The sequence below is a fragment of the Streptomyces sp. NPDC033177 genome, assembly GCF_055577715.1.
The window spans coordinates 287651-399127 of record NZ_JBVIPS010000008.1 but is presented as its reverse complement, the minus strand read 5'-3'; the positions used below and the strand labels follow the sequence as shown (position 1 = coordinate 399127).

105 protein-coding genes and 1 pseudogene (2 of these 106 only partly in view) are annotated in these 111477 nt (G+C 70.3%); 44 read left to right on the top strand and 62 right to left on the bottom strand.

Translation table 11 applies throughout. From position 1 onward, the window contains the following. Together ACZ5U5_RS28150 and cobC are read left to right on the top strand one after the other, a co-directional pair. Positions 1-703, top strand: the 3' portion of a protein-coding gene (locus tag ACZ5U5_RS28150) for a sirohydrochlorin chelatase (protein WP_469026867.1). The gene continues 242 nt to the left of window position 1, outside the view; the window shows 703 of its 945 coding nt (coding positions 243-945); the start codon falls outside the window, past its left edge; its stop codon occupies positions 701-703. Beyond that, a complete protein-coding gene (gene cobC, locus ACZ5U5_RS28145) occupies positions 687-1757 on the top strand; it encodes an Rv2231c family pyridoxal phosphate-dependent protein CobC (RefSeq protein ID WP_469026864.1) in 1071 nt (356 codons plus the stop codon). The genes ACZ5U5_RS28150 and cobC overlap by 17 nt, the downstream gene beginning before the upstream one ends. A 244-nt stretch (positions 1758-2001) precedes the next feature. Here the strand turns inward: cobC and ACZ5U5_RS28140 are convergent, their stop codons facing one another. Further along, on the bottom strand, positions 2002-2940 hold the full coding sequence (locus ACZ5U5_RS28140) for an SCO1860 family LAETG-anchored protein (protein WP_469026862.1): 939 nt from the start codon (positions 2938-2940) through the stop codon (positions 2002-2004). A 319-nt stretch (positions 2941-3259) separates the two neighbouring features. Between ACZ5U5_RS28140 and ACZ5U5_RS28135 the strand changes: the two genes are divergently transcribed. Continuing rightward, positions 3260-4096, top strand: coding sequence for a 2-phosphosulfolactate phosphatase (locus ACZ5U5_RS28135; protein WP_469026860.1), 837 nt, complete (start codon positions 3260-3262; stop codon positions 4094-4096). Positions 4097-4115: 19 nt separating this feature from the next. Here ACZ5U5_RS28135 and ACZ5U5_RS28130 read toward each other — a convergent pair whose 3' ends face one another. Next, positions 4116-5207: an amidohydrolase family protein gene (locus tag ACZ5U5_RS28130; protein WP_469026857.1), complete on the bottom strand. Its 1092-nt coding sequence runs from the start codon at positions 5205-5207 to the stop codon at positions 4116-4118. A gap of 76 nt (positions 5208-5283) precedes the next feature. On the opposite strand from ACZ5U5_RS28130, the gene ACZ5U5_RS28125 reads away from it, so the two are divergent. The 5 genes from ACZ5U5_RS28125 to thpD all read left to right on the top strand — a co-directional run bounded on the left by ACZ5U5_RS28125 (position 5284) and on the right by thpD (position 10256). Next, positions 5284-6411 (top strand): pyridoxal-phosphate-dependent aminotransferase family protein, encoded by a 1128-nt coding sequence (locus ACZ5U5_RS28125; RefSeq protein ID WP_469026855.1) that lies wholly within the window; start codon positions 5284-5286, stop codon positions 6409-6411. A 446-nt stretch (positions 6412-6857) separates the two neighbouring features. Continuing rightward, a complete protein-coding gene (gene ectA / locus ACZ5U5_RS28120) occupies positions 6858-7451 on the top strand; it encodes a diaminobutyrate acetyltransferase (RefSeq protein WP_363207981.1) in 594 nt (197 codons plus the stop codon). Positions 7452-7526: 75 nt separating this feature from the next. Beyond that, positions 7527-8798: a diaminobutyrate--2-oxoglutarate transaminase gene (gene ectB / locus ACZ5U5_RS28115; RefSeq protein WP_367040581.1), complete on the top strand. Its 1272-nt coding sequence runs from the start codon at positions 7527-7529 to the stop codon at positions 8796-8798. A gap of 53 nt (positions 8799-8851) precedes the next feature. Next, complete coding sequence (locus ACZ5U5_RS28110) at positions 8852-9256, top strand: ectoine synthase (protein WP_361826232.1); 405 nt, start codon at positions 8852-8854, stop codon at positions 9254-9256. A gap of 100 nt (positions 9257-9356) precedes the next feature. Further along, on the top strand, positions 9357-10256 hold the full coding sequence (gene thpD, locus ACZ5U5_RS28105) for an ectoine hydroxylase (protein WP_363207983.1): 900 nt from the start codon (positions 9357-9359) through the stop codon (positions 10254-10256). 90 nt (positions 10257-10346) lie between these two features. Here thpD and ACZ5U5_RS28100 read toward each other — a convergent pair whose 3' ends face one another. After that, on the bottom strand, positions 10347-11414 hold the full coding sequence (locus ACZ5U5_RS28100) for an alkene reductase (protein WP_469026851.1): 1068 nt from the start codon (positions 11412-11414) through the stop codon (positions 10347-10349). A gap of 135 nt (positions 11415-11549) precedes the next feature. Between ACZ5U5_RS28100 and ACZ5U5_RS28095 the strand changes: the two genes are divergently transcribed. After that, positions 11550-12068, top strand: coding sequence for a MarR family winged helix-turn-helix transcriptional regulator (locus ACZ5U5_RS28095; protein WP_469026849.1), 519 nt, complete (start codon positions 11550-11552; stop codon positions 12066-12068). Positions 12069-12213: 145 nt separating this feature from the next. On the opposite strand, the gene ACZ5U5_RS28090 is transcribed toward ACZ5U5_RS28095, so the two are convergent. From ACZ5U5_RS28090 to ACZ5U5_RS28070, 5 genes are all read right to left on the bottom strand, one after another. Further along, positions 12214-13260: an aminotransferase class V-fold PLP-dependent enzyme gene (locus ACZ5U5_RS28090; protein ID WP_469026846.1), complete on the bottom strand. Its 1047-nt coding sequence runs from the start codon at positions 13258-13260 to the stop codon at positions 12214-12216. 48 nt (positions 13261-13308) lie between these two features. Beyond that, a complete protein-coding gene (locus tag ACZ5U5_RS28085) occupies positions 13309-14016 on the bottom strand; it encodes a DsbA family oxidoreductase (RefSeq protein WP_469026844.1) in 708 nt (235 codons plus the stop codon). Between the two features lie 75 nt (positions 14017-14091). Then, positions 14092-14580 (bottom strand): GNAT family N-acetyltransferase, encoded by a 489-nt coding sequence (locus ACZ5U5_RS28080; protein ID WP_469026842.1) that lies wholly within the window; start codon positions 14578-14580, stop codon positions 14092-14094. A 122-nt stretch (positions 14581-14702) separates the two neighbouring features. After that, the gene (locus ACZ5U5_RS28075) at positions 14703-15311 is read right to left on the bottom strand and encodes a DUF1349 domain-containing protein (protein WP_469026839.1); all 609 of its coding nucleotides are present in this window, start codon (positions 15309-15311) and stop codon (positions 14703-14705) included. Positions 15312-15316: 5 nt separating this feature from the next. After that, positions 15317-16846: an aldehyde dehydrogenase (NADP(+)) gene (locus ACZ5U5_RS28070; RefSeq protein ID WP_469026837.1), complete on the bottom strand. Its 1530-nt coding sequence runs from the start codon at positions 16844-16846 to the stop codon at positions 15317-15319. Between the two features lie 134 nt (positions 16847-16980). On the opposite strand from ACZ5U5_RS28070, the gene ACZ5U5_RS28065 reads away from it, so the two are divergent. From ACZ5U5_RS28065 to ACZ5U5_RS28040, 6 genes are all read left to right on the top strand, one after another. Further along, positions 16981-17751: an IclR family transcriptional regulator gene (locus ACZ5U5_RS28065; RefSeq protein WP_469026834.1), complete on the top strand. Its 771-nt coding sequence runs from the start codon at positions 16981-16983 to the stop codon at positions 17749-17751. A 32-nt stretch (positions 17752-17783) separates the two neighbouring features. Then, on the top strand, positions 17784-18254 hold the full coding sequence (locus ACZ5U5_RS28060; RefSeq protein WP_469026831.1) for a GNAT family N-acetyltransferase: 471 nt from the start codon (positions 17784-17786) through the stop codon (positions 18252-18254). Positions 18255-18403: 149 nt separating this feature from the next. Then, positions 18404-19378, top strand: coding sequence for a hypothetical protein (locus tag ACZ5U5_RS28055; RefSeq protein WP_469026829.1), 975 nt, complete (start codon positions 18404-18406; stop codon positions 19376-19378). Next, positions 19375-20655, top strand: a complete 1281-nt coding sequence (locus ACZ5U5_RS28050) for a sensor histidine kinase (protein ID WP_469026826.1) — start codon at positions 19375-19377, stop codon at positions 20653-20655. The genes ACZ5U5_RS28055 and ACZ5U5_RS28050 overlap by 4 nt, the downstream gene beginning before the upstream one ends. Beyond that, complete coding sequence (locus ACZ5U5_RS28045; RefSeq protein ID WP_469026824.1) at positions 20652-21320, top strand: response regulator transcription factor; 669 nt, start codon at positions 20652-20654, stop codon at positions 21318-21320. Before ACZ5U5_RS28050 ends, ACZ5U5_RS28045 begins: the two co-directional genes overlap by 4 nt. A gap of 93 nt (positions 21321-21413) precedes the next feature. Next, on the top strand, positions 21414-22862 hold the full coding sequence (locus ACZ5U5_RS28040; protein WP_469026821.1) for a peptidoglycan D,D-transpeptidase FtsI family protein: 1449 nt from the start codon (positions 21414-21416) through the stop codon (positions 22860-22862). 49 nt (positions 22863-22911) lie between these two features. On the opposite strand, the gene ACZ5U5_RS28035 is transcribed toward ACZ5U5_RS28040, so the two are convergent. The 5 genes from ACZ5U5_RS28035 to ACZ5U5_RS28015 form a co-directional block, all read right to left on the bottom strand. After that, complete coding sequence (locus tag ACZ5U5_RS28035) at positions 22912-23646, bottom strand: hypothetical protein (protein WP_469026819.1); 735 nt, start codon at positions 23644-23646, stop codon at positions 22912-22914. Next, on the bottom strand, positions 23643-24005 hold the full coding sequence (locus ACZ5U5_RS28030; protein WP_363208000.1) for a PadR family transcriptional regulator: 363 nt from the start codon (positions 24003-24005) through the stop codon (positions 23643-23645). Before ACZ5U5_RS28030 ends, ACZ5U5_RS28035 begins: the two co-directional genes overlap by 4 nt. Before the next feature lie 2 nt (positions 24006-24007). Beyond that, a complete protein-coding gene (locus ACZ5U5_RS28025) occupies positions 24008-24766 on the bottom strand; it encodes a CPBP family intramembrane glutamic endopeptidase (RefSeq protein ID WP_469026816.1) in 759 nt (252 codons plus the stop codon). Positions 24767-24918: 152 nt separating this feature from the next. Beyond that, a complete protein-coding gene (locus tag ACZ5U5_RS28020) occupies positions 24919-25725 on the bottom strand; it encodes an HAD family acid phosphatase (RefSeq protein ID WP_469026814.1) in 807 nt (268 codons plus the stop codon). A 145-nt stretch (positions 25726-25870) separates the two neighbouring features. Then, the gene (locus ACZ5U5_RS28015) at positions 25871-26458 is read right to left on the bottom strand and encodes a TIGR03086 family metal-binding protein (RefSeq protein ID WP_469026813.1); all 588 of its coding nucleotides are present in this window, start codon (positions 26456-26458) and stop codon (positions 25871-25873) included. A gap of 199 nt (positions 26459-26657) precedes the next feature. Between ACZ5U5_RS28015 and ACZ5U5_RS28010 the strand changes: the two genes are divergently transcribed. After that, positions 26658-27866, top strand: a complete 1209-nt coding sequence (locus ACZ5U5_RS28010; RefSeq protein WP_469026811.1) for an MFS transporter — start codon at positions 26658-26660, stop codon at positions 27864-27866. Here the strand turns inward: ACZ5U5_RS28010 and ACZ5U5_RS28005 are convergent. The 3 genes from ACZ5U5_RS28005 to ACZ5U5_RS27995 all read right to left on the bottom strand — a co-directional run bounded on the left by ACZ5U5_RS28005 (position 27841) and on the right by ACZ5U5_RS27995 (position 31419). Further along, positions 27841-29190, bottom strand: a complete 1350-nt coding sequence (locus ACZ5U5_RS28005) for a S28 family serine protease (RefSeq protein WP_469026809.1) — start codon at positions 29188-29190, stop codon at positions 27841-27843. The two genes, ACZ5U5_RS28010 and ACZ5U5_RS28005, sit on opposite strands and share 26 nt — an antisense overlap. A 70-nt stretch (positions 29191-29260) precedes the next feature. Then, positions 29261-30427: a hypothetical protein gene (locus ACZ5U5_RS28000; protein ID WP_469026807.1), complete on the bottom strand. Its 1167-nt coding sequence runs from the start codon at positions 30425-30427 to the stop codon at positions 29261-29263. A 38-nt stretch (positions 30428-30465) separates the two neighbouring features. Next, on the bottom strand, positions 30466-31419 hold the full coding sequence (locus ACZ5U5_RS27995) for a 5-dehydro-4-deoxyglucarate dehydratase (protein ID WP_469026805.1): 954 nt from the start codon (positions 31417-31419) through the stop codon (positions 30466-30468). A gap of 253 nt (positions 31420-31672) precedes the next feature. Between ACZ5U5_RS27995 and ACZ5U5_RS27990 the strand changes: the two genes are divergently transcribed. The 7 genes from ACZ5U5_RS27990 (at position 31673) to ACZ5U5_RS27960 (ending at position 39431) form a co-directional block, all read left to right on the top strand. Beyond that, the gene (locus ACZ5U5_RS27990) at positions 31673-32482 is read left to right on the top strand and encodes an NAD-dependent epimerase/dehydratase family protein (protein WP_469026802.1); all 810 of its coding nucleotides are present in this window, start codon (positions 31673-31675) and stop codon (positions 32480-32482) included. Positions 32483-32876: 394 nt separating this feature from the next. After that, the gene (locus ACZ5U5_RS27985) at positions 32877-33647 is read left to right on the top strand and encodes a DeoR/GlpR family DNA-binding transcription regulator (RefSeq protein WP_469026800.1); all 771 of its coding nucleotides are present in this window, start codon (positions 32877-32879) and stop codon (positions 33645-33647) included. 103 nt (positions 33648-33750) lie between these two features. Then, positions 33751-35118, top strand: a complete 1368-nt coding sequence (locus ACZ5U5_RS27980; protein WP_469026797.1) for an ABC transporter substrate-binding protein — start codon at positions 33751-33753, stop codon at positions 35116-35118. Next, the gene (locus ACZ5U5_RS27975; protein ID WP_469026793.1) at positions 35115-36071 is read left to right on the top strand and encodes a carbohydrate ABC transporter permease; all 957 of its coding nucleotides are present in this window, start codon (positions 35115-35117) and stop codon (positions 36069-36071) included. Before ACZ5U5_RS27980 ends, ACZ5U5_RS27975 begins: the two co-directional genes overlap by 4 nt. Continuing rightward, positions 36068-36955, top strand: coding sequence for a carbohydrate ABC transporter permease (locus tag ACZ5U5_RS27970; RefSeq protein ID WP_469026791.1), 888 nt, complete (start codon positions 36068-36070; stop codon positions 36953-36955). Before ACZ5U5_RS27975 ends, ACZ5U5_RS27970 begins: the two co-directional genes overlap by 4 nt. Beyond that, the gene (locus ACZ5U5_RS27965; RefSeq protein WP_469026788.1) at positions 36952-37941 is read left to right on the top strand and encodes a zinc-dependent alcohol dehydrogenase family protein; all 990 of its coding nucleotides are present in this window, start codon (positions 36952-36954) and stop codon (positions 37939-37941) included. The genes ACZ5U5_RS27970 and ACZ5U5_RS27965 overlap by 4 nt, the downstream gene beginning before the upstream one ends. 251 nt (positions 37942-38192) lie before the next feature. Further along, the gene (locus tag ACZ5U5_RS27960) at positions 38193-39431 is read left to right on the top strand and encodes a TerD family protein (protein WP_469027119.1); all 1239 of its coding nucleotides are present in this window, start codon (positions 38193-38195) and stop codon (positions 39429-39431) included. Positions 39432-39584: 153 nt separating this feature from the next. Here the strand turns inward: ACZ5U5_RS27960 and ACZ5U5_RS27955 are convergent, their stop codons facing one another. The 4 genes and pseudogenes from ACZ5U5_RS27955 to ACZ5U5_RS27940 all read right to left on the bottom strand — a co-directional run bounded on the left by ACZ5U5_RS27955 (position 39585) and on the right by ACZ5U5_RS27940 (position 43095). Then, positions 39585-39812: a CarD family transcriptional regulator gene (locus ACZ5U5_RS27955; RefSeq protein WP_135329399.1), complete on the bottom strand. Its 228-nt coding sequence runs from the start codon at positions 39810-39812 to the stop codon at positions 39585-39587. Between the two features lie 156 nt (positions 39813-39968). Next, entirely contained in the window at positions 39969-40991 is a 1023-nt protein-coding gene (locus ACZ5U5_RS27950) for a 1-aminocyclopropane-1-carboxylate deaminase (RefSeq protein ID WP_469026784.1), read from the bottom strand. 29 nt (positions 40992-41020) lie between these two features. Continuing rightward, a pseudogene (locus ACZ5U5_RS27945) lies at positions 41021-41505 on the bottom strand (FCD domain-containing protein); the annotation flags it as partial. Positions 41506-41655: 150 nt separating this feature from the next. Beyond that, positions 41656-43095, bottom strand: a complete 1440-nt coding sequence (locus ACZ5U5_RS27940) for an alkaline phosphatase PhoX (RefSeq protein WP_469026782.1) — start codon at positions 43093-43095, stop codon at positions 41656-41658. 104 nt (positions 43096-43199) lie between these two features. Here ACZ5U5_RS27940 and ACZ5U5_RS27935 point away from each other — a divergent pair, with 104 nt between their 5' ends. Continuing rightward, on the top strand, positions 43200-43979 hold the full coding sequence (locus ACZ5U5_RS27935) for an SDR family NAD(P)-dependent oxidoreductase (protein WP_469026779.1): 780 nt from the start codon (positions 43200-43202) through the stop codon (positions 43977-43979). A gap of 223 nt (positions 43980-44202) precedes the next feature. On the opposite strand, the gene ACZ5U5_RS27930 is transcribed toward ACZ5U5_RS27935, so the two are convergent. Further along, complete coding sequence (locus ACZ5U5_RS27930) at positions 44203-45663, bottom strand: hypothetical protein (RefSeq protein WP_469026777.1); 1461 nt, start codon at positions 45661-45663, stop codon at positions 44203-44205. 276 nt (positions 45664-45939) lie between these two features. Between ACZ5U5_RS27930 and ACZ5U5_RS27925 the strand changes: the two genes are divergently transcribed. Next, positions 45940-47793 (top strand): endonuclease/exonuclease/phosphatase family protein, encoded by a 1854-nt coding sequence (locus tag ACZ5U5_RS27925; RefSeq protein ID WP_469026775.1) that lies wholly within the window; start codon positions 45940-45942, stop codon positions 47791-47793. A 6-nt stretch (positions 47794-47799) separates the two neighbouring features. Here ACZ5U5_RS27925 and ACZ5U5_RS27920 read toward each other — a convergent pair whose 3' ends face one another. From ACZ5U5_RS27920 to ACZ5U5_RS27910, 3 genes are all read right to left on the bottom strand, one after another. Then, positions 47800-48540: an SRPBCC family protein gene (locus ACZ5U5_RS27920; RefSeq protein WP_469026772.1), complete on the bottom strand. Its 741-nt coding sequence runs from the start codon at positions 48538-48540 to the stop codon at positions 47800-47802. A gap of 156 nt (positions 48541-48696) precedes the next feature. Continuing rightward, the gene (locus tag ACZ5U5_RS27915) at positions 48697-49257 is read right to left on the bottom strand and encodes an antibiotic biosynthesis monooxygenase (protein ID WP_469026770.1); all 561 of its coding nucleotides are present in this window, start codon (positions 49255-49257) and stop codon (positions 48697-48699) included. A 76-nt stretch (positions 49258-49333) separates the two neighbouring features. Further along, positions 49334-50122, bottom strand: a complete 789-nt coding sequence (locus tag ACZ5U5_RS27910; protein WP_469026767.1) for an SGNH/GDSL hydrolase family protein — start codon at positions 50120-50122, stop codon at positions 49334-49336. 272 nt (positions 50123-50394) lie between these two features. Here ACZ5U5_RS27910 and dapA point away from each other — a divergent pair, with 272 nt between their 5' ends. Further along, positions 50395-51306, top strand: a complete 912-nt coding sequence (dapA, locus tag ACZ5U5_RS27905) for a 4-hydroxy-tetrahydrodipicolinate synthase (protein ID WP_469026765.1) — start codon at positions 50395-50397, stop codon at positions 51304-51306. Between the two features lie 19 nt (positions 51307-51325). On the opposite strand, the gene ACZ5U5_RS27900 is transcribed toward dapA, so the two are convergent. From ACZ5U5_RS27900 to ACZ5U5_RS27885, 4 genes are all read right to left on the bottom strand, one after another. Continuing rightward, positions 51326-51937, bottom strand: a complete 612-nt coding sequence (locus ACZ5U5_RS27900; RefSeq protein ID WP_469026763.1) for a hypothetical protein — start codon at positions 51935-51937, stop codon at positions 51326-51328. Positions 51938-52001: 64 nt separating this feature from the next. Further along, on the bottom strand, positions 52002-52991 hold the full coding sequence (gene dapD / locus ACZ5U5_RS27895; protein ID WP_469026760.1) for a 2,3,4,5-tetrahydropyridine-2,6-dicarboxylate N-succinyltransferase: 990 nt from the start codon (positions 52989-52991) through the stop codon (positions 52002-52004). Between the two features lie 82 nt (positions 52992-53073). Next, the gene (locus ACZ5U5_RS27890; protein WP_469026757.1) at positions 53074-53610 is read right to left on the bottom strand and encodes a TetR/AcrR family transcriptional regulator; all 537 of its coding nucleotides are present in this window, start codon (positions 53608-53610) and stop codon (positions 53074-53076) included. Then, complete coding sequence (locus ACZ5U5_RS27885) at positions 53610-53930, bottom strand: DMT family transporter (RefSeq protein ID WP_365827236.1); 321 nt, start codon at positions 53928-53930, stop codon at positions 53610-53612. The genes ACZ5U5_RS27890 and ACZ5U5_RS27885 overlap by 1 nt, the downstream gene beginning before the upstream one ends. A gap of 137 nt (positions 53931-54067) precedes the next feature. Here ACZ5U5_RS27885 and ACZ5U5_RS27880 point away from each other — a divergent pair, with 137 nt between their 5' ends. Further along, positions 54068-55168 (top strand): DUF7847 domain-containing protein, encoded by a 1101-nt coding sequence (locus ACZ5U5_RS27880; protein WP_469026754.1) that lies wholly within the window; start codon positions 54068-54070, stop codon positions 55166-55168. 63 nt (positions 55169-55231) lie between these two features. Here ACZ5U5_RS27880 and ACZ5U5_RS27875 read toward each other — a convergent pair whose 3' ends face one another. From ACZ5U5_RS27875 to ACZ5U5_RS27840, 8 genes are all read right to left on the bottom strand, one after another. Further along, the gene (locus ACZ5U5_RS27875; protein WP_160504340.1) at positions 55232-55567 is read right to left on the bottom strand and encodes a metal-sulfur cluster assembly factor; all 336 of its coding nucleotides are present in this window, start codon (positions 55565-55567) and stop codon (positions 55232-55234) included. After that, positions 55564-56034, bottom strand: coding sequence for a Fe-S cluster assembly sulfur transfer protein SufU (gene sufU, locus ACZ5U5_RS27870; RefSeq protein WP_367040649.1), 471 nt, complete (start codon positions 56032-56034; stop codon positions 55564-55566). The genes ACZ5U5_RS27875 and sufU overlap by 4 nt, the downstream gene beginning before the upstream one ends. 16 nt (positions 56035-56050) lie before the next feature. After that, a complete protein-coding gene (locus ACZ5U5_RS27865) occupies positions 56051-57319 on the bottom strand; it encodes a cysteine desulfurase (RefSeq protein WP_469026750.1) in 1269 nt (422 codons plus the stop codon). Then, positions 57316-58080, bottom strand: a complete 765-nt coding sequence (gene sufC, locus ACZ5U5_RS27860) for a Fe-S cluster assembly ATPase SufC (protein WP_160504343.1) — start codon at positions 58078-58080, stop codon at positions 57316-57318. The genes ACZ5U5_RS27865 and sufC overlap by 4 nt, the downstream gene beginning before the upstream one ends. A gap of 5 nt (positions 58081-58085) precedes the next feature. After that, positions 58086-58403 (bottom strand): bifunctional 3-phenylpropionate/cinnamic acid dioxygenase ferredoxin subunit, encoded by a 318-nt coding sequence (locus ACZ5U5_RS27855; protein ID WP_344527083.1) that lies wholly within the window; start codon positions 58401-58403, stop codon positions 58086-58088. Continuing rightward, a complete protein-coding gene (gene sufD, locus ACZ5U5_RS27850; RefSeq protein WP_469026746.1) occupies positions 58400-59581 on the bottom strand; it encodes a Fe-S cluster assembly protein SufD in 1182 nt (393 codons plus the stop codon). Before sufD ends, ACZ5U5_RS27855 begins: the two co-directional genes overlap by 4 nt. 63 nt (positions 59582-59644) lie before the next feature. Continuing rightward, the gene (sufB, locus tag ACZ5U5_RS27845; protein WP_399385939.1) at positions 59645-61066 is read right to left on the bottom strand and encodes a Fe-S cluster assembly protein SufB; all 1422 of its coding nucleotides are present in this window, start codon (positions 61064-61066) and stop codon (positions 59645-59647) included. Beyond that, the gene (locus ACZ5U5_RS27840) at positions 61063-61803 is read right to left on the bottom strand and encodes a helix-turn-helix transcriptional regulator (RefSeq protein WP_469026743.1); all 741 of its coding nucleotides are present in this window, start codon (positions 61801-61803) and stop codon (positions 61063-61065) included. The genes sufB and ACZ5U5_RS27840 overlap by 4 nt, the downstream gene beginning before the upstream one ends. 161 nt (positions 61804-61964) lie before the next feature. Here ACZ5U5_RS27840 and ACZ5U5_RS27835 point away from each other — a divergent pair, with 161 nt between their 5' ends. The 4 genes from ACZ5U5_RS27835 to ACZ5U5_RS27820 all read left to right on the top strand — a co-directional run bounded on the left by ACZ5U5_RS27835 (position 61965) and on the right by ACZ5U5_RS27820 (position 65610). Continuing rightward, positions 61965-62777, top strand: a complete 813-nt coding sequence (locus ACZ5U5_RS27835) for an AAC(3) family N-acetyltransferase (protein WP_469026740.1) — start codon at positions 61965-61967, stop codon at positions 62775-62777. 46 nt (positions 62778-62823) lie between these two features. Then, positions 62824-63750, top strand: coding sequence for an ABC transporter ATP-binding protein (locus ACZ5U5_RS27830; RefSeq protein WP_469026737.1), 927 nt, complete (start codon positions 62824-62826; stop codon positions 63748-63750). Then, positions 63747-64517, top strand: coding sequence for an ABC transporter permease (locus ACZ5U5_RS27825; protein ID WP_469026735.1), 771 nt, complete (start codon positions 63747-63749; stop codon positions 64515-64517). Before ACZ5U5_RS27830 ends, ACZ5U5_RS27825 begins: the two co-directional genes overlap by 4 nt. Before the next feature lie 85 nt (positions 64518-64602). Next, positions 64603-65610 carry a COX15/CtaA family protein gene (locus ACZ5U5_RS27820; protein WP_469026732.1) on the top strand — a complete coding sequence of 336 codons (1008 nt, stop codon included), beginning with the start codon at positions 64603-64605 and terminating at the stop codon, positions 65608-65610. 2 nt (positions 65611-65612) lie between these two features. Here ACZ5U5_RS27820 and ACZ5U5_RS27815 read toward each other — a convergent pair whose 3' ends face one another. The 3 genes from ACZ5U5_RS27815 to ACZ5U5_RS27805 form a co-directional block, all read right to left on the bottom strand. After that, positions 65613-66701, bottom strand: coding sequence for an amidohydrolase family protein (locus ACZ5U5_RS27815; RefSeq protein WP_469026730.1), 1089 nt, complete (start codon positions 66699-66701; stop codon positions 65613-65615). A 100-nt stretch (positions 66702-66801) separates the two neighbouring features. Next, positions 66802-67149: a hypothetical protein gene (locus ACZ5U5_RS27810; RefSeq protein WP_469026727.1), complete on the bottom strand. Its 348-nt coding sequence runs from the start codon at positions 67147-67149 to the stop codon at positions 66802-66804. A 94-nt stretch (positions 67150-67243) separates the two neighbouring features. Then, positions 67244-68197: a heme o synthase gene (locus ACZ5U5_RS27805; protein ID WP_363208664.1), complete on the bottom strand. Its 954-nt coding sequence runs from the start codon at positions 68195-68197 to the stop codon at positions 67244-67246. 388 nt (positions 68198-68585) lie between these two features. On the opposite strand from ACZ5U5_RS27805, the gene tkt reads away from it, so the two are divergent. From tkt to pgl, 5 genes are read left to right on the top strand one after another with little or no spacing between them, the layout of a single operon-like run. Continuing rightward, positions 68586-70679 (top strand): transketolase, encoded by a 2094-nt coding sequence (tkt, locus tag ACZ5U5_RS27800; protein WP_469026725.1) that lies wholly within the window; start codon positions 68586-68588, stop codon positions 70677-70679. A 35-nt stretch (positions 70680-70714) separates the two neighbouring features. After that, a complete protein-coding gene (tal, locus tag ACZ5U5_RS27795) occupies positions 70715-71833 on the top strand; it encodes a transaldolase (protein WP_469026723.1) in 1119 nt (372 codons plus the stop codon). A gap of 5 nt (positions 71834-71838) precedes the next feature. Further along, positions 71839-73362, top strand: coding sequence for a glucose-6-phosphate dehydrogenase (gene zwf, locus ACZ5U5_RS27790; protein WP_469026720.1), 1524 nt, complete (start codon positions 71839-71841; stop codon positions 73360-73362). Next, complete coding sequence (opcA, locus tag ACZ5U5_RS27785; protein ID WP_469026718.1) at positions 73359-74384, top strand: glucose-6-phosphate dehydrogenase assembly protein OpcA; 1026 nt, start codon at positions 73359-73361, stop codon at positions 74382-74384. Before zwf ends, opcA begins: the two co-directional genes overlap by 4 nt. Next, on the top strand, positions 74381-75160 hold the full coding sequence (pgl, locus tag ACZ5U5_RS27780; RefSeq protein WP_469026716.1) for a 6-phosphogluconolactonase: 780 nt from the start codon (positions 74381-74383) through the stop codon (positions 75158-75160). Before opcA ends, pgl begins: the two co-directional genes overlap by 4 nt. Before the next feature lie 83 nt (positions 75161-75243). Here the strand turns inward: pgl and ACZ5U5_RS27775 are convergent, their stop codons facing one another. The 5 genes from ACZ5U5_RS27775 to ACZ5U5_RS27755 form a co-directional block, all read right to left on the bottom strand. Continuing rightward, the gene (locus ACZ5U5_RS27775) at positions 75244-76164 is read right to left on the bottom strand and encodes a carbohydrate ABC transporter permease (protein ID WP_469026714.1); all 921 of its coding nucleotides are present in this window, start codon (positions 76162-76164) and stop codon (positions 75244-75246) included. Further along, positions 76161-77510: an ABC transporter permease gene (locus tag ACZ5U5_RS27770; protein WP_469026712.1), complete on the bottom strand. Its 1350-nt coding sequence runs from the start codon at positions 77508-77510 to the stop codon at positions 76161-76163. The genes ACZ5U5_RS27775 and ACZ5U5_RS27770 overlap by 4 nt, the downstream gene beginning before the upstream one ends. Before the next feature lie 5 nt (positions 77511-77515). Beyond that, positions 77516-78838 (bottom strand): ABC transporter substrate-binding protein, encoded by a 1323-nt coding sequence (locus ACZ5U5_RS27765; protein ID WP_469026710.1) that lies wholly within the window; start codon positions 78836-78838, stop codon positions 77516-77518. Positions 78839-78873: 35 nt separating this feature from the next. Beyond that, on the bottom strand, positions 78874-80541 hold the full coding sequence (locus tag ACZ5U5_RS27760; RefSeq protein ID WP_469026708.1) for a glycoside hydrolase family 13 protein: 1668 nt from the start codon (positions 80539-80541) through the stop codon (positions 78874-78876). Between the two features lie 246 nt (positions 80542-80787). After that, positions 80788-82053 (bottom strand): ABC transporter substrate-binding protein, encoded by a 1266-nt coding sequence (locus tag ACZ5U5_RS27755; RefSeq protein WP_469026706.1) that lies wholly within the window; start codon positions 82051-82053, stop codon positions 80788-80790. A gap of 124 nt (positions 82054-82177) precedes the next feature. Here ACZ5U5_RS27755 and ACZ5U5_RS27750 point away from each other — a divergent pair, with 124 nt between their 5' ends. The 3 genes from ACZ5U5_RS27750 to ACZ5U5_RS27740 all read left to right on the top strand — a co-directional run bounded on the left by ACZ5U5_RS27750 (position 82178) and on the right by ACZ5U5_RS27740 (position 85825). Next, positions 82178-82690 (top strand): PadR family transcriptional regulator, encoded by a 513-nt coding sequence (locus tag ACZ5U5_RS27750; protein WP_365827279.1) that lies wholly within the window; start codon positions 82178-82180, stop codon positions 82688-82690. Then, the gene (locus ACZ5U5_RS27745; protein WP_469026704.1) at positions 82663-83457 is read left to right on the top strand and encodes an ABC transporter ATP-binding protein; all 795 of its coding nucleotides are present in this window, start codon (positions 82663-82665) and stop codon (positions 83455-83457) included. Before ACZ5U5_RS27750 ends, ACZ5U5_RS27745 begins: the two co-directional genes overlap by 28 nt. Positions 83458-83530: 73 nt before the next feature. After that, positions 83531-85825, top strand: coding sequence for an ABC transporter permease (locus ACZ5U5_RS27740; RefSeq protein ID WP_469026702.1), 2295 nt, complete (start codon positions 83531-83533; stop codon positions 85823-85825). A gap of 55 nt (positions 85826-85880) precedes the next feature. Here the strand turns inward: ACZ5U5_RS27740 and pgi are convergent, their stop codons facing one another. From pgi to ACZ5U5_RS27675, 13 genes are all read right to left on the bottom strand, one after another. Further along, positions 85881-87533, bottom strand: a complete 1653-nt coding sequence (gene pgi, locus ACZ5U5_RS27735; RefSeq protein WP_469026700.1) for a glucose-6-phosphate isomerase — start codon at positions 87531-87533, stop codon at positions 85881-85883. Positions 87534-87712: 179 nt separating this feature from the next. Continuing rightward, positions 87713-88048 (bottom strand): RNA polymerase-binding protein RbpA, encoded by a 336-nt coding sequence (locus tag ACZ5U5_RS27730; RefSeq protein ID WP_363208051.1) that lies wholly within the window; start codon positions 88046-88048, stop codon positions 87713-87715. A 192-nt stretch (positions 88049-88240) separates the two neighbouring features. Next, entirely contained in the window at positions 88241-88471 is a 231-nt protein-coding gene (gene secG, locus ACZ5U5_RS27725; protein WP_067430519.1) for a preprotein translocase subunit SecG, read from the bottom strand. A gap of 113 nt (positions 88472-88584) precedes the next feature. Next, positions 88585-89361: a triose-phosphate isomerase gene (gene tpiA / locus ACZ5U5_RS27720; RefSeq protein WP_469026698.1), complete on the bottom strand. Its 777-nt coding sequence runs from the start codon at positions 89359-89361 to the stop codon at positions 88585-88587. Positions 89362-89367: 6 nt separating this feature from the next. After that, positions 89368-90579 carry a phosphoglycerate kinase gene (locus ACZ5U5_RS27715; protein ID WP_469026696.1) on the bottom strand — a complete coding sequence of 404 codons (1212 nt, stop codon included), beginning with the start codon at positions 90577-90579 and terminating at the stop codon, positions 89368-89370. 113 nt (positions 90580-90692) lie between these two features. After that, positions 90693-91703 carry a type I glyceraldehyde-3-phosphate dehydrogenase gene (gene gap / locus ACZ5U5_RS27710; RefSeq protein WP_469026693.1) on the bottom strand — a complete coding sequence of 337 codons (1011 nt, stop codon included), beginning with the start codon at positions 91701-91703 and terminating at the stop codon, positions 90693-90695. A 189-nt stretch (positions 91704-91892) separates the two neighbouring features. Next, positions 91893-94874: a M14 family metallopeptidase gene (locus ACZ5U5_RS27705; RefSeq protein WP_469026691.1), complete on the bottom strand. Its 2982-nt coding sequence runs from the start codon at positions 94872-94874 to the stop codon at positions 91893-91895. Positions 94875-95033: 159 nt separating this feature from the next. Continuing rightward, on the bottom strand, positions 95034-96023 hold the full coding sequence (gene whiA / locus ACZ5U5_RS27700; RefSeq protein WP_363208056.1) for a DNA-binding protein WhiA: 990 nt from the start codon (positions 96021-96023) through the stop codon (positions 95034-95036). Next, complete coding sequence (locus ACZ5U5_RS27695; RefSeq protein WP_469026689.1) at positions 96014-97021, bottom strand: gluconeogenesis factor YvcK family protein; 1008 nt, start codon at positions 97019-97021, stop codon at positions 96014-96016. Before ACZ5U5_RS27695 ends, whiA begins: the two co-directional genes overlap by 10 nt. Then, a complete protein-coding gene (gene rapZ, locus ACZ5U5_RS27690) occupies positions 97018-97950 on the bottom strand; it encodes an RNase adapter RapZ (RefSeq protein ID WP_363208058.1) in 933 nt (310 codons plus the stop codon). The genes ACZ5U5_RS27695 and rapZ overlap by 4 nt, the downstream gene beginning before the upstream one ends. Further along, positions 97947-100037 (bottom strand): excinuclease ABC subunit UvrC, encoded by a 2091-nt coding sequence (gene uvrC, locus ACZ5U5_RS27685; RefSeq protein WP_469026687.1) that lies wholly within the window; start codon positions 100035-100037, stop codon positions 97947-97949. Before uvrC ends, rapZ begins: the two co-directional genes overlap by 4 nt. A gap of 82 nt (positions 100038-100119) precedes the next feature. After that, positions 100120-100938, bottom strand: a complete 819-nt coding sequence (locus ACZ5U5_RS27680; RefSeq protein ID WP_469027116.1) for a hypothetical protein — start codon at positions 100936-100938, stop codon at positions 100120-100122. Between the two features lie 5 nt (positions 100939-100943). Next, positions 100944-101549, bottom strand: a complete 606-nt coding sequence (locus ACZ5U5_RS27675) for a papain-like cysteine protease family protein (RefSeq protein ID WP_469026685.1) — start codon at positions 101547-101549, stop codon at positions 100944-100946. Between the two features lie 243 nt (positions 101550-101792). Between ACZ5U5_RS27675 and ACZ5U5_RS27670 the strand changes: the two genes are divergently transcribed. Further along, complete coding sequence (locus ACZ5U5_RS27670; RefSeq protein ID WP_469027114.1) at positions 101793-102740, top strand: hypothetical protein; 948 nt, start codon at positions 101793-101795, stop codon at positions 102738-102740. 35 nt (positions 102741-102775) lie between these two features. Here the strand turns inward: ACZ5U5_RS27670 and ACZ5U5_RS27665 are convergent, their stop codons facing one another. Next, positions 102776-103201 carry a Rieske (2Fe-2S) protein gene (locus ACZ5U5_RS27665; protein ID WP_469026682.1) on the bottom strand — a complete coding sequence of 142 codons (426 nt, stop codon included), beginning with the start codon at positions 103199-103201 and terminating at the stop codon, positions 102776-102778. 209 nt (positions 103202-103410) lie between these two features. On the opposite strand from ACZ5U5_RS27665, the gene ACZ5U5_RS27660 reads away from it, so the two are divergent. Next, entirely contained in the window at positions 103411-104322 is a 912-nt protein-coding gene (locus tag ACZ5U5_RS27660; protein ID WP_469026680.1) for a carbohydrate kinase family protein, read from the top strand. Positions 104323-104350: 28 nt separating this feature from the next. On the opposite strand, the gene ACZ5U5_RS27655 is transcribed toward ACZ5U5_RS27660, so the two are convergent. Beyond that, the gene (locus tag ACZ5U5_RS27655; RefSeq protein ID WP_469026677.1) at positions 104351-105205 is read right to left on the bottom strand and encodes a helix-turn-helix domain-containing protein; all 855 of its coding nucleotides are present in this window, start codon (positions 105203-105205) and stop codon (positions 104351-104353) included. Between the two features lie 102 nt (positions 105206-105307). Here ACZ5U5_RS27655 and ACZ5U5_RS27650 point away from each other — a divergent pair, with 102 nt between their 5' ends. Then, complete coding sequence (locus tag ACZ5U5_RS27650) at positions 105308-105886, top strand: YceI family protein (protein ID WP_469026675.1); 579 nt, start codon at positions 105308-105310, stop codon at positions 105884-105886. 9 nt (positions 105887-105895) lie between these two features. On the opposite strand, the gene ACZ5U5_RS27645 is transcribed toward ACZ5U5_RS27650, so the two are convergent. Together ACZ5U5_RS27645 and uvrA are read right to left on the bottom strand one after the other, a co-directional pair. Next, the gene (locus tag ACZ5U5_RS27645) at positions 105896-106660 is read right to left on the bottom strand and encodes a crotonase/enoyl-CoA hydratase family protein (RefSeq protein ID WP_469026673.1); all 765 of its coding nucleotides are present in this window, start codon (positions 106658-106660) and stop codon (positions 105896-105898) included. Between the two features lie 131 nt (positions 106661-106791). Further along, complete coding sequence (uvrA, locus tag ACZ5U5_RS27640; protein WP_469026670.1) at positions 106792-109830, bottom strand: excinuclease ABC subunit UvrA; 3039 nt, start codon at positions 109828-109830, stop codon at positions 106792-106794. A gap of 223 nt (positions 109831-110053) precedes the next feature. On the opposite strand from uvrA, the gene ACZ5U5_RS27635 reads away from it, so the two are divergent. Both ACZ5U5_RS27635 and ACZ5U5_RS27630 read left to right on the top strand, forming a co-directional pair. After that, positions 110054-110737 (top strand): maleylpyruvate isomerase family mycothiol-dependent enzyme, encoded by a 684-nt coding sequence (locus tag ACZ5U5_RS27635; protein ID WP_469026668.1) that lies wholly within the window; start codon positions 110054-110056, stop codon positions 110735-110737. Between the two features lie 10 nt (positions 110738-110747). Continuing rightward, positions 110748-111404, top strand: a complete 657-nt coding sequence (locus tag ACZ5U5_RS27630) for an MBL fold metallo-hydrolase (protein WP_469026666.1) — start codon at positions 110748-110750, stop codon at positions 111402-111404. Positions 111405-111446: 42 nt separating this feature from the next. Here ACZ5U5_RS27630 and aroQ read toward each other — a convergent pair whose 3' ends face one another. Then, positions 111447-111477, bottom strand: the 3' portion of a protein-coding gene (aroQ, locus tag ACZ5U5_RS27625) for a type II 3-dehydroquinate dehydratase (RefSeq protein WP_469026663.1). The gene runs 431 nt beyond the window's last position; 31 of the gene's 462 nt are visible here — the last part of the coding sequence; its start codon lies beyond the right edge, outside the window; it ends in the stop codon at positions 111447-111449.

Here is a 111477-nt window from a genome sequence, read left to right as displayed (position 1 = left end):
TGACATCCCCGCGGCGCTCACCCGCGAGAAGGAACGCCACCCCGGCATCTCGTACACCTACGGCCGCCCGCTCGGCCCGCACCCCTCGCTCCTCAAGGTCCTCGACCGCCGCCTGGACGAGGCGCTCGGCGGCTCGGCCCGCACGCCCGAGGACCGCGCGGACGTCACGGTGCTGCTCGTGGGCCGCGGTTCGACCGATCCGGACGCCAACGCGGAGGTGCACAAGGCGGCGCGGCTGCTGTGGGAGGGGCGCGGTTACGCGGGCGTGGAGACGGCGTTCGTGTCGCTCGCGGCGCCGGACGTGCCCTCCGGCCTCGACCGCTGCGTACGCCTGGGCGCCAAGCGGATCGTGGTCCTGCCCTACTTCCTGTTCACCGGCATCCTGCCGGACCGGGTCCGCCAGCAGACGGACGGCTGGGCGGCGGCGCACCCCGACACCGAGGTCCTCTCGGCGAACGTGATCGGCCCCGAGGAGGAGCTGCTCGACCTCGTCATGGAGCGCTACCGGGAGGCCGTCAAGGGCGACCTGCGGATGAACTGCGACTCCTGCGTCTACCGCATCGCGCTGCCCGGCTTCGAGGACAAGGTGGGGGCCCCGCAGCAGCCGCACTTCCACCCGGACGACGACGGGGACCACGCACACGGGCACGGCCACGGCCACGGGCACGGCCACCACCACGGTTCGCATGCGCACTCCCACTGAGGGCACGTACGAGGGCGGGCCGGACCTGCGGCATCACGGGGATGCCGAGGTCAGGGGCACCGCCGGCCTCACCGACCTCGCGGTGAACGTCCGCGCGGACACGCCTCCCGCGTGGCTGAAGCGGCACATCGCCGCCTCGCTGGACGGCCTCGCCGCCTATCCTGACGGCCGGGCGGCGCGGGAGGCAGTGGCCGAGCGGCACGGGATGACGCCGGACCGGGTGCTGCTCACGTCGGGCGCGGCGGAGGCGTTCGTGCTTCTCGCACGGGCCTTGAGGGTACGTCAGCCGGTCGTGGTGCACCCGCAGTTCACCGAACCGGAGGCCGCGCTGCGGGATGCGGGGCATGAGGTGGAGCGGGTGCTGCTGAGGGAGGAGGACGGCTTCCGCCTGGCGGGGGCGAAGATTCCCGAGGATGCCGACCTGGTGGTCATCGGCAACCCGACGAACCCGACGTCGGTCCTCCACCCTGCTTCTTCGATTGCTGAACTCGCCCGTCCCGGGCGGGTTTTGGTGGTGGACGAGGCGTTCATGGACGCGGTGCCGGGGGAACGGGAGGCGCTGGCCGGCCGTACGGATGTACCGGGCCTCGTCGTCCTGCGAAGCCTCACCAAGACGTGGGGGCTTGCGGGGCTGCGGATCGGTTACGTCCTCGCCGATCCGGAGACGATCGCCGCGTTGTCGCGGGCGCAGCCTCTGTGGCCGGTGTCTTCGCCTGCCCTCGCGGCGGCGGAGGCGTGTGTGGCTCCTGCGGCGCTTGCCGAGGCGTCGGCGGCGGCGGTGCGGGTGGCCGATGACCGGGCCCATCTCCTGGGCGGCCTGCGGGAGTTCGCCCCCCTCGGGGTGCGGGCCGTCGAGCCTGCGGAGGGGCCCTTCGTTCTGCTGCGGGCCCCTGATGCCGCGGCTCTCCGCGAGCGGTTGCGGGAGCGGGGGTTCGCCTTGCGGCGGGGGGATACGTTTCCCGGGCTGGGAGCTGAGTGGCTTCGGGTTGCGGTGCGGGATGGGGGGACGTCGGATCGGTTGCTGGGGGCGATGCGGGGGTTGTTGCGGGGTTGATTTTCCCCAACCCCACCCCTTCCCGAGAACTCGCTCGGCGCGAGGGCCTTGGCCTTGCGTGCCGTCATCACCGGCTTCGCCGAGTTCGTCCTCAAACGCCGGACGGGCTGGAAGTATCCGGCCGGGCTGGATAGTTCCAGCCCGGTCGGCGTTTGAGGCCATCTTTTCGGGGGTCCAGGGGGCGGAGCCCCTTGGATTCGGGAAGGGGTGGGATTGGGGAAGGCCCCGCAGGGACCGCCCTACCTCAGCTCTTCCGCCCCCGGCGAGTCACCGCCACCGCCCCGCCCCCCGCGGCGAGAAGCAAGGCCCCGCCCGCCACCAGGTACGGGGTCGATGAGTTCCCCCCGGTCTCCGCGAGGTTCGCCTCGGCCGGCTTCGCGGGCTTCTCCGCGACCGGCTTCTCCTCCGCACCCCCCTGCGGCTTCACGGGAGCCGAAGGCTCAGGCTTGGCGGCGGCAGCCCGCGGCGCCTCGCAGGACGCCCCCGCCAACGTCACCGTCCCCTCCACCTCGGCGACATTCAGCTTCAGCGGGTTCACGGACACCGTCAGCTCCAGCGCGGACGCCGCAGCCGTACGCGACGTCGTATGCGTCTTCGACAGGTCGAGCCGCACCTCCCCGACCCCCGGCACCTTCACCTGGGTCGTTCCCCCCGCCGACAGCGTGACCTTCTTGCCGAGCACCGTCACGCCGCCCAGCACATTCGACTCGGCGACCGGCCGCTTGCCCGCCGCGCAGACCGCCTTGGACGTCACCTGCTCGACCTCGATCAGGGAAAGGAGCCGCAGGCCGGGCACATGCACCTTCGCCCGCGCGATGTTGCTGTACCCCTCCGACTTGCCCTTCTCCGCGGTCGCCTTCGCGGTGGCCACGTCGGCACGCAGCACGCTGAACGGCTGCCCGCCGTTGACCCCGTCCAGCGTGGCGGTGAGCGCGGTCTTCTCGGCGTTGGCCGGCGCCTGGACTTCATTGAGCGAGACCTTGAGCGGGACGTTCAGGGTCTTGTTGAGCAGAGACACGTCGAGCCCGGTGCGCAGCACGACGGCGTTCGCGCGGCCCTTGTCGCCGCCCGTCGCCGCGGCGGGTCCCGCGGTGGCGAGCGCCGCGGGACCCGCGACGAGCACCGTGGCGGTGGCGATCACGCCGAGGCGACGTGCGGGCAGGCGGAAGGCGTTGCTGTTCAAGGTGGTGGAACCCCCACAAGAGTTACGGAGTCGCCGGCGGCCTCGCGCTTCGCTGGATGGGGACATCGCATGAGCACGACACCGGCAACATCGACAGGGGGAATCTTTACGCACTGAGAGTGAATAGCCAGCGACGAAGCGTGAGTTCACTCCAAAGGGAGGTTTCCGCCCCTGCTTTCGAATCTTGCGGCACGGGCGTCCCCCCGAGCCACCCGGGCAACTCCCTGGCTCGAACACGTCGGTTGACGCCGACGCCATGGCCGAATGAGGTCCAACGACCCGAGGCCCTTGTGCGTAACGCTCCGTCAATATGAGTCCCATGGGACGGACGAGGCACGAGCATGGCGATCAGTGGTCCGCGCAGGGCGAGTACGCGGTGCGGTTCGAGTGGGGACCGGAGGGGGCTCGGCGCCTCATGGCGGGCGGGGATGTGGACTGCCTGGTCGTGGTCGACGTGCTGTCGTTCACGACGGCGGTGTCGGTCGCCGTGGACGCGGGGACGAAGGTGTTCCCGTACGCGTGGCGGGACGAGAGTGCCGTCGCCTTCGCGCGCGAGCGGGACGCGGCCCTGGCGGTCGGCCGACGCGGGGTGACCGAAGGGTCCCCGTGGTCCCTCTCCCCCGCCGCCCTGCGCCGTGCCCCCTTCACGCCCCGCCTCGTGCTGCCCTCGCCCAACGGTTCGGCGATCGCCGCGGCGGCGGGTACCTCCGGTCTTGTGGTCGCGGGGTGCCTCAGGAACGCGGCGGCCGTGGGGAGTTGGCTGGCCGGGCAGGGGTACGGGCGGCCCGACCGGCCGGTCGCCGTCGTCGCCGCCGGTGAGCGGTGGGGCGACGGGAGTCTGCGCCCCGCGCTGGAGGACCAGCTGGGGGCGGGGGCGATCGTCTCCGCGATCCAGGGGGCGGAGCTCTCACCGGAGGCCTCGGTGACGGCCGCCGCCTACACGTCGTGCGGCGACGTCGCTTCGGCCGTCGCCGACTGCGCGTCGGGGCGGGAGCTGCGGGCTTACGGCTTCGCGGCGGATGTGGCGGTGGCGGTGGAACTGGGGGGTTCGGAGGGGGTGCCGGTGCTGGTGGACGGGGCCTTCTTCTCCCCCACCCCGCCCCTTCCCGAGGCTGGGGCTCCGCCCCACACCCCGGCCCTCTGGGAGCGGGGATGAGGCAAGAGGAGCGAGCGCCCTACCCCACCACCCTCCCGTTCAGCACCACCCTCCGCGGCGCGGCCAGTACCCCGACGTCCTCCCGCGGGTCGGCGCCGTACACCACCAGGTCCGCCGGGGCTCCCTCCACCAGACCGGGGCGTCCCAGCCAGGACCTCGCTCCCCAGGTCGTCGCCGACAGGGCGTCCACCGCCGGGATTCCGGCGAGCCGCAGCTCGGCCACCTCGCCGGCGACCAGGCCGTGCGCCAGCGAACCGCCCGCGTCGGTGCCCGCGTACACCGGCACGCCCGCGTCGTAGGCGGCCCGCACGGTGTCGTAGCGGCGCTCGTACAGCCGCCGCATGTGCCGCGACCACTTGGGGAACTTCGACTCGCCGCCATCGGCGAGCTGCGGGAACGTCGCGATGTTCACCAGGGTCGGGACGATCGCGACGCCCCGCTCGGCGAAGAGCGGAATGGTCTCCTCGGTCAGGCCGGTGGCGTGCTCGATGCAGTCGATGCCCGCCTCCACCAGGTCCCGCAGGGAGTCCTCGGCGAAACAGTGCGCCGTCACCCGTGCGCCCAGGCGGTGCGCCTCGGCGATCGCCGCCTCCACCTCGGGCCGGGGCCAGCACGCCGTCAGGTCTCCGGCGTCGCGGTCGATCCAGTCGCCGACCAGCTTGACCCAGCCGTCACCGCGCCGGGCCTCCTGGGCGACGTACGCGACGAGGTCGGCGGGCTCGATCTCGTGGGCGTAGTTGCGGATGTAGCGGCGCGTACGCGCGATGTGGCGGCCCGCCCGGATGATTCGGGGCAGGTCGTCGCGGTCGTCGATCCAGCGGGTGTCGGACGGTGAACCCGCGTCACGGATGAGGAGGGTGCCGATCTCGCGGTCGGTCAGCGCCTGCTTCTCGGCCACCTCCGGCTCCACCGGGCCGTGCGCGTCCAGGCCCACGTGGCAGTGCGCGTCGACCAGGCCGGGAAGCGTCCAGCCCTCGATCGTCGTGATATCCGCCGCCCGCGACGGGCGGTCGTACGTCACCCGGCCCCCGACCACCCACAATTCGTCCCGGACCTCCTCAGGGCCGACGAGCACCCGCCCCTTCACGTGCAGCACCGTGTGATCGCTCATGTACAGCAGCTTAGGAGCCTGTCGGTACGCTCGGTCCGGCAGCCCGAACGAACTCGTGAGCGAAGTGAGCAGCGAAGTGAACAGCACCGTGACGACACATGTGACGACGCATCCATTCCTTGACCTGGCCCCCTTGAGTGCCCGGCACTTCGCCTCCATCGAGGAGCGCGTCGCCGGGCTGCTCTCCACCGAGCAGGACGTCGTGATCATGCAGGGCGAGGCGCTGCTGCCCCTGGAGGGCTGTATCCGGGGTGCGGCCCAGCCGGGCACGACCGCGCTGAACGTCATCACCGGCCCTTACGGGCAGACCTTCGGGAACTGGCTGCGGGACTGCGGCGCGACCGTCGTCGATCTCGCCGTGCCCTTCCACACGGCCGTCACCGCCGAGCAGGTGCGCGAGGCCCTCACCGCGCACCCCGAGATCGACTTCGTCTCGCTCGTGCACGCCGAGGCCGCGACCGGCAACACCAACCCCGTCGCCGAGATCGGTGAGGTCGTGCGCGAGCACGGCGCCCTCTTCATGCTCGACGCCGTCGCCTCGGTGGCCGCCGAGCCGCTGCTTCCGGACGCGTGGGGCGTGGACCTGTGCGTGATCGGCGCGCAGAAGGCGATGGGTGGCCCTGCGGGTGTCTCGGCCGTCTCCGTGAGCGAGCGGGCCTGGACGCGCCTGGCCGCCAATCCGCGGGCGCCGCGCCGCTCGTACCTCTCCCTCCTGGACTGGAAGGAGCGCTGGATCGACGGTGGCCGCAAGGCGCTGCTGCACGCCCCGGCCCAGTTGGAGATGCTCGCCCTCGAGGCGTGTGTGGAGCGCATCGAGGCGGAGGGTCTTGACGCGCTGACGGCACGGCACGCGACCGCCGCCGCGGCGACGCGCGCGGGCGCGCTTGCCCTGGGCGGCGGCCTGACCCCGTACGTCCATGAGGCGAAGGACGCGGCTCCGGTCGCCACGACCCTGCGGGCCCCGGAGGGCGTCGACGCCTCGCTGCTCGTCACCAAGGCACTCGCCGCGGACCCGGTGCTTCCGCTGGTCGCCGGTGGTGGCGCCCTCGCCGCGGAGATGATCCGGGTGAACCACTACGGTCCCGACGCGACCCGTGGCGTCGTGCACGCCTCGCTGGCCGCACTGGGCGCCGCGATGGGCGAGGCCGGGCTCACGGTCGACCTCGAAGCGGCCCGGCGCGCGGTGACGGCCGCCTGGCGGTAGGCGGCAGGTGGCCGACGGGGAGCTTCACCCTGGGCCTGAGGCGCATGTGCGAGCAGGAAGTGGTCGTAACGGGGCCGTAAATACTCTACGTAAATTCACGGACGAATTCTCACCGCTTCTTTATCCACTTCTGGGCACAGCCCACTTATGAGCACAGCCCTCTTTATCAGCACAGCTTCCCGTATTCTTCTGCCCGCTTTCCGGAGACCTAAACACTAAGGTTTCAACAACACCAAGTCTCACAATCCGGACATGCTTCGAGGGAGTTACGGTTCTGTGACGTACTCCACATCGTGCCCGCTTTGTTCCGTATGACCCCATCAAATCAGGCCAAACTGCCGAGGTTTCCTGCGGGCGCGCACCCCCGCGTGATAACACATCGAACGCTCTTACGTAACCCCTCCCGCCGATGCAATTCGAGAAATTGCTCGGTAAATTCAATCCGCATGACCGCTGCACAAGCCGATCTACCGACCGACCTGCTAGCGAATTCCCTGGAAATGCCCGAGGGGTTGCGCCTCGACACCCCCGACGTCGCCGACGGTGCCGCCATCTGGCGCATCGCCCGCGACTCGAAGGTGTTGGACCTCAACTCCTCGTACAGCTACCTGCTGTGGTGCCGTGACTTCGCGGCGACCTCCGTGGTGGCCAGGGACGCGAACGGTGAGCCCGCCGGGTTCATCACCGGCTACATCCGGCCCGAGCGGCCGCGCACCCTGGTGGTCTGGCAGGTGGCCGTCGACCAGGCGCACCGCGGCCGCGGCCTTGCCGGTGCACTGCTCGACGGCCTTACCGCCAAGGTCGCCGCCGACCGGGAGCTGGTCTCGGTCGAAACGACCATCACGCCGGACAACGCACCGTCCCAGCGGCTTTTCACCTCGTACGCACAGCGCCACGGAGCGTCCGTCGAGCGCACGGTGCTCTTCGACGCCGGGCTCTTCCCCGACGAGGGGCACGAGCCCGAGGTCCTGTTCCTCATCGAGCCGATAGCCCAGACCGGGAAAGTCGCGCAGATCGAACCGGTCGAGCCGGTCGGCTGAGTTCCGCCGATCCCCCCACGCACCACCAGTCATCCCCCCACCTCCCACGTCTTTCCATCTCCCAGGAGATCTGCTGTGACCATCACCCAGCCCGACCTGAGCGTCTTCGAGACCCTGGAGTCGGAGGTGCGCAGCTACTGCCGCGGTTGGCCCACTGTCTTCGACCGTGCGCAGGGCAGCCGCATGTTCGACGAGGACGGCCACTCGTACCTCGACTTCTTCGCCGGGGCCGGCTCGCTCAACTACGGCCACAACAACCCGGTCCTCAAACGCGCCCTGATCGACTACCTGGAGCGCGACAGCGTCGTCCATGGCCTCGACATGTCGACGACCGCCAAGCGCGCGTTCCTGGAGTCGTTCCAGAACATCATCCTGCGCCCCCGTGACCTGCCGTACAAGGTCATGTTCCCGGGCCCGACGGGCACCAACGCCGTCGAGTCCGCGCTGAAGCTGGCCCGCAAGGTCAAGGGCCGCGAGTCGATCGTGTCGTTCACGAACGCGTTCCACGGCATGTCGCTCGGCTCGCTCGCCGTGACCGGCAACGCCTTCAAGCGCGCCGGCGCCGGCATCCCGCTGGTGCACGGCACGCCGATGCCCTTCGACCGCTACCTCGAGGGCACGACCCCCGACTTCGTCTGGTTCGAGCGTCTGCTCGAGGACCAGGGTTCCGGCCTCAACCAGCCCGCCGCCGTGATCGTCGAGACGGTGCAGGGCGAGGGCGGCATCAACGTCGCCCGCGCCGAGTGGCTCCGCAAGCTCGCCGACGTGTGCGAGCGCTGGGACATGCTGCTCATCGTCGACGACATCCAGATGGGCTGCGGCCGTACCGGCGCGTTCTTCTCCTTCGAGGAGGCGGGCATCACGCCGGACATCGTGACGGTGTCCAAGTCCATCAGCGGCTACGGCATGCCGATGGCCCTGACGCTGTTCAAGCCCGAGCTGGACATCTGGGAGCCGGGCGAGCACAACGGCACCTTCCGCGGCAACAACCCGGCGTTCGTCACGGCCGCCGCCGCCCTGGAGACCTACTGGTCCGACGGCCCGGCCATGGAGAAGCAGACCCGTGCCCGTGGCGAGCAGGTCGAGGAGGCCTTCGCCGCGATCGTCGACGAGAACCCCGGCGCCATCAAGGAGTACCGCGGCCGCGGCCTGGTCTGGGGCATGGAGTTCATCGACAAGGCACGCGCGGGCGCCATCGCCAAGCGCGCCTTCGAGCTCGGTCTGCTGATCGAGACCTCCGGCCCCGAGAGCGAGGTCGTCAAGCTCCTCCCGGCGCTGACGATCACCGCCGACGAGCTGGACGAAGGACTTCGTACGCTCGCCCGCGCTGTGCGCGAGACCGCCTGAGCGGCCACAGGGCCGCGTCCTCACCCCCGTAAGAGAAAAGGAACCAACTCACCGTGATCGTCCGTTCGTTCAAGGACATTGAAGGCACCGACCGGCACGTGAAGTCCGCGTCCGGAACCTGGGAGAGCAAGCGCATCGTCCTCGCCAAGGAGCGGGTGGGCTTCTCGGTCCACGAGACCATCCTGTACGCGGGTACGGAGACGTCGATGTGGTACGCCAACCACATCGAGGCCGTCGTGTGCACCAAGGGCGAGGCCGAGCTGACCGACGACACGACCGGCGAGAAGTACACGATCACGCCGGGCACCATGTACCTGCTCGACGGGCACGAGAAGCACACGATGCGGATCAAGGAGGACTTCCACTGCATCTGTGTCTTCAACCCGCCCGTCACGGGTCGTGAGGACCACGACGAGAACGGCGTGTACCCGCTGCTCACGGAGCCGGAACCGGCCTAGCCGGAGCACGCCCCAAGAATCTCCCTCGCCGCCCTTTCCTCTGGGCGGCGGGGGTGTACATCCCGGAAAGGGCCGTACGAGAGGAGAGGCAGGCAACACCATGACCACCGCACCCGAACGCACCGCCGATCTGTACCCGACGCGAGGCACCGAAGAGGTCCTCATCGAGCGCAAGGACCCCGTCGTGTGGTCCGAGCCGGGTACGCCGGGGCCGATCACGGCCGACGAACTGGCGGGGTTCGACCGGGACGGATTCCTGGCGATCGACCAGCTCATCACCCCTGACGAGGTGAGCGTCTACCACGCGGAGCTCTCGCGGTTGATCGACGACCCCACGATGCGGGCGGACGAGCGCTCGATCGTGGAGCCGCGCTCCCAGGAGATCCGCACCATTTTTGAGGTGCACAAGATCAGCGAGCTGTTCGCGAAGCTCGCCGCCGATCCGCGCGTGGTGGGTCGGGCCCGGCAGATCCTGGGTTCCGACGTGTACGTCCACCAGTCCCGGATCAACGTCAAGCCCGGCTTCGGGGCCTCGGGGTTCTACTGGCACTCCGACTTCGAGACCTGGCACGCCGAGGACGGACTCGCGAACATGCGGACCGTCTCCGTCTCCATCGCGCTCACCAAGAATCACGACACCAACGGCGGCCTGATGATCATGCCGGGGTCGCACAAGACGTTCCTCGGCTGTGAAGGCGCGACGCCGAAGGACAACTACAAGCGGTCCCTGCAGATGCAGGACGCGGGCATTCCCTCGGACGAGACGCTCACCAGCCTCGCCTCGGACTACGGCATCCGGCTCTTCACCGGTGAGGCGGGCTCCGCGACCTGGTTCGACTGCAATGCCATGCACGGTTCGGGGGACAACATCACGCCCTTCCCGCGAAGCAACGTCTTCATCGTGTTCAACAGTGTGGAGAACACGGCGGTGGAGCCGTTCGCGGCGCCGGTCCGGCGGCCGGAATACATTGGGGCTCGGGACTTCACCCCGGTGAAGTAAGCAGTCTCGTACGCGAGTTGGCCCGGCACCTGGGGGTGCCGGGCCACACTTGCTTGTTGGCTCTGGGGTTGTGGGCTCCGGGCTCCGTGCTTACAGCGACGGGTAGTCCGTGTAGCCCTTCTCCGTGCCGCCGTAGAAGGTGGACGGGTCAGGCGTGTTGTACGGGCCTTCGGCCTTGAGGCGGGCCGGCAGGTCCGGGTTGGCCAGGAACAGCGCGCCGAACGCGATGACGTCGGCGGTGCCGTCCTCGACGAGGGCGAGCGCGTCGGGCCCGGTGGAGCCCTCGGTCGCGGGGTTCAGGATGAAGGGCCCGTTGAAGCCCTGGCGCAGGGTGGTCACCAGGTCGCGGATCGGGCCCACCTCCATGACGTGCAGGTACGCCAGGTCCAGGGCGCTCAGCTCCTTCACCAGCGCGGTGTACGTCGCTTCGAGCTCGTGCTGCGGCTCGGAGATGTCGTTGAAGGGGTTGCCGGGCGACAGGCGCAGTCCGGTGCGGGCGGCGCCGATCTCGGCGGAGACGGCCCTGGCGGTCTCGACCGCGAAGCGGATGCGGTTCTCGGGGGTGCCGCCCCATTCGTCGGTGCGCTTGTTGGAGCCGGGCGCCAGGAACTGGTGGATCAAGTAGCCGTTGGCGCCGTGCAGTTCGACCCCGTCGAAGCCCGCGTCGATGGCGTTGCGGGCCGCGGTCACGAAGTCGGCGATGGTCGCGCGGATCTCCTCCCCTGTGAGCTCGCGGGGCGTGACGAAGTCCTTCGGGCCCTCGGCCGTGTAGACCTGGCCCTGGGCCGCGACGGGCGAGGGGGCCACGTTCACCAGGCCGTCGGGGAGCAGTACGGGGTGGCCGATGCGGCCCACGTGCATGATCTGGGCGAAGATCCTGCCGCCCGCGGCGTGCACCGCGGAGGTGACCTTGCGCCATGACGCGACCTGTTCGTCGGAGTGCAGGCCCGGGGTGTCCGGATAGCCCTGACCGACCGCGGAGGGCTGGATGCCCTCCGTGATGATCAGGCCGGCCGACGCGCGCTGGGCGTAGTACTCGGCGGTGAGTTCCGTGGCGGTGCCGCCTTCGCCCGCCCGGCTCCGGGTCATGGGAGCCAGGGCGATGCGGTTGGCGAGCGGGGTGCCCGCGAGGTCGAGGGAGTCGAACGCGGTGGTCATCTGATGCCCCCAGGGGAAAGTTATTGGTCGGCCAAGTAATGGAACCGAGCGCCACTGTAACTCATTCCTTGGCCGACCAAGCTAATATTCTGGAACACGTGGAACGCCACCGCTGACCCCACTGCTGGAGCCCCGATGAACGACTTGGCCGCCCCCGACTCCGACCCCGCCTGTACCGAGCTCCCTACCGCCGCGCGGCAGGGGCCCGTCAGTCACACCGTGAGCCGTGTCGCCCGGCTGCACCGGATCGCGGCGGGCAAGGCGCTGAAGGGGCTCGGGCTCTACCCCGGCCAGGAGTTCGTGATGATGTACCTCTGGGACGCGGGGCCGGTACGGCAGTCGGAACTCATCAGGGCGGTCGACCTGGACCCGTCGACGGTCACGAAGATGCTGCAGCGCCTCGAACAGGCGGGACACGTGCGCCGCCGCCCCGATCCGGACGACCGCCGGGCCGTCCTGGTCGAGGCCACGGACACGAGCTGCGGCCTCCTGGCGCAGGTGGAGCGGGCCTGGGGCGAACTGGAGACCCACACGCTGGCGGGCCTGGACGAGACGGAGCGGGCGGAGCTGGCGCGGCTCCTGGGCAAGGTGGAGACCAACCTGTGCACGGAGACGGCGGACTGCCCCCTGGAGGCGAGACGCGGCGGCGCATAAGGGCCGGGGCCCCTGCGGCGGCCCTAGAGCCAGGCCAGGGAAGCCGCCCGGGTCAGGACATGCCCCGCGCTCGCCGACTCCGCCCCGCTCCCCAGGATCCAGGCCATCTCGGCCCCTCCCTCGCGACGGTCAGGCACGCCAGGGTTCAGCCGGAGAGCACGTCGAGGATGCGGTCCACGTCCGCCTCGGTGTTGTACAGATGGAACGAGGCCCTCAGGTGTCCCGCCCGTGCGGATGTAATGATCCCGGCCCTGCTCAACTGCTCCTCCCTGTCGGCGAGTCCGGGTACGGAGACGATGGGGGACGCACCGGGCACCGGCTCGTGGCCCAGCTCCGCGAGCCCGGCGCGATAGCGGGCCGCAAGCGCCGTGTCATGGGCGTGGACCGCTTCGATTCCGGTCTCCTCCAGGTATGCGAGCGCCTGGGCCGCGCCGTGGTAGGCGAGGAAAGCGGGCGGTTCGTCGAACCGGCGCGCGTCGGGGGCAAGTTGGGCGAGCGGGCCGTAGGTGGCGTTCCAGCTCTCCGCCGCCGCGAGCCAGCCGCCGTGCAGCGGGACGAGGGACTCCTGCGCCTCCTCGCTCACCGTGAGGAACGACGTGCCGCGCGGACAGAGCAGCCACTTGAAGGCACCGGTGACGGTGTAGTCGTACAGGCTCGCGTCGAAGGGCAGCCAACCCGCCGCCTGCGTCGCGTCGTTGAGGGTACGGGCGCCGTGGGCGGCGGCGGCCTCGCGCACCGCCGCGTCATCGGCGATCCGGCCGTCGGCCGACTGGACGACGGAGTACACGACGAGGGCCGTGGTGGGGCGGATCGCCCCGGCGAGGTCCTCCAGGGGCGCGTAGCGGATCTTGAGGTCGCCGCGCACCACGAAGGGGTTGATGATCGAGCTGAAGTCGCCCTCGGGGAAGAGGACTTCGGAGCCCGGCCGCTGCGCCGCCGCGATCAGTCCGGCGTGCACGGCGACCGATCCGCCGTTGGCCACGCGCGCGTGCGGCACTCCGACGAGCCGTGCGAAGGACTCACGGGCGGCCTGCACGATCCCGAAGTCGCCCGAGCCGCCGCGTCTGCCCGCGCCGTTCTCCGCCGCGAGGCCCTGGATCGCCTCGACGGCCCTGGCCGGCAGCAGGCCGCAGCTCGCTGTGTTCAGATACGTCGACGTGGGCGCGAACTCAGCGCCGTTGATGTTCCCCATGGGAACAACTCTCGCGCCCCGTCGCACCCACGTCCATCACCGATGGGTTCAGGCCTGCGGGACCGCGCAGCCGTCGGGGCCGCAGGCGTCGCCGTCCGCGAGCGTGGTGAGCGGCGAACGGCTGTCCCACGCCTGCTCCAGGGCCTGCGTGAAGACATCGGCGGGCTGGGCGCCGGAGATGCCGTACTTGCGGTCGAGGACGAAGAACGGCACGCCGTTAGCGCCGAGCTCGGCGGCCTCGCGCTCGTCGGTGCGTACGTCGTCGGCGTACCGGGAGGGGTCGGCGAGCACCTCGCGGGCCGCGTCCGCGTCGAGACCGGCCGCGACCGCGAGCTCCACGAGCCGCTCGTCGTCGTCGAAGACGGAGCGCTCCTCGGCGAAGTTGGCGCGGTAGAGGAGCCCGAGCAGCTCGTCCTGCCTGCCCTGCTCCTTGGCGAAGTGCAGCAGGCGGTGCATGTCGAAGGTACTGCCGTGGTCGCGGCCCTCGGTGAGGTAGTCGAGTCCTTCGGACGAGGCGTTCACACCGAGGTTCCGCTCGGCCTCCCGGGCCTGCTCCTCGCTCATGCCGTACTTCTTGGCGAGCATCGGGATCACGAGCCCGCTGTCGCCCTTGGCGCGCGAGGGGTCCAGCTCGAAGGAGCGGTGCACCACCTCGACGTCGTCGCGGTGCGGAAAGGCGGCGAGGGCCTTCTCGAAGCGTGCCTTGCCGACATAGCACCAGGGACAGGCGATATCGGACCAGATCTCGACGCGCATGTGACTAGCTCTCTTCAATCGAACGGTGTGCGGAGGGTCCCTCCGGTCAGTTGAAGAACGTACGACTTGTCCCGCTCATTCCCCGTCCCCGGCCGGCACGGAAAGCCGCATCCGCAGATGCGTGCCCGCGCCCTCGCCGGGCTCCGCCTCCTGCCAGCCGTGGCGGGCGTAGAAGGCCTGGGCCCGCGTGTTCTCGCGGTGGACGTCCAGGGAGGCCTCCCGGATGCCGTCCGCCCGCCACTCCTCCACGCACGCGGCGTGCAGCGCCGCGCCGACCCCCGCACGCCAGCGGTCGGGGTCGACGTGGAACTGGAAGAGCGTCACGCTGCCCGCGGCCTCGCCGTCGGGCGTACGGAACGAGGCGATGCCCACGATCCGACCCTCGCGGACCGCGCACAGCACATGCCCGCCGCGGCGCTCGATGCCCGCCCGCCACATCGCCGCCCCGTCGACGGCTTCGTCCGGCAGCCCCTCGGGGTAGTACGTGGCGCGGGCGCGGGCATGCAGGGCCGCGAGGGCCGGGGCGTCGGCGGCGAGGGCGCTGCGTATGACGGTCGGCATCATGGTCCGCATCGTCGTGGGGAGTACTGAGTGGATCACGCTGCCATAGACGTGATCCGGGCGCCTTGAGTTCCGAGGCGGCCCGAACCGGGCGTGCGAACGCCGGGCGGGCCGGAGCCCCGCCCCTACGAGCCGTCCCGCAGACCCTGGGGCCAGTTCGGGCGGAACTCGATGCCGTCGTACGTCACCACGCATCCCTCCCCCACCGGCGACTGCGCCATGAAGCCGACCAGGGCCGCGCCCGCCGCCTTCTCCTCGCCCAGCGAGAAGATCCGCACGAACGTCCAGCGCTCGCCGTCCAGGGAGGCGTGGAAGGCGAACGCCGAGCCCGTGCGGCTGATCCGGAGCCAGACGCTGCTGCCGTCCACCACGAACGCGTTCGCGTCGTCGGAACGGCCGCGGGTGACGACCGTGCAGACCGTCGCCTCGTCCGGTGACCGCTCCAGGCAGAGCTTGGCCCACTCCCGGTCGCCCACGTGCAGGTACAGGACGCCCGCGTCGAACGCCGCCGCGAAACCGACCGTCACCCGCGCGATCAGCTGGAAGTCGCCCTCGGGCGCACCGAGCAGGCGAGGCGCGTCCGACGCGGGGTCGAGCGCCTCGCCCGTCGGCGGCACGAAGCGGTCCTGCCGGGCGCCCGCCCAGCCGGTGAGCACACCGTCCTCGTACGACCAGTTGCCGTCGGGTCCGTACGTGCGCAAGGAGAAGGGCAGTTCGGGGATGTTGACGTCCATGGACGTCAGTGTTCCAGGCGCCCTTCGTAGCGCCGCGGGAGCCCCAGCGGATTGTCGTCACGCAACTCGGGCGGGAGCAGCGCTTCCGGTGTGTTCTGGTACGCCACGGGCCGCAGCCAGCGCTCGATCGCCGTACCGCCCACGGAGGTGGAGGTGGACGTCGTCGCGGGGTAGGGCCCGCCGTGGTGCTGCGCGGGCGCCACCGCGACCCCGGTCGGCCAGCCGTTGACCAGCAGGCGTCCGGCAAGCGGCGTCAGTTCGGCGAGCAGCGCGGCCCCGCGCCCCTGGCCCGCGGCCTCCTCGGCGGACAGCTGCACCGTGGCCGTGAGGTTGCCGGAGAGCCGGGTGAGGGCGGCGGTGATCTCCGCGTCGTCCTCGTACCGCGCGACGACCGTCACCGGCCCGAAGCACTCCTCCAGGAGCAGGTCGTGCTCGCCCTCGGAGGCGAGCTTCGCCGCGGGGACCGTCAGGAAGCCCGCGCTCACCGTGTGCTCGCTGCCCGCGCCCGGCGTCACCGGCGCGTCCACGTCCGGCAGTTCGACGCGCTCACGCACGCCCGCCACGAAGTTGTCCCGCATCCGGTGGTCGAGGAGCACCCCGGCCTCGGTGTCGCTGACCGCCTCCGTCAGGGACTTCAGGAGCCGGTCGCCGCCCGCGCCGGCCGGCGCGAAGACCAGGCCGGGCTTGACGCAGAACTGGCCGACGCCGAGCGTCATCGAGCCCGCGAGACCGGAGCCGATCTCCTCGGCGCGTTCGACGGCCGCGGCCTCGGTCACGACGACCGGGTTGAGCGAGCCGAGCTCCCCGTGGAAGGGAATCGGCACGGGGCGTGCCGCCGCCGCGTCGAAGAGGGCGCGGCCGCCGCGGATGGAGCCCGTGAAGCCAGCGCCGGACACCAGGGGGTGCTTGACGAGCTCGATGCCCGCTTCGAAGCCGTGCACGAGGCCGAGGACGCCCTCGGGGATGTCGTGCCGGGCCGCGGCCCGGCGCAGCGTCGACGCCACCAGCTCGGAGGTGGCCGGGTGGTCCGGGTGCGCCTTGACGACCACGGGGCAGCCCGCGGCGAGCGCGCTCGCGGTGTCGCCGCCGGGGACGGAGAAGGCGAAGGGGAAGTTGGACGCGGAGTAGACGGCCACGACGCCCAGCGGGATCTTGTAGCGCCGCAGGTCGGGGATGGGTGGCGTGGCGCTGCTGTCGGGGTGGTCGATGACGACGCCCAGGAAGCCGCCCTCGTCGACGATGTCCGCGAAGGCCCGCAACTGGTAGCAGGTGCGGGCGAGTTCACCGGTGAGCCGGACGGGACCGAGCGCGGTCTCCGCGTCCGCTGCCTCCACCAGGTGGTCCTTGGCCGCGTCGAGCAGTTCGGCCGCGGAGCGCAGGAAGGCGGCGCGTACGCCGCGGTCGGCCAGGGCGTCCTTGGCGGCCAGGGCGGCACGCACCGCCTGGTCCACCTCCTGGACTGTGGCTTCGACCGCAACCTGTTCGCGCTGCTTCCCGGTTCGGGGGTCGACACTCCAGACTGGTGCTGCTGCCACCGCGGGGTCCTCCAGAGGTGATGCCACAGATGTGCTGCCACCCACCTGGGCTGTTCGATATGCTGAACGCTGTCTCCGATGATGAACCGGAGACTTCGGAGACTATTTCTCGTCGAACTAAGGGGTCAAGGGCGATGTCGGCTGGCGAGACTGGCGGGGCACAGGTCAAGTCCGCTGTGCGGACGGTTGAGTTGCTCGAGTATTTCGCGGGACGTCCCGGAATGCACTCTTTGGCCGCCGTCCAGGAAGCCGTCGGTTACCCCAAGTCCAGCCTCTACATGCTCCTTCGTACGCTGGTGGAGCTCGGCTGGGTCGAGACGGACGCGACCGGCACGCGGTACGGCATCGGGGTACGGGCCCTCCTTGTCGGCACCTCGTACATCGACGGTGACGAGGTGGTGGCGGCGGCGCGGCCGACGCTGGACCGCCTCTCGGACGACACCACGGAGACGATCCACCTGGCGCGCCTGGACGGCACGAACGTCGTCTACCTGGCCACGCGCCAGTCGCAGCACTACCTGCGGCCCTTCACGCGGGTGGGCCGCCGCCTCCCCGCGCACTCGACGTCCCTGGGCAAGGCGCTCCTCGCCACCCACACCGACGAGCAGGTCCGCAAGATGCTCCCGGAGACGCTGCCCGCGCTGACCGAGCACACGATCACCGACCGCGAGAAGCTGATCGATGAGCTGCACACGGTCCGCGAGCAGGGCTTCGCGGTGGACCGCGAGGAGAACACGCTCGGCCTGCGCTGCTTCGGCGTCGCGATCCCGTACCGCACGCCCGCGCGGGACGCGATCAGCTGCTCCGTGCCGGTGGCGCGGCTGACGCCGGCGCACGAACAGATGGTGAAAGACGCGTTGTTCGACGCTCGGGACCGGCTGACACTGGCGACTCGTAGGCTCTGAGCATGGAGAGCCCGAGCAGGAGCACGATGAGCATGGATGTCAGTCTGCGACCGGTGCACGACAGTGATCTCCCGGTCTTCTACCGGCAGATGAACGATCCGGAGGCCACCCGCGTCGCCGCGTTCACGTCGCCGAAGTCGGCGGACCGCGCGCTTTTTGAAGCCCATTGGAAGGGGCTCAGGGAGTCGGCCGACGTGGTCGTGCGGACGGTCATCGCGGACGGCGACGTGGTGGGCAGCGCGGCGGTGTACGGGGAGCCGGGCGAGCGGGAGGTCACGTACTGGATCGACCGCTATTACTGGGGCCGGGGGCTGGCCACGGCCGCGCTGCGGGCTCTCCTCACGGAGGTGCCGGAGCGCCCGCTGTACGCACGGGCCGCGGCGGACAACGCGGGGTCCTTGCGGGTACTGGAGAAGTGTGGCTTCCGGGTGACCGCCGCGTCGCGGGGCTTCGCGCATGCGCGGGGCGAGGAAATTGACGAGGCGGTGTTGGTGCTGGCGTAGGAGCCTCGCGCACCGTCGATCACCGGCTCCGCCAAGTTCGTCCTCGAACGCCGGACGGGTTGATCGATCCGGCCCCTCCCCCGCACGGCGGACCCGGATCATCGCCTGGCAGGAGGTGCCCGGGTCCCTCCGCCGGAAGGCTGGGGCGCATGAGACAGGCCCTGCGCACCGTCGCCATCCTCGCCGCCCTCCCGTACCTCACCCTGAAGATCGCGTGGATCGCGGGAAGTCACATCGGCATCCCCGAGGACAGCAGCCTCCTCGAGCACCGCACCACCATGATCTTCGCCAACGGTCTCACCCTGCTGATGGACGCGAGCGTCATCGTCCTCGCGCTGCTCCTGACCCGCCCCTGGGGCCTGCGCACCCCCGCCTGGCTGCTCGCGTTCCCCATGTGGGCCGCCACCGGTCTACTCACGCCGATCATGGCCGGGTTCCCGCTCCAGCTCCTGGTCAAGGCACTCGGCGGCAGCGTCAACAGCCCCTCACAGGGCGGCGGCGACAGCGGGGCCTTCCTCCACGAGTGGGTCTTCGGCGTCGTCTACGGCGGCTTCATCATCCAAGGCCTCGCCCTCGGCGCTTTGTTCGTGCTCTACGCGCGAGACCGCTGGGGCCACGTGTGGCGGGGCCTCGTCCGGGACCTGCCTGGAGCGCCCGGCCGCCGGAGCCTTCCGCGGGGTGTCGCCCTCGCCGCCGCCCTCCTCGCCCTCGCACCCCTGGTCATGCACCTTCTCTGGGTCACCGGCTCCACGGCCGGCCTCAGCGAGGCGCGGATCGACGAGCGTACGACCGACTTCTACGTCCTCGAAGCGATGGACATGATCTACCTCGGCTCCGCGGTCGCCGGCGGTCTGCTCCTCACCTTCCGGCGGGCTCCCGCGCTGCCCGTCAAGGTGCCGCTCGCACTGGCCTGGCTCGGCTCGGGCGCGGTCGCCTGCTGGGGCGGCTGGCTGCTGTTCGCCTCGGTCCTCGGCGAGGAAGACATCGCCCGGCAGCCGACGGCGGCGATGCTCCTGACCTACTCTGTCCAGATGATCGTCGGGGCACTGGTGGCCACCCTCGGGGTGGTCTTCTTCAAGGAGCGGGCGGGCGCGGCCGTCCCTGCCCCGCGGCAGCCGGCGTGAGGACACTCGCGGCAGCCCTCCCGGCCCTGTTCGGGCGGCGGACGCGGCGCCGCTGGATTCACCTGATCCTCGGCGGCGCGCTCGCCATGCCGTACGTCTTCGTGGGCTCCGTCGTGGTCGGGCCGCTGCTCGGCGAGGACAACGTGCTCGGCTCGCTCACCTCGCAACTCACGGCGTTCGCGGTGGGGTTGCCGCTGGCCGCGATCACCGCGCTCTTCCCGCTCACACGGCCCATGTCGGTGGCCGCCGTACGCGCGTTGTGCGACGTGCCGGGCGACGCGCTCGCCGACGGGCCCGCACGGTCCCGGCAGGCGCGCGGCCGCACCGTCGCGTGGTTCACGCTGCACCTCGGGTTCGGCGGGGTCATCAGCGGAATGTCCCTCGCCCTGCCGCCGTTCGCGGCGGTGCTGATCGCGCTGCCGTTCGCCGCGGCACTGCGGGACAGCCGGATCGGGATGCCCGAAGTCTTCGGCGAGACCTGGATGCTGGCGCTCGCCCCGGCCATCGGGATCCTCTCCCTCGTCGCGCTCGCTGGGTGCGCGGCGGCGGCCGGGGGCCTGCTCGCGCGCTGGGCGCCCGCACTCCTCGGGCCCTCGTCCGCCGACCGGCTCGCGGCGGCCGAGCAGCGCGCCGCGGACCTCGCCGTGCGCAATCGCCTCGCCCGGGAGCTGCACGACTCGGTGGGCCACGCCCTGAGCGCGGTCACGCTCCAGGCGAGCGCCGCCCGCAGGGTCCTGGACCGTGACCCGGAGTTCGTCCGCGAGGCCCTTGCCGCCATCGAGGAGACGACCCGGCGCACGGTGGGCGAACTCGACGCGGTGCTTGGGGTGTTGCGGGAGGGCGGCGGCGACCGGACGAGTCCGACCGCACCCGCCCCGACGCTCTCGGCCGATCTCGACGGGCTCCTCAAGCGCACCCGCGCGGGCGGCCTGCGGGTGCGGGCCACGGTCGATCTCGGCCCCGAAGGACCGGACGCCCTGCCCGCGATGGTGTCCCGCGAGGCGTACCGCATCGTCCAGGAGAGCCTGAGCAACGCGCTGCGCCACGCGGACCCCGACGCCCCGGTGACCCTCCGGATCGCGCTCGACGGCACCGACCTGGAGATCCTCGCGGAGAACCCGCTGCCCCACGGCGCCCCCGCCTCCCGCCCCGGCGGCGGCCACGGCCTGCGCGGCATCACCGATCGTGCCCGGCTCCTGGGCGGCACCGCCCAGGCAGGACCGGCGGACGGCAGCTGGCGACTGAACGTACGACTTCCCCTGAAGGGACCCGCATGACCGAGACGGCAGTCGGCCCGATCCGCATCGTGCTCGCCGACGACGAGCGCATGGTGCGCACCGCCCTGCGCGTGATCCTCTCCGCCGAGCCCGATCTGGAGGTCGTCGGCGAGGCGGCGAGCGGCGCCGAGGCGGTGTCCGTCGTGCGCGAGCTGCGGCCCGACGTGGTGCTCATGGACGTGCGCATGCCGGAGATCGACGGCATCCGGGCCACGGAGCAGATCCTGCGGACGCAGGCGGAGCCGCCGCGCATCGTGGTCGTGACGACGTTCGAGAACGACTCCTACGTGTACGAGGCGCTGCGCGCCGGCGCCTCCGGGTTCCTGCTCAAGCGGGCCGACGCGGACTCGCTCGTGCAGGCGGTGCGGCTCGTCGCGCGCAGCGACTCGCTGCTGTTCCCCGCCGCGGTGCGCGCCCTGGCCGCCGAGCACGCGCGTGCGAAGCCCGCGCCGCCGGCCTGGGTGGGCAGGCTGACGGGGCGCGAGAGCGAGGTGCTGCGGCTGATGGCCGCGGGCCTGACCAACGCGGAGATCGCGGGGCGGATGGGCGTGGGCCCGGCGACGGTGAAGACGCACGTGGCCTCGGTGCTCGCCAAGACGGGGGCGCGGGACCGTACGCAGGCGGTGATCGCTGCGTACGAGGCGGGCTTCATGAACACCGACTGAGACCCCCGTTGTGGCGGCTCCGCAGTATGAGGAATCTCTAAGAAACCCGGCAGAACGGAACGAATACCTCCGCGCCGCTCGTCCTTTCACGGGATGAACAAGACGATCAGGCACGCCTCGGTCTTCACGCTGCTGCTCGTCGTCGCCCTCCTGGCGCGGGCGACGTGGGTGCAGTTCTACGACTCGAAGGCGCTCGCGGAAGACAAGCTGAACCGGCGCAACGCGATCGAGCAGTACGCGAACCCGCTGGGCGACATCGTCGTGGGCGGTGCGGCCGTCACCGGCTCCGAGCGGACGAAGGGCGGCGACCTCAAGTACAAGCGCACGTACAAGGACGGTGATCTGTACTCGTCCGTCACGGGCTACAGCTCGCAGGTGTACGGGGCCACGCAGCTGGAGGGCATCTACAAGGACGTCCTCGACGGCACCGACAACCGGCTGAAGAACCCGATGGACACGCTCACCAACAAGCGCGCCGACCCGGGTGACGTGGTCACGACGATCGACCCGGCCGTACAGAAGGCCGCGTACAAGTCGCTCGGCGACAAGAAGGGCGCGGCCGTCGCCGTCGACCCGAAGACGGGCAAGATCCTCGGCATGGTGTCGACGCCCTCGTACGACCCCTCGGACATCAGCGGTTCCACGGACTCCAAGGAGTGGCAGGCGCTCCTGAAGGACAAGGAGAAACCGCTGGTCAACCGCGCGCTGCGGCAGCCGCTGCCGCCCGGCTCGACGTTCAAGCTGGTCGTCGCGGCGGCGGCCCTGGAGGACGGGCTCTACGGCTCGGCGGACACCGGGACCGACAGCCCGAACCCGTACACGCTGCCCGGCACGCGCACGGTCCTGAAGAACGAGAGCGCGAGCGCGCCCTGTGAGAACGCCACGATCCGTACGGCGCTGCAGTACTCGTGCAACAACGTCTTCGCGAAGATGGCCGTCGACCTGGGCCAGGACAAGGTCAAGTCGATGGCCGAGAAGATGGGCTTCAACACCGACAAGCTGGACGTGCCGGTACGCGCGTCCGAGAGCGTGTATCCGTCCGACATGGACAAGGCCCAGACGGCGCTGACCGGCATCGGCCAGTTCGACGTCACGGCGACTCCGCTGCAGATGTCGATGGTCTCGGGGGCGATCGCCAACGGCGGCGAGCTGGTGTCGCCGCACATGGTGTCCCAGATCACCGACTCGAACGGCGACGTGCTCGACTCGTTCGACGACGCGGACTCGGAGCGTGTGATGAGCGAGAGCACGGCGAGTCAGCTGCAGTCGGCGATGGAGACGGTCGTCGAGAAGGGCACGGGCACGAACGCGCAGATCAGTGGCGCGGACGTGGGCGGCAAGACGGGCACGGCCCAGCACGGCGAGAACAACAGCAAGACGCCGTACGCCTGGTTCACGTCGTACGCCAAGGGCAGCGACGGCAAGGAGGTCGCGGTGGCGGTCATCGTCGAGTCCTCGGACGCGGCGAGGTCCGAGGTCAGCGGCAACGGCCTGGCGGCACCGATCGCGAAGGCGATGATGTCGGCGGCGCTGAAGTCGTAGCCGGAGTGCCCGCGGGGTGCCGGTCGGGAGTGACGGCACCCCACGGGGGTCAACGGCGCGAGCGCCAGACCTGCCGGCCCCACAGGGCGACCACTGGCAGAGCCCCCACGAGAAGCCCCCCGGCGAAGCCGAGCCCCGAGTCGGTGTCGCCGTCCTTCATGGCAACGGCCGATCCCGCCAGAACGACGACAACGACCATCACGGCCACCAGGAGGTAGAACTTGCGGCTCAGAAAGTTCCGCCGCCCCGGCGCAGGCGGCGGCGACCCCACCTCCGCCCCCGGCCCGAGGCTCGCAGCCAGCGGCCGCTTGAACCACGCGTAGACGATCCAGTTCCCGCAGGCCTCCCAGCCGTCGGGAGCCAGCCGCTCGTCGAGCCCCTCACGCCCCCGCGTGACCAGCTCACGGCGGTACTCCCAGCGCTGCGGGCGCTCCAGGTCACGGTGGCTGACGAAACGGCCGAGCGCGTCGACGCGCTCGACCTCCCAGCCCTCACCCCCGAAGCGGTTCAGCAGCTCCTCGTCGACGTACGTGTCGGCGGTCCACCGCCATGTCTCGACGTGCGCCCCGGGGGCGTCGGGCCGCTGCACCCCGGCCGGTGCCAGTTCGCGGGCGAACTCGTCGACCGGGCCGAACTCGGCCTCCGGATCGGCCCCGCCCGACTCGTCCAGATGCGCGCCGAGATCCGTGACGGTGGCCTCGACGCGGTCGGCGGGCAGCCCGAGTTCCCGCAGCCGGTCGGCGAGGTCGAGGAGGTAGCTGTCGCGCACGTAACCCTCGTTCATCGCACACCCGCCTTCGCCAGAACCTCACGTACGGAGCCGTCGAAGGCGAGCCACAGCCCGCCCTGCTCGCCGAGCGTGGCGCGGCCGTCGTCCGTCAGGGAGTAGTAGCGCCGGCCCGGCCCCTTCTCGGTGGCCCGGAACTCGGCGGCGACCAGGCCCGCCTCTTCGAGGCGGTTGAGCACGGGGTAGAGCGTGCCGCCCTTGATCTGGCCGAAGCCGGCGGCGCCGAGCAGCTTGGCGATCTCGTACCCGTAGCTTTCGCCGTCGGTGAGGCTCGCGAGGACGAGCAGGTCGAGTACGCCCTTGAACCAGCTGGCCCGGCGGTCGGTCTTCGCGCCCCCGGAGGCGGGTGCGGTCATGGTCAGTTGCCCTTCGGGATCGGCTCGTACGTGGGGAAGCTGGTGACCGGCTCCGGCTCGGGGAGCGTCAAGTCCCTTACGGAGAGGGCGATGTGGACGGCGATGGGCAGCAGCAGGCTGCCGGTCGACACGTACAGCCCGGCGAACAGCGCCCCGACGAGGCCGAAGGCGATGACGCCGCTGCGGCCCTGGTAGACGCCGGCGGCGGCGTAGATGAGCGCCGAAAGCGCTGCTGCCACGTAGAGATTGAGGTCGAGCACGCCGACGGCGAAGGCGATCAGGAGTCCGCGGTAGACGAGTTCGGCGCAGATGCCGTCGGTCACGGCGACGGCGATCGCGAGGCGCCGCTCCTGTGCCGTGCGCGGCAGCATCGCGCGGATGGAGGCGAGCCCCGGCACGTTCCTGCCGCCCGCGGCGAGGGCGCGCATCTTGCGTCCGGACACCAGCGTGACCGCGCCCATCGTGACGATGACGACGACCGTGGTCACCGGCGACTCGGGCGCCACGATGCCGAGATCGGCGGCGGCCATGGCGGGCGAGAGCAGCAGGACCACTGCGGCGAGCGCGGCGAGGACCCACCAGAAGACGAGGACGAAGGTGAAGTAGCCGACGAGGGCGCGCGGTTCGGTGTCGCGGCGGCGGGCGAGCGAGCCGTAGAGACGGCGGCCGAGCCAGGGCTCACCGAACAGCAGATAGGCGCCGAGTGCGGCGGTGATGACCGTGGAGGCGGCCGAGAACTCCGGTGAGAGCGAGGCGGTCATGGTGGGGTCCCCCTTCCCGAAGGGGCCGCGCGACGCGTGCCGCACGGCCCCATGAGCATGTGAGCTACCTAGACCGTAGAGCGACCTAGTCAGGAATGCAACCTATCTAGTTATGCCGAGCGCCCGCCGAAGCTGCCGGGGGGCTACTGGGGCTACTCCACGAAATACGTGGGGTTCGGCAGCTTGTAGGTCTTGTCCGCGTATCCACCGGCGAGGTCGGAGACCTGGTCGCCGAAGCTGCCGACGATGTTGTGGCCGGTCGACTCGATGTACTTGCGGGTGCCTTCCTTGAACTGCACGGTGGTGCACTCCCACTTGGCGGGCGTGGCGCAGCCGCTCAGGTAGGCGGGCGGGGCCGTCTTGTCCTTGGTGAAGACGTGGGTGGTGTCGAGCTGCGTGTCGTACCCGGCCCTTGCGAGGTTCGTGACGGCGCCCTCGCGCTGCGACTCGCTCAGACCGGTGAGGAAGAAGACCTCGACGCCCTTGCTCTTGGCGTACTTGACGAGTTCGGGCATGCCGAAGACGGCGGGACGCTTGGCTGCCTTCACATACGCGTCCCAAGTGGCGCTGTCGTAGGTGTAGTTGGTGCGCTTCTCGTAGTCGAGGCTGAGCAGCGAGGTGTCGTCGACATCGAGGACGATCGCGGGCTTCTTGCCGTGTCCGCCGCCCTCTCCGCCGCCGTGCGCGACGGCCTTGCGGATGTCCTTCTTCGCCTTCGCCTGAATGCGTGCCAGATCCTTGGCGTACGGGCTGTCGGGCGAGGAGTGCCAGATGCCGTCGGCGTCCTCGTAGGCGCCGTAGTAGTCGTCGATCTCGCCGACGAGCAGGCCGATGTTCTGGGGTTCGGCGGTGTGCCGCGCCGAGGAGTTGTCGGCGGTGGCCGCGCCGGTGCCGTACAGCGCTGCGCCGGCGACGGCACAGGCGGTGGCGATGCCGACCGCCCGAAGGGACGTGTGCATAGAGCGATTCTCCGGATCAGGGTCTGTCTGTGCGGGGGCGTGTGTTCAAGCAGGTCAAGGCCTGTCTACGCGCATCACACGCCACCCCGCGAGACCCTTTACCCGATCAATACCTGATCCGGGGAAAGCTTGGAGGCCCTGGGGGTCACGCTCCGGGCGCCCACCCCGGGTCGCGGCCGCTGAGGCCGACCACGCGGTCGAGGAGAGAGGCGTCGTCCGGCACCGGCACCGGGGGCCCGAACGGGCTGTCCTCAGAGGCGTCGCCCTCCTGGGGTGTGAGCAACTCCCGCGCCACGGCGAGGCTCGCCTCGTCAGGTGCGTACGCCTGCCCCGTCGCGCGCGCCAGGTCCCAGCCGTGCACGACGAGTTCGTCCATGGCCACGGCCCCGGCGACGACACCCGGCAGATCGACGCCGCCCGCCCTCGTCATGCCCTCGTACGCGGCCGGGTCCCGCCACGCCTCCACCAACTCGTCGAGCAGCTTTGGCAGTTCGGCGCGCCACTCGGGGCCGACGTCGGGAAGGGAATCCCCCGGGTTCTGGTCGAGCTGCGGTCCCAGGTTCTTGCGCCCGGCGTCCCGGAACGCGCCCGTGAGACCGACCAGGTGACCCAGCAGGTGGCGTACTTGGTACTCCGGGCAGGGGGTGGGCCCCGCGAGCTGCTCGTCGGTGACGCCTTCCGCGACGGCTGCCACCAGCCGGGCCTGCGGCGCGAAGTCGATCGTCTCCGTCATGAATCCTCCAGAATCTCGCCCTGAATCTCGGCGGTCCTTCCCCAGACACCGCTGTCCTGCCCTGTAGACCGGCCGGAACCCCGGAACTCATCGCCCAGAAGCCGCTGGACAGCCGGCCAGCTGGACAGACGAACGAGGACCACATCTACCGCACCTGCCCTATGCCGGGCCGGGGTCCTTAGAACCACGATCACCTGCCATGACATCCACGATCACGCGGGTCCTGCGCAACCGCGACGCGAGCCTCTGCCTGGGCGCGGTGCTGGTCTCCGGTTTCGGGAGCTCAGCGATGTGGCTGGTCTCCGGGATCTGGGTCAAGGAGCTGACCGGCTCGGACGGCCTGGCCGCCCTCTGCACCTTCGCCCTCTGGGCCCCGGCCCTGATCGGCCCCCTCCTGGGCACGGTCGCCGACCGCACCCGCCGCAGGCCCCTGCTCATCGGCACGAACCTGACCCTGGGTGCCCTGCTGACCTCGCTCCTGTTCGTCGACTCCACGGGCACCCTGTGGGTCCTCTACGCGGTGCTCTTCCTGTACGGGGCGTGCGGCGCCGTCACCGACGCGGCGGAGGCGGCGCTGGTGACGGCGGCGGTCGGCAAGGAGCTGACCGCGGACTTCAACGGCCTGCGGATGGCGGCGAACGAGGGCATGAAACTGGTCGCGCCGCTCGCCGGAGCGGGCCTCTTCGCGGCCTACGGTGGCGCCGAGGTGGCACTCCTGGACGCCGCCACCTTCGTGCTCGCGGCGGGGATGTTCATGCTGCTGCGGGTACGTGAGGACGTCCCCGTGCCGGACGCGAGGAACTGGCGGGCACAGACGGCCGAGGGGGCACGCTACTTGTGGGACCACCCGCGGTTGCGCCCCCTCGTCGTCGCGGGCGGCCTGACGATGCTGACCTCGGGGATCAGCGGGGCGGCGGTCTACGCGGTCGTGGAGGGCATCGGCCACTCCCCCGCGTACACCGGCGTGCTGTACCTCGTGCAGGGCGCCGGATCGGTCGTGGCGGGCGTCGCCTCAGGGGCGTTGATGCGCCGCTTCGGGGCGCGCCGCTTCGGCGGGGCGGGCATCGCGCTCACCGCTCTCGCCGCGGCCCTGCACGCGCTCCCGTACGACGCGTCGGCCCTGGCAGGCAGCCTCGCGAACGGCCTGGGGCTGCCCTGCGTGCTCATCGCGGGCATGACGACGGTGCAGCGCGAGACACCACGGGCGCTCCTGGGCCGCGCGGCGGCAACCGCGAACACGCTGATGTTCACACCGACGGCACTGGGCATCGCCCTGGGCGCGGCCCTCATCGAAACGATCGACTACCGCGCCCTGCTACCAACCCTGGCAGGAGCCCGCCTACTGATAGCCGCACCCCTGCTCAAGTCCATCCCACGGCGGACTACTTCACGTCGGCCCAGCGCTTGATCGTAGCGATGGCCTTCGTCTGGTCCGCCGCCGGGAGCTTGGCGATGGAGGCGCCGTGGTTGGAGGCGGGGGCCTCGTAGCGGTAGGAGTCGCGGTGGCTCGGGGTGAACTTTTCCGCGCTCCACGGGTCGTTCTCGCCGTAGATGAACATCATCCGCTGGCCGCGGGTCTTCACCCAGCGGTCGACGTCGGCGATGGTCCTGTTGTTGTACGTGCCGCGCATCGACTCGGGGAGGACCGAGTTGGGCTGGTAGATGTCCGGGTAGCGGCGGACGTCCCTGAGATGGTTGAACTTCAGGTCGGCCCAGCCGAGTTGGGCGGCGGCCTGGCGGTAGTAGGGGCCCGTGCCGTTCGTGCCGAGGGTCTCGTCCTGGTAGACGCTGAAACCGTGCTTCTTCGACCAGTCGTAGAGCTCGTCGTCGGTGGCCTTCTTGGCGTCGGGCACGGTCGGGCAGTTGTCGACAGTGCCGCTCTGCCAGAAGTTCCACACCTGGTCGAGCACCGCGAACTCGTAGGCGCGGTCGGTGGTGCCCAATGTCTCCTCGAAGGTGTCGCCCGCGGCCTTCGCGTCCGCCTCGAACTTGGGCAGCAACGCGTCACGGCGTACCAGCATCTCGCGCTGCACGGCGTCGAGCGCGGAGCGGCACTCGGCCGTGCCGACCGTCCTGAAGAAGTGCTCGTAGCCGCTGTCGTCCCTGTTGTTCGCGTCGTTCGGGGCCACGAAGGCGACGACCGCGTCCAGGTCGTCGGGGTAGAAGCGCTCGTGGTACGTCGCCGTCATGCCGCCCTTGCTCGCGCCCGTGCCGAGCCACTTGCCCTTCTCGATGCCGCGCAGCGCCTGGGTGAGGCGGTGTTCGTCGGCGGCCTCCTGCTGGACGGTGAGCTTCGACCAGTCGGAGCCCGCCGCGCCCGAGGGGCGGGACTGCTCGAAGTAGCGGTGCTCGACGCTGACCTGGTTGGCGTCGATCAGCTTGGTGAGGGCGGTGGTGTTCGAGGCGAGGGTGTAGCCGCCGGTGTAGAGGACGGTCGGCTTGTCCGTGGCCTTGTGCCAGAGCGTGGCGCGCTGGGTGAACGTGCCGGCGCGGGGATCGCCGTGATCGACGGGCTGCGTGTAGGTGAGCGTGTAGAAGGGGTGGCCCTCCCTGTCGGCCACGGAGACGACCTTCATGCCGGGGATCTTCTCCAACCGCTCCCGGATGTCTGCCTTGGTGGCCGCCGCCGGACTCGCGTCGCCCTGCGCGGCCGCGGGCACCGCCCCGCCGAGCACGGCTGCGCCCGCCATGAATCCGGCGCAGACCAGCGCGGATATCCCCTTGTTGCGCACCTTGTCTCCTCGTACTGGAGCGAAATGGTTGCGCGGATGGTAACCGCTTCCACTCCCGGTGCGACAGGGTCTATGTGAGCCGCGCCAGGGCCGTTCCCACGTGTGCGAGGTCCGCATCGGACGCCAACCCGGCGTGGTAGAGGCGCAGTTCGTCCGCGCCGCGCGTGAGCGCGTGCTCGGCGTCGGCGGTGAGGGTGGCGGGGCTGCCGCCCATGCCGGAGACGACGGTGAGGTTCGCGGCGAGGGTGGTGCGGGCGGTGCGGTGCGCGTCGAAGGGCGTCAGCGCCTGAGCGCCGCCTGTGCAGGGCACGACCACGCCGTCGGCCACGGAGAGGATGTGCTCGGGGTCGACTCCGGCGTTGGCGCCACAGTGGTACGCCACCGGGTCGGCGTGCAGCAGCACTTGGAAGCCGTCCGGGGCAGCGGCGCGCACGGCCGCGATCGTCGCCTCCTGGAGCGTGCGGGCGGTTTCCTCGCGCCACGCGCGCGTGGCGGCCGCCGTCTCGGCCCCCAGGAGCTTCTCCACGGCCTCCCAGCCACCGGGGGGCTCCTCGCCGCGCCACACGGACTCCAGGGCGTGGCGGACACCGTCCGCCAACGCGTCGGGGGCGAGGCCCTGCCGGGCGTACCCCGCTCCGCAGTCCGCGCAGAAGCACAGGGACATCAGGTACTGCCCGGCCTCCCCGAGCGGCACTCCGCCGATCTTGTCGTGAGCGTGCAGATGCGCGAGGCCGTACCAGCCGAGGGACTCCAGTTCGGTGCCGCGCGCGCCGGGCCGGACGGCGGCCTCGGCGGCGAGATCGACGAAGTACGCGCGCGTGGCGGGCTGCGCGATGCAGGGCGCCCAGGGGTAGCGGTCTCCGTAGGCGTTGACGACGGAGGTGTCCGGATGGTCGGCGCCCATACGGGAGTTGTGGGCGAGGACGACCCAGGTGTGCACGTCGAGCCCGGCGGCGGCGAGGGCTTCGGCGGCCTCTCCGTAGGCATCGCCCGGAGCCCAGCTTCCGGCCACGTGCGGGCGAAGGGCGCGCCCCTGCCACCGGCCGTCCGGCTCGTACAGCACCGCCGCGTACTCGGCGGTGACGATGCGGTGGCGCGGGTGGCGGGGGGTGAGCGCGCGGGTGGAATGGTAGGCGGAGGCGAGGGTGACCTGCTGGACGCCGAGGCCGGCGACGCGCGCGGGCGCCGCGGGGTCGCCGACGACGTCCCAGGGGTACAGGAAGGCGGAGGTCCTCACGCGCTCTCCCCCGGCCCTCACGCGCTCTCCTCCGGCCCTCACGCGCTCTCCTCCCGCAGCAGGGCGCGCCCGCGCTCCGTCAGCTCGGCGAGGCGTTTGATGTGTTCGTCGGCAGGTTCGTGCAGCGGCGTCCGCACCCCGCCGACATCGAGCCCGGCCAGGCGTACGCCCGCCTTGACGAGGGAAACGGCGTATCCCCTGCCCTCGGCGCGCAGCTCCACGAAGGGGCGGTAGAAGCCGTCGATGAGGCGGTTCACGGTGGCGTCGCCCTCGGCGGTCCCGGCGTTGAAGGCCCGGTGGAAGGCGAGCGCGATGTCGGGCGCGAAGCAGAAGACGGCCGAGGAGTAGAGCGTCACGCCGATGCCGCGGTAGGCGAGTCCGGTCAGCTCGGCGGTGGGCAGGCCGTTGAAGTAGAGGAATTCCTCCAGGACTTCCGTGCGTACGGCGCTGACGATGCGCTGCATCAGGTCCATGTCGCCGAGGCCGTCCTTGAACCCGATGATGCCTTCGGTGCGAGCGAGTTCGACGACGGTCTCCGGGGTGAACACGGCGTTGTCGCGCTGGTAGACGATGACGTCGAGGGAGGTGGCCGCGGCCAGTTCGGCGTAGTGCCCGAGCAGGCCCTCCTGCCCGGCCACGACGAGGTAGGGAGGCATCGCGAGCAGCCCGTCGGCGCCCGCCTCCTCGGCGAGCTTCGCGTACCTGACGGCGAGCGCGGTGCCGTAGCCCGCGCCCGCGACGACCGGGACGCGGCCCGCCGCCTCCTCGACGGCGGCGGCGACGCACGCCCGGAACTCCTCGGGCGTCAGGGCGTGGAACTCACCCGTACCGCAGCAGGCGAACACGGCCGCCGCACCCGCCTCGACCCCCGCGCGCACGTGCGCGCGAAAGACGTCGAGGTCGATGGAGCCGTCCGGCGCGTAGGCGGTGACCGGGAAGAACAGCGGCCCGCTGGGGATGTCGAGTCGAGCGGCGAGGGGTGCTGACGTCACGGGCTCTCCCTTAGCGTGCACGTTTTCCGATCCATGTTTCTGATCCATGTCCATATTTCTGAACAGCTCCACGCTAAGGCGCCCGCTGAGCCCCGGTCAAGCGTCAAGGTCGCCAAGGAAATCGCGATTTGAGAGCGATTCGAGAGCGGACCACCCGCCTCCGTACGACACTTGACGCGGCGAGCCGCCGATCTCTAGCGTGTCCACAGATGTGAATGCTGTACGTACACATACACACACAGGAGACCCCCTCATGTCCGCTCCCCGCACCGTCCTGCTCACCGGCGCCGCAGGCGGCCTCGGCACCCTGATGCGGGGGCTGCTCCCGGCCCACGGCCACGACCTGCGGCTGCTCGACATGCGCCCCATCGAGGGCGAGCCGGACGCGATCACGGCGGACCTCGCCGACAAGAAGGCGCTGCGGGAGGCCGTACGGGGTGTCGACGCGGTCATCCATCTCGCGGGCATCTCCCTGGAGTCCTCCTTCGACAAGATCCTGCGGGCGAACATCGAGGGGACGTACAACCTCTACGAGGCGGCGCGCGAGGAGGGAGTCCGCCGGATCGTCTTCGCCTCGTCGAACCACGCGGTCGGGTTCACGCCGCGACCTGTCGGCGACGATCCGCTGATCGCGGTGGACACGCCGCGCCGCCCCGACACGTTCTACGGCCTGTCGAAGTCCTTCGGCGAGGATCTCGCCCAGCTCTACTGGGACAAGCACGGCGTGGAGACCGTCTCGGTGCGGATCGGTTCGTGCTTCCCGGAGCCGACGAGTGTGCGGATGCTGTCGGTCTGGATGTCGCCGGGCGACGGCGCGCGCCTCTTCCACGCGGCGCTGACCGCTCCCGCGGTGGGGCACACGGTGGTGTACGGCTCGTCCGCCAACACGCGGCTGTGGTGGGACCTTTCGTCGGCGCGTGCGCTGGGCTACTCGCCGGAGGACGACTCCGAGCGGTACGCGGCGAAGCTGGTCGCCGAGCAGGGGGAACTGGATCCCGCCAACCCGGACCACGCGAACCTGGGGGGCCACTTCTGTACGCATCCGCCGGTGTGGCCGTACTGAGGCGATTTTTCCCCAACCCCGCCCCTTCCCGAAAACTCGCTCGGCGCGAGGGCCCTCCTCAATCGCCGGAGGGGCTGAATTTTTCAGCCCCTCCGGCGATTGAGGAGCGGGGTCTGGGGCGGAGCCCCAGGTAGGCCCGGGGCGCAGGCACGGTTTTCGGGAAGGGGCGGGGTTGGGGAAATAGAAGCCCCGTACTCGCACCCGGGCACCGAACGGGCACCCCCCACCCCCAGAACGGGCACGGGCCAAGCCCGAAGCAGAGGCCCAGGCCCCGCCAAACGGGCACAGTCGGGCACCATACCCCCGGCCCCGAGCCTGTTCACACACCCCGCCCCGCTGTAGAACTTCCCCACAGGGCCCGAACGGGCACAGCGAGGGAAGGGAGGCGGCGGCCATGACCGCGGAAGAGCGCCAGCGAGAAATCGTCCGGGCCGCGAGGACCTCCGGCTCCGTGGACGTCACCGCCCTCGCCACCGAACTGGGCGTCGCCAAGGAAACCGTCCGCCGCGACCTCCGCGCCCTGGAGGACCACGGCCTGGTCCGCCGCACCCACGGCGGCGCCTACCCCGTGGAGAGCGCCGGTTTCGAGACGACCCTCGCCTTCCGCACCACCATGCACGTCCCGGAGAAGCGGCGGATCGCCACCGCCGCCGCCGACCTCCTCGGTGACGCCGAAACGGTCTTCGTCGACGAGGGCTTCACCCCGCAGCTCATCGCCGAGGCACTCCCCGAAGCCGCCAAGGGCCGCCCTTTGACCGTCGTCACGGCGTCCCTGGCCACCGCCGGCGCCCTCGCCGAGGCCGACAACATGTCTGTCCTCCTCCTCGGCGGCCGCGTCCGCCCCGGCACCCTCGCGACCGTCGACCACTGGACGACGCGCATGCTGGCCGGGTTCGTGATCGACCTCGCCTACATCGGGGCCAACGGCATCTCCCGTGAGCACGGCCTGACCACGCCCGACCCCGCCGTCAGCGAGGTCAAGACGCAGGCCATCCGCGCGTCACGGCGCACCGTGTTCGCGGGCGTGCACACCAAGTTCGGGGCGACGAGCTTCTGCCGGTTCGGGCACGTCGGCGAGCTGGAGGCGATCGTCACGAGCACGCAGCTGCCCGCCTCCGAGGCACACCGCTACTCGCTCCAGGGCCCCCAGGTCATCCGCGTCTGACACGCCCCCGTCCGCTCACCCGCCCCCGGCACCTCTCGTGATCCCGCACGCCCGAATTCACCCCTCACGCATCCCACAAGTCCCCATACGTCCAGGAGCATTCATGCGAACCCAGAGCCGACGGAGGCCGCGCGCACTCGCCGCGGCAGCCGCAGGGACGCTGCTTGCCCCGCTGCTCTCCGGCTGCTGGGCCGGGGCGGGCGGGACCGGTTCAGGCGGCGACTCCATCAACGTACTGATGGTGAACAACCCGCAGATGGTCGAACTGCAGAAGCTCACCGCAGCCCACTTCACCAAGGAAACGGGCATCAAGGTGAACTTCACGGTCCTGCCCGAGAACGACGTCCGCGACAAGATCAGCCAGGACTTCGCCAACCAGGCGGGCCAGTACGACGTCGCCACGCTCAGCAACTACGAGATCCCGATCTACGCCAAGAACGACTGGCTGCACGAGGTCGGCTCGTACACCCGCAAGGACACGGCGTACGACGAGAAGGACGTACTGCCGTCGATGCGCCAGTCCCTCACCGGGGACGACGGCAAGCTCTACGGACAGCCCTTCTACGGGGAGTCGTCCTTCCTGATGTACCGCAAGGACGTCTTCAAGAAGGCCGGTCTCACCATGCCGAAGAAGCCCACCTGGCAGCAGGTGGCCAAGCTCGCGGCCGATGTGGACGGCGCCGAGTCCGGGATGAAGGGCATCTGCCTGCGCGGGCTCCCGGGCTGGGGCGAGCTGATCGCACCCCTGACGACGGTGGTGAACACCTTCGGAGGGACGTGGTTCGACAAGGGCTGGAAGGCGCGCCTCGACTCCCCCGAGTTCAAGAAGGCGACACAGTTCTACGTGGACCTCGTCCGCGAGCACGGCGAGTCCGGGGCCGCCCAGTCCGGCTATGCCGAGTGCCTGAACAACCTCACCCAGGGCAAGACCGCCATGTGGTACGACGCCACGGCCGCTGCCGGGTCGCTGGAGTCCGCCAAGTCCCCGGTCAAGGGCAAGATCGGCTACGTACCCGCGCCGGTGGAGAAGACCGAGAGCTCCGGGTGGCTCTACACCTGGGCCTGGGGTCTTCAGAAGGCGTCGCGCAACCCGGACAAGGCCTGGAAGTTCGTCTCCTGGGCGTCCAGCAAGGAGTACGAGGAACTGGTCGGCGAGAAGATCGGCTGGTCCAACGTCCCCGCGGGCAAGCGTGCCTCCACGTACGACAACCCCGAGTACCGCAAGGAAGCCGCCGCCTTCCAGGACGTCACCCATGCCGCCATCGAGGGCGCGAAACCGCGTGACCCGGGCGTGCAGCCCCGGCCCGCGCCCGGCATCCAGTTCGTCGGCATCCCCGAGTTCACCGACCTCGGCACGAAGGTCTCCCAGGAGATCAGCGCGGCCATCGCCGGACGCCAGTCCGTCGAAGCGGCCCTCAGGAAGTCACAGAAGCTCGCCGAGAAGATCGCCGAGGAGTACGAGGGACGATGACCGCCACCGCGAGTACCCCCGCCGTCGCGCCCAAGGCCGCACGCGTGTCCGGAGCCAAACCCCCGGGAGGCAGGCTGCGCGCCTGGGCCACCAGGGCCCCGCTCCTGCCCGCCCTGATCTTCATGGTCGTCGTCACCCAGCTGCCGTTCGTGGCCACGCTGGTGATCTCCTTCTTCGACTGGAACGCCCTCTACCCCGACGCCCGCAGCTTCGCCGGGCTCGACAACTACTCCGAGGTCCTCACCGACCCTGACCTGCGCAAGTCCGTCCTGACGACCATCGTGCTCACGGCCACCGTGGTGCTCGCGAGCCTCGTCATCGGGCTCGGGCTCGCCCTGCTCCTGGACCGGAAGTTCCGGGGCCGGGGCGTGGTGCGTACGTTGCTCATCGCGCCGTTCCTGCTGGTGCCGGTGGCCGCGGCGCTGCTGTGGAAGCACGTGCTCTACAACCCCGAGTACGGGCTCTTCAACGGCCTCCTGAACTGGGTGGGCGGTGACGGCACGGCGCAGCCCGACTGGGTGTCCAACACCCCGCTGATCGCCATCGAGGCCTCCCTGATCTGGCAGTGGACGCCCTTCATGATGCTGATCCTGCTCGCCGGGCTGCAGAGCCGCGACAGTGAGCTCATCGAGGCGGCCCGGATGGACGGCGCGGGCAACTGGCAGGTGTTCCGGTATCTGACGCTGCCGCATCTGCGCCGCTATCTGGAGCTGGGGGCGCTGCTCGGCTCGATCTACATCGTGCAGAACTTCGACGCCGTCTTCACGATCACCTCGGGCGGTCTGGGCACCGCCAACCTGCCCTACACCGTGTACCAGAGCTTCTACCAGGCCCACGAGAACGGTCTGGCGTCCGCCGCCGGTGTCCTCGTCGTCATCGGTTCCCTCATCATCGCGACCTTCGCGCTGCGGGTCGTCTCGTCCCTGTTCCGTGAGGAGGCGTCCCGCGCATGAGCACCGCCGTGACGCAGACACGTACACGCACACAGCCACAGCAACAGCCCGCCGGCCGGTTCCACGTCCGGGGGTCGGCGGGCCTCGGCCTCGCCGCCTGGCTGGCCGGCATCCTGTTCTTCCTGCCCATCGCCTGGATGACGCTGACCTCCTTCCACTCGGAGGAGGACGCGGCCACCAACCCGCCTTCGCTGGCCGCCTCGCTCACCCTGGACGGCTACCGCGACTTCTTCGGTTCGGGCGGCGGCGCGAGCCCCTGGCCCTCGCTCATCAACTCGACCGTGGCATCGGTCGCATCGACACTGCTGGTCCTGCTCCTCGCACTCCCTGCCGCGTACGCGCTCTCCATCAGGCCCGTGAAGAAGTGGACGGACGTCCTGTTCTTCTTCCTGTCGACGAAGATGCTGCCGGTCGTGGCGGGTCTGCTGCCGATCTATCTCTTCGCCAAGAACACGGAGATGCTCGACAACATCTGGCTGCTCGTCATCCTCTACACGTCGATGAACCTGCCGATCGCGGTGTGGATGATGCAGTCCTTCCTCTCCGAGGTGCCGGTCGCGATCATCGAGGCCGCGCAGATCGACGGGGCGCGGCTGCCCACCATCCTCGCGCGCGTGGTGGCCCCCATCGCGCTGCCGGGCATCGCGGCGACCTCCCTGATCTGCTTCATCTTCAGCTGGAACGAACTCCTCTTCGCGCGGGTGCTGACGGGCGTCGTCGCCCAGACCGCGCCCGTGTTCCTGACCGGCTTCATCACCAGCCAGGGCCTGTTCCTGGCGAAGGTGTGCGCCGCGTCGCTCGTGATCTCCCTGCCGGTGCTCGCCGCGGGGTTCGCCGCCCAGGACAAGCTGGTCCAGGGCCTGTCGTTGGGAGCCGTCAAGTGAAGGCCGCCATCATCGAGTCCGTCGGCAAGGCTGTCGTCGGCGAGGTGCCCGACCCCACGCCGGGGCCGCGCGAAGTCGTCGTCGAGGTCGCCGCGTGCGGTCTGTGCGGGACCGATCTGCACATTTTGCAGGGCGAGTTCGCGCCCACGCTGCCGGTGGTGCCGGGGCACGAGTTCGCCGGGGAGGTGGTGGGTCTCGGCCGCGAGGTCACGGAGCTCGCGGTCGGCGACCGGGTCGCCGTCGACCCCTCGCTCTACTGCTACGAGTGCCGCTACTGCCGAACCGGCCACAACAACCTCTGCGAGCGCTGGGCCGCGATCGGCGTCACCACGGCGGGCGGCGCCGCACAGTACGCGGTCGCGCCCGTCGCCAACTGTGTGCGGCTCCCGGAGAACGTGCGCACCCAGGACGCGGCCCTCATCGAGCCGCTGTCCTGCGCGGTGCGCGGCTACGACGTGCTCCGCGCCCAGCTGGGCGCCCACGTCCTGATCTACGGCTCCGGGACGATGGGCCTGATGATGCTGGAGCTCGCCAAGCGGACGGGGGCGGCGAGCGTGGACGTCGTGGACCTCAACCCGGACCGCCTCGCCACGGCCCGGCAGTTGGGTGTGTCGGGGTCGGCCGCGGGCGCCGACGAGCTCGACCGGCCGCAGGGCTGGGACATCGTGGTCGACGCCACGGGGAACGCGAACGCGATCCAGGACGGCCTCGGCCGTGTCGCCAAGGCGGGGACGTTCCTGCAGTTCGGCGTTGCCGACTACGCGACGCGGGTCAGCATCGACCCGTACCGCATCTACAACCAGGAGATCACCATCACCGGGTCGATGGCGGTGCTGCACAGCTACGAGCGGGCGGCGGAGCTGTTCGCCGGGGGCGTGCTGGATCCGGACGTGTTCATCAGCGACCGGATGCCGCTGGATGCGTACCCTGCGGCGCTTGACCGGTTCGCCTCCGGCGTCGGCCGGAAGATCGTGGTGGTGCCGTAGGGGCGTTCCCTGCGGGGCTTTCCCCAACCCCGCCCCTTCCCGGCTGTATCTATTGGCGGCTCCGCCACGGAAGGGCTCCGCCCCAGACCCCGCTCCTCAAACGCCGGAGAGACTGATCCTTCAGCCCGTCCGGCGTTGAGGACGTACTCGGCGAAGCCGGTGATGACGGCGACCAAGGCGCCCCCGCCAGAAACTTCCGCAGGTAAGGGAACGGCAAAGGCGGGACGTTCGTTACCCCGTGCATGACCGCTATGACCCCCGGCTCGAACATCCCTCTCACCGCCACCCGCGTGGCGGTTGACGTCGCCGCACCGGTGCGGCTCGACGTATCGGGCCTGCTGCTCACCGCCGACGGCAAGGTTCGCTCCGACGACGACTTCATCTTCTTCAACCAGCCCTCGGGCCCCGGTGTGACCTACCAGTCGGGCGGCGGCACCACGCCCGACAAGATCACGGTGGACACCAGCGCCGTGCCCGCGGGCATCGAGAAGATCGTCGTCACCGCGAGCCCGGACGCGGCGGGCCAGTCCTTCCAGGGCATCGAGCCCACCGCCACCATCCGCAACGCGGACGACGGAACCGTCCTCGCCTCGTTCACGCCCCCGCAGCTCGGCGGCGAGACCGCCCTGGTGATCGTCGAGGTCTATCTGCGCAACGGCGCGTGGAAGGCCCGAGCCGTCGGTCAGGGGTACTCGAACGGCCTGGCCGGCATCGCGACGGACTTCGGCGTCTCGGTCGAGGAGCCCGCGGCCCCAGCCGCTCCGGCCGCCGCCGCTCCCGCCGCCGCCCCGATGGCGCCGCCGTCCGGTGCACCGGTCCAGGGCCCGCCCCCGCCGGTCGCGGACCCCCGCGTCGCCGCACCCGCCGCCCCCGCCGCTCCCCCGGCGGCCGCGGCCCCCGCGCCCGGCGCCGGGAAGATCAACCTGGACAAGGGCCGGGTCAGCCTCCAGAAGAACCAGACCGTGTCCCTGGTCAAGGGCGGCAAGCCGCTGCTCTCGCAGGTCAAGATGGGCCTCGGCTGGGAGCCGGCGTACGGCGGCAAGGACATCGACCTGGACGCCTCGGTCATCGCGTACGGCCCGCAGCGCAACCACGTCGACAGCTGCTACTTCGGCAAGCTGTCGATCGTGAACGGCGCGATCAAGCACTCCGGCGACAACCTCACGGGTGAGGGCGGCGGTGACGACGAGGTGATCGTCGTGGACCTGGGCCGGCTGCCGCAGGACGTGACGGGTCTCGTCTTCACGGTGAACTCGTTCTCGGGCCAGAAGTTCACGCAGGTCGCCAAGGCGTACTGCCGTCTGCTCGACGCGGCGACGGGTGAGGAGCTGGTCCGCTTCGACCTCACGAACGCCGAGGCGCAGACGGGCGTGATGATGGCCAAGCTGATCAAGCAGTTCACCGGAGAGTGGGAAATGACCGCCATGGGTGACTTCGTCAAGTCACGCACCGTGCGCGGAATGGTGAAGCCCGCGGCGCAGGCGCTGTAGCCACCCCGCGGGCGTCCGACGGCCGCGAGGGGCCGCCGGAGGCGCGAGAGGGCGCTGACGGCAAGCGCAGGGGCGGCCGACGGGGAAGGGATGAACCTTCCCGTCGGCCGCCCCTTGTCGTACGTGGGGACGTGCGCGCAGGCGTACGTCAGGTCAGAGCTTGGCCAGCTTGGGATAAGGGCTCAGGAACCTTCCCTGGCGGCCTGCGAAGTCGATGACCACTGCTTCCTCGCCTTCCACTCCGACGATCCGTCCGAGTCCGTACTGATCGTGGGAGACCCGGTCGCCCACGGCGAACTGCTCGATGGGCGGTGCGGGGGGCGGCGGAACGTTAAAGGGGCTGTTCGGCAGGTGGCGTCGGGTACCGGGGGGCCTCGTCATGTTCTGAGTATGCGCCCTCCGGACCCCGGCGCACCATGCTCCGAGCTCACACGGTCCTCACATCGGCATCAAACCGACACACAAATTCCCATTCCCCGTAGCGTTACGTAGTTATCCCGTTGCAACGCGCGCACATGTGTGCCCCAGAGGCCTCGGTCAGAACAGAGCGCTGTAGGCATTCAGGGCGGGCTGCCCGCCGAGGTGGGCGTACAGGACGGTCGCGTCGCGCGCGATCTCTCCCCGGTCCACCAGGTCGATCATCCCGGCCATCGACTTCCCCTCGTACACCGGGTCGGTCACCATGCCCTCCGTGCGGGCCGCGAGCCGCATCGCGTCCAGGGTGGCCTCGTCGGGGAGTCCGTAGGTGCCCGCGTGATAGCGCGCGTCCAGCTCGATGTCGGCGTCCTTCACCTCTGCCTGTACGCCGATGAGTTCGGCGGTCCCGCGGGTGATCCTGGCGATCTGCTCGCGGGTACGGCCGGGGTCGGCGGAGGCGTCGATGCCGAGGACGCGGCGGGGGCGGGCGCCCTCCTCCGCGAGCGCGGCGAAGCCGGCGACCATGCCCGCCTGCGTGGACCCGGTCACCGAACAGACCACGACGGTGTCGAAGAACACCCCCAACTCCTCTTCCTGCTCGGTCACTTCGTACGCCCAGCGCGCGAAGCCCAGGCCACCGAGGCGGTGCTCGGAACAGCCCGCCGGGATCGCGTACGGCGTGCCGCCCGCCTCCTCGACCTCGCGCACCGCCTGCTCCCAGCTCTCCTTGATGCCGATGCCGAATCCGGCACGGACGAGGCGTACGTCGGCACCCGCGAGCCTGCTGACGAGGATGTTGCCGACCTTGTCGTAGACGGAATCGGGCCAGTCGACCCAGCTCTCCTGGATCAGCACGCACTTGAGTCCGGCGCGGGCGGCGACGGCCGCGACCTGGCGGGTGTGGTTGGACTGGACACCGCCGATCGACACGAGGGTGTCGCAGCCCTGGGCGAGCGCGTCGGCGACCAGGAACTCCAGTTTGCGCGTCTTGTTGCCGCCGTATCCGATCCCGGAGTTGCAGTCCTCGCGCTTGGCCCAGAGCGCGGCGCCGCCGAGGTGGTGGGTGAGGCGGTCCAGGGGGTGCACGGGCGAGGGGCCGAAGAGGAGGGGGTAGCGGGAGTACGAGTCGAGAGGTGTGGACACGTGGGCCTCCGGCCGGTTCAGGGCTGGCTTCAGGGGTGGGCGAGTTCTTCCAGGACGCGCCAGATCTCCGAGGAGATCGCCGCCGCGGCTGCCGGGGCGCCGTCCGCGCACGCGTCGATGAGGCGCTCGTGCAGTTCGGCGGAGCCGCAGGCCACTCCCTCGCCGAAGCGCTGCCTCTCCAGGCGGCGGATGAGGGGGGTGTAGCGGGCGATGGTGGCCGCGGCGGCGCCGTTGCCGCAGGCCGTGACGAGGACGCCGTGCAGCTCGTCGTCGGCCCGCAGGGCGCCCTCCACGTCGCCGCACGCCACAGCTGCCGCGAACCGGCGGTTGGCCTCCCGCATCGCGTACAGGTGCGCGGGCTCCAGGAGGGGCACCGCGCTGCGGGCGGCGAGTTCGTGCATGGCGCGGACGACGGCGGCCCGTCCCGTACGTCGGCCGCGTCCAGCGGCGTCACACGGGTGTGGCTCTGCGATTTCGTCTCCAGGAGCCCTTCGTCGACGAGCCGCGCGAACGCAGGGTGCGGCGCACCGGTTGCATGGCTCCCATGCGATAAATGCTAGATGTCAACTCACTGTGCGGGCAATGCCCTTGGGCGCTCGCACCCACGGCCGGTCGCTCGAAGGCCCCGTCCGCTTTTCGGCGCGGACTGCGGTCCGTCCCGCGGTCAGTGACGCCGGCGCCGCCACGGCCCCGTGATCGCCAGCAGGATGCCGGGGCTCTGGATGCTGGCGTAGAGCGTCTTGCCGTCGGGGGAGAACGTGACGCCGCAGAATTCGCTGTAGGAGGGCTTCTCGGGGGTGCCTGCGTTGAGTTCGTTACGTGCGATGGGGTACGTGCGGCCACGCTCGGTCGCCCCGAAGAGGTGCTGGACACCATCGCCGTCCTCGGCGATGACGAGGCCGCCGTACGGGGAGACGGTGATGTTGTCGGGGCCGTCGAAGGCGCCGTCTTTGGAGGGGTCCGGATTGACTCCGAGGAGGACCTTCAGGGTGAGGGTGCGGCGCGAGGGGTGGTAGAACCACACCTGCCCGTCGTGCGCGACGGGGCTCTCGTCACGGGCGAACGAGGCCACGATGTAGACACCGCCGTCGCCCCACCACATGCCTTCGAGCTTGCGGGCGCGCGTGATGTCGCCGTCGTCGAACTGCTCGCGCACCGGGACCGTGCGGGCGTCGCGGTCCGGGACCTCCACCCAGTCCACGCCGTACACGGTGCCGATCCGGGTGGCGCGGGAGAGGTCGTCCACGAAGCGGCCGCCGGAGTCGAAGCACTTGGGCGCCTTCAGGACGCCCGCGTCGTCGGCGAGGGTGCGCAGCTTGCCGCGGCCGTGCTCGAAGCCCTGCGGCGGGGTCCAGCGGTAGAGCAGGCCGTTGGGGCCCGACGCGTCCTCGGTGAGGTAGAGGTGGCCGCGTCTGGGGTCGACGACGACGGCCTCGTGGGCGTAGCGGCCGAGGGCCTTGATCGGCTTGGGCGCGCGGTTGGCACGCCGGTCGTAGGGGTCGACCTCGAAGACGTAGCCGTGGTCCTTGGTCATGCCGTTCTGGCCGGCCCGGTCCTCGGTCTCCTCGCAGGTCAGCCAGGTGCCCCAGGGAGTGCTGCCGCCGGCGCAGTTGGTGGCGGTGCCCGCGATGCCGACCCATTCGGCGACGTGTCCGCCGCGGCGGACCTCGACGACGGTGCAGCCGCCGGCCGCGGCCGGGTCGTAGACGAGGCCCTCGGTCAGCGGGACCGGGTGCGCCCACTTGGAGCGGGGTCCGCCGAGCTCGTGGTTGTTGACGAGCAGCGTGACGCCGCGCGGGCCCTCGAAGGTGGCCGTGCCGTCGTGGTTGGACGGCGTGAACTCGCCGGTCTCCAGTTTCGTCTTCCCGCTGTGGGTGAGGACGCGGTACGAGAATCCGGCGGGCAGCGCGAGCAGGCCCTCCGGGTCGGGGACGAGGGGGCCGTAGCCGGGATCGCGGTCGAGCCGGTCGGCCCCGCCCTCCGTCGCCTCCTCGGCGGCGAGCGCGCCCGGGGCGGTGGCGAGCGCGCCGACGCTGCCGGTCAGCGCGACCCCCGCGCCGGTGATCGCGGAGCGTCTGGCGAAGTCCCTGCGGGTGAGCGACATGATGTCTCCTGGGGCGGGTTCCGGCCGGGCTGCTGTCGGCGTCACGTTCCCGCTCACGTATAAACGGCGGTTGAACGCCGTCCGACGTCGAGGGGCTTCCTTCCATGAACCTGCCAGGGAACCTGCCGGGCACCGACCGCCGCGTCCTGATCAGCGGGGCCTCCCGAGGCCTGGGCAGAGCCCTGGCACGGGCCTTCGCGGCGAACGGTGACCGGGTCGCGGTGCACTACGGCTCGCGTGAGGAGGAGGCGCGCGCGACGATCGCCTCGCTCGATGGCGAGGGCCACGTCCTGGTGGGCGGCGACCTGTCGGATCCGGCGGGCGCGGCGGACGTCGCGGGGCGGGCCGGCGACGCGCTCGGCGGCCTCGACGTGCTGGTCAACAACGCCGCCGTGAATGTGCCGCACCCCCTCGCCGAGACGTCGTACGAGGACTGGGCTGCGCTCTGGCAACAGCACGTATCGGTGAACCTTCTCGCGACGGCGAACCTCAGCCACCTGGCGGCGCGCCGGATGATCGACCAGGGCACGGGCGGCCGCATCGTGAACATCGGCTCGCGCGGCGCGTTCCGCGGGGAGCCCGACCACCCGGCGTACGGGGCGACCAAGGCGGCCGTGCACGCGCTCGGCCAGTCCCTCGCGGTGTCACTGGCGCCGTACGGGATCGCGGTGGCGTCGGTGGCCCCCGGGTTCTTCGAGACGGAGAGGGTCGCGCACCGGCTGAGCGGGGACGAGGGCGCGGCGATCCGCGCGCAGAGTCCGTTCGGGCGGGCCGGCACGGCGGAGGAGATCGCCGCGGCGGTGCTGTGGCTGGCTTCTCCGGTCGCGGAGTGGGCGTCGGGTACGGTCCTCGACCTGAACGGCGCCTCACATCTGCGTACGTGAGCCGGAGGTTCGCGGGCCCCTGAGCCAGCGGTCGGAAGACGCCGCGCTCGGCGGCCGATCACGATCGTCGGCGAGCGAGCACCAGAACCCTCCGGCGTACCGGGGGACGTACGGCTTCGACGGCGCCACGTCGTCGTTCAAGCACACGACGCTGTATCAGTGCTGAGCTGATCCGGCACGAAGCCGGTCGGGCCGGTATCCCGGCCCGACCGGCTTCGGCGCGTCACATCCCTTGCTGCGAACGGGCCTTGAAGGCCGCCTTGCGGGCTTCCTTGGCCACCTTCTTGTCGGGGTGCAGCCGTCCCATCGCCTCCAGGACGTCCGCGGTGGCGGGGTGTTCGACCCGCCAGGCCGCGGCGAAGAAGCCGCTGTGCTGCTCCGAGAGACCCTCCACGAGGCCCTGCAGCTCGTCCGAGTTGCCCTCGGCCGCGAGCTGCGCGGCGATCGTGTCGATGGTCAGCCAGAAGACCAGCGCCTCGGAGGGCGCGGGCACGTCCGCCGCCCCGTGCTCGGCCAGCCACACCCGGGCGAGCCCGCCGAGCTCGGCGTCGTCGAGCACCTCCCGCAGGGCGGGCTCCGCCTCGTCACCGACCAACGAGAGCGCCTGCTGGCACCGCAGCCGCCGCAGCGGCGCACCCTCGTCGCCGCCCCGCGCGGCGGCCAGCAACTCCCGTGCCGCGCCCTGCGTTTCGTGCCGGGCGAGCCACTGCTCGATCTCGGCCTGCGCGGCGGCCTGCGGGAATCCTGCGGTCCCTTCGAGCAGCGCGTCGGCGCCCTTGTCCGCGAGATCGCCGACCGCGGGGGCGTCCACGCCCGCCTCCAGCATCCGCGCCCTGATGCCGTACACACCGAGCGGGGTGAGCCGGACCATGCCGTACCGCGTGACGTCCTCGTCGTCGTCCGGGAGCGGCGCCTCGGCCTCGTCGATGTCCACCATGAGGGCCTCGTCGACCGGCTGGTACTCGACGAGCCCGAGCGGCTCGAAGAGCCGGAACTGGTCGTCGAGCTTCATCATCGCGTCCGACACCTGCTCCAGGATGTCGTCCGTCGGCTCGCCCATGTCGTCGGGCACGATCATCGACGCGGCGAGCGCGGGCAGCGGCACCGGGCCCTCGCCGGCCCCGGCGTCACCCGCGGTGAGCAGGTAGAGGTTGCCGAGCACGCCGTCCAGGAAGTCCGCCTCGGCCTGCGGGTCCCAGCCGAGCTCCTCGAAGTCGACCTCGCCCTTCTCCTCCAGGACGTCGAGGAGGTTGTCCATGTCCGGCACGGTCGCGTCCGAGTAGACGGTGTCCAGGGCGCCGAGCCAGACGGCCAGGATGTCCTGCGGGCTGCCGGAGGTGAGCGCGGCGAGGTCCTCGCCCGCGGCCACCGTGCCCGGCGCGTCCTCCCCCTCCGACTCGTCCGCGTCCGTGACGTCCACCAGGCCCGTGTCGACGGCGATCCGCCAGGCCTCGCTCGCGTACGCGGCGGCGTCCGGGTCGTCCGCCGCGAGGCCCAGCTCGGCCGCGGCGGCCGGCAGCTGCTCCTCGATGAGCTCACCGCCCGCCCCGACGCGCGTCTCGGGGCCCGCCCAGCGGGCGAGCCGTGCGGCACGGGAGAGCAGCGGCGTGGCGAGCGCGGCCCGCGCGAGTTCCGCTTCGGAGTGCAGCAGCACCGGCGGCAGGGTGGCGGGACTTACGGACATCGGCTGGTTCTCCTCCGAAGGATGGGGCGTCCCCTGCTCGGGCGGAGCCGAGCACCCGGGGAAAGGTCTGCTGGACCGAAGCCTAGACGGATTTCGACCCATGCCGCCCGGTTCATGTCCCTGTCAGGAGACATACATGGTGAGAACACCCGCCGAACCTTGACAACTCCCCTGGTCACGCAAGAGATTGACGCGCGTAGAGCGCTGGGCGCCCACCGGCCCTCCCGCTCGCTCTCACCCTCTCCATACGACCTCACCCTCATCCGGAGTTTGTCGATGCCGCACATATCCCGTGCCACCCGGCCCGCCGTGAGATCGGCCGCCGTCTCCGCCGTCGTGGCCACCGCCCTGGCCGCCGGTCTGCTCGCCGTGAGCACCTCGTCCGCGTCCGCCGCCGAGGTGCGCGTCCACGACATCCAGGGCACCACCCGCCTCTCGCCCCTCGCGGGGCAGCAGGTCACGGACGTGACGGGCATCGTGACCGGCGTCCGTACGTACGGCTCGAAGGGCTTCTGGATCCAGGACCCGAAGGCCGACGCCGACCCCGCGACCAGCGAGGGCGTCTTCGTCTACACCGGCTCGGCCGCCCTGACCGTGCAGGCCGGTGACGCGGTCCGCGTCTCCGGGACCGTCGGCGAGTACGTCCCCGGCGGCGAGGCGTCCGGCAACCAGTCCCTGACCCAGCTCACCAAGCCGACGGTGACGGTCGAGTCGTCCGGCAACAAGCTGCCCGCGCCCGTCACGGTGACCGCCAAGTCGGTGCCTTCGGCGTACGCACCCGACGGCGACCCCGGTGAAGGCGGCAGCATCAACGCGCTGCCCCTGAAGCCCCGCTCGTACGCCCTCGACCTGTACGAGTCCCTGGAGGGCATGAACGTGCGCGTCGGCACCTCGCGCGTGGTCGGCGCCACGGATCCGTATTCGGAGCTGTGGGTCACGGTGAAGCCGCACGAGAACGCGAACCGGCGCGGCGGCACGGTGTACGAGTCCTACGACGACCAGAACACCGGGCGTCTGCAGATCCAGCAGCTGGCTCCGGTCTCCGAGCGCCCCTTCCCGAAGGCGAACGTCGGCGACTCGCTGTCCGGTGGCGCCGAAGGGCCCCTGGACTTCAACCAGTTCGGCGGTTACACGCTGGTTGCGCGGACGCTCGGCGAGGTCGAGGACAAGGGGCTCGTACGGGAGAAGACGCGGCGCCAGGCCAAGGGTGAGCTCGCCGTCGCGACGTACAACGTGGAGAATCTCGACCCGGGCGACCCGCAGACGAAGTTCGACGCGCTGGCCGGTGCCGTCGTCTCGAACCTCGCCTCGCCCGACATCCTCGCCCTTGAGGAGATCCAGGACGACAACGGCGCGAAGAACGACGGGACCGTCTCGGCGGAGGCGACCCTGAAGAAGTTCGCGGACGCGATCGTCGCCGCGGGCGGGCCGCGCTACGAATGGCGGACCATCGACCCGGAGAACAACAAGGACGGCGGGGAGCCGGGCGGCAACATCCGCCAGGTGTTCCTCTTCAACCCCGAGCGGGTCTCCTTCACCGACCGTGGCGCGGGCGACGCGACGACGGGCACGGGGGTCGTACGGTCCTCCGGGCGCGCCGCGCTGACGCTCTCCCCCGGGCGCGTCGACCCCGCGAACACCGCGTGGGCGGACAGCCGCAAGCCGCTGGCCGGAGAGTTCCGCTTCCGGGGGCGCAGTGTGATCGTGGTCGCGAACCACTTCGGGTCGAAGGGCGGCGACGAAGGTCTTACCTCACGGCACCAGCCGCCGGTGCGGTCCTCGGAGGCGAAGCGGCTGCGGCAGGCGCAGGCCGTGAACGCCTTCGTGCGGGACGTGCGGAAGATCGAGAAGAACGCGGACGTGGTGGTCGTCGGGGACGTGAACGACTTCGAGTTCTCCGGGACGACGGCCGCGCTTGAGGCCGGGGGCGCCCTGAAGGCCGCCGTCAAGTCCCTTCCCCGGTCGGAGCGTTACTCGTACGTCTACCAGGGCAACTCCCAGGTCCTCGACCAGATCCTGACGAGTCCCGGGGTGGGGAAGGGCTTCTCGTACGACAGCGTGCACATCAACGCGGAGTTCGCCGAGCAGAACAGTGATCATGACCCGCAGGTGCTGAGGTTCAGGCCGTAGTCAGGGTTACGCGTAGAGCCTGAGCAGCCAGTCCCGCCACGCCATTTCGGTGCCCTTGGCATCCGCCTGCGACGCGAAGTCGTGGATGCTGATGCCCACCGGGGCACCGAAGTGGTTGCGGCCGAAGAAGCGGTAGAGCGCGGTGTCCGTGCGCAGGCCGATGAAGTGCCTGCTGCGGAAGTCGACCATGGCGTCGAGGGCTTCGCCGGGGGCGTCCACGCGTACGCGGGCGCCCTCGGACGCGTCGTCGGGCAGGCCGAGGCGGCGGCCCAGTTTGGTGAAAGCGTGCGGGGCGGTGGAGGGGGCGGGTCCGTCGAGGGCGGTGAAGGTGACGGGCAGGCCCGTGAAGTAGGTCAGGTACTGGCGCAGGGTGTGCAGGTAGAAGTCGGTGTGCTTGCTGGCCCCCTCGTACCGGTTGGCCCAGTCCTCGGTGAGGATGCCGCTGTGCACGTAGCGGACCCAGGAGCGGCGGCCGCCGTCGCGGGGCTCGATGACGCGGTCGAGCCGGTTGACGGTCTGGCCGGGCGGGAGGCCCTCGGGGTCGTCGACGCGGTCGGTGAGCCGGTGCGGCGGCTCCCAGTGGGTGACGGTGCCGCCGTGGGGGGCGGCTCCGCCCTCGCGGGGTTCGTACTCGACCATGGGCCACAACCAGCCGCCGGTGCCGGTGGTGAACGCCTCCCAGACCTCGGCGGGAGAGGCATCGACCTCGAACTCCCTCTCGATCTCGAACTCCTTGCCTGCGGCCATGGCGACCCCCTGACGTCCGGAATCGCTTCAACATCCCACCGGCACCCCTTCCCGTCCAGGGCACCGGTGGTGCCGGGGACGGGATGCGCGACGACGGGGCAGGGAGTGCGTGGTGGGTGAGAAGTCGCCACGCTCCGTCCGTACGGCGGTGAGAGATCAACGGGACTCGATCCCGTACGCCAGGCGGTACTTGCCCGCATCGGGCAGCCCCTCGCCGCTCTCCCACTCCTCGTAGCGGATCACCCGTCCGCCGTCCGTCGTCACGTGGAAGTGGGCGGAGATCAGGCCCGGCGCCGCCACCGTCCCCGCTCCCCCCTCGGCGATCACGACCACCCGGGCCACCCGGCCGTCACCGGCCGCCCGCGCCGTCCCGTCCCGCAGCCGCGTCTTGTGCAGCCCGAGGCGCTCGATGCCCGGCACGGTCTCGTCGATCTCGGCGTTCCGCTCGTCCCTGCCGTGGGCGAAGAAGTCCTGGTACGCCTCGTCGTCCCGCCAGTGCGAGCGGTGCGCCACCGTCGAGCCGTCCGCGCCGGCGTACACGGCGTACGAGAGCAGGCCCTCGTGCGGCCACGGACGGCTCCCCCAGGCGTCGGCGATCGCGTCGACCGTCGCCCGCTGCCGCTCCGGCGTACCCGTGCTCCAGGTGCTGAAGAAGACGAGGCCGCCGTCCGCGCGGGCCGGGTCGGGGAGGGTGGTGGCGTCGACGTGTGCCTTCATGACCTGCTCCTTCAGCGTGTGGACGGGCCCTGCTCGGCCCGTTGCCCCCACACTGCGACCTCAAGTTTGCTTGAGGTCAAGCTCGTTCGGGAGAGACCACCGGGGCGAGGTCCGGCCGCTTGGCCGCACGCCCGTCGCCCGACGAGCGCCCCCGGACGCGTCGCCACAACCACGGGCCCATGAACCCCGCGAACCACGCCGTCTCCGCCGCCACCGCACGCAGCGCGGAGACCGGCGGTGGCGGGGGCAGCAGCGGCCGTACCCAGTCCTCGTGGCCGGGGACGCCCAGCGCGTCCGCCATGCCCGCGGCGATCCGGGCGTGCCCCAGCGGGCTCGCGTGCAGGCGGTCGGTGCTCCACAGGCGGGGGTCCGTGGTGACCCGGTGCGGGAACGTGTCGAGGACGACGACTCCGTGGCGGTCCGCGGCCGCGCGGATGCGGGCGTTCAGGTCGAGGACGCGGGGCAGCGCCCTGCGCGCGAGCGGCGAGATCCGCCCGAGGTCGGGGAACGTCACGGTGGCCACGCGCGCGCCCGCCGCGGTCAGCGCGGTGAGCATGTCCTCGATGTCACCGGCCACCTGGGCCGCGTCGAAGCCGGGGCGCACCAGGTCGTTCATGCCCGCCATGACCGTGACCAGGTCGGGGCGCAGCGCGAGGGCCGGGGCCAGCTGCTCGGCCTTGATGCGGGCCGTCAGCCTGCCCCGTACGGCGAGGTTCGCGTATCCGAACCCCGGGTTCCCCTCGGCCAGGGTCTCGGCGAGCCGGTCGGCCCAGCCGCGGTATCCGCGCGCCTCGTCTCCGTCGCCGACCCCTTCCGTCTGACTGTCGCCGATCGCGACGTAACGGGCGTACGCATGCGTCGTCATGGCCAGAGCCTCCCCTCGAAGGCATGGCACGTCAACGCGACGCCGACGGCGGGCCGCGCCGCTGCCGTTCCTTGCCGTGGCTGGGCGTTCCGCGGGGGCCGCAGCCTCACCGGGCCGCCGGGACCCCGAGCGCCGGGACGTCGACCGTCGACTCCGCGGCCGCCCGACACAGGGAGGAGCCACCTCGACCGACCACTTCTCAGCATTGCTGTCGCATACCTCGTAGCAGAATTAAGTGGAGCTTCAGCGTCGGCGTACCGACACTGCCCCCTATGACCTCACCCTCATCGACGGCTCCGGCTCCAGCTCCGGCCCCTCCCCTCGGCCGTGCCCTCTGCGCGATGGTCACGCCCTTCACGGACGATGGCGTGCTCGATCTCGACGGCGCCCAGCTGCTCGCCGACCGCCTGGTGGCCGAAGGCTGCGACGGGCTCGTCCTGTCCGGCACCACCGGCGAGTCCCCCACCACCTCCGACGACGAGAAGGCCGCGCTCGTACGCGCCGTCGCCGAGGCGGTCGGCGACCGGGCCTCGATCGTCGCGGGCGTCGGCAGCTACGCCACCCGGCACACGGTCGAGATGGCGCTGCAGGCCGAAAAGGCGGGCGCGGACGCCATGTTGGTGGTCACGCCCTACTACAGCAAGCCACCGCAGGACGCCGTCGAGGCACACTTCCTGGAGGTCGCCGACGCGACAGGACTTCCGCTCGCGCTCTACGACATCCCGGGGCGCACCGGGACGCGCATCGAGCCGGACACGATGCTGCGGCTCGCGGAGCACCCGCGGATCGTCGCCGTGAAGGACTGCGCATACGACCTGATGGGCACTCAGAAAGTACTGGCGCGAACCGACTTGGCGTACTACACCGGCTGCGACGAGTTCATCCTGGCGCTGTACGCGGTGGGCGGCGTCGGTTACATCAGTACGGTGGCCAACGTCGCGCCACGCCGACTCCGCTCGATCGTCGACGCGTTCGACGCGGGCGACACGGCCGGGGCCCGTCGTCTCCAGCAACAGGCCATGGAACTCGTCGAGTCGATGATGGGCGCGGGCCTCCCGGGCACGGTCACCTCCAAGGCACTCCTGAACGCACTCGGCCTGCCCGGCGGCCCGGTCCGCGCACCCCTGCGACCCGCCGGCCGCGAGGCGACCGAGAGGCTGCTCGCCGCGTACGAAGCGCTGTGACGCGGCCGGCTGCGGTGGGTCAGCCCGCGGCGGGGAAGCCGCCACCCTTGGTCCACAGGAGCGTTTCGCCGCCCCCGCTGAACGTGACCTTCTTGCCCCCGGCGGCGACGGCGATCTTCTCCCAGCCGTCGAAGTCCTTCGTGAGGTGCGTGGCCCACTTCGTCAGCGGGCCCGTGGCGACCGCGGCGACCGACTCGGTCGGCGGCTCGCCGTCGGCGCAGTACACGCCGAAGTCCCCGAAGGCCGCGACGGTGCCGTCCTTGGCCTTGAGCGTGATGCCCTGACAGGCGTCGGTCTCCGTCTTGTACACGAGGGCCGACTTGGACCAGCCCTTGGCCTTGGGGCTGTAGTCCTGCACGAGGAGCCCCTTGCCCTTCATGTAGTGCATCGCCACGCGTCGCCCGTCGGCGAGCTTGACCTGCGCGTTGAAGGGGCTGGGGCTGCCGCTCCAGGGGATGTCGCTCTTCTCCAGCGGATGGCCGTGATCGCCGGTGGCGGCGGCCCGGTCCATGCTCTGCGCCGCCTTCCGGTCGGCGCCCTCGCCCTGCCCCGCACTCTCGCCGCACCCGGCCACCAGGCCGAGTACCGCCACCGCGCCCAGGACGACGGCCCTGGTCCCCGTTCCGCGCATGTCAATCTCCTGTCGTCCCGCGCAGCATACTCAGCCGCGCGGGACGAGAGGGATACGCGGTACGTCAGTTGTGACTGTGCAGCACGTCGTTCAGGCCGCCCCACACCGCGTTGTTCGGGCGGGCCTCGACGGCACCGGTGACCGAGTTGCGGCGGAAGAGGATGTTCGAGGCACCGGAGAGCTCGCGGGCCTTCACGATCTGCCCGTCGGGCATGGTCACGCGGGACCCGGCGGTGACGTAGAGCCCGGCCTCGACGACGCACTCGTCGCCGAGTGCGATGCCGACGCCCGCCTCGGCGCCGATCAGGCAGCGCTCGCCGATGACGATGCGGACGTTGCCGCCGCCGGAGAGGGTGCCCATCGTGGAGGCGCCGCCACCGATGTCGGAGCCGTCACCGACGACGACACCGGCGGAGATACGGCCCTCGACCATGGAGGTGCCGAGCGTGCCCGCGTTGAAGTTCACGAAGCCCTCGTGCATGACGGTCGTGCCCTCGGCGAGGTGCGCGCCGAGCCGTACACGGTCGGCGTCGGCGATGCGGACGCCCTTCGGCGTGACGTAGTCCGTCATGCGCGGGAACTTGTCGATGGACGTCACGGCGAGGTGCAGGCCCTCGGCGCGGGCGTTCAGCCGCACCTTCTCGACGTCGTCCACGGCGACCGGGCCGAGCGAGGTCCAGGCGACGTTGGCGAGGAAGGCGAACTGACCGTCGAGGTTCACGCCGTGCGGCTTGACCAGGCGGTGCGAGAGCAGGTGCAGGCGCAGGTAGACGTCGTGGGCGTCCACCGGCTTCTCGTCGAGGGACGCGATGACCGTACGTACGGCGATGGTCTCCACGCCACGGCGGGCGTCCCGGCCGATGGCCTTGGCCGCGCCCTCGCCGAGCAGCTGCACGGCACGCTCGGCGGTGAGCCGCTCGGTGCCTGCGGGGCCCGCTTCGGCGACGAGCTCGGGCGCGGGGAACCAGGTGTCGAGGACGGCGCCGTCGGCGGTGAGGGTGGCGAGGCCTGCGGCGACGGCGCCGGTGGTGCGGGAAGCGTTCGTGTCGGTCATGGGGAAAACCTAACCGGCGCCGCACCACCCGAGCGAACCGGTCTCAGCCTCCGGGCCGTGCGGCACCTGCGCGATTGCCGCCCTACGGAATCAGCCGGCCCAGCATCTCGCGGGCGTACCCCTCGTCGTACACGCCGTCCGTGAGCAGCACCTGCAAGCAGATTCCGTCCATCAGGGCGACCAGGGCCCGCGCGGTGGACGGGTCGGTGCGTTCGGCGAACACCTCTGCGAGTCCGTCGCACCAGCAGGCGGCGACCGGCCGCAGTGCGGGCCTGCGCAGGGCGGCCAGATACAGCTCGTACTCGAGCTCGATCCCCGTGCGTTCCTGGCCGAGCCACATCCCGAGCACCTCGGCGATCTCACCGGCGAGGTCGACCCTGGGGTCCTGGAAGCCGCCGCGACTCGCGACGACCTTCGCGAAGCCCTCGTTGGCCTTCTCCAGCGCGGCGAGGAGCAGCTCGTCGAGTGTCTTGAAGTGGTAGGTGGTGGACCCGAGCGGCACGTCGGCCTCGGCGGCGACCGAGCGATGGCTGAGCCCGCCTATCCCCTTCTCCCCCACCACCCGGATCGCGGCGTCGATGATGCGGGTACGCCGCTCGGGGTCGTAACGGCGGGCCATCAATGTGCCCCGCCGAGGTTCAGCAGAACGACGCCCGCGATCACGAGAGCGATCCCCGCGATCTTGGCCAGACCCGCGGACTCACCCATGAAGATCATGCCGATGGCGGCGACCGCGGCGGTCCCGATCCCGGCCCAGATCGCGTAGGCGGTGCCGACGGAGAGCGTCTTCAGGGTCTGCGCGAGCAGCGTGAAGGCGATCAGATAGCCCGCGACGGTGATCAGCGAGGGCCAGAGCTTGCTGAACCCCTCGCTGTACTTCATGGCCGTGGTCCCGGCCACCTCCGCCACGATCGCCCCGGCCAGCAGTCCGTATCCCATGCGTACGAGTGTACACATCGTTGCGTACGGCCGTACATAACGACGGGGCCCGGAGCGGGCTATGGTGACGCGATCACTGTGGGGGGCCACAGGGGCGACGCGGCGAGCACCGCACGAGACCACGGAGCGCAAGAGCGATGTCAGACACGTCGGGGTGGGGACCACAGGCGCCGTACGGCGGACCGCCGGGGCCTTACGGAGCGCCACCCGGCTGGGGCTGGAACGGCTACGGCTGGACCCCACCACCGCCGCCGCCCAAGCCCGGCGTCATCCCCCTCGCACCGCTGGACATCGGCAGCATCCTCGGCGGCACGTTCGCCACGATGGGGCGGTACGCGAAGCCGCTGTTCGGCACCGCGGCCGCGGTGTACGGCCTGCTCGCCGTGGTCGTGACGGCGGCGGCAGCGCTCGCCTACATATCCGTACGTGAGCACTTCCAGGCGCTGATCGACTCCGACGCGGCGTTCACCTGGGACCACGGCAGGCCGCTGCTCATCGCCTTCGGCGCGGTGTGGATGGTGGGCCTGCTCGCCACGCTGGTGGTCAACTCGTTCATCCAGGCCTCGTGCGCGGCCACACTGCACGAGGCGGTCCTCGGCCGCCCGGCGACGTTCTCGGCGGTCTGGCGCAGGGCGTGGTCGCGGACGCCCTCCGTGGTGGGCGTGACCCTGCTGCTCGCCCTCATCCTGATGCTGCCGTTCGGTGTGGGCGCGGCGCTCTTCGCCAGCCTCTTCGTCCTGATCCTGAACGGGTGGATCGTCCCGTTCCTCGTGTTCTTCCTGCTGATCATCATCGTGACCCCGCTGGCGGCCTGGCTGTACGTCCTGTTCGCCCTCGCCCCCGCCGCGGCGACCCTCGAAACGGCGGGCCCGCTCCAGGCGATGCGCCGCTCCGCACAGCTGGTCCGCGGGGCCTGGTGGCGCACGTTCGGCATCTCACTGCTGGCCGCGGGCATCGTGGCCGCCGTGTCCCTGGCGGTGCGCATGCCCCTGCAGTTCGCCATGCCGACCCCGTCCCCGGTGGACCCGGACAGCTCCGCCTCCGCCGTCCTGCTCGACCAACTGCGCTCCCAGGTCGGCCTGTACGCCCTGTTCACCCTGGTCGTCATGTTCCTCACGCAGCTGGCCGCCAGCGTGTTCCTGCCCCTGGTGACGGCCGTGCTCTACGTCGACCGGCGCATCCGCAAGGAAGGGCTCGCGCACACACTGGCGCAGGCCGACTCCCCGCAAGGGGGCTGAACGCGGTTCGGCCCCCCGCGCACCAGCGCAGGGGGCCGAACCAGAAGAACTACCTGTCGGACCTCAAACGTTGAACCCGAGCGCGCGCAGCTGCTCGCGGCCGTCGTCCGTGATCTTGTCCGGGCCCCACGGCGGCATCCAGACCCAGTTGATCCGGAGTTCGTTGACGATGCCGTCGGTGGCGGACTTGGCCTGGTCCTCGATGACGTCCGTCAGCGGGCAGGCCGCCGAGGTGAGCGTCATGTCGATCGTCGCGATGTTCGCGTCGTCGACGTGGATGCCGTAGATCAGGCCGAGGTTGACGACGTCGATGCCCAGCTCGGGGTCGACCACGTCGTACAGCGCCTCGCGGACCTCTTCTTCGGAGGCCGGCTTGGTCAGGGTCTCGTTCTCGCTCATGCGGTCTTCCTCTCAGCGACGTCGTCGGTACCGAGTGCCTGCGCCGTCGCGTCCTTCCACGCCATCCAGCTCAGCAGAGCACACTTCACACGCGCCGGGTACTTCGAGACCCCGGCGAACGCGACGGCGTCCTCCAGGACCTCCTCCATCGCGTCGTCCGGCTCCAGCTTGCCCTTGGACTGCATCAGCTCCAGGAACACTTCCTGGATCTTCTGCGCGTCGGCGAGCTCCTTGCCGACCAGCAGGTCGTTCAGGACGGACGCGCTGGCCTGGCTGATGGAGCAGCCCTGCCCTTCGTACGACACGTCGGCGATCGTCGACCCGTCGTACTTCACGCGCAGCGTGATCTCGTCGCCGCACGTCGGGTTGACGTGGTGCACCTCGGCGTCGCCATCGCGCAGACCACGCCCGTGCGGGTGCTTGTAGTGGTCCAGGATGACTTCCTGGTACATCGAATCCAGCTTCACGTTCCCGGTCAGCCCCTCAGCCGAAGAAGTTCCGTACGTGCTCCAGGCCGTCGACGAGCGCGTCGATCTCGCCGGGCGTGGAGTACAGATAGAACGACGCTCGCGTGGTCGCAGGAATTCCGTAGCGGAGGCAGACCGGGCGGGCGCAGTGGTGTCCCACGCGGACCGCGATGCCTTCCTCGTCCAGGACCTGGCCCACGTCGTGCGGATGGATGTCGCCGAGCGTGAAGGAGATCGCGGCGCCGCGCTCCTCGGCCGTGGTCGGGCCGATGATCCGGAGGTCGGGGACCTCCAGGAGGCGCTTGACCGCGTACTCGGTGATCGCGTGCTCGTGAGCGGCGATCTTGTCCATGCCGATCGAGGAGAGGTAGTCCACGGCCGCGCCCAGGCCGACGGCCTGGGAGATCGGGGGCGTGCCCGCCTCGAACTTGTGCGGCGCGGGAGCGTACGTCGACGAGTTCATCGACACGGTCTCGATCATCTCGCCGCCGCCGAGGAAGGGCGGGAGGTCCTCCAGGAGCTCCTGCCGTCCCCACAGGACGCCGATGCCGGTCGGGCCGCACATCTTGTGGCCGGTGAAGGCCACGAAGTCGGCCTGCAGCGCCTGCACGTCCAGCGGCATGTGCGGGGCGGCCTGCGACGCGTCGATGAGGACGAGCGCGCCGACCTCCTGCGCACGCCGGACGATCGCCTCGACGGGGTTCTGCGTGCCCAGGATGTTCGAGACCAGGACGAAGGAGACGATCTTCGTCTTCTCCGTGATGATCTCGTCGATGTTGGACAGGTCGAGCCGGCCGTCGTCGGTGAGACCGAACCACTTCAGCTTCGCGCCCGTGCGCTGCGAGAGCAGCTGCCACGGCACGATGTTGGAGTGGTGCTCCATCTCCGTGATGACGATCTCGGTCTCGTGGTCCACGCGGTAGGGCTCGTCGGCCCAACCGAGCATGTTGGCCACGAGGTTGAGCGACTCCGAGGCGTTCTTGGTGAAGATCACCTCGTCGCGGCTCGGCGCGTTGATGAACGCCGCGACCTTGTCACGGGCGCCCTCGTAGAGCGCCGTGGCCTCCTCCGCGAGGACGTGCACGCCGCGGTGGACGTTGGCGTTGTGCTTCTCGTAGTACTCGTTGAGTACGTCGAGCACCTGGCGCGGCGTCTGGGACGTCGCCGCGTTGTCCAGGTAGACGAGCTTCTTGCCGTCGTGGATCGTGCGATCCAGGATCGGGAAGTCCTTGCGGATCGCCTCGGTGTCGAGGAGGCCGGAGAGCCCCTGGTGGGCCACTGTCACGCGGATACGCCACCCTTCGTGTAGGCCTCGTAGCCCTCGGCCTCGAGCTTGTCGGCGAGCTCGGCGCCGCCGGACTCGGCGATACGGCCGTTCGCGAAGACGTGCACGAAGTCGGGCTTGATGTAGCGCAGGATGCGCGTGTAGTGCGTGATCAGCAGGGTGCCGACCTCGCCGGTCTCACGGACGCGGTTGACGCCGTCGGAGACCTGGCGCAGGGCGTCGACGTCCAGGCCGGAGTCGGTCTCGTCGAGGATCGCGATCTTCGGCTTGAGGAGCTCCATCTGGAGGATCTCGTGGCGCTTCTTCTCACCGCCGGAGAAGCCCTCGTTCACGTTGCGCTCGGCGAAGGCCGGGTCCATCTGGAGCTGCTCCATCGCGGACTTGACCTCCTTCACCCAGGTGCGCAGCTTGGGGGCCTCGCCGCGGATCGCCGTCGCCGACGTACGCAGGAAGTTGGAGACCGAGACGCCGGGGACCTCGACCGGGTACTGCATGGCCAGGAACATGCCGGCGCGGGCGCGCTCGTCGACGGACATCTCCAGGACGTCTTCGCCGTCGAGCGTGACGGTGCCCTGCGTGATCGTGTACTTGGGGTGACCCGCGATGGAGTAGGCGAGCGTCGACTTGCCGGAGCCGTTCGGGCCCATGATGGCGTGGGTCTCGCCCTGCTTAACGGTCAGGTCGACACCCTTGAGGATTTCCTTGGTGCCGTTCTCGACCTCGACGGTGACGTGCAGGTCGCGGATTTCAAGCGTTGCCATGTGCCTCAGGACTCCTGGGTGAGGGAGACGAGCACATCGTCCCCTTCGATCTTTACGGGGTATACGGGGACGGGGCGCGTCGCGGGAAGGCCGGACGGCTTGCCGGTGCGGAGGTCGAAGCTGGAGCCGTGCAGCCAGCACTCGATCTGACAGTCCTCCACCTCGCCCTCGGAGAGGGAGACGTTCGCGTGCGAGCAGATGTCGTGGATCGCGAACACCTCGCCCTCGGTGTGGACGACCGAGACCGGCGTGCCGTCGAGTTCCACCCGCTTCGGGGTGTCCTCCGACAGCTCGCTCAGGCCACAGGCGCGTACGAATGTCATGCCGCCGACGCCTCCAGCTCCTCTTCGATCTTGGTGAGGAGACGCTCTTCGACATCGGGCAGGCCGATCTGCTGGATCAGCTCGGCGAAGAACCCGCGGACGACCAGGCGGCGCGCCTCGCCCTCCGGGATACCGCGCGACTGCAGGTAGAAGAGCTGCTCGTCGTCGAAGCGGCCGGTCGCCGACGCGTGTCCGGCGCCGACGATCTCACCGGTCTCGATCTCGAGGTTCGGCACGGAGTCGACGCGGGCGCCGTCGGTCAGAACGAGGTTGCGGTTCAACTCGTACGTGTCCGTGCCCTCGGCGGCGGCCTCGATGAGGACGTCACCGATCCACACCGCGTGGGCGTCGTCGCCCTGGAGCGCGCCCTTGTAGACGACGTTCGACTTGCAGTGCGGCTGGTTGTGGTCGACCAGGAGGCGGTGCTCCTGGTGCTGGCCGGCGTCGGTGACGTACAGACCGATGAGCTCGGCCTCGCCGCCGGGGCCCGCGTACTCGACGCGGGGGTGCAGGCGCACGACGTCGCCGCCGAAGGTCACGACGACCGACTTGAAGGAGGCGTCCCGGCCGATCAGCGCGTTGTGCTGGGCGACGTGGACGGTCTTCTCGTCCCAGTCCTGGACCGAGACCACGGTCAGCTTGGCGCCGTCGCCGACGATGAAGTCGACGTTGGCCGCGAGCACGGCGTCACCGGTGTGGTCGATGACCACGAGAGCCTCGGCGAACGCGCCCAGCTCGATCACCTGGTGCGCGAAGGCCGTACCGCCCTCGCCGTGCACCGCGATGCGGATCGGCTCGGTCAGGACCGTCTCCTTGGGGACGGTCACGACCGAAGCCTTCTCGAAGGACGAGTAGGCCTGCGCGGCCACGCGGTCGACGGGCTTGCCCGCCTTGCCCACGCGCGCGTCGTCACGGCCGACGGTCTCCTGGGTCACGCCCGCCGGGGCCGTCACCTCGACGCGGATGCCGCCGGTGGCGACCGCGGTGCCGTCGTGCAGCCCGCGAAGGCGCTCCAGCGGCGTGAACCGCCACTCCTCCTCGCGGCCGTGGGGGACGGCGAAGTCCGCCACGTCGAAGGACGGGGGAGCGCTCATGCGGGTTGCGACGGTCGACTCGGCGGCCACCGCGATCGATCCGGCAGTGGTGGACCCCACCGGGATGTTCTGAGCCTCAGCCATGGCTGTCGTCGTGCTCTCTCTCTGGGTCAAGAAGTCAGTCGCTGCGGGGACGGTCGGCCGGTCTTAACCGACCGAACCCTCCATCTGCAGCTCGATCAGCCGGTTCAGCTCCAGGGCGTACTCCATGGGCAGCTCCTTGGCGATCGGCTCGACGAAGCCGCGCACGATCATCGCCATGGCCTCGAACTCCGTCAGACCGCGGCTCATCAGGTAGAAGAGCTGGTCGTCGGAGACCTTGGAGACGGTCGCCTCGTGGCCCATGGACACGTCGTCCTCGCGCACGTCCACGTAGGGGTACGTGTCCGAGCGGGAGATCGTGTCGACGAGCAGCGCGTCACACAGGACGTTCGACTTCGATCCGGCGGCGCCCTCGCCGATCTCGACGAGACCGCGGTAGGAGGTGCGGCCGCCGCCACGCGCCACGGACTTCGAGACGATGTTGGAGGACGTGTTGGGAGCCATGTGGACCATCTTCGATCCGGCGTCCTGGTGCTGGCCCTCGCCCGCGAAGGCGATGGACAGCGTCTCGCCCTTGGCGTGCTCGCCCATGAGGTAGACGGCGGGGTACTTCATCGTCACCTTGGAGCCGATGTTGCCGTCGATCCACTCCATGGTCGCGCCCTCGTACGCCACGGCGCGCTTGGTGACCAGGTTGTAGACGTTGTTCGACCAGTTCTGGATCGTCGTGTAGCGGCAGCGGCCGCCCTTCTTCACGATGATCTCGACGACGGCGGAGTGCAGGGAGTCCGACTTGTAGATCGGCGCCGTGCAGCCCTCGACGTAGTGAACGTACGCGTCCTCGTCGACGATGATCAGCGTGCGCTCGAACTGGCCCATGTTCTCCGTGTTGATGCGGAAGTAGGCCTGGAGCGGGATCTCGACGTGCACGCCCTTGGGGACGTAGATGAACGAGCCACCGGACCACACGGCGGTGTTCAGCGACGCGAACTTGTTGTCGCCGACCGGGATGACCGTGCCGAAGTACTCCTTGAAGAGCTCCGGGTGCTCCTTCAGCGCCGTGTCGGTGTCCATGAAGATGACGCCCTGCTCCTCCAGGTCCTCACGGATCTGGTGGTACACGACCTCGGACTCGTACTGGGCCGCGACACCGGCGACGAGGCGCTGCTTCTCCGCCTCGGGGATGCCGAGCTTGTCGTACGTGCTCTTGATGTCCTCGGGCAGGTCCTCCCAGGACTGTGCCTGCTTCTCCGTGGACCGCACGAAGTACTTGATGTTGTCGAAGTCGATGCCCGACAGGTCCGAGCCCCAGTTGGGCATGGGCTTCTTGCCGAAGAGCCGCAGGCCCTTGAGGCGCAGCTTCGTCATCCACTCGGGCTCGGACTTCTTCGCCGAGATGTCCTTGACGACGTCTTCGTTGATGCCGCGCTTGGCGGAGGCCCCGGCCACGTCGGAGTCGGCCCAGCCGTATTCGTACGTGCCCAGACCCTCGAGTTCGGGGTGGGCAGTCTCCGTGGGGAGCGTCATGCGGGGTTCCTCCCGGCCTTGCTTGCGGATGCTTTATCAGTGGTCTGTGAAGACTTTGGGGTGTTGCGCGGGATGAACGTCGTGCAGACGCCGTCGCCGTGGGCGATGGTGGCGAGCCGCTGGACGTGCGTCCCGAGGAGGGCGGAGAACATCTCTGTCTCCGCCTCGCAAAGTTGTGGGTACTGCTCGGCGACGTGGGCGACCGGGCAGTGGTGCTGGCACAGCTGCTCGCCTACGGGGGCCGTGCGGGCCGTAGCAGCGTACCCGTCGGCGGTCAACGCCTTCGCGAGAGCCTCCGTGCGCTGCTCGGGGGGCGCCGCGTCCATCGCCTTGCGGTAGGTCTCGGCCTGGGCCGCGATCCGTTCGCGGGCGAATTCGACGACCGCTCCCTCGCCGTGCCGCTCGCTGATCCAGCGCAGGGCGTCGGCGGCGAGCTTGTCGTACGACTGGTCGAAGGCGTCCCGGCCGCAGTCGGTGAGCGCGAAGACCTTGGCGGGTCGCCCGCGCGTACGTGCGCCGTAGATCCGCTGCTCACGGGGCTCGACCACGTTCTCGTGGGCGAGGGTGTCGAGGTGCCGGCGCACGGCGGCCTGGGTCAGCTTGAGGCGGCCGGCGAGGTCGGCCACCGTGGAGGGGCCGTGGTCCAGGATGGACCGCGCGACCCGGTTGCGCGTCGAGTGGTCCGAGCGCACCCCAGCCGCGAGTTCCTCCTGCGGAGCCTCGCCGACGTTTTTCACAACGCCATTGTTGCGTAATTCCTCAGAGCCTGACAACCCGCGTCGGGATCACGGTCCGGTGCGCTGCATCACTTAGGCATACCTAAGCTGACCTGCGGAAATGATCACTGATCGATCAAATCGGTGGCGCGCGAGGACGGGGCCGTGGAGACTCCCTGACCATGTCGACACCCCCTCCGACCGGCCCTTTGTGCACGCGCGCGTCCCTCGCGGCCGACCTCACCGAGCTCGGCGTGAGCCCCGGTGAGACCCTCCTCGTGCACTCCTCGCTGAGCGCCCTCGGGTGGGTGAGCGGCGGTCCGGTCGCCGTCGTCCAGGCGCTCCTGGACGTACTGGGCCAAAAGGGGACCCTGGTCGTCCCCACGCAGTCCAGCGACAACTCCGATCCCGCCGAGTGGGGAAACCCGCCCGTGCCCGAGTCCTGGTGGCCCGAGATCCGCGCCTCCATCCCCGCCTACGACCCACGCACCACCCCCACCCGAGGCGTCGGCGTGATCCCCGAGACCGTACGGACCTGGCCCGGCGCCCTGCGCAGCGCCCACCCCCAGACGTCCTTCGCGGCGGTCGGCCCCCGCGCGCAGGCGCTCCTGGAGGGGCATGCCCTTGACTGCCGCCTCGGTGAGCGCAGCCCGCTGGCCCGCCTGGAGGCATCGGGCGCCCGGGTCCTGCTGCTCGGCGCGGGCTTCGACTCCTGCACCTCCTTCCACCTGGCCGAGTACCGGCTCCCGGCGCCCCAGGTCGAGAACTCCTTCGCGGTCATGACCCCGGAAGGGCGCCGCTGGATGACGGTGCGCGAGACCTCGATCTCCGAGGAGCGCTTCGACGAACTCGGTGCGGACTTCGAGCGGGACCGCCCCGTGGTGTGCGGCAAGGTGGGCGCCGCGACGGCCCGCCTCTTCCCGGTGGCCGACGCGGTCGCGTACGCCGAGCGCTGGCTCGACACCCACCGCTCGCGGGCCGAGTGGGCCGGGTAGCAGCCCCCTGCCCACCGGTCCCCCGCCCCTCTCTAGACTTCCCGGCATGGGAATTGAGTCCGTCGTCCAGGTCACCGGCCTGGTCAAGCGGTACGGCAAGAAGACCGCGGTGGACGGCCTCGACCTCCGGGTCCGCGCGGGCACCGTCACCGCGGTCCTCGGGCCGAACGGCGCAGGCAAGACCACCACGATCGAGACCTGCGAGGGCTATCGCAGGCCGGACGCGGGCACGGTCCGCGTCCTTGGCCTCGACCCGGTGCGCGAGGCCGGCGCGCTGCGCCCCCGCATCGGCGTGATGCTCCAGTCCGGCGGCGTCTACTCCGGCGCCCGCGCCGACGAGATGCTGCGCCACATGGCGAAGCTGCACGCGCACCCGCTCGACGTGGGTGCGCTGATCGAGCGCCTGGGCCTGGAGAGCTGCGGCCGCACCACCTACCGGCGCCTTTCCGGCGGCCAGCAGCAGCGCCTCGCGCTCGCCATGGCCGTGGTCGGACGGCCCGAGCTGGCCTTCCTCGACGAGCCGACCGCGGGCCTTGACCCGCAGGCACGCCGGGCCACCTGGGACCTCGTACGCGATCTGCGTGCCGACGGCGTCAGCGTCATCCTCACCACGCACCACATGGACGAGGCCGAGCAGCTCGCCGACGAGGTCGCCATCATCGACGCGGGCAAGGTCATCGCCGAGGGCACCCCGGAAGAGCTGTGCCGCGGCGGTGCCGAGAACACCCTGCGCTTCTCGGGGCGCCCCGGCCTTGACGTCGGCTCCCTCCTCAAGGCACTCCCGCCGGACTCCGCGGCGGCCGAACTCACCCCGGGCGCCTACCGCGTGAGCGGCACGGTCGACCCGCAGCTGCTCGCCACGGTCACCTCCTGGTGCGCCCAGCACGGCGTGATGCCGGAAAAGATCGCCGTCGAACGCCACACCCTGGAAGACGTCTTCTTGGAGCTCACAGGCAAGGAGCTGCGCGGATGAGCGCCGCCGGTACGTACACGCCGAAGCCGGGCGCCGCCCCGCTCCCCCGCATGATCGCCGCGCAGGCGGCACTCGAGACGAAGATGCTCCTGCGCAACGGCGAACAGCTGCTGCTCACGGTGGTGATCCCGACGCTGCTGCTCGTGCTGTTCAGCGCCGTCGACATCGTCGACACGGGCGACGGCAAGGCAGTGGACTTCCTCGCGCCCGGCATCCTCGCCCTCGCCGTGATGTCCACGGCGTTCACCGGGCAGGCCATCGCCACGGGCTTCGAGCGCCGCTACGGCGTGCTCAAGCGGCTCGGCGCCTCGCCCCTGCCCCGCTGGGCGCTGATGGCCGCGAAGACCCTGTCGGTCCTGGTCACCGAGGTCCTGCAGATCGTGCTCCTGACGGTGATCGCCTTCGCGCTCGGCTGGTCACCACACGGCAACCCCTTCGCCGTGCTCCTCCTCCTGATCCTCGGCACGGCGGCCTTCTCGGGCCTCGGCCTGCTGATGGCGGGCACCCTGAAGGCGGAGGCGACGCTCGCCGCCGCGAACCTGGTCTTCCTGCTCCTGCTGGTGGGCGGCGGGGTCATCGTGCCGCTGGACAAGTTCCCGGACGCGGCCCAGTCGGTGCTCGGCCTGCTGCCGATCTCCGCCCTCTCCGACGGCCTGCGGGACGTGCTCCAGGACGGTGCGGGGATGCCGTGGGGGAACCTCGCGATCCTGACGGTCTGGGCGGTCGTCGGTCTCGGGGCCGCGGGCAAGTTCTTCCGCTGGGAGTAGCGACCGGGAGCCACCTGCGTAAGCCGCGTCACAGAAGCACCGGATACGTCCCCCTCGTGAAGCCGTGCACAAGCGGCCCCCTACGATGGTCCCCGTGCCAAACGTGACCCGAGCCGACGCCGTCTCCGCCGTGCGCAACCCGCTCGCCTTCATCGCCGAACGCTGGACCCCGCAGCAGCGGACCGTCCAGCGCGCCGCCCTCATCTCCCTCGCGATGACGGTGTGCATCGTGGTCACCGGCGGCGCCGTCCGGCTGACCGGATCGGGTCTCGGCTGCCCGACCTGGCCCAAGTGCACGGACGACTCCCTGACGGCAACCCACGAGATGGGCTTCCACGGAGCCATCGAGTTCGGCAACCGCATGCTGACGTACGTGCTCTGCGCGGCCGTCGGCTGGGCCATCATCGCGGCGCGCTCGCAGAAGCCGATGCGGCGCAGCCTCACCCGGCTCGGCTGGGTCCAGTTCTGGATCGTCATGGGCAACGCCGTGCTGGGCGGCATCGTGGTGCTCGTCGGCCTGAACCCGTGGACGGTCGCGGCGCACTTCCTGCTCTCCACCGCCCTGATCGCGGTCGCCGTCACGATGTGGCAGCGCACCCGCGAGGGCGACGGTGATGCGCGCCCGCTGGTCGGCAAGGCCGTGGTGCAGCTGGTGTGGTTCCTGGTCGCGGCGTCCGTGCTGCTCATCGCGGTCGGCACGATCGTGACGGGCTCCGGGCCGCACGCGGGTGACTCCAGTGAGGTGCCGCGGATGGGCTTCGACTGGGAGACCGTCAGCAAGCTGCACGCCGTGCTCGCCTGGATCGTGGTGACGCTGACGTTCGCCCTGTGGTTCGTCCTCAAGGCGGTCGACGCCCCCAAGGGCCCGCTGCACCGCACCCGCGACCTCTTCCTGATCCTGCTCGCCCAGGGCGCGATCGGCTACGTCCAGTACTTCACGGACCTGCCCGAGGTCCTGGTCGGCCTGCACATGTTCGGCTCGTGCGTGGTCTGGATCGGCGTGATGCGCGTCCTGCTTTCGCTGCGCGAACGGCCGTACACCACCGCCGGCCTGCCGGCCCAGGCCGACGACTCGCAGCTCTCGGCGGTCTGACCTCAGCCGTCGTTCAGGCCGTAGACGCGGCGGGCGTTGCCCGCCGCGATGAGCCCCGCCACCCGCTGCGCGTCCGGCAGCGACCACGCGCCCTCCGCGACCCACCCGCCGAGCACGCGCCCCAGCGCCTCCCCGAAGAGCCGCGCGCCCACCACGTGCAGCTCGGGAAGCCCGTGCGCGCCGCTGGAGAACAACAGCTTGCCGAAGGGCGCGAGCTCCAGGATCTCCGCGAGCACGGCGGCCGCGCGAGCGCCCGTGCGCACCAGGGCGGGACCCAGGTCGGCGTACACATGCGGGAAGAGGCCGGCCAGGTCCGCGGCATTGCGGTGGTACGGATAGCCGTGCAGCAGGACCAGATCGGTGCCGAGCCCCGCGGTCGCCCGCGCGAAGCCGCCGAAGTGTGACTCCGGGTCCCCCGCCCCCGCGTGCAGTTGCAGCGGCCGCCCCGACGCGACGGCGATCCACAGCAAATGTCTGAGCAGCACGGGGTCTTCGAGCGCCCCGCCCACCTGCCGCCGGGCCAGCCAGCGCCCCGCCGCTCCCCGCACCTCCCCGGGACCCGGCGGTTCGGGCGCCAGGGCGAGGCTGCGCCGGACGCCCGCCACAGAGGTGAAGGCGACGGCGTTGGCGGCGGCCGCGTGCACGGACTCGGCGAGGTTGGCGAGGAACGAGTCCACGGTGCCGGAAGTGTCGGCCACCTGTTCGGCCAGTAATTCGAGGCGGACGATCTCACGGGCGTCGGCGTCCCCGGCCGATGCCATCTCGCCGGGCCCCGTCAGGTCGCCGGGCAGCCCCGTGTCGACGAGATACGTCGTGATGCCGCTCCCCCGCAGCAGCCGCCGACCCGCTTCGAGGACGCCCAGATCGCGGCGGCGGGCGAGGTAGCGGGCGGGCGGGCAGTGCGGTTCGAGGCCGAGCAGCGGCGGGCACCAGCGGCGCACGGCGAAGCCCGTCTGGGTGTCGAAGAAGGTGGTGCCGGGCGCGGGCGGGCCCTCACCGCGGCCGAGGTGGGCCTCGAAGGTGCCGAGGCCCAGCTCCGTACGCAGCACACCGTGGCAGTACTGGTCCACCAGGGACGGCGTTTCGATCATCCGGGCTCCCCGTAGACGGACGTGCTCCTACCGTCCTAACGGGTGACCCGGGTGTCAGGTGTTGCTCACGGCCGTTCTGTCCGCCACGGCCTCGACGCCGTCAGCCGTTGCTCTTGCCGCCGAGCTGGATGCCGGCCATGCGCGACCACTCGTACGGGCCGGTCTCCACCTTGGCGGCGAAGTCGCCGTCGAAGTCCTCGTGGACGGTGATCCCGGCCTTCTCGACGGCGCTCCGCGCGATCGCGTAGGTGGGGGCCACCAGGTCGCCCCAGCCGCCGTCGTCGCCGACCAGGACGATGCGGGTGCCCTCGTGCCCGATGTACGCGACCTGCCCCTCGGCACCGCCGTGCGCCTGGGCGAAGGCACCGATCTGCTTGGCCAGCTTTGCCGCCTTCTTGTCCGCGCGGGCTGCCTGCTTGCTGTCCTCGACCTGCTGCGTCTCTGCCATGAGCAGGATGCTACCGACGGGTAGATCAACTGGCGACGGGCGGGGCACGTGGCGTTCAACACCACGCACCCCGCCCGTCGGGAAAGTCTTCGGCTCAGCGTAGGAAGGGGTCCACCGCGACCGCCACGAACAGCAGCGAGACGTAGGTGATCGACCAGTGGAAGAGCCGCATCTCCTTGAGCTTGCCGCCCGTGACCTCGGCCTTGGCGCGGTTCTGCAGGCCGTGCGCCTCCCACAGCCACCAGCCGCCGGTCACGAAGGCGACCACGGTGTAGAACCAGCCGGTGTAACCGAGGGGCTGCAGCAGCAGCGAGACGGCGACCATCACCCAGCTGTAGAGGACGATCTGACGCGCGACCACTTTGTTCGACGCGACGACCGGCAGCATGGGCACGCCCACGCGCGCGTAGTCGTCCTTGACCTTCATCGACAGCGGCCAGTAGTGCGGCGGCGTCCAGAAGAACATCACCAGGAAGAGGATGACCGGCGCCCAGGAGAGGGAGTTGGTCACCGAGGACCAGCCGATGAGCACGGGCATGCAGCCCGCGATGCCGCCCCAGACGATGTTCTGCGAGGTGCGGCGCTTCAGGATCATCGTGTAGACGACCACGTAGAAGAGCAGGGCGCCGAGGGCGAGCCAGGCGGACAGCCAGTTGACGGCGAGTCCGAAGAGCAGCGTCGAGCCGACTGCCAGCGCGATGCCGAAGGCGAGGCACTCGCGGGGGCTGACCATTCCCGTGACCAGGGGCCGCTGGGACGTACGGTCCATGAGGGCGTCGATGTCGCGGTCGATGTACATGTTGAGCGCGTTCGCGCCGCCCGCCGAGAGGTAACCGCCCAGGCAGGTCACGAAGACCAGCCACAGGTCGGGCACCCCCTGCTCGGCGAGGAACATCACCGGAACGGTGGTGATCAGGAGGAGTTCGATGATTCGCGGCTTGGTCAGCGCCACGAACGCCATGACACGGGCCCCGAGCGGCCGGTGGCTTGGGCTAGAGCTCGTCCCAATTGCTCCCGCTGGACGGGATTCAACGGCCGTCACGCACACCCCTGACAGAGACTTCTCAGCAAGCCGCGTCGGACGTTCAGACATGAAGATCCGGTAAAGGCTCGCGCGTACCACGCCACTGTAGACGTTGCCCATACCTCGCCCTTCGCGGGGGTGGGGTCGTGTTGAGCGGCGTGTTGGTGCGCCCGAAACACGGCCCGACACCCGTTCAGATGAGCGGTCCCGCACTCGTTGTGAGAGTCCAGATGAGCGGCTTGCGGATCACATGGTGAACACCGTGGATCCCTTTCGGGAGGCGGATGACGGCACACCCCGGCACTCTGGAATGACTCGAAAAAATGCACGTCTTTACAGCGGTAGGCTCGACATCGGCCGGTGGGATCTACATCGCCGGCATTCGACATGTGGAGAGGAGCCCTGACTCAGGGTGAGCACCAAGCCGACCACCACAGACCTCGAGTGGACCGAACTGGACCAGCGGGCTGTTGATACTGCCCGCGTCCTGGCCATGGACTCCGTACAGAAGGTCGGCAACGGCCATCCTGGTACGGCCATGAGCCTCGCGCCCGCCGCGTACACCCTCTTCCAGAAGGTGATGCGGCACGACCCCGCGGACGCCGAGTGGACCGGGCGCGACCGGTTCGTTCTTTCCGCGGGCCACTCGTCACTGACCCTCTACATCCAGCTCTACCTGGCCGGCTTCGGCCTGGAGCTCGATGACCTGAAGGCGTTCCGCACCTGGGGCTCGAAGACCCCCGGTCACCCGGAGTACGGGCACACCACGGGCGTGGAGACGACGACCGGGCCGCTCGGCCAGGGCGTCGCGAACGCCGTGGGCATGGCGATGGCCGCCCGTTACGAGCGTGGCCTGTTCGACCCGCAGACCGCCGCGGGCGAGTCGCCGTTCGACCACCACATCTTCGCCATCGCGGGTGACGGCTGCCTCCAGGAGGGCATCTCCGGCGAGGCGTCGTCGCTGGCCGGGCACCAGAAGCTCGGCAACCTCGTGCTGCTGTGGGACGACAACCACATCTCCATCGAGGGCGACACGGAGACCGCGGTGTCCGAGGACACCATGAAGCGGTACGAGGCCTACGGCTGGCACGTCCAGCGCGTGGAGCCCAAGGAGAACGGCGACCTCGACCCGGCCGCCCTCTACAAGGCGATCCTGGCCGCGAAGGCGGAGACGGAGCGCCCCTCCTTCATCGCGATGCGTTCGATCATCGCCTGGCCCGCGCCGAACGCGCAGAACACCGAGGCCGCGCACGGCTCGGCGCTCGGCGACGAAGAGGTCGCGGCCACCAAGCGCGTCCTCGGCTTCGACCCGGAGCAGACCTTCGAGGTCCCGGACGAGGTCCTCGCGCACACCCGTGCGGCGCTCGACCGCGGCCGTGACGCCAAGGCCGAGTGGGAGAAGGGCTTCGCCGCCTGGCGCACCGCCGACTCCGCGCGCGCCGCCGAGTTCGACCGCGTCGCCGCGGGCGAGCTCCCCCAGGGCTGGGAGGAGAAGCTCCCGGTCTTCGAGGCGGGCAAGGGCGTCGCGACGCGTGCCGCGTCCGGCAAGGTCCTGCAGGCGCTCGGCGCGGTGATCCCCGAGCTGTGGGGCGGCTCCGCCGACCTCGCGGGCTCGAACAACACCACGATCGACAAGACGTCGTCGTTCCTCCCGGCAGGCAACCCGCTGCCGGAGGCGGACCCGTACGGCCGCACGATCCACTTCGGCATCCGCGAGCACTCCATGGCCGCGGAGATGAACGGCATCGCGCTGCACGGCAACACCCGCATCTTCGGCGGCACCTTCCTGGTGTTCTCCGACTACATGCGCAACGCCGTCCGTCTCTCCGCGCTGATGCACCTTCCGGTGACGTACGTGTGGACGCACGACTCCATCGGTCTCGGCGAGGACGGCCCGACGCACCAGCCGGTCGAGCACCTGGCCTCGCTGCGTGCCATCCCGGGCCTGAACGTGGTCCGCCCGGCGGACGCGAACGAGACCGCCGTCGTGTGGCGCGAGATCCTCAAGCGCTTCACCAAGGAGTTCGGCAAGGGCGCCCCGCACGGCCTCGCGCTGACCCGTCAGGGCGTGCCGACGTACGACCGCGAGGTCACCGAGGGCGCCGTCAAGGGTGGCTACGTCCTCTTCGAGGCCGACGGCGGCACCCCCGAGGTCGTCCTCATCGGCACCGGCTCCGAGGTGCAGCTCGCCGTCGAGGCACGCGAGCAGCTGCAGGCCGCGGGCGTTCCGACGCGCGTCGTCTCGATGCCGTGCGTCGAATGGTTCGAGGCGCAGGACCAGGGGTACCGCGACAGCGTCCTTCCGCCGTCCGTCAAGGCGCGCGTGGCGGTCGAGGCGGGCATCGGCCTGACCTGGCACCGCTTCGTGGGTGACGCCGGGCGCATCGTCTCGCTGGAGCACTTCGGTGCCTCGGCCGACGGCAAGGTGCTGTTCCGCGAGTTCGGCTTCACCGCCGATCACGTGGCGGCCGCAGCCCGGGAATCGATCGACGCCGCTCAGCGCTGACGCCGACATACGACCAAGTAGGAGATGTAATCCTCATGACAGACGCACTCAAGCGCCTTTCCGACGAAGGCGTCGCGATCTGGCTGGACGACCTGTCGCGCAAGCGGATCACGTCCGGCAACCTCGCCGAGCTGATCGACCAGAGCCACGTCGTGGGCGTCACGACCAACCCGTCGATCTTCCAGAAGGCGATCTCGCAGGGCGACGGTTACGACCAGCAGCTCTCCGACCTCGCATCGCGCGGAGTCACCGTCGAAGAAGCCATCCGCATGATCACGACGGCGGACGTCCGTGACGCCGCCGACATCCTGCGTCCGGTCTTCGACGCGACGGGCGGCCAGGACGGCCGCGTGTCGATCGAGGTCGACCCGCGCCTGGCGCACAACACGAAGTCGACGGTCGCCGAGGCCAAGCAGCTCGCCTGGCTGGTGGACCGCCCGAACACGCTCATCAAGATCCCGGCGACGAAGGCGGGCCTGCCCGCGATCACCGAGGTCATCGGCCTCGGCATCAGCGTCAACGTCACGCTGATCTTCTCGCTGGAGCGTTACCGCCTGGTCATGGACGCGTACCTCGCCGGCCTGGAGAAGGCCAAGGAGCGCGGCCTGGACCTCTCCAAGATCCACTCGGTGGCGTCCTTCTTCGTGTCCCGCGTGGACACCGAGATCGACAAGCGCCTGGACGCGCTCGGCACCGACGAGGCCAAGTCCGCCAAGGGCAAGGCCGCGCTCGCCAACGCCCGCCTGGCGTACGAGGCGTACGAAGAGGTCTTCTCCTCCGACCGCTGGGCCGCGCTCGACAAGGCGCAGGCCAACAAGCAGCGTCCGCTGTGGGCCTCGACCGGCGTCAAGGACCCCGCGTACAAGGACACCCTGTACGTCGACGACCTGGTCGCGCCGAACACGGTGAACACGATGCCGGAGGCCACCCTGGAGGCCACCGCCGACCACGGCCAGATCACGGGCAACACCGTGGCTGGGACGTACGACACGGCGCGCGGCGAGATCGAGGCCGTCGAGAAGCTCGGCATCAGCTACGACGACGTGGTGCAGCTGCTCGAGGACGAGGGCGTCGAGAAGTTCGAGGCGTCCTGGAACGACCTGCTCAAGTCCACCGAGGCGGAGCTCAAGCGCCTCACCCCTTCGGAGGGCTGACCATCTTGTCAAGCAGCAATCCGCTGCGTGACGCCGCAGACCGACGGCTCCCGCGTATCGCGGGGCCGTCGGGCCTGGTCATCTTTGGCGTCACGGGCGATTTGTCCCGTAAAAAGCTGATGCCCGCTGTCTATGACCTCGCCAACCGTGGCCTGCTGCCGCCGGGCTTCTCGCTCATCGGCTTCGCGCGCCGCGACTGGGAGGACGAGGACTTCGCCCAGGTCGTCCACGACGCCGTCAAGCAGCACTCGCGTACGCCGTTCCGTGAGGAGGTCTGGCAGCAGCTCATCCAGGGGATGCGCTTCGTCCAGGGCAACTTCGACGACGACGACGCGTTCGAGCAGCTCAAGGCCACCATCCAGGACCTTGACAAGGCACAGGGCACGGGCGGCAACTTCGCCTTCTACCTGTCGGTGCCCCCGAAGTTCTTCCCGCAGGTCGTCCAGCAGCTCAAGAAGCACGAGCTCGCGGACGCCCCGCAGGGTTCCTGGCGCCGCGCGGTCATCGAGAAGCCCTTCGGGCACGACCTGACGTCGGCCAAGGAGCTCAACTCGATCGTGCACGAGGTGTTCGACCCGGACCAGGTGTTCCGGATCGACCACTACCTCGGCAAGGAGACCGTCCAGAACATCCTGGCGCTCCGCTTCGCCAACCAGATGTTCGAGCCGATCTGGAACCGGTCGTACGTGGACCACATCCAGATCACGATGGCCGAGGACATCGGCATCGGCGGCCGTGCCGGTTACTACGACGGCATCGGCGCGGCCCGTGACGTCATCCAGAACCACCTGCTCCAGCTGATGGCGCTGACCGCGATGGAGGAGCCCGCCTCCTTCGACGCGAACGCGCTGGTCGCCGAGAAGGCGAAGGTCCTGGGCGCCGTGCGGCTGCCGAAGGACCTCGGCGAGAGCACGGTCCGCGGGCAGTACGCCGCGGGGTGGCAGGGCGGCGAGAAGGCCGTCGGCTACCTCCAGGAAGAGGGCATCGACCCCAAGTCGAAGACCGACACCTACGCGGCCATCAAGCTGGAGGTGGACAACCGCCGCTGGGCGGGCGTCCCCTTCTACCTTCGTACGGGCAAGCGCCTGGGCCGCCGCGTCACCGAGATCGCGGTCGTCTTCCAGCGCGCACCCCACTCCCCCTTCGACCACACGGCGACGGAGGAGCTGGGCCAGAACGCGATCGTCATCCGCGTCCAGCCCGACGAGGGCATCACGGTCCGGTTCGGCTCGAAGGTGCCCGGCACCTCGATGGAGATCCGCGACGTGTCGATGGACTTCGCCTACGGCGAGTCCTTCACCGAGTCCAGCCCGGAGGCGTACGAGCGCCTGATCCTGGACGTCCTGCTCGGCGACGCCAACCTCTTCCCGCGCACGGAGGAGGTCGAGCTCTCCTGGAACATCCTCGACCCGATCGAGGAGTACTGGGACAAGCACGGCAAGCCCGCGCAGTATTCGTCCGGGACCTGGGGCCCGTCCGAGGCGGACGAAATGCTCGCACGAGACGGACGGAGCTGGCGTCGCCCATGAAGATCGACCTTACGGACACCACGTCCAGCAAGATCAACAAGGCGCTCGTGAAGGGGCGCAGGGCGATCGGCACCCCGGCCGTCGGCATGGTGCTCACCCTCGTCATCGTCACCGACGAGGAGAACGCCTACGACGCCCTGAAGGCCGCCAACGAAGCGTCCCGCGAGCACCCCTCGCGCAAGCTGGTCGTCATCAAGCGCGCCGCGCGCTCGCCCCGTGACCGCACGACGTCGCGTCTCGACGCAGAGGTGCGGGTCGGCGCGGACGCGGGCACCGGCGAGACGGTGGTCCTGCGTCTGTACGGCGAGGTCATCAACCACGCCCAGTCGGTCGTCCTGCCGCTGCTGCTCCCCGACGCGCCCGTGGTCGTGTGGTGGCCGGTCAACGCGCCGCTCGACCCGGCCAAGGACCCGCTCGGGGCACTCGGCCAGCGCCGCGTCACGGACACGTACGCGGCCGAGCAGCCGATCCACGAGCTGACCGCGCGCGCCGAGGCCTACCACCCCGGCGACACGGACCTCTCCTGGACCCGGATCACCCCGTGGCGCTCGATGCTCGCCGCCGCTCTCGACCAGATCGCCTGCAAGGTGACCTCGGTCGAGGTGGAGGGCGAGGAGTTCAACCCGAGCTGCGAGCTGCTCGCCATGTGGCTCGCGGACCGGCTCGACGTACCCGTGAAGCGCTCGCTGTCCGCGGGCCCCGGTCTCACCGGCGTACGCATGGACACCGACTGCGGTCCCATCGTGCTCGGCCGGGCCGACGGCTCGCTCGCCACGCTCTCCATCCAGGGGCAGCCCGACCGCGCGGTGGCGCTCAAGCGCCGCGAGACGGCCGAGCTGATCGCCGAGGAGCTGCGCCGTCTCGACCCGGACGACACCTACGCGTCCGCGCTGAGGTACGGCGTGGACCGCCTGGGCGAGTACGAGGAGACCGCGGTCCCCGCGGTGGAGGAGCCCGCGGAGGCGGCCAAGAAGACCGCTCCCGCGAAGAAGGCCCCGGCCAAGAAGGCGGCGACGAAGTGAGCGCGGCCCCGCAGCTGGTGGTGCACCGCGACAAGGAGCTGATGGCGCAGGCCGCCGCGGCCCGCCTCATCACGAAGATCGTCGACGCGCAGGCCGCCCGCGGCTTCGCGTCGGTGGTCCTCACCGGCGGACGCAACGGCAACGGCCTGCTTGCGGCGTTGAGTTCCTCCCCGGCGAAGGACGCGATCGACTGGTCGCGCCTGGACCTGTGGTGGGGCGACGAGCGCTTCCTGCCGGACGGCGACCCGGAGCGCAACTACACCCAGGCCAAGGAGGCACTGCTCGACTCGGTGCCCCTGAACCCGGCCCGGGTGCACCCGATGCCCGCGTCGGACGGCGCGTACGAGGTGGACGCGGCGGCCGGGATGTACGCGGCCGAGCTCACCGCGGCCGCGGGGCCCGAAGACCATGCCCCGGTGCCGACGTTCGACGTGCTGATGCTGGGCGTCGGTCCGGACACCCATGTCGCCTCGCTCTTCCCGGAGTTGCCCGCGGTGCGTGAGACGGAGCGGACGGTGGTGGGCGTGCACGGCGCGCCCAAGCCGCCGCCCGTGCGCATCACGCTCACGCTCCCGGCGATCCGGGCGGCGCGTGAGGTGTGGCTGCTCGCGGCCGGCGAGGACAAGGCCAACGCCGCGGCGATGGCCCTGTCGGGCGCGGGCGAGGTGCAGGCGCCCGCCGCGGGCGCGTACGGCAGGTCGCGGACGCTGTGGCTGCTGGACAAGGCGGCGGCCTCGCAGCTGCCGCGGGACCTGTATCCGCCGGCTTCTCCCTGAGCGGTCGGCACAGCGCCACGGCCCGGCCCGCCTCTCGGCGGGCCGGGCCGTGGCGCGTACGGGCAACTCCCGTACTCACGGGCTCACTTGACGGAGCCCGCCATCACCCCCTGCACGAAGTGCCGCTGGAACGCGAAGAACACGACCACCGGAACGACCAGCGAGAGGAACGCGCCGGGCGCGAGCACATCGATGTTGCTGCCGAACTGCCGGATCTGCGACTGCAGTTCCACGGTCAGCGGCTGCGCCGAACTGTCGGCGAAGAGCAGCGCCACCAGCATGTCGTTCCACACCCAGAGGAACTGGAAGATGGCCAGGCTTGCGATGGCCGGACGCCCCACCGGCAGCACGAGCCGCGTGAAGATCCGCCATTCGGTCCCGCCGTCCATCCGCGCCGCCTCCAGCATCTCCTTCGGTATCTCGGCGAAGTAGTTGCGGAGCAGGAAGACGGCGAACGGCAGTCCGTAGGCGACGTGGAAGAGCACCACGCCCGGAATGGTGCCGAAGAGTCCCAGCTGACCGAAGAGTTTGGCCACCGGGAGCAGGCCGATCTGCATCGGCACCACCAGAAGCGCCACCACGAGCAGGAACAGCGGGTCGCGGCCCGGAAACTCCAGCCAGGCGAAGGCGTACGCGGCGAGGGCCGCGAGGACGACGACCAGGGCGGTGGCGGGCACCGAGATCAGGACGGTGTTCCAGAACGCCTTCGTCATCCCGGTGTTGGCGAGCAGCGCCGAGTAGTTGTCGAAGGAGAGCTGCGCCGGGCTGGTCAGGGAGGTCCACCAGCCGCCCCGCGCGTTGTCCTGGGAGGAGCGCAGCGAGGAGAGGAAGAGCCCGGCGAGCGGGGTGATCCAGACCAGCGCGACGACCACGAGGAACGCCTGGATGAGGCTGCTGCCGAGCCACCGGCCGATCCGGCCCTTGGGGCGGGGTCGTGCGGGTGCGACGGCCGCCGGTTCCGTGTCCGGCGCCACGGTCTGCCGGTCGGGAGTGGTGACGGTCATGACTGACTCCTGCGGAAGCGGCGGACGTTGAACACCATGGCGGGAATGACCAGGAGCAGCAGGAGCATGCCGAGCGCACTGCCGAGGCCCTGGTTGTTGCCGCCGCCGAAGGAGACGAGCCACATCTGGGTGGCGAGGACCGTGGCGTCCTCCTGCACGGGGCCCGGCGCGATGATGTAGACGAGGTCGAAGACCTTCATCACGTTGATCACCAGGGTCACGAAGACCACGGTGAGGACGGGCGCGAGCAGCGGCACGGTGATCCGGCGGAAGACCTGCCACTCGCTGGCGCCGTCCATCCGGGCCGCCTCCAGGGCGTCGCGCGGCAGGGAGGCGAGCCCGGCGCCGATGAGCACCATGGCGAAGCCCGTCCAGATCCACAGGTACGCGCCGATGATGGCGGGGGTGACCAGGGCGGGGCCCAGCCAGGAGACGCCCTCGTAGGGCGGGGCGAAGTTCTTCGCGGGCAGCCGCACGGTGTACGTCGCGCCGGGGTCGAGGTCCGTGAAGCGGAAGGAGCCGTCGGCGCCGGTGGTGGCGCTCCCGACCGTCTTGCCGTCCCGCACCGCCTCGACCCGCATCTGCGGCAGTCCGCTCTCGGCCCGGTCCGTCCTGCCCTGCTTCCCTCCCCCGCCGGGCACGAAGTCCAGGTAGACGACTCCGCGCAGTTCACGCGCGGCGGCCGACCGCCCGGCCGCCGCGTAAGCGGGCTCGGCGTCCTCGGGCACGTCCTTGGGCGCCACTCCGACGAGCCCGAGACCGACCGTGTGGCCCGGGGTCGCGGCGGTGGTCGTGCGGTACGAGCCGTCGGCGCCCTTGGTCAGGCCCTGGCCGTCGCGGGCATGCGCGGTCGGATAGGAGGAGGTGCCCTCGAAGGCGTCGTGCACGCCCACCACGGCGGCGTTCAGGACACCCTTCTCGGGGTCCTCGTCGTACGCGAGCCGGAAGATGATGCCCGCGGCGAGGAACGAGACCGCCATGGGCATGAAGAGGAGCAGCTTGAACGCGGTGGCCCAGCGGATCTTCTCGACCAGGACGGCGAGGACAAGACCGAGCCCGGTGAGCAGGGTCGGGGCGATGACGACCCAGATGACACTGTTGCGGATGGCCTTGAGCGTGGCCGGGTCGCGGAACATCTCCGTGTAGTTGTCGCCGCCGACGAACTTGCTGCCGGAGGCGTCGAAGAGGCTGCGTCCCGCCGAGAACAGCACGGGGTAGACGACGAGGGCGCCGAGCAGGAGCAGGGCGGGCAGGACGAACGCGACGGCGATGACCCGCCCCCGGCGCCGGCGCCGGGCGGCCTCGGTGGCCGGGGGTCTCGGGGTCCCGGCGGAAGTGACGGTCATGGCGATCAGCCCTTGTCCGCCTTGGCCGCCGCGGCCTCGAGCCGCCGCGCCGTGGCCTTCGGGTCCGACGGGTCGCGCAGGAAGTCCTGGAGGAGCTTCCACTCGCCCATGCCCTTGGTGCCGCCGAAGGCCGCCGGGGCCTGGTCGGACATGTCGAAGCGGACCGAATCCCCGGCGCCGACAAGGGACTTGGCGGTCTCGCGGGTGACGTCGTCACCGTACGAGGCGAGGTCGACCTTCTTGTTCGGGGAGAGGAAGCCGCCCGCCTCGGCCCAGACGGCCGCCGCCTCGGGGGTCGCCAGGTACTCCAGGAACTTCATGGCGCCCTTCTGGTTCTTGCCGTCCTTCAGGGCGACCGCGGCGTCACCGCCGCTGACCACGGGCGCCTTGCCGCCGTCGACCGCGGGGAAGGGGAAGAAGTCGGCGTCCTCACCGATCTTCCTGTCGAACTGGTCCTTGGCGACACCGGCCACGAAGTCGCCCTCGTAGACCATGCCCGCCTTGGGCTCGGGCCCGAAGACCTTCTCGACGGAGCCCGGGAAGTCGGTGCTCAGGGCCTCCTTGCGGCCGCCCGCGATCAGCTGCTCGTCCTTGAAGAGCTTGCCGAGGGTGGTGAGCGCGTCGACTACGGAGGGGTCGGTCCACTTGATCTTGTGCGCGGCGAGCTGGTCGTACTTCTCGGGCCCGGCCTGCGAGAGGTAGATGTTCTCGAACCAGTCGGTGAGGGTCCAGCCGTCCTGTCCCGCGACGGAGAAGGCGTCGAGGCCCGAGTCGGAGACCGTCCCGCCGGCCTTGAGCATCTCCTCGTACGTCTTGGGGGGCTTGACGCCCGCCTGGTCGAGGGCTTCGGGGCTGTACCAGACGGTCGACTTGTGCGCGGCCTTGAAGTACAGGCCGTAGAAGGAGCCGTCGACACTGCCGTACTTCTTCCACACGTTCGCGTAGTTGGCGTCGACGGCCTGCTCGGTCGTCCTGGAGAGGGGCTTGAGCCAGCCCTTCCTGGCGAACTGCTTGAGGACGCCGACCTGCGGGACCATCACGACGTCGGGGGCGTTGCCGCCCTCGATCTTGCTTCCGACGACGGTGGAGACGTTGTCACCGGTGGAGGTGAACTGGACCTTGGCCCCGGTCTCCTCGCCGAAGGCGTCGAGCACCTTCTGGAAGTTCTTCTGCTCGCTGCCGGACCAGACGCCGGCGACGGTGATGGTCTGACCGTCGAGCGACTTGTCACCGCCGCCGGCGCTGACGTCGCCCCCGCCGCAGGCGGTGGCGCCCATGGCCAGGGCGAGGGCGGTGCAGCTCGCGAGCGTGATACGTCGTCGCATCATCGTTGATGTCCCTTCGGAGGCAAAAGAGTTGACGGTCAGGGGGTGGTGCGGTCGCCGATCCACCAGGCGGCGGTGGAGCCGGGAAGAACGCCGGTCGGGCACGGACCGCTGGACAGCAGCGGGGCGCCGGAGACGGGCGCGGGTACCGGGGCCGCGGTGAAGTTGACCGCGCACACGAGGCCGTCGCCGCGCACGAAGGCGAGGACGCCGGGCGGCGTGTCCAGCCAGTGCAGGGGCCCCTCACCCAACTGGGGCAGTCCGGCGCGCAGTTGGAGTCCGTCGCGGTAGAGGTGCCAGAAGGACCGGGTGTCGGCGAGCGCGCGGTCGGTGGCGTGCTCGGCGAACCACGCGGGCTGCGGCAGCCACGGCTTGGCGCTCTCGGCCCCGGAGGTGAAGCCGAACGGCGACGCGTGCCCCGACCACGGCAGCGGCACCCGGCAGCCGTCGCGGATCCGGGCCCGGCTTCCGGTGCGGTGGAAGATCGGGTCGGTGAGGACCTCGTCGGGCAGATCGTCGACCTCGGGAAGGCCGAGCTCCTCGCCCTGGTAGATGTACGCGGCTCCGGGCAGCGCCAGCATGAGCAGCGCCGCGGCCCGCGCCCGGGTGGCGCCGAGACCGCTGCCCTCGGTGCCGGACTCGCCGTACCGCGTGACCGTGCGTACCTGGTCGTGGTTGTTGAGCACCCAGGTGACCGTGGAGCCGGTGCCCGCGATGTCCCGCATCGCCTCGGTGATGACCTTGCGGAAGGCGTCCGCGTCCCAGGGCGCGCCCAGCAGGTCGAAGAAGAAGGCCTGGTGGAGCTCGTCGGGGCGTACGTACTGAGCGTGTTCGCGGGCGGTCGGCACGGAGACCTCGCCGACGAGGAGGCGCTCGTGGCCGTCGCGCGCCGTGTACTCCTCGCACACCGCCCGCCAGTGCCGCCACACGTCGTGGACCTCGGGCTGGTTCCAGGCGAGGGGGTTGACGGAGTCGCGGGTGCGGGCGTCGGCCTCGGGGTCCGGCGAGTCGGGCAGGTCGGGGTGCTTGAAGAGCCCTGCGGCGACATCGATGCGGAAGCCGTCCACGCCCCGGTCGAGCCAGAACCGCAGGGCGTGCTCGAAGTGGGCGCCCACCTCGGGGTTGCGCCAGTTCAGGTCCGGCTGCTCGGGCGTGAACATGTGCAGGTACCACTGGCCGGGGGTGCCGTCGGGATCGGTGACACGGGTCCAGGCGGGGCCGCCGAACATGGCGTGCCAGTTGTTGGGCGGCTCGTCGCCGTGCGGGCCGCGGCCTTCGGCGAAGTGGAAGCGGGCGCGCTCGACGCTGCCGGGCTTCGTGGCGAGCGCGGCACGGAACCAGGCGTGCTCGCTGGAGCAGTGGTTGGGGACGATGTCCAGGAGCACCTTGACGCCGAGGCGCCGCGCGTCGGCCATCAGCAGGTCGAACTCGGCGAGGCTGCCGAAGATCGGGTCCACGTCGCAGTAGTCGGCGACGTCGTAGCCGTGGTCGCGCTGGGGCGAGGGGTAGAAGGGGCTCAGCCAGATCCCGTCGACGCCGAGCTTCTTCAGATACGGCAGTCCCGCGCGAACCCCCGCGAGGTCGCCGATGCCGTCACCGGTGCTGTCCAGAAAGCTGCGGACGTACACCTGGTAGATCACCGCGTCCCGCCACCAGTGGTGCGTGTGGAGGCGCGCGAGGCCGTCGCCGGCCGGGGCTGTGAGCATGACCCGTTGACCTGTCTACGTGAAGTGCTGGAAGTGCTGGAAGCGCTGAGAAGGCGCGTAGAAGTACGCGAGGGGTGTGCGGCCGAGAGCCGACCGCGACCCGTGCGGTTATGCATGCATGTTAAGTAGGCATGTCGCAGAGGTGTCAACGAGTAGACGGAAAGCCGTGCTCAGTTGAGTTGGTATGTCCGGAGTTTTCGGTACCGCTGGGGCCTCTGAAGCCCACCCCGGCTACCTAACATGTAACTAGCGCGAGAGGGCAGCAAGCTCCCGGGCGAGGCGCCGCACCGCAGCCGCGGGCGTCTGATGTCCCGCCATGGCGTCGTACACGGCGGCCTGCACGGCCAGGCTCACCTGGTCGTAGCGAGGGCTCTTGGGACGCGGCGCCGCCGCGAGCACGCTCGCACGCAGCGTCGGCAGATACGGGAACTTCCGGATCAGCGCGGGGTCCTGGTAGAGCGCGGCCCGCACGGGCGGCAGCGCGCCCCGCGTGAGCACCTGCCGCTGCACCTTCTCGCCGGTGAGATACGCGAGCAGGCGCGTGGCGGAAGCGGGGTGCCGCGCATGGGAGCTGACGGCGAGGTTCGAGCCCCCGAGCACACTCGTCCCCGGGCCGTCGGGACCTGGGAGCGGCAGGGCGCCGACCTTCCCCGCGACCGCGGACTTCTTGCCGGACGCACTCACGTAGGCATAGGGCCAGTTGCGCAGGAAGAGGAGCCTGCCCTCCTGGAAGGCCTGCCGGGACTCCTCCTCCGTGTACGTCAGCGCCTTCTTCGGGATCCAGCCCTCGCGCACCCCGCGGGCGAGGAACCCGATGCCCTCGCGGGCCGCCGCGGAGTCCACGGTGACGCGCTCGCCCTCGTCGCCGAGGATCGTGCCGCCCGCCGAGTAGACCGCCTCGGCGGCGTTCACGGTGAGCCCTTCGTAGGGGAGGAGCTGGCCGGCGTATCCGTCGAGTCCGTGCTTGGGGGCGCTGGTCTTCGCCGCCCGTTCCAGGTCGGCCCAGGTGCGCGGCGGCGCGATGCCTTCCTCGGCCAGGACGTCCTTGCGGTACAGGAGCAGCCCGGCGTTGGTGACGTAGGGGACGGCGTACAGCTTCTCGTCGTACGTGGCCGTGTCCACGACCGGCGGCAGGAAGCTCTTCAGCGGGAAGCTGTCGCGCCTCAGCGGGGCGATCCAGCCCGCGGCGGCGAACTCCGAGGTCCAGGCGACGTCGATGTTGAGCACGTCGAAGCGGCTGTCGCCCGAGCGCAGGTCGGTGGTCATCTGCGCATGGGTCTCGTCGGCGGAGTCCGGGAGCTCGACGAGGGTGACCTTCTCGCCGGGGTGAGTACGGTTCCACCCCTTGAGGAGGGGCCCCAGATAGCCGGTGAGGTCGCCCGCCGTCGCCAGCGTCAGGGGGCCGCGACCATCACCGCGTGCCCCGTCGGAGGGGGTTCCCGAGGCGACGTAACCGGACAGGACCACGGCGACGACCAGGAGTCCCCTACCCGCGGCACGCGTCCACCGCATAGGTTCCTCCCTGTACACCGGCGCCCGGCACCTTCGCCCTGCGTCAGGGGCCATGTATACCCGTTAGGTATGGGCGATACTAGGGCCTGGAGCACAAAGCGAGAATGCGAGGAGGAGAGCACGAGTGCGGCTGCCCCTCCTGGCTCTCCTGGCGCGAGGCCCGGCCCACGGCTACGAGCTCAAGCAGGACCTTGAGCAACTCCTCGGCTCCGCGTACCCTCAGCCGAACGTCGGCCAGATCTATGTGACGCTGGGCCGCCTCGAGAAGTCGGGACTGATCGAGGGCGAGGAAGTCGAGCAGTCGAGCCGACCCAACAAGAAGATCTACCACCTCACCGACGCCGGGCGGGAAGCGCTGCACGCCTGGTACGAGGAGACGGCGGACGAGCCGCGGGTACGGGACGAGTTCTTCATGAAGCTCGCGCTCGCCCCGCGGACCGGTCTCGCCGACCAGATCGCCCTCATCAACAAACAGCGGCGCCAGTACCTGAACACCATGCGCGATCTGTCGAAGCTGTCCGCGGCCGAGAACCGGGACAACCGCATGTCCCAACTCCTGATCGAGGGCGCCATGCTGCACCTGCAGGCCGATCTCGACTGGCTCGAGCGATGCCAGGAAGAGCTGGAGGAGCCGTAGTGAAGAGCCGTCCCTCCGCGCCGTCTCCCGTGCCTCCCCTGCTTGAGGCCGAGGGCCTGGTCAAGACCCACTACGGCGAGGGCGCACCCGCCCCTGCCGTACGCGGTGTCGATCTCTGTGTACGGCACGGCGAATTCGTCGCCGTCACCGGTCCTTCCGGCGCCGGGAAGTCGACCCTGCTGCACCTGCTCGGCGGGCTCCAGCGGCCGGACAGCGGCAGCATCCGCCTGGACGGCGAGTCCACCGACTCCTACAGCGAGGCGCGCTGGGCGGTGGAACGCCGGCGCCGGATCGGCATCGTCTTCCAGTTCTTCAACCTCGTCTCCAATCTGTCGGTCGCCGACAATGTGGAGCTGCCCGCGCTGCTCGCCGGGACCTCGCCGAAACAGGCGCGCGCCGAACGCTCGGAGCTCCTGGCCGAGCTTGGCCTCGAGGGCAAGGAGCGCAGCATGCCGGGCGAGCTGTCCGGCGGCGAGCAGCAGCGCGTCGCACTGGCCCGCGCCCTGGTCAACCACCCTTCCCTCCTGCTCGCCGACGAGCCCGCGGGCAGCCTGGACAGCAAGGGCAGGCGCGAGGTGATGCGCCTGTTGTCCCGCTTCCACCAGCGCGGTCAGACGATCGTCCTTGTCACCCATGACGCACGGCTCGCGAGCTCCGCGGACCGCGTCATCAGCTTCTTCGACGGCCGGATCGCCGACGACGCCGATCTCGGCGGCACACCGCCGCGCGGCACCGGCATATCCGGCGTGCTCGAACTGAAGGACTGACCCCGCGTGCACGCCCTCCTGCCGACGAGCCACCCCGCCGCCGTACGCGATCTCGGGCCGAGGGGCTGAGGGCATGTGGGCCACCCTGCGCTGGGCGCACGCCGATCTGCGGACGCATCGGGGCGAGGCGCTGTTCATCGTGCTCGCCACCACCGGGATCGTCGCCTCGCTGCTGCTCGCCGCGGCCCTCTTCGGGTACGCCACCAACCCTTGGCAGCGCGTCTTCACCCAGTCACGGGGCGCCCATGTGTGGATCCACACCGGGGCCTCCACCGACGCGGGCCGCCTTGCCCGTCTCGGCGGCGTCGAATCCGTGTCGGGGCCGTACCGGACCGCCGCGGCCGCCGTAGAGTCGCGCGGCGCCCGTGCCTCCGTCGAACTGCGCGGAATCACCGGCGGGCCACCCGCCACCGGGCGCCCCCTGCTCACCTCGGGCCGCTGGCTCGACCCGGCCACGCCGGACGGCGTCGTCCTCGAACACGGCCTCGCCCGTGCGCTGTGGGCCGAGCCCGGCGACACCCTGAAGCTGCCGGGGACCGCACGCACCCTGACCGTCCTCGGCATCGCCGACAGCGCCGAGCCCGGCTACAGCCCCGGGGAGCGCGCCGGACTCGTCTGGGCGCCCCCGTCCGTCGTGCAGCGGACCGACGGACGCCCTGGCAAGGTCGTCGGGCTGCGCCTCACCGACCCGGACGACACGAACTACGCCGTGCAGCGCGCCGTCACGACTCTGGGCGCGGGAGCGGTCACCCAGGTCTCCCACTGGCAGCAGGCGCGCGCCGAGGCCCAGGGCGGCAACCGGCTGCTCGGCCAGGTGCTCGGCCTCTTCGGCCTGGGCGCCCTGGTCGCCGCCGCCCTCGCCGTGTACGGGGCCATCGAGACCCGGATCCGCGGTCATCTGCGGGACGTCTCGATCCTGAAGGCCATCGGCTTCACACCCGGCCAGGTGGTACGCAGCTTCCTCGTCCAGCATCTGGCGTACGCCCTGCTCGGCGCCGCGACGGCGACGGCTCTCGTCCAGACCCTGGGCAGCCGTGTCCCGGGGCGGCTCGGCGACGCGATCGGCGTGTGGCAGGGGCTGCCGGGGCATACGGCGGCCCTGTTCGGGGTGCCGGCCGCCGTGGTGCTCTTCATCGGCGCCATGACAGGGGTCGCCGCGTGGCGGGCCGGGCGCGTGCCCTCGGTGCCGGTGCTGCGGGCCGCGGCGGCGCCGGGCGGGCGCCTGTCCGGCGTGGCCCGCCAGGCACTGGGGCTGCGGCTGCCGCCCGCGCTGGTCCTCGGCTGGCACAAGGCGTTCACGCGGCGGCCACGCTCGCTGTCCGCCATCGCCCGCCTCGCCCTGCCGTTCCTCCTGATCGTGGTCGCGCTGAGCGCCTGGACCACCATCGACCGGTTTCACGACGAGCCCCAGGAGCTCGGCTTCGCCGCCGCGCTCACCGCACGCGCCGACGAGAACCTGGCCGACTCCGGGGCACGGGACCTCCTCGCCGGAAACCGGCAGGTCACCGCGGTCCACCCGGGCATCGAGGTGGCGGCCCTGGTCCCCGGCCAGACCGGCACCATCGCGCTGCGCGGCCTCGGCACGCACCAGAACCCGTACCCCTACACGCTGGCCGAGGGCCGCCCGGCGCGCGGCCTCGACGAGGCGGTGGCCGGGCAGGGGCTCCTCGACGCGCTGGACGTACGCGTCGGTGACTGGGTGCGGATGACGGTGGGCGGGCGTCCGCAGATCCTGCACATCGTGGGCCGCAACATCGAGCCGGAGAACGGCGGCCGGGTCATCTCCACCTCGCTCGACACGCTGCGCGAGAACGACCCGAAGCTCCATCCCACGCTCTACCAGCTCCAGTTGCGCCCCGGCGCGGATCCCGCCGCGGTCGGCGCCGAGCTGACGGAGACTTCGCGGGGGCATCTCGACGTCCACGCCGTGACCAACCCGGCCGACGGGCTCTCACCCCTGCGTTCGGTGGTCATCGGCCTGATCGCCGTCCTTGCCCTGATCGGGCTCATCGAGCTGCTGACCGCGATCGGCGGCACAGTGCGCGAGGGAGAACGCGATCTGCTGGCCCTCAAGGCGATCGGTCTCTCCCCACGGCAGATCACGGCGGTCACGGTGACGGCGACCGGGTGCACCGCCCTCGCCGCCGTCCTCACCGGCACGGCGCTCGGGCTGCCCCTCGCGCACTGGCTGATCGACGCCCAAGGGCGGTCGAACGGCATCGGCGCCGGTATCGCCCGGTCGCCGTCCCCCGCTCTGCTCATGCTCTTCGGCGGGGCCGCGGTTCTGGGAGCCGCCGCGCTCGCCGCTCTCCCGGCGTCGCGAGCGGCCCGCCGCCGCCTCGCGGACACGCTGAGCGCGGTCGCCTGAGAACTGAGGCGGCGACAGCCTCGGGGTCACCCCGGGCCGGGGTGACCCCTTGGGCTCAACGCCCGCGCAGAGTGCGGTACTTGGCGACCAGAGCCGTCGTCGACCCATCGAGGTCCGCCACGTCGGCGCCCTCCGTCAGGGCCGGCTCGATGCGCTTTGCGAGGACCTTGCCGAGCTCGACGCCCCACTGGTCGAAGGAGTCGATGTTCCACACGGCGCCCTGCACGAACACCTTGTGTTCGTAGAGCGCGATGAGTTGACCGAGAACCGACGGTGTCAGTTCCTTGGCGAGGATCGTCGTCGTCGGGTGGTTGCCCTTGAACGTCTTGTGCGGAACCAGTTCGTCCGGCACACCCTCGGCCCGCACCTCGTCGGGCGTCTTGCCGAAGGCCAACGCCTGTGTCTGCGCGAAGAAGTTGGCCATCAGGAGGTCGTGCTGGGCGACAAGCCCCGGCAGCAGATCGGCGACCGGCTCGGCGAAGCCGATGAAGTCCGCCGGGATCAACTTCGTGCCCTGGTGGATGAGTTGGTAGTACGCGTGCTGGCCGTTGGTGCCCGGGGTGCCCCAGACGACCGGTCCCGTCTGCCAGTCGACCGGCTCGCCGTCGCGGGTCACGGACTTGCCGTTGGACTCCATGTCCAGCTGCTGGAGGTAGGCGGTGAACTTGGAGAGGTAGTGCGAGTACGGCAGGACCGCGTGCGACTGGGCGTCGTGGAAGTTGCCGTACCAGATGCCCAACAGGCCGAGCAGCAACGGCACGTTGGACTCGGCGGGCGCGGTGCGGAAGTGCTCGTCGACGAGGTGGAAGCCGTCCAGCATCTGCCGGAAGGCGTCCGGGCCGATCGCGATCATCAGCGCGAGACCGATCGCCGAGTCGTACGAGTAGCGGCCGCCGACCCAGTCCCAGAACTCGAACATGTTGGCCGTGTCGATGCCGAAGTCGGAGACCTTCTCGGCGTTCGTCGACAGGGCCACGAAGTGCTTGGCGACGGCGCTCTGGTCGGCGCGCAGGCCGGTCAGGAGCCAGTCGCGCGCCGAGGTGGCGTTCGTGATGGTCTCGATCGTGGTGAACGTCTTCGAGGCGATGACGAAAAGGGTCTCGGCCGGGTCCAGGTCCCGCACGGCCTCGTGCAGGTCGGCGCCGTCGACGTTCGACACGAAACGCACGGTGAGGTCACGGTCGGTGAAGGAGCGCAGCGCCTCGTACGCCATGGCGGGGCCCAGGTCGGAGCCGCCGATGCCGACGTTCACGATGTTCTTGATGCGCTTGCCGGTGTGCCCGGTCCACTCGCCGGAGCGGACCTTGTCCGCGAAGGCGCTCATCTTGTCGAGCACGGCGTGCACGGCCGGCACGACGTTCTCGCCGTCGACCTCGATCACCGCGTCCCGCGGGGCGCGCAGCGCCGTGTGCAGGACGGCGCGGTCCTCGGTGGTGTTGATCTTCTCGCCGCGGAACATGGCGTCCCGCAGGCCGAAGACGTCGGTGGCCGCGGCGAGCTCGCGCAGGAGCGTCAGCGTCTCGTCCGTGACGAGGTGCTTGGAGTAGTCGACGTGCAGGTCGCCGACCTGGAGCGTGTACTGCGTGCCGCGCGCCGGGTCCTTGGCGAAAAGATCACGCAGCTGCACCTCCCCCAGCTGCTCCCGGTGCTTGCCGATCGCCGCCCATTCGGGCGTCTGGTTGAGCCTGGCGCGGCTTTCTGCGTTCATCTCGGACTTCAGCCTTCTCTCGTACCTGTGTACGTACCTTGCCCCGCTGCACGTTCCAACCTAATTGATCAGGGCCCGATATGAGATCTCTGAAGCTGTCTGTCCGCACACGTGCCAGTAAACGCCACGTGAAAAACACAGCGGCCGGACATCCACAGATGTCCGGCCCTTCTCACGCTCTAGATCTCGCCCCGCAGTTTTGCCAGCGCCTCCGCGAGAATCGCCTCGCCGTCCGCGTCGGTGCGCCGCTCCCGCACATACGCCAGGTGCGTCTTGTACGGCTCGGTGCGGGGCGGGTCGGGCGGGTTGTCCCGGTCCTGACCTGCCGGGAAGCCGCAGCGGGGGCAGTCCCAGGTATCGGGGACCTGCGCGTCGCTGGCGAAGCTGGGCACCGTCTCGTGTCCGTTGGAGCACCAGAAGGAGATGCGCAGACGCGGCGCGGACTCACCGCGCTCGGCCTCGCCCATCGGCCCCGCCCCGACCCGACTTCCTCGGATCGCGTTGCCACTTGCCACGGTCGTAACTCCCTGCGTGATGGTGCTGCTGCGGGCGCCTCAGTCTACGTAAGGCCCAACGCGCGTCCAGTGTTTGGAGTTACACCCCGCCCCGAGACGCAAGCCCCATGATAATCCGCGCCGTGCGGCGCGCACCGTACATGGGGCTTTAAGCGAAGCTTTCGCAAGGTGGCAATCAAGCCGCTTTCGCGGTCAGTTGTTCACCTTCATCAACAGGCCGAGCACGACAATGCACGCGAACCAGAGAAGACCGACCACGACAGTGATGCGGTCGAGGTTGCGCTCGGCGACCGACGAGCCGCCGACGGAGGACTGCATGCCGCCACCGAACATGTCGGAAAGGCCGCCGCCCTTGCCCTTGTGCATCAGCACAAGGAGCATCATCAGCCCACTGAAGACGATCAGGGCGATCGAGAACCCCATAACCACGGCTGGACCAACTTCCTCGGATCTGGACAGACGACGGGGGCCGGAGCCTCTTGATTCGAAGCCGCCCGGCCCCCGCAAGGGTACGACGTATCGGCGCTACCGCATACTCACTGGTCGCGGAACCGGACGATCTTGACGAACTCGTCCGAGTCGAGCGCCGCGCCGCCCACCAGGGCGCCGTCGACATCGGCCTGCGCCATGATCGCGGCCACATTGCCGGACTTCACGGAGCCGCCGTACTGGATGCGGACCTTGTCGGCGAGCTCCTGCGAGTACAGCTCGGCGAGGCGGCCGCGGATCGCGCCGCACACCTCCTGGGCGTCCTCGGGGGTCGCGACCTTGCCGGTGCCGATGGCCCACACCGGCTCGTACGCGATGACGATGGACTCGGCCTGCTCGGCGGGGAGGTCCTTCAGGCCGCCGTCGAGCTGGGCGAGGGTGTACTCGATTTGCTGGCCGGCCTCGCGGATGTCGAGGCCCTCGCCGATGCAGAGGATCGGGGTCAGGCCGTGCTTGTAGGCGGCCTTCACCTTCGCGTTGCAGATCTCGTCGGTCTCGTCGTGGTACTGACGGCGCTCGGAGTGGCCCACGGCCACGTACGTGCACTTCAGCTTGGCGAGCATCGGGCCCGAGATCTCACCGGTGTAGGCACCGGTGTCGTGCGCCGAGATGTCCTGGGCGCCGTACTTGATCTTGAGCTTGTCGCCGTCGACCAGGGTCTGCACCGACCGCAGGTCGGTGAAGGGGGGCAGGACGGCGACCTCGACGGCCTCGTAGTCCTTGTCGGCCAGGGCGAAGGCGAGCTTCTGGACGTGGGCGATGGCCTCGAGGTGGTTGAGGTTCATCTTCCAGTTGCCCGCCATCAGCGGGGTACGCGTAGTCATCAGGTGTCAGTTCTCCAGTGCGGCGAGGCCGGGGAGCGTCTTGCCCTCGAGGTATTCGAGGGAGGCGCCGCCGCCGGTGGAAATGTGGCCGAATGCATTCTCGTCGAAGCCCAGCGTGCGGACGGCCGCGGCGGAGTCGCCACCGCCGACGACCGTGAAGGCCGGGGAGTCGAGGAGTGCCTGGGCGACCGCCTTGGTGCCCTCGGCGTAGTCGGGGTGCTCGAAGACGCCCATCGGACCGTTCCAGAAGACGGTGGCCGCGTCGGCGAGCTTCGAGGCGTAGAGCTTGCGGGTCTCGGGACCGATGTCGAGACCCTCCTGGTCGGCCGGGATGGCGTCCGCGGCGACCGTGGTGGGGTTGGCCGGGGCCTTGGTCTTCAGGTCCGGGAACTCCGTGGAGACCAGCACGTCGACGGGGAGGACCAGCTCGACGCCCTTCTCCTCGGCGCGCTTGATGTACTCCTTGACGGTCGGGACCTGGTCCTCCTGGAGGAGGGAGATACCGACCTCGTGGCCCTGGGCCTTGAGGAAGGTGTATGCCATGCCGCCACCGATCAGGAGACGGTCGGCCTTGCCGAGCAGCTGGTCGATGACGGCCAGCTTGTCGGAGACCTTGGCGCCGCCGAGCGCGACGACGTACGGGCGCTTGACGTCCTCGGTGAGCTTCTTCAGGACGCCGACCTCGGTGGCGATGAGGTAGCCGGCGTAGTGCGGCAGGCGCGCCGGGAGGTCGTACACGGAGGCGTGCTTGCGGTGCACGGCGCCGAAGCCGTCGCCTACGTAGACGTCCGCGAGAGCGGCGAGCTTGTCGGCGAACTCGCCGCGCTCGGTGTCGTCCTTGGAGGTCTCGCCCGCGTTGAAGCGGAGGTTCTCGATGACGGCGACCTGGCCGGACTCGAGGCCGTCGACCGCGTCGTGCGCGGCGGGGCCGACGGTGTCCTGTGCGAACGCGACGGGCTTGCCGAGGAGTTCACCGAGGCGCTCGGCGGCGGGAAGCAGCGAGAACGCCGGGTCCGGGGCGCCCTTGGGGCGGCCGAGGTGCGAGGCGACGATCACCTTGGCGCCCGCTTCGGCGAGCTTGGTGACGGTCGGCAGGACGGCGCGGATGCGGCCGTCGTCGGTGATGGTGCCGTCGGCGAGCGGCACGTTGAGGTCGGCGCGGACGAAGACCCGCTTGCCTTCGACCCCTTCGGCGAGAAGTTCGTCGATCGTCTTCATGGCTGGACTCCAGGACTCCTTAAAAGGGCTGACGTGCAACAACAACAAGGCCCGGACCACGCAGTATGCGCGATCCGGACCCTGTGCTCACATCGAGGTGCCTGCTCTGGTGATCAGAGCTGGCCGCCGACGAAGACCGTGAGGTCGACGAGGCGGTTGGAGTAGCCCCACTCGTTGTCGTACCAGCCGAGGATCTTCACCGTCTTGCCCTCCTGGACCATGGTCAGGGAGGAGTCGAAGGTGCAGGAGGCCGGGTCGCCGACGATGTCCGACGACACGATCGGGTCCTCGGTGTAGGTGAGGAAGCCCTTGAGGGCGCCGTCGTCGGAGGCCTTCTTGAACGCGGCGTTGACCTCGTCCTTGGTGACCTCGCGCTGCAGGTCGACGACGAGGTCGGTGGCGGAACCGGTCGGGACCGGGACGCGCATCGCGATGCCGTCGAGCTTGCCCTTGAGCTGCGGAAGGACCAGAGCGGTGGCCTTGGCGGCACCGGTCGTGGTCGGGATGATGTTCTCGGCGGCGGCGCGGGCGCGACGCAGGTCCGAGTGCGGGAAGTCCAGGATGCGCTGGTCGTTGGTGTACGCGTGGACCGTCGTCATCAGGCCCTTGACGATGCCGAAGTTCTCGTCGAGAACCTTCGCCATCGGCGCCACACAGTTGGTGGTGCAGGACGCGTTCGAGATGACGTGGTGGTTGGCCGCGTCGTACTTGTCCTGGTTGACGCCCATCACGATGGTGATGTCCTCGTCCTTGGCCGGAGCCGAGATGAGGACCTTCTTCGCGCCACCGGCGATGTGCTTCTCGGCGTCGGCCTTCTTGGTGAAGATGCCCGTCGACTCGATCACGATGTCGACGTTCAGCTCGCCCCACGGGATGTCGGCGGGGTTGCGCTCGGACAGCACCTTGATGGTGTGGCCGTCGACCGTGATGGTGTCCTCGGTGTGCGACACCTCGGCCTTGAGACGGCCCAGGATGGTGTCGTACTTCAGAAGGTGCGCGGTAGTCGCGGTGTCACCCAGGTCGTTGACAGCCACGATCTCGATGTCCGCACCCTGCTCAAGCAGCGCCCGGAAGTAGTTGCGCCCGATGCGGCCGAAGCCGTTGATGCCTACGCGGATCGTCACGAACCGATCTCCTCGTTGGTACGCCGGTTTCAGACGCCGGCGAGTTGTATGGGATGTCCCCGACCGCCTCCGACCCTACCTCTCTGATGGCCTTTGGGTGACATCGACAGGGGGCCCGGACGGCACGGTGGTCCGTACTCCCGAGTAGGGAACACGGACCACCGCGATCTCGGCTTTGATTACGCAGCGTCAGCGGCGCAGATGTGCAAGGGATGCGCCCATAAGAGCGGCCCGTTCGGCACTTCCGGGTACATGCTCGAACCCGAACCCGAGCAGCACGCTGTCACGCGCTGTGACGGCCGCATAGGGCTTGTAGAGCTCCCCTGTACGGGCCCAGTCACCCGTGATGTTGGGGCTTCCGGGGGGTGCCGGAGCGACCGCCCAGGTGCCCAGCGAGGACTCGAATCCCTCGGTCTGCGTGGCGTTGCCCCCTATCACGAGCTGAGCGTTGTCGGCAAAGAACCCGCGGCCCCCGCTGGAGGGGTCGGTGATGGAGCTGAGCGAGACCTCGACCGTCTTGCCCGCGTAGGCGCTCAGGTCGAAGGAGACGTTCTTCCAGCCGCTGGAGGACCCGGTGAAGCTGTTCCAGGCCCCGCTGGTGCCGGACGCCGTGCAGCCGGTCGCCGACTGCGTCAGGTAGTGGCGCAGGAACGGGTGGCCGTTGATGAAGAACCCGGCCCCGCACTCGGCGGGCACGGCCTGGGACGAGTTGCCGTTGGAGTCCGGCAGCGTGGTCCAGTCGTCGGCTCCGGCGGTGTGTGCCTCGAGCACGCCGTGGTCGTAACCGGTCTCGAGGTTCCAGTTGAGCGCGAACCGCAGCTGCGGCTGGTCCGCGGCCGTGACCCCGGTCAGGTCGATGGTGCGGGTCAGCCGCTTCCAGTCCTGGTCGGCGTGGGACGCCGACGCCATGCCCTGCCCCTCGAAGGGCGCGTACGGATTGGCGAGCCCGGGGTAGCTGCCTGCCGCCGCGCTCTTGAACTGCGGGAACTCGTCGGCGGGCAGACTGTCGGACGTGACGGTGTAACGGCCCGCCTTGTCCAGGGGGTTGGCTTCGGCCGCGGCGAGCGGCGTCTGTACGCCGTCGAGCGCGCCGCTGCCGGTGAAGCTGGTGGCGCCTGGTGCGGAGAGGCGTTCGTAGGCGCCGAGGTAGTACTGCGCGAAGTCGTCGGTCAGCGCGTCCCCGAGGTCCACGTTGCCGCCCGTGCGCTCACCGGACTCGATCAGCTTGCCGCCCTCGTTGAGGTAGGCGCGCAGGGCGAGTTGGGTGGCCGCGCCGGGCACCGGGTCGCCGGTGTAGTGCACGACCGCGGAGAAGTGCGACAGGACGCCGAGCGGATGCGGGGCGCCCTTCTTGGCGACGTCCCAGACCACGGCGGAACGGCCGTTGGCCTTCAGGGCGTCGACGTACTTCTGGGCCTGTGTGGCGGGGGCACCCTCCTCGGCGACGACGAGGGTGTTCGCCTTGGCCCGCTCGGCGACGGTGTACGTGAAGTGCGGGCTCTCCGTGCGGCCCTTCTTGTTGCGGCCGGTGAACCACACCTCGACCTTGTCGCCCGCGCGCGTGTCCTCGATCTCGGCGCGGTACTGGTCGAAGTGGAGGTTGTCCTCACCGCCGTACGTCTCGCCGCCCTTCCATGCCTTGAGGTTCTCGTCGTGCGTACGGCCGCCGTTGACGCGGTAGTTGAGCTCCTTGTCGCGCACCGACTTGCGGGCGGTGACGGCGACTTCCTGGTCACCGCCGCGTGCGTACGACTCCGTGAAGGAGTCCGGCGTGAAGTCGGGGGCCTCGATGCCGGTGACGGAGACCGGCTGGTCGGGGTGGGTGGCGGTCTCGGCAACGGCGAGCGCGAACGGGACGTTCTTCGCGAACTCCTGTTGGATCAGCTTCTCGTCGTCCGGGAAGGTGAAGATCGAGGCGCAGTCCTCGGGTTTCCAGGCGTCATTGGGGTCGACGTTCGAGGCCGTCTGGCAGGTGGACATCTCCGGCGTGAACATCGAGATGCCGTTGATGTTGCCCGCGTGGCCGTCCGCCTCACCATTGGTGGTGTAGAGCTCGGAGGAGACCTGCGGGTGGTAGCCGGGGACGGCGGGCTTCTCCGGGGTGCCGTTCAGCGCCTTGTAGAGGACGTCGTCCGGGCTCGGCGTGGCGACCTGCCAGCCGATTCCGTAGAGGAGCAGTTCGGCCGCCGAGTGGTAGTTGATGCCGTACGTGAAGCCGATGCGCTTCTGGAAGCGGTCGATCGCCTTGGTCTCGGGCTCGGACATGGGGCCGGTGCCGCGGTAGGTCTCCGAGGACGGCTCGGGGGACGAGCCCTCGTTGTCGTAGCCCCACTTGTAGGCGAAGTTGCGGTTGAGGTCGACGCCGTCGCCCGCCGCGATCTTGCCGTCGCCGTCGATGTCGCGGAGGTTCTTGCGCCACTGGCGGTCACCGTCGGCGGCGTGCGTGAAGTCGTATCCGTCGGGGTTGGCGGAGAGCACGAACCACAGCTCGGTGGTGTTCACGAGCTTGGTGATGCGCTTGTCCTTGCCGTAGTTGTCCAGGTAGTGGTGCATCAGGCGGCGCGTCATCTCGGGGGTGATCCACTCGCGCGCGTGCTGGTTGGACATGTAGAGCGTGGACGGCTTGGAGCCGTCCTTGGCCTTGCTCGCGCCCTTGGAGAGCTTCAGGGCGAGGATGTCCTGGCCTTTGAGCGTCTTGCCGATGGAGACGACCTTGGTGAGGCCCGGGTGGGCCTGACCGGTCTTGACGATCTCCTCCTTGAGGCCGCCCTTGCCGCTGTACGGGCGGAACACACCGTCCCCCGCGGCCTTGAGCTTCTGCTGCGCAGCGGCCGAGACCTTCTGCTCGGTGAGCTTCACGCCCTCGTGCTCGACACCCTTGGCCTGCGCCTCGGTCAGATAGACCTCGACGCGGGCGGTGCCGCGCTCGCGGGTCTGCCCGGCGAGTTCGTGGACGTCCTGACCCGCCTGCACGAGGATCGGGATCTGCTTCTCGGTGACCACGGCCTCGTAGACCTTCACGGCCGCCGGGTCGTCGGCGGCCGGGGCCTTGGCCCCGCTGTCGGCCTGGGCGTGCGGCACTGCGACAAGGCCGCCGACGAGCAGTGCGCCCGCGGCGACGACGGATCTGAAACCGGCTCTGGATCTTTTGGATCTCTCTCTTGGTCTCATGAGCCCCCCTTGCGGTTGTCCGGCACATTTGTGCGCGAACGCCAGGCTCGTGACACTTCATGATCATGTCAATATGGCGTGAAGGGTCAGCCGCGAGGGAACACGAAGAAGCCGCCGGGGCCTCAACGGCCCCGGCGGCTTGCTCGCGTACGACGGCGGTCAGACCGCCATGTTGTCGGCGAGCTCCTCGCTCAGGTTGGACTCCGTACCCGGAATCCCGAGGTCCTGGGCCCGCTTGTCCGCCATGGCGAGCAGCCGGCGGATACGACCCGCGACCGCGTCCTTCGTCAGCGCCGGGTCGGCGAGCGCGCCCAGCTCCTCCAGGGAGGCCTGCTTGTGCTCCATGCGCAGCCGTCCGGCCGCCGCGAGGTGCTCGGGGACCTCGTCGCCGAGGATCTCCAGGGCGCGCTGCACACGGGCGCCCGCGGCGACGGCCGCGCGGGCCGAGCGGCGCAGGTTGGCGTCGTCGAAGTTGGCCAGGCGGTTGGCGGTGGCGCGCACCTCGCGGCGCATCCGCCGCTCCTCCCAGGCGAGCACCGACTCGTGGGCACCGAGCCGGGTGAGCAGGGCGCCGATCGCGTCGCCGTCCCGGACAACCACGCGGTCCACGCCGCGCACCTCACGGGCCTTGGCCCCGATCTGCAGCCTGCGCGCGGCGCCGACCAGGGCGAGGGCGGCCTCCGGCCCCGGGCAGGTGACCTCCAGGGAGGAGGAGCGGCCCGGCTCGGTCAGCGATCCGTGCGCGAGGAACGCCCCGCGCCACGCGGCCTCGGCGTCACAGGTGGCCCCCGAGACCACCTGTGGCGGCAGCCCTCTGATGGGGCGTCCCCGGCCGTCGACGAGACCCGTCTGGCGGGCCAGCTGATCGCCGCCCGCAACCACCCGAACGACGTAGCGCGAGCCGCGCCGCAGTCCGCCGGGGGCCATCACGATCAGCTCCGAGCTGTGCCCGAAGATCTCAAGAATGTCCCGCTTCAGCCGTCGCGCGGCCATCGCCGTGTCCAGCTCCGCCTCGATCACGATGCGGCCGCTCACCAGGTGAAGGCCGCCCGCGAACCGCAGGATGGCCGAGACCTCTGCCTTCCTGCAGCAGGTCCGGGTGACGGGAAGCCGGGAGATCTCGTCCTTCACCGCTGCCGTCATCGCCATGGGCCGATCCTTCCATGCATCCGAAAAATACGGTCGTACGCGGTGGCCAGGAGCTCCGGATCGTGCCTCGGAGTGCCATCGTGCCTGGCCACCGGCGCCAGCTCGACCGTGGCGCCGAGCCGCTTGGCGGCATCGGTGAGTGACTCACGGTCGGGCACGGCGGCGTCGTCGGCCAGCACCACGTCCAGGGCGAGTTTAGGGGCGTGTCGGGCCAAAACCTCCAAATGACGCTGCGGAGAGAACCCATCGGTTTCACCGGGTTGTGGCGCGAGGTTGAGCGAGAGGACCCTGCGGGCCTTCGTCTGGATGAGCGCGTCGAGCAGTTCGGGGACCAGCAGATGCGGGATCACCGAGGAGAACCAGGAGCCCGGACCGAGCACCACCCAGTCCGCGTCGAGCACCGCGGCGACCGCTTCGGGGACGGCCGGCGGGTCGTGCGGGACGAGGTGCACGGACTGCACCTCACCCGGGGTGAGCGCCACCGTGGCCTGCCCGCGCACCGTGTCCACCTCGTCCGGGCGCTCCGGGTCGTGTCCCTTGACCAGGGCCTGCAGCTCCAGCGGGACCGCGGACATGGGAAGGACCCGGCCGTGCGCGCCGAGAACCTTGCCGACCAGGTCGAGGGCCTGCACGTGGTCGCCGAGCTGTTCCCACAGGGCGACGATCAGCAGATTGCCGACCGCGTGCTCGTGCAGGTCACCCTTGGACTGGAAGCGGTGCTGGATGACACGGGACCAGGTCTGACCCCAGTCGTCGTCCCCGCACAGCGCGGCGAGCGCCTTGCGCAGGTCCCCCGGGGGCAGCACGCCCAGTTCGTCGCGGAGCCGCCCGCTGGAGCCGCCGTCGTCGGCGACGGTGACCACGGCGGTGAGGTCACCGGTGATGCGGCGAAGACCGGCGAGTGAGGCGGACAGGCCCATCCCGCCACCGAGCGCCACGACCTTGGGCTGAGTGCCCCGCTTGCGGCCCAGACGGTTCAGCCGCAGGGAGGACTTCACTCTCGCCCCATGTCCCGATGGACGAGGACGGTCTCGACGCCCTCGGACACGAGGCGCGCCGCGAGCTTCTCCGACATGGCGACGGAGCGGTGCTTGCCGCCCGTACAGCCGACCGCGATCGTCACGTAACGCTTGCCCTCGCGGCGGTATCCCGCGGCGATGAGCTGGAGCAGCTCGGCGTACCGGTCGAGGAACTCCTTGGCGCCCGGCTGGTTGAAGACGTAGCCCGACACCTCCTCGTTGAGCCCCGTGAAGGGTCGCAGCTCCGGCACCCAGTGCGGATTGGGCAGGAAGCGGCAGTCCACGACGAGGTCGGCGTCGACCGGCAGGCCGTACTTGTAGCCGAACGACATGACCGTGGCCCGCAGCTCGGGCTCCTCGTCGCCCGCGAACTGGGCGTCCATCTTGGCGCGCAGCTCGTGCACGTTCAGGCTGGAGGTGTCGATCACCAGGTCGGCGTCGCCGCGCAGCTCGCGCAGGAGCTCGCGCTCGGCCGCGATGCCGTCGACGATGCGGCCGTCGCCCTGCAGCGGGTGCGGGCGGCGGACCGACTCGAAGCGGCGCACCAAGGCGTCGTCCGAGGACTCCAGGAAGACGATCCGCCGCGTGACGTGCTTGGCCTCCAGGTCCGCGAGGGACTGGCGCAGATTGTCGAAGAAGCGGCGGCCACGCACGTCGACGACGACCGCGATGCGGGCGACGTTCCCCTGCGAGCGGGCGCCGAGCTCCACCATGGTGGGGATCAGCGCGGGCGGCAGGTTGTCGACGACGAACCAGCCGAGGTCCTCGAGACACTTCGCCGCGGTGCTGCGGCCGGCTCCCGACATGCCGGAGATGATCACCAGCTCGGGGACCACCTCGGCGGCCTCACCTGGCGTGATGGTCGTGCCCGTACTCACTTGCTCGCCGCCTTCGTCGTGCTCGGTCATGGCTCCTGCCCCCGTCGTTCTTCTGAGGTGCCCGCGGTCACGGGCCCCTCGCCGTCCTCCGAGGTTCCCGTGCGCGCGGGCTCCTCGTCTTCAATGATCTCTCCGGTCGCCGTGTTCACGGCGGGGCCGGCGGGAGTCGCTCCGGCCAGGGCCACGATGATGGCCTCGGCCGTCTTGCGGCCTATGCCCGGAACCTCGCAGATCTGGTCGATTGTCGCGGATCGCAGCCTCTTCACCGAACCGAAGTGCTTGATCAGCGTCTGCTTGCGTGCGTCGCCGAGGCCCGGCACGGCGTCCAGCGGTCCGGCCTTGAAGCGCTTGGCCCGCTTGGCGCGCTGATACGTGATCGCGAAACGGTGCGCCTCGTCGCGTACCCGCTGGAGAAGGTACAGCCCCTCGCTGGTGCGCGGCAGGATCACCGGGTCGTCGTCGCCCGGCACCCAGACCTCTTCGAGGCGCTTGGCCAGGCCGCACACCGCGATGTCGTCGATGCCGAGCTCGTCCAGGGCCCGCTGGGCCGCCGCGACCTGCGGCTGCCCGCCGTCCACGACGACGAGCTGGGGCGGATAGGCGAAGCGCTTGGGACGGCCGTCCTCCTCGGTGAGGCTGTTCGTCTCGGCGCTCACCTCGCCGCCCACGTCTCCGCTCTCGGCGCCCGTCTCCTTGGGGTCCCACTCGCCCGTCTGCTGCTTGTCGGAGAGGTAGCGCCTGAAGCGGCGCGTGAGCACCTCGTGCATCGAGCGGACGTCGTCCTGGCCCTCGAAGCCCTTGATCTGGAAGCGCCTGTACTCGCTCTTGCGGGCGAGGCCGTCCTCGAAGACGACCATCGAGGCCACGACGTCGTCGCCCTGCAGATGCGAGATGTCGTAGCACTCGATGCGCAGGGGGGCGCTGTCCAGTTCGAGCGCCTCGGCGATCTCCTCCAGGGCGCGGGAACGGGTGGTCAGGTCGGAGGCGCGCTTGGTCTTGTGCAGCACGAGCGACTGCTGTGCGTTGCGCGCCACGGTCTCCATGAGCGCCTTCTTGTCGCCGCGCTGCGGGATGCGCAGCGAGACGTTCGAACCGCGGCGCTCGGTGAGCCACTCCTGGACCGGCTCTATGGGGTCGGGGAGCGCGGGGACGAGCACTTCCTTCGGTACGGAGTCGCCGCTCTCCTCTCCGTACAACTGCTGGAGGGCGTGCTCGACGAGGTCGCCGCTGGTGACCGCCTCGACCTTGTCGGTGACCCAGCCGCGCTGACCGCGCACCCGGCCGCCGCGGACGTGGAAGATCTGGACGGCCGCCTCCAGCTCGTCCTCGGCGAGGGCGATGAGGTCGGCGTCCGTGGCGTCGGCGAGGACGACGGCGCTCTTCTCCATGGCCTTCTTCAGGGCCCCGACGTCGTCGCGGAGCCGGGCGGCCTTCTCGTACTCCATGTCCTCCGCGGCGTCCGCCATCTGCCGCTCGACCCGGCGGATGTACGTGGCCGTGCGGCCCGTCATGAAGTCGCAGAAGTCCTCGGCGAGTTCACGGTGTTCCTCCCGGGAGACCCGCTCGACGCAGGGCGCCGCGCACTTGCCGATGTAGCCGAGGAGGCAGGGGCGGCCGGTGCGCTCGGCGTTCTTGAAGACGCCGGCGGAGCAGGTGCGGACGGGGAAGACGCGCAGGAGGAGGTCGACGGTGTCGCGGATCGCCCACGCGTGGCCGTAGGGCCCGAAGTAGCGGACGCCCTTCTTCTTGTGGCCGCGCATCACCTGGACGCGCGGGAACTCCTCGTTCATCGTCACCGCGAGGTACGGGTAGCTCTTGTCGTCGCGGTACTTGACGTTGAACCGGGGGTCGAACTCCTTGATCCAGGAGTATTCGAGCTGCAGCGCCTCGACCTCGGTGGAGACCACCGTCCACTCCACGGAGGCGGCCGTCGTCACCATCGTGGCCGTACGCGGGTGCAGATTGCTGATGTCCTGGAAGTAACTGTTCAGTCGCTGGCGCAGGCTCTTCGCCTTGCCGACGTAGATCACCCGGCGGTGTTCGTCGCGGAACCGATAGACCCCCGGCGAGTCGGGGATCTGTCCCGGCTTGGGGCGGTAGCTGGAGGGGTCTGCCATGCTCCACACCCTACTGGCGGGGGCTGACAGTCAGGGGCCGGCCACCACCCACCCGCCTGAGGAGGCGGGTGGGTGGGCAAGGTCAGCCGTGCTGCCGGGTGCGACGGCGCAGGACGGCCGCCCCGGAGAGGCCGAGGGCGGCCAGGGCTCCCGCTCCTGCCACGGAGGAGGCCACCGTGACGGGGCCGTCAGCCGAAGCCGGAGCCACGACCTCCGGGCGCTCCGCGGCCCGCTCCTTGGCGGCGAAGCCCCCCGCCTCGCCGGACTTCGCGTACGCAGAGCCCGGCAGCTTGTCGGCGTACGCGGCGTGCACCCGCTTCTGATAGGCGGTGACCGAGACCCCGCCCGAGCCCACGGCACCCCTCGCGTCCGCGTCCAGCGGCAGCACCCGGCCCCGCCCGTGCACGTACCAGGCGTTGATCTGCGGCTCGTGGAAAACGGTGCCCCCGGGGAGCCTGTCGGCGCCCACGCGCGCGTAGTGCGTCTCATCGTCCCCGGTGGCGATGTTCACGACCTTCCAGGAGCCGCCCTGTTTCACCGTCCACAAGGAGGCTTCCTGGCCGTCGGAGGAGACGGCCTTGCTGGCGAGGAACTCCACGCGGGCGATCTGCGCTCCCTTCTTCCCGGCGACGAACTCCGCGGAGAGATAGCGCACGGGTACGGCGTCGCCCTGGACGCGGGGGTCGGCCGCGGCCTTGCTGACGGCCCCTTCGCGCGCGAAGAAGCGGGAGAGCGTGTCGAGGGTCCCGGGCGCCCCCGCGGCATCGTGGGCCGCCTCACGCGAGGCGTCCGAAGGCCCGGGGTCCGCGCCGGCGGACGGCGCCGCGAGGCCGAGCAGCAGGGTGGCCGCCGAACCGGCGAGCGCGCCACGCAGCAGCTGACGGGGAAGGTGACGGTTCATCGCGCTCACGCCCCGATCCGGTAGAGCGAGTGGGTCCAGGAGAAGGTGTTGTTGTTGACGTACCAGCTGTGCGAGGCCCAGTTGTAGCGGTCGCTCGAGGGCCATGGGTCGCCCCAGTAGACCCAGCTGCTCGCGTCGTCGTACCCGTACAGGACGTGCATGTGACCGCCGCCGTTCGACCACTGGATGCGGGTCTCGACCGGACGGCCCGCGTTGATCTCGGCCTGCACGGTCGGGTAGCGCAGCCAGCCGCTGACGTACGAGCCCGCGTTGATGCCCGCCCAGTCGAGACCGTTCTGCACGTCGCCCAGCGTCGCCTGCGAGTTGGGGCACTCGGTGTTCTGGTTGCGCCCGAAAGCGGCGTTGCAGAACTGGTTCTGGCTGTACTTCTTGCCGTAGAAGGTGGCGATCGTGTTGCCGGCCGCTGCCCAGCACCAGTTGGTCTTCTGCTGGGCCTGCATCGTGATGTTCAGCCGCTTGGCCGCGAGAGCGGACGGATCGTCGGGGGCGGCCGTGGCCGTGGCCGCCGGTGCGGTGACCAGGGCGGCCGCCACGAGGGCGAGCGCGGACAACCGTCTGCGTCCGCCGTACCTGCTGATTCTGTGGCGCATCGCGTTCCTCCCATGCGGGGGGTGGGGTGGTGGAGGAGCGCGTCCGGACGCTGCGATTGAGCATCGAGTGTTGTCGGGTGCAGGTCAACAAGGTTCAATGCGGGATTACTTGGGCCGTGAACGTCGGCGTACGTATGTGAACACCCCTCGTACGCCCACCTGGTGGCCCGCTCCGACCGGCGCGTACGCCCGGACGGCCGATGTGAATGTTCACGGAAGGGCCTTGCGATGGGGCACGGCACGATGCGGCACGGCACACAGCTCGCGGAGGGCGCGCCCGCGGACCTGGAGACCGCCCTGCGCACCGGCCCCTTCCACGTGGCGCTGCGGGCCGCGATCGCCGCACGGCGCCTGCCCCTGCAACGCGTACGCCACCATCTGGCGCGGCAGGGCGTCAACGTCGGTGTGACGAGCCTGAGTTACTGGCAGCAGGGCGCGCGACGCCCTCAGCGCACCGAGTCCCTCCGTGCCGTGCGCGCCCTGGAGGAGATCCTCGGTCTCCCCGAGGAGTCACTGATCCGGCTCCTCGCCAAGCCCTCCGAGCGCCCCGACTGCGAACGCCCCGCCGCCCGCTCCTACCGCTCCCTCCTCGACGCCTCCGACGTCCTCCAGGAGCTGATCACCGAGCTCGGCTCACCACTCGACGGCGGTCTGCACACCATCGGCCACCACGAGCGGGTGCGGATCGGTGCACGCCGTCAGCTGCTCGGCCGCGACTCGCAGCATGTCGTGCGCGCCCACCGGGACGCCGTGGACCGCTACCTCGCGATCTACCACGGCGACCCCGGCTGCGTACCGGAACGCGTCGCCGTGCACGCACTGGAGAACTGCCGTACGGGACGTGTGCGGTGGCACCACGAGACGGGGGTGCTCGTCGCCGAACTGCTCTTCGACACGCGCCTGCGCGCGGGCGACACGCATCTGTTCCGCTACGGCTTCGAGGACGGCACGGCGGGGGCGGCCACCGAGTACTTCCGGGGCTTCACCTTCGCGGGCGGGCAGTACGCGCTCCAGGTGCGCTTCGACGAGCGGGCGCTGCCCGTGCGCTGCCACCGCTTCACCCGGCATTCGGCCGCCGCGCCGCGCGGCGGGCGCCAGGAGCTGACGCTGAGCGGCAGCCACCGGTCGGTGCACGTCGTGGAGCCGCAGGTGCGGGCGGGGATCCTGGGGATCGCCTGGGACTGGGAGTGAGCGGCCGGACTGCCGACGAGCGGTCGTGCTGGCCCTCAGCCCGCGACGATCTTGCCGTCCTCCACCTTCACCGGCAGCTCGGCGAGCGGCGTGACGGCCGGGTCGTGCAGCACCTTGCCGTTCGTGGCGTCGAACTGGCTTCCGTGGCAGGGGCAGATGAGCTTGTGCCCCTCCAGCTTGTTGATGGGGCACTTGGCGTGCGTGCAGATCGTGCTGAACGCCTTGTACTCGTCGTCGGAGATGCGGCTCACGACCACGTTCTTGTCCTTGTAGAGCTTCGAGGCCCCTACCTTCACCTCGTCGGACGTGCCGAGGTCCGTCGGCGCGGTCGGCGCCGAACGGCTGGAGCCGTCACCGTCACCGCCACCGGACGAGCAGGCGGCGACCCCAAGGCCCGCGGCCGGGACGATGGCTGCGGCGCGCAGCACGGTGCGGCGGGCGGGGGGCGGCGTGCCGGGCATGGAGTCTCCACAGGTCAGGCGCTTCGGTGACGGATCAGACCATACCGGCGGGGAGCCGCTTGCCCGCGTTGGGCGCGACCGTGCCCGAGTGCCGCCCGTACCGGGCCACGGCCGCCGGGAAGCCCTAGCCTGTGGCGAAAGCGCGAGAGGGCGAAAGCCGGACGGGCGCCGCAGCGGAGCCGTGATCGCAGAGCCGAGAGGAACCACCCGTGATAGTCGTCGCTGGAGAGGCCCTGATCGACCTCGTCCCGCAGGGTCCCACCGACGCCGGGCTGCCCGCGCTCGCCCCACGGCTCGGCGGCGGTCCGTACAACACCGCGGTGGCCCTCGGCCGTCTCGGCTCCCCCGTCGCCTTCTGCTCGCGGATCTCGACGGACGCGTTCGGCGACGCGCTGATCGACACGTTGCGGGCCGCGGGTGTCGAGGTGTCGTACGTGCAGCGGGGCGCCGAGCCGACCACCCTCGCCGTCGCCTCGATCGGCGCGGACGGCTCCGCCGGTTACTCCTTCTACGTCGAGGGCACGGCGGACCGGCTCTTCACGGCTCCGGAGCAACTTCCCGACGCCGTACGCGCGGTGTCGTTCGGGACCTGCTCGCTCGTCCTGGAACCGGGCGCGAGCGCGTACGAGGAGCTGATGCGCCGGGAGTCTGCGCGGGGTGTCTTCACGGTGCTCGACCCGAACATCCGGGCGAGCCTGATCCCGGACGCGGACGCCTACCGGGCCCGGTTCAAGAGCTGGCTGCCGTCGGTCTCGCTGCTCAAGCTGTCGGAGGACGACGCGAGCTGGCTCGGCGGCACGCCGCGCGAGTGGCTCGCGTCCGGGCCCGGCGCGGTGGTGGTGACGCGGGGCGGCGAAGGTCTCACCGTGTTCACCCGGGACGGCGGGGAGTGGTCGGTGCCGGGTGAGGCGGTCGACGTGGTGGACACCATCGGCGCGGGCGACACCGTCAACGCGGCGCTGCTGCACGGGCTTCGCGCACGGGACGCGCTGTCCGTGGACTCCCTGTCCGCGCTGGGCGCCGACAGTTGGGGCGAGGTCCTGCGCTTCGCGGCGCGGGCGGCGGCGGTCACCGTGTCCCGCGCGGGCGCGGAGCCTCCGTACGCCGAGGAGTTGGGGTGACGGGGGTGACGGCTGGGGGTGACGGCTCTCAGCCGGTCACCGCGCGCAGGGCGCCGGGCTGGCGGCCGTTGAGGCGGTCGAGGGACGCCGACGTGGCCTCATCGGCGGGCAGGTGGACGACCAGACGCTGACCGTCGCCTTCGGGCAGCGTCAGCGTCTCGTACGACAGCCGCAGCGTCCCGGCCTCCGGGTGCGTCATGCGTTCGATGCCGCTGGCCCGGGGCAGCCGTGGCACGGCCGCCATGCGGTCGGCGAACGGCGCGCCGGCCATGACGGTCAGCTCGTCGGCGAAGCCCTCGGCGTGCGGGTCGCTGAGCATGGACCCGGCCCGGAGCGACGCGATCTGCTCGTCGGCGACGCCGTCCCAGTCGGGGTAGGCGGCGCGGGCCCGCTCGTCGGTGAACAGGAACCGGATGAGATTGGGCTGCTCGTCGTCGAGGAGGCCGACGGGCCCCATGATCCGCTCGTAGCCCGAGGTGTACGCGAGGACGTCGCCGAGCCGGTTGAACAGGACGGCGGGGGCCGGCTCCAGGCGATCGACGAGCGCCCGCACGGTGGGCCGCACCGACCGGGACGGCACGCTCGCCGCCGGGCAGCAGGGGTCGCCGACCGTCTCCTTCTCCAGGCGGCGCAGGTGGAAGCGCTCCTCCATGGACAGCCGCAGGGCGTCCGCGAGCGCCCCCATGACCTGCGGGGACGGGTGCCGGTCGCGGCCCTGTTCGAGCCGCGCCAGGTACTCGACGCTGACCCCGGCGAGCGTGGCGACCTCGGAGCGGCGCAGGCCCGGCGTGCGGCGCCGGGGCCCGGTGGGCAGCCCGACTTCGGCGGGCGTGACCGCCTCGCGGCAGGTACGCAGGAAGGTGCCGAGCTCGTTGTCGCTCACCGGCCGAACGTACCAGCAGGCACCGGACCGGATCGTGGCCCTGTCACTACCAGCCTTGGCTCGGCCTTCCTCGCCCGTGGGCGGGCTCGCATGGTGGGCGGCATGACTTCCGACACGAACACCGCCCCCACGACAACCACGCTCCCCCTCCCCGCCGGGAGCTGGGAGATCGACCCCTTCCACTCCGCCGTCAACTTCACCATCCGCCACCTCGGGATCTCGAAGGTGCGCGGACGGTTCACGGAGCTGTCGGCCGGTCTTGTCGTGGGCGAGAGCGCCGCGACCTCATCCGTGACGGCGACCATCGCGCTCGCCTCGATCGACACGGGCAACAAGGACCGTGACGCGCACGTCAAGGCGCCCGACCTGCTGGACGTCGAGAGCCGCCCCACGATGACGTTCCGTTCGACGCGGGTCGTCGGCGAAGCGGACGAGTGGACCATGGAGGGCGAGCTGACCATCGGTGACGTGACGAGGCCGATCACCCTCGCCGTCGAGTTCGGCGGGCTCCAGGCGTTCCCGGGCGACCCACGGCGCCACGCGGGGTTCGAGGCGACCGGCCAGATCAAGCGCAGCGACTACGGCCTCGATTTCGGGGCCGGGATGCTCGGCGACGTGGTGAAGATCCAGCTGGACATGCAGTTCCTTGAGCCCGCCGAGTCCGCCGCGCCGCAGGGGTGAGCCGACGGCTCAGTCGTCCGTGAACGTGCCGTGCCGGCCCGCCCCGGCGGCGAACCGTGCGGCACCGTCCGCCGCCTCGGTGAGGGACCGCAGGCCGTGGCGCAGCTCGCCCGCCATCGCGGCCTCCTCGGTCAGGCCGCCCTGTTCCCGTACGGAGAGCCGGTCGTTGCGGAGGCAGGCCTGGGGGAACGCGGCGATCTCCGCGGCGAGGCGTTCGGCGGCGGCGCGGCAGGTGCCCGGCGGCTCGGTCCGGTTGACCAGGCCCATCGCGAGCGCCTCCGCCGCGGGGACGGGGCGGCCGGTGAGCACCAGGTCCATGGCCCGGCTCTCGCCGATGAGCCGTGGCAGCCGCACCGTACCGCCGTCGATGAGCGGGACGCCCCAGCGGCGGCAGAAGACTCCGAGTACGGCGTCGTCGTCGGCGACCCGCAGATCACACCAGAGGGCGAGCTCCAGGCCTCCGGCGACCGCGTGGCCGGAGATCGCGGCGATGACGGGCTTGGAGAGACGCATACGGGTCGGCCCCATGGGCCCGTCGCCCTTCTCGGTCACCTCGTTCCCGTCCGGTGTTCCGATGGCCTTGAGGTCGGCGCCGGCACAGAAGGTGCCGCCCTCGCCCCACAGCACGGCGACGGCGGCCTCGGGATCGGCATCGAAGTCCCGGAACGCGTCGGCGAGGGCCCTGGCCGTGGGCCCGTCGACGGCGTTGCGCACATCGGGCCGTGACAGCACGATCGTGGTGACGGGACCTTGGCGTTCGCTGCGTACGGGCATGCCGCCAAGACGAACACGCGAACGGGCCGCCGGACAAGGGAACTTGTCCGGCGGCCCGTTGCCGTCGCCCCGAAGGGGCGCGGGGAACTGCGCGCTCAGCCACAGCGGACCCGCAGATCCGCCCGGCTGCATCAGGCCTTACGAGCCCTGGTGGCCTTCTTGGCGGGGGCCTTCTTGGCCGCCGCTGTCTTTGCGGCGGCCTTCTTGACCGGCGCCTTGGAAGCGGCCTTCTTCGCGGTGGCCGTCTTCGCGGTGGCCTTGGCCGTCGACTTCTTCACCGCCGAGGAGACCGCCCGCTTACGCCCCTGCGAGGCCCCGTCACTGATGCTGTCCGCCGCGAGGATGTCCCGCAGGAACTTGCCCGTGTGGCTCGTCGGGACTCCGGCGACCTCCTCGGGCGTGCCCTCGGCGACCACCAGACCGCCGCCGTTGCCACCTTCGGGGCCCATGTCGACGACCCAGTCCGCGGTCTTGACGACGTCGAGGTTGTGCTCGATGACGATGACCGTGTTGCCCTTGTCGACCAGGCCGGACAGGACCGTGATCAGCTTGCTGATGTCCTCGAAGTGCAGACCGGTGGTCGGCTCGTCCAGGACGTAGACGGTCCGGCCCGTCGAGCGCTTCTGGAGCTCGGAGGCCAGCTTCACGCGCTGCGCCTCACCTCCGGAGAGCGTCGGCGCGGACTGGCCGAGCCTGACGTACCCAAGACCCACGTCGTTGAGCGTGCGCAGGTGGCGGGAGATGGCCGGCACGGCCTCGAAGAAGTCGAGCGCTTCCTCGATCGGCATGTCCAGGACCTGGGCGATGGACTTGCCCTTGTAGTGGACGTCCAGCGTCTCGCGGTTGTAGCGCGCCCCGTGGCAGACCTCGCAGGGGACGTACACATCCGGCAGGAAGTTCATCTCGATCTTGATCGTGCCGTCGCCGGAGCAGTTCTCGCAGCGGCCGCCCTTGACGTTGAAGGAGAAGCGGCCGGGCAGATAGCCACGGACCTTCGCCTCCATCGTCTCCGCGAACAGCCGGCGGACGTGGTCGAAGACTCCGGTGTACGTCGCCGGGTTCGACCGCGGGGTGCGGCCGATGGGCGACTGGTCGACGTGCACGACCTTGTCGACGAGGTCGTCGCCCTCCACGCGCGTGTGCCGTCCCGGGACGGACCGGGCGCCGTTCAGCTCGCGCGCCAGGTGCGTGTAGAGGATGTCGTTGACCAGCGTCGACTTGCCGGAGCCCGAGACACCCGTGACAGCGGTGAGGACGCCGAGGGGGAAGGAGACGTCGATGTCCTGGAGGTTGTTCTCCCGGGCGCCGTGCACCGTCAGCTGACGGGTGGGGTCCGCCGGGCGGCGGATGTCCGGCACCGGGATGGACCGCTTGCCCGACAGATACTGCCCGGTGATCGACTTGTCGTTGGAAAGCAGCTCCTTCATGGAGCCGCTGTGCACGACCTTGCCGCCGTGCTCGCCCGCGCCGGGGCCGATGTCGACGACCCAGTCGGCGACCTTGATGGTGTCCTCGTCGTGCTCGACGACGATGAGCGTGTTGCCCATGTCGCGCAGGCGCACGAGGGTCTCGATCAGGCGGTGGTTGTCGCGCTGGTGCAGGCCGATGGACGGCTCGTCCAGGACGTACAGGACACCGACCAGGCCCGAGCCGATCTGGGTGGCCAGGCGGATGCGCTGGGCCTCGCCTCCGGAGAGGGTGCCCGCCGCGCGGTTCAGCGAGAGGTAGTCCAGGCCGACGTCGACCAGGAAACGCAGCCGTTCGTTGACCTCCTTCAGGACGCGCTCGGCGATCTTCTTGTCGCGGGCGCCCAGCCGCAGCTCGGCGAGGAAGTCCGCGCAGTCGCTGATGGACATCGCCGACACCTCGGCGATGGACTTCCCCATGACCGAGACGGCCAGGACGATCGGCTTGAGGCGCGTGCCCTCACAGGTGGGGCAGGGCACCTCGCGCATGTAGCCCTCGAAGCGCTCGCGGCTCGCGTCGCTCTCGGCCTCGCTGTGGCGGCGCTTGACGAAGGGGACGGCGCCTTCGAAGGCCGTGGTGTAGACCCGCTCGCGGCCGTACCGGTTGCGGTAGCGGACCTCGATCTGCGTCTTGTGGCCGTTCAGGAGGGCCTTCTTGGCGCGCTGCGGAAGTCCGGCCCAGGGCATGTCGGTGGAGAAGCCGAGGGCGTCGGCGAGGGCTCCGACGAGCCGCCCGAAGTACTCCTTGGTGTGGCCGTGCGACCAGGGGTGGATGGCGCCCTCGTCGAGCGACTTGTCCTCGTCCGGGATGATCAGCTCGGGGTCGACCTCCATGCGCGTGCCGATGCCGGTGCAGTCCGGGCAGGCGCCGAAGGGCGAGTTGAAGGAGAAGGAGCGGGGCTCAAGCTCCTCGAAGGACAGGTCGTCGTACGCGCAGTACAGGTGCTCCGAGTACATCCGCTCGCGCTCGGGATCGTCCTCGGGGAGGTCGACGAAGTCGAGCACGACCATGCCTCCGGCGAGGCCGAGCGCGGTCTCCACGGAGTCGGTCAGGCGGCGCTTGGCGGAGTCCTTCACCGTGAGGCGGTCGATGACCACCTCGATGGTGTGCTTCTCCTGCTTCTTCAGCGTGGGCGGCTCGGAGAGCTGGATCGTCTCGCCGTCGACCCGGGCGCGGCTGTAGCCCTTGGTCTGGAGGTCGGCGAAGAGGTCGACGAACTCGCCCTTGCGCTCGCGCACCAGCGGCGAGAGGACCTGGAAGCGGCTGCCCTCGGGCAGCTCCAGGACCTTGTCGACGATGGCCTGCGGCGACTGCCGGGCGATGGGGCGCCCGCACTCGGGACAGTGCGGCTTGCCGATGCGCGCGAAGAGCAGGCGGAGGTAGTCGTAGACCTCGGTGATGGTGCCGACCGTGGAGCGCGGGTTGCGCGAGGTCGACTTCTGGTCGATGGAGACCGCGGGCGAGAGGCCCTCGATGAAGTCGACGTCCGGCTTGTCCATCTGACCGAGGAACTGCCGGGCGTACGAGGACAGCGACTCCACGTACCGCCGCTGGCCCTCGGCGAAGATCGTGTCGAACGCGAGCGAGGACTTGCCCGACCCGGAGAGCCCGGTGAAGACGATGAGGGAGTCACGCGGGAGGTCGAGCGAGACGTTCTTGAGATTGTGCTCGCGCGCGCCACGGACGATGAGACGGTCGGCCACGCCGGTCCGCACCTTTCTTGAGAGAAGTGACAGGGGCGGGACCCCCGTCATTCACAGACTAGGGCGAGCCACTGACAACGCCGGGGCGGTTGCCCTGGTTGATAACAAACCCGGACCACCAAGAATGCCCGATGCCGCACTCGACCATATAGCACGTGCATTCGATTTGCGGTGCCGCTCAGACGCCTTCACCCGAACGTGTGGCGCGACTATCGTCGGACGCATGATTGATCATGTGCGCGACCTGGCGTCTGTACGTGACGCGACCGACCGGCTGCTCAGCGCAGCCGCGAAACTGAACAACGATTCGACCGCCGAGCCGTCACGCCTGCCGGGCTGGACCCGCGGTCATGTCCTGGCTCACATCGCCCGGAACGCGGACGCGCTCGTCAATGTGCTGTCCGGTCGGCCCATGTACGTCAGTGGTGACGCACGCGACAACGACATCGAGCGTGACGCGCCCCGGCCGCTGACCGAGCAGCTCGCGGACGTGCGCGAGTCCGCCGAGCGCTTCGAGGCCGTGGGCACGATCCCCTCCGACTGGTCCCGCACGGTCGAGCTGCGCAACGGCGTGACCGACTCCGCGTCCCGGGTGCCGTTCCGACGGTGGGTCGAGGTCGAACTGCACCACGTGGACCTGGGGATGGGGTACGAGCTGGAGGACCTCCCCGGGGAGTTCGTGCAGCGGGAGATCGCGTTCCTGACCGCCCGTTTCTCGGGAAACCCCGATGTGCCCCCGACGCGGGTGACGGACGGCACGCACGCGTGGAGCACCGGTCGCGACGGCGATCCCGAGGTGACGATTTCCGGCCCCGCACCGGACGTGGTCGGGTGGCTCTCCGGCCGTCGTGACGGCTCCGCGCTGACGGCCGAAGGCGGCCTCCTGCCCTCCCTGCCCCCGCTATAGGCTGAGAGACATGACGTACAGCGGAGCAGTGAAGGTCGGCGGCGGTGCGGACGTGCACGAGCTGCAGGACCTGATGATCTCTAAGGTCGCGGTCGGCCCGATGGACAACAACGCCTATCTGCTGCGCTGCCGGGCCACGGACGAACAGCTCCTGATCGACGCGGCGAACGACGCCGCGACGCTGCTCACGCTGGTCGGTGACGACGGCATCACCTCCGTCGTCACCACCCATCAGCACGGCGACCACTGGCAGGCACTCGCCGCGGTCGTCGAGGCCACCGGCGCCCGGACCTACGCGGGCCGCGAGGATGTCGCCGGCATCCCCGTGGCCACGGACATCCCGCTCGCGGACGGCGACACAGTGAGTGTCGGGCACGTCTCCCTCACCGCGCGGCACCTGGTGGGCCACACGCCGGGCTCGATCGCCCTCGTGTACGACGACCCGCACGGCCACCCGCACGTCTTCACCGGCGACTGCCTCTTCCCCGGCGGCATCGGCAACACGCACCAGGACCCGAAGGCCTTCGCGAGCCTGCTGCACGACGTCGAGACGAAGATCTTCGGCACGCTGCCCGACGAGACCTGGGTCTACCCCGGCCACGGCAGCGACACGACGCTGGGCGCCGAGCGCCCGCACCTGGCCGAGTGGCGCCAACGGGGCTGGTGAACCGCGTACGTGGACGTGGCCAGGCCGCGCACGCAGACGTGGCTAGGCCGCGTCGAGCAGCGCCGCCACCCGC

Bases quoted from the DNA above. Each gene is read 5' to 3' on its own strand.
- ACZ5U5_RS28025 (WP_469026816.1), bottom strand. From the start codon at position 24,766: ATGACCGCCTCGCTCTCACCGGAGTTCTCGGCCGCCTCCACGGTCATC.
- ACZ5U5_RS27955 (WP_135329399.1), bottom strand. From the start codon at position 39,812: ATGACGAGGCCCCCCGGTACCCGACGCCACCTGCCGAACAGCCCCTTT.
- rapZ (WP_363208058.1), bottom strand. From the start codon at position 97,950: ATGACCGAGCACGACGAAGGCGGCGAGCAAGTGAGTACGGGCACGACC.
- ACZ5U5_RS28130 (WP_469026857.1), bottom strand. From the start codon at position 5,207: ATGAGCGATCACACGGTGCTGCACGTGAAGGGGCGGGTGCTCGTCGGC.
- ACZ5U5_RS27890 (WP_469026757.1), bottom strand. From the start codon at position 53,610: ATGGCCCGCCGTTACGACCCCGAGCGGCGTACCCGCATCATCGACGCC.
- ACZ5U5_RS27930 (WP_469026777.1), bottom strand. From the start codon at position 45,663: ATGTCCGTAAGTCCCGCCACCCTGCCGCCGGTGCTGCTGCACTCCGAA.
- ACZ5U5_RS28095 (WP_469026849.1), top strand. From the start codon at position 11,550: ATGAACGACTTGGCCGCCCCCGACTCCGACCCCGCCTGTACCGAGCTC.
- tal (WP_469026723.1), top strand. From the start codon at position 70,715: ATGACAGACGCACTCAAGCGCCTTTCCGACGAAGGCGTCGCGATCTGG.
- pgi (WP_469026700.1), bottom strand. From the start codon at position 87,533: ATGAACGCAGAAAGCCGCGCCAGGCTCAACCAGACGCCCGAATGGGCG.
- thpD (WP_363207983.1), top strand. From the start codon at position 9,357: ATGACCACCGCACCCGAACGCACCGCCGATCTGTACCCGACGCGAGGC.
- ACZ5U5_RS28020 (WP_469026814.1), bottom strand. From the start codon at position 25,725: ATGCACACGTCCCTTCGGGCGGTCGGCATCGCCACCGCCTGTGCCGTC.
- ACZ5U5_RS28035 (WP_469026819.1), bottom strand. From the start codon at position 23,646: ATGAACGAGGGTTACGTGCGCGACAGCTACCTCCTCGACCTCGCCGAC.
- ACZ5U5_RS27645 (WP_469026673.1), bottom strand. From the start codon at position 106,660: ATGCCCGTACGCAGCGAACGCCAAGGTCCCGTCACCACGATCGTGCTG.
- ACZ5U5_RS27760 (WP_469026708.1), bottom strand. From the start codon at position 80,541: ATGCTCACAGCCCCGGCCGGCGACGGCCTCGCGCGCCTCCACACGCAC.
- ectA (WP_363207981.1), top strand. From the start codon at position 6,858: ATGACCGCTGCACAAGCCGATCTACCGACCGACCTGCTAGCGAATTCC.
- ACZ5U5_RS28040 (WP_469026821.1), top strand. From the start codon at position 21,414: ATGAACAAGACGATCAGGCACGCCTCGGTCTTCACGCTGCTGCTCGTC.
- ACZ5U5_RS27875 (WP_160504340.1), bottom strand. From the start codon at position 55,567: ATGAGCGAGAACGAGACCCTGACCAAGCCGGCCTCCGAAGAAGAGGTC.
- tpiA (WP_469026698.1), bottom strand. From the start codon at position 89,361: ATGACTACGCGTACCCCGCTGATGGCGGGCAACTGGAAGATGAACCTC.
- ACZ5U5_RS28055 (WP_469026829.1), top strand. From the start codon at position 18,404: ATGAGACAGGCCCTGCGCACCGTCGCCATCCTCGCCGCCCTCCCGTAC.
- ACZ5U5_RS28080 (WP_469026842.1), bottom strand. From the start codon at position 14,580: ATGATGCCGACCGTCATACGCAGCGCCCTCGCCGCCGACGCCCCGGCC.
- ACZ5U5_RS28100 (WP_469026851.1), bottom strand. From the start codon at position 11,414: ATGACCACCGCGTTCGACTCCCTCGACCTCGCGGGCACCCCGCTCGCC.
- sufD (WP_469026746.1), bottom strand. From the start codon at position 59,581: ATGGCTGAGGCTCAGAACATCCCGGTGGGGTCCACCACTGCCGGATCG.
- ACZ5U5_RS27740 (WP_469026702.1), top strand. From the start codon at position 83,531: ATGTGGGCCACCCTGCGCTGGGCGCACGCCGATCTGCGGACGCATCGG.
- ACZ5U5_RS28085 (WP_469026844.1), bottom strand. From the start codon at position 14,016: ATGCGCGTCGAGATCTGGTCCGATATCGCCTGTCCCTGGTGCTATGTC.
- sufC (WP_160504343.1), bottom strand. From the start codon at position 58,080: ATGGCAACGCTTGAAATCCGCGACCTGCACGTCACCGTCGAGGTCGAG.
- ACZ5U5_RS27910 (WP_469026767.1), bottom strand. From the start codon at position 50,122: ATGACGACGCATGCGTACGCCCGTTACGTCGCGATCGGCGACAGTCAG.
- ACZ5U5_RS27935 (WP_469026779.1), top strand. From the start codon at position 43,200: ATGAACCTGCCAGGGAACCTGCCGGGCACCGACCGCCGCGTCCTGATC.
- ACZ5U5_RS27765 (WP_469026710.1), bottom strand. From the start codon at position 78,838: ATGATGCGACGACGTATCACGCTCGCGAGCTGCACCGCCCTCGCCCTG.
- ACZ5U5_RS27970 (WP_469026791.1), top strand. From the start codon at position 36,068: ATGAGCACCGCCGTGACGCAGACACGTACACGCACACAGCCACAGCAA.
- ACZ5U5_RS27715 (WP_469026696.1), bottom strand. From the start codon at position 90,579: ATGAAGACGATCGACGAACTTCTCGCCGAAGGGGTCGAAGGCAAGCGG.
- ACZ5U5_RS27835 (WP_469026740.1), top strand. From the start codon at position 61,965: ATGTCGACACCCCCTCCGACCGGCCCTTTGTGCACGCGCGCGTCCCTC.
- ACZ5U5_RS27650 (WP_469026675.1), top strand. From the start codon at position 105,308: ATGACTTCCGACACGAACACCGCCCCCACGACAACCACGCTCCCCCTC.
- ACZ5U5_RS27880 (WP_469026754.1), top strand. From the start codon at position 54,068: ATGTCAGACACGTCGGGGTGGGGACCACAGGCGCCGTACGGCGGACCG.
- ACZ5U5_RS27815 (WP_469026730.1), bottom strand. From the start codon at position 66,701: ATGATCGAAACGCCGTCCCTGGTGGACCAGTACTGCCACGGTGTGCTG.
- ACZ5U5_RS27755 (WP_469026706.1), bottom strand. From the start codon at position 82,053: ATGCGGTGGACGCGTGCCGCGGGTAGGGGACTCCTGGTCGTCGCCGTG.
- ACZ5U5_RS27980 (WP_469026797.1), top strand. From the start codon at position 33,751: ATGCGAACCCAGAGCCGACGGAGGCCGCGCGCACTCGCCGCGGCAGCC.
- ACZ5U5_RS27855 (WP_344527083.1), bottom strand. From the start codon at position 58,403: ATGACATTCGTACGCGCCTGTGGCCTGAGCGAGCTGTCGGAGGACACC.
- ACZ5U5_RS28090 (WP_469026846.1), bottom strand. From the start codon at position 13,260: ATGGGGAACATCAACGGCGCTGAGTTCGCGCCCACGTCGACGTATCTG.
- ACZ5U5_RS27665 (WP_469026682.1), bottom strand. From the start codon at position 103,201: ATGCCCGGCACGCCGCCCCCCGCCCGCCGCACCGTGCTGCGCGCCGCA.
- ACZ5U5_RS27915 (WP_469026770.1), bottom strand. From the start codon at position 49,257: ATGAAGGCACACGTCGACGCCACCACCCTCCCCGACCCGGCCCGCGCG.
- ACZ5U5_RS28010 (WP_469026811.1), top strand. From the start codon at position 26,658: ATGACATCCACGATCACGCGGGTCCTGCGCAACCGCGACGCGAGCCTC.
- ACZ5U5_RS28065 (WP_469026834.1), top strand. From the start codon at position 16,981: ATGTCGGCTGGCGAGACTGGCGGGGCACAGGTCAAGTCCGCTGTGCGG.
- ACZ5U5_RS27830 (WP_469026737.1), top strand. From the start codon at position 62,824: ATGGGAATTGAGTCCGTCGTCCAGGTCACCGGCCTGGTCAAGCGGTAC.
- uvrC (WP_469026687.1), bottom strand. From the start codon at position 100,037: ATGGCAGACCCCTCCAGCTACCGCCCCAAGCCGGGACAGATCCCCGAC.
- ACZ5U5_RS27885 (WP_365827236.1), bottom strand. From the start codon at position 53,930: ATGGGATACGGACTGCTGGCCGGGGCGATCGTGGCGGAGGTGGCCGGG.
- ACZ5U5_RS28075 (WP_469026839.1), bottom strand. From the start codon at position 15,311: ATGGACGTCAACATCCCCGAACTGCCCTTCTCCTTGCGCACGTACGGA.
- cobC (WP_469026864.1), top strand. From the start codon at position 687: ATGCGCACTCCCACTGAGGGCACGTACGAGGGCGGGCCGGACCTGCGG.
- ACZ5U5_RS27635 (WP_469026668.1), top strand. From the start codon at position 110,054: ATGATTGATCATGTGCGCGACCTGGCGTCTGTACGTGACGCGACCGAC.
- ACZ5U5_RS27675 (WP_469026685.1), bottom strand. From the start codon at position 101,549: ATGCGCCACAGAATCAGCAGGTACGGCGGACGCAGACGGTTGTCCGCG.
- dapD (WP_469026760.1), bottom strand. From the start codon at position 52,991: ATGACCGACACGAACGCTTCCCGCACCACCGGCGCCGTCGCCGCAGGC.
- ACZ5U5_RS27770 (WP_469026712.1), bottom strand. From the start codon at position 77,510: ATGACCGTCACTTCCGCCGGGACCCCGAGACCCCCGGCCACCGAGGCC.
- ACZ5U5_RS28135 (WP_469026860.1), top strand. From the start codon at position 3,260: ATGGGACGGACGAGGCACGAGCATGGCGATCAGTGGTCCGCGCAGGGC.
- ACZ5U5_RS27670 (WP_469027114.1), top strand. From the start codon at position 101,793: ATGCGGCACGGCACACAGCTCGCGGAGGGCGCGCCCGCGGACCTGGAG.
- ACZ5U5_RS27900 (WP_469026763.1), bottom strand. From the start codon at position 51,937: ATGCGCGGAACGGGGACCAGGGCCGTCGTCCTGGGCGCGGTGGCGGTA.
- opcA (WP_469026718.1), top strand. From the start codon at position 73,359: ATGAAGATCGACCTTACGGACACCACGTCCAGCAAGATCAACAAGGCG.
- ACZ5U5_RS28030 (WP_363208000.1), bottom strand. From the start codon at position 24,005: ATGACCGCACCCGCCTCCGGGGGCGCGAAGACCGACCGCCGGGCCAGC.
- ACZ5U5_RS28045 (WP_469026824.1), top strand. From the start codon at position 20,652: ATGACCGAGACGGCAGTCGGCCCGATCCGCATCGTGCTCGCCGACGAC.
- ACZ5U5_RS27985 (WP_469026800.1), top strand. From the start codon at position 32,877: ATGACCGCGGAAGAGCGCCAGCGAGAAATCGTCCGGGCCGCGAGGACC.
- ACZ5U5_RS27975 (WP_469026793.1), top strand. From the start codon at position 35,115: ATGACCGCCACCGCGAGTACCCCCGCCGTCGCGCCCAAGGCCGCACGC.
- ACZ5U5_RS27810 (WP_469026727.1), bottom strand. From the start codon at position 67,149: ATGGCAGAGACGCAGCAGGTCGAGGACAGCAAGCAGGCAGCCCGCGCG.
- ACZ5U5_RS27745 (WP_469026704.1), top strand. From the start codon at position 82,663: ATGCCAGGAAGAGCTGGAGGAGCCGTAGTGAAGAGCCGTCCCTCCGCG.
- ACZ5U5_RS27680 (WP_469027116.1), bottom strand. From the start codon at position 100,938: ATGAACCGTCACCTTCCCCGTCAGCTGCTGCGTGGCGCGCTCGCCGGT.
- ACZ5U5_RS27705 (WP_469026691.1), bottom strand. From the start codon at position 94,874: ATGAGACCAAGAGAGAGATCCAAAAGATCCAGAGCCGGTTTCAGATCC.
- ACZ5U5_RS27960 (WP_469027119.1), top strand. From the start codon at position 38,193: ATGACCCCCGGCTCGAACATCCCTCTCACCGCCACCCGCGTGGCGGTT.
- ACZ5U5_RS27940 (WP_469026782.1), bottom strand. From the start codon at position 43,095: ATGTCGCTCACCCGCAGGGACTTCGCCAGACGCTCCGCGATCACCGGC.
- ACZ5U5_RS27630 (WP_469026666.1), top strand. From the start codon at position 110,748: ATGACGTACAGCGGAGCAGTGAAGGTCGGCGGCGGTGCGGACGTGCAC.
- dapA (WP_469026765.1), top strand. From the start codon at position 50,395: ATGACCTCACCCTCATCGACGGCTCCGGCTCCAGCTCCGGCCCCTCCC.
- sufB (WP_399385939.1), bottom strand. From the start codon at position 61,066: ATGACGCTCCCCACGGAGACTGCCCACCCCGAACTCGAGGGTCTGGGC.
- ACZ5U5_RS27920 (WP_469026772.1), bottom strand. From the start codon at position 48,540: ATGGCCGCAGGCAAGGAGTTCGAGATCGAGAGGGAGTTCGAGGTCGAT.
- ACZ5U5_RS27825 (WP_469026735.1), top strand. From the start codon at position 63,747: ATGAGCGCCGCCGGTACGTACACGCCGAAGCCGGGCGCCGCCCCGCTC.
- ACZ5U5_RS27990 (WP_469026802.1), top strand. From the start codon at position 31,673: ATGTCCGCTCCCCGCACCGTCCTGCTCACCGGCGCCGCAGGCGGCCTC.
- ACZ5U5_RS27775 (WP_469026714.1), bottom strand. From the start codon at position 76,164: ATGACCGTCACCACTCCCGACCGGCAGACCGTGGCGCCGGACACGGAA.
- ACZ5U5_RS27820 (WP_469026732.1), top strand. From the start codon at position 64,603: ATGGTCCCCGTGCCAAACGTGACCCGAGCCGACGCCGTCTCCGCCGTG.
- secG (WP_067430519.1), bottom strand. From the start codon at position 88,471: ATGGGGTTCTCGATCGCCCTGATCGTCTTCAGTGGGCTGATGATGCTC.
- ACZ5U5_RS28015 (WP_469026813.1), bottom strand. From the start codon at position 26,458: ATGACGGAGACGATCGACTTCGCGCCGCAGGCCCGGCTGGTGGCAGCC.
- ACZ5U5_RS27925 (WP_469026775.1), top strand. From the start codon at position 45,940: ATGCCGCACATATCCCGTGCCACCCGGCCCGCCGTGAGATCGGCCGCC.
- whiA (WP_363208056.1), bottom strand. From the start codon at position 96,023: ATGGCGATGACGGCAGCGGTGAAGGACGAGATCTCCCGGCTTCCCGTC.
- ACZ5U5_RS28060 (WP_469026831.1), top strand. From the start codon at position 17,784: ATGGATGTCAGTCTGCGACCGGTGCACGACAGTGATCTCCCGGTCTTC.